The organism is Zooshikella ganghwensis (assembly GCF_018263875.1).
Lineage (GTDB): Bacteria > Pseudomonadota > Gammaproteobacteria > Pseudomonadales > Zooshikellaceae > Zooshikella > Zooshikella ganghwensis.
The window spans coordinates 1-115,343 of sequence record NZ_JAEVHG010000003.1 but is presented as its reverse complement, the minus strand read 5'-3'; the positions used below and the strand labels follow the sequence as shown (position 1 = coordinate 115,343).

Here is a 115,343-nt window from a genome sequence, read left to right as displayed (position 1 = left end):
CGATTGAGCCTGTAAACGTCACTGCACCAATAAATACCCCAAGGAAAATTTCACTTAAGTGAATGGTTAACATGGCACCTTCCATAGGAGGGTGATCCAAGTAACTGTTGTAACCAACCAATACCGCAGCCAAGCCAACAAAACTATGTAGCATGGCTACCAGCTCAGGCATTTCAGTCATTTGCACCTTTTTGGCCAGATGCAAACCAATGGCAGCACCAATCACCATTGTCACGATAATGGTGCCCATGCCTGACACTTCAGGGTTGCCAATGGTAGCCAGTAAGGCAATGGCCATACCGACCATACCATAGATATTCCCCTGCTTAGCTGTTTCCTGCTTACTCAGGCCCGCTAAGCTGAAGATAAATAAAATGGCAGCAACAATATATGCTGCACTGATAAAACCTTGTGACATTATTGGGCCCCTTACTTACGAAACATTTTAAGCATGCGCTGTGTGACAAAAAATCCACCGAATATATTAATGGTGGCTATGAGGACAGCAATGGCCGAGAAAAACCAAACCAGTCCGTTATCACTGGAGACTTGAAGTAAAGCCCCAACAATGATGATGCCACTAATGGCGTTGGTGACGCTCATAAGGGGAGTGTGTAATGCATGGGTAACATTCCAAATCACGTGATAGCCGACAATACAGGCCAGCACAAACACGGTGAAGTGGGATAAGAAGGCCGCAGGAGCTGCACTGGCAATCCAGCCAAATACTAAAGCTCCAACAGCCAACGCAATATGCTTACGTTTGGATGATTTTGGTTCTGGTGCTTTTTCAACAGGGGTAACGGCTTCTTGCGCTTTAGGTTGCGGTTGGGCACTGACTTTAACCGGTGGTGGTGGCCAAGAGATATTACCTTCTTTAACCACCGTGACAGAACGAATCACCTGATCATCAAAGTTTATGGAAATATTGCCATCTTGATGTGGACACAGCAGTTTAGTCAGATTCACCAGGTTGGTACTGTACAGCTGTGAAGACTGATTAGGTAAACGGCCTGGCAGGTCGGTATAACCGATAATACGTACATCATTATCCGTAGTGACCAGTTGATCTGCCTGGGTTAACTCACAGTTCCCACCTGTTGCAGCCGCTAAGTCAACCACCACACTGCCTGGCTTCATGAGCTTAACCATGTCTGCAGTAATAAGCTTAGGTGCTGGTTTACCAGGAATGAGTGCGGTAGTGATGATAATATCGACTTCTGCTGCCTGTTGGCTGAAAAGCTCCATTTCTGCCTTAATAAAGGCTTCACTCATTTCTTTGGCATAGCCATCTGTTGAAGAACCGTCTTCTTCAACATGCAGTTCAAGGAACTCGCCACCCATACTTTCAACTTGCTCTTTTACTTCAGGGCGAGTATCAAATGCGCGGACAATCGCTCCTAGACTGCTTGCGGTACCAACAGCAGCCAACCCCGCAACACCCGCACCAATCACCAGTACTTTAGCCGCGGGTACTTTACCTGCTGCAGTAATTTGTCCGGTAAAAAAGCGACCAAACTGGTGAGAAGCTTCGACAACGGCACGATAGCCCGCAATATTAGCCATTGAACTAAGGGCATCGAGGGCTTGCGCTCTAGAAATCCGAGGCACAGCATCCATCGCTAATACATTAATGCCTTTTGCCGCTAATTTTTCCAATAATGACTCATTTTGTGCAGGCCAGATAAAACTGACCAAGGTTTGTCCCGGTTTTAGATAACTGATTTCATCTTCGGGAGTTTCTTGTGGTGCATTAACTTTGAAAATAATTTCCGCTTGCCAGGCTTCTTTCTGACTGACAATACTGGCGCCTGCCTCTTTGTAAGCACTGTCTGTAAAGCTGGCTAATTTTCCTGCGCCTTCAGCCACACAGACTGTAAAGCCAAGTTTAATTAGCTGCTGAACGGTTTTGGGGGTAGCAGCTACCCGAGTTTCGTTGGCAAATATTTCTTTGGGAATTCCGATAAGCATGGTCTATTCAATTATCTCATTAACCGGTTAATTTACCTCTGTACGCCAACGCATTGCGATAGCGACACGCATTAGGTCAAAAAATCAACCACTATCAACGGCTGATGTGACTGTCGTTTGATACGTACGGCATGTTAGCCTATGGCATTATTTGTCTTAGATATATTCATACACTGCTTATTGTACCCGTATCGTTTTATGATATTGCTCAGTATTATAAATCCTGAGAAATGCGCTCTGCCCTTTTAAGGCATTGCTATTTGACGACACAGATTGTCAGTTTACAGCGTGGTAGACTTGAATAGTAAAATAACGGCTCATGTCGTTAGTATGACAATGATGCCAAAAAACCAAATTTAAGACTATTATAAACTGCCCGTTGGTTACACCTATTTACAAATTTAGCTGGCATGTCAGTGATATACCGTCTTAACAGAGCAGACTAGCCGCGCTAAAAACCTTCATGCTGGGTATAGTGTGTCAAATTACGCTGTTGTAACACAGTGTTTATGCTGACTCCTATTGATATAGCATGAATTACCCAGCAGATCTTGATGTAAGTCATTATTGATAACAATTAAAGACGGCTAGTGCAATATCTACTAAATAGTGTTGAATGATTTTGGTCATGGTTCTTGTAAGTCAGGTAATGCACGTTCGATGACCAAAGCGGCCTGATTTTCCTGGTAATTTCTTACATGGTTTATCTGTACTTAAGCCTGTTCTGTTATTCCTGAAACATCGCATACTAATTAGCTGAACAAGGAAGATTCTTCAGGATTAGAATTAATGATGCAATTAATCAAAAGACATATGCCTCGTAAGGGGTATTTCGCTAACTCCCTACTTTTAAGTGTGGTTTGTAGTTTACTGCTCTGTGCGACGGTGCCAAGCTGGGCTAAATCATGGCAATTAGTATCTGTTTACTTGGGTGATGCTCGTCATCACAACTTGCTCACTGAATTTGTTCATGGCATGGAGTCGCTGCCAAGCACGCGGATCAAGGTAAATCTTTTTGATAAATGCAGTTTGATTCCAGATAAAAATATATTAACCAGCGTTACAAAAAATGATATCCAACTGGCTGAAATATTAATGGCGGAGTTAGAACATGAAGATCCGCTGTTTGGCTTGGACAATATTCCTTTTTTAGCAACTGATTTATCAGAAGCACAACAGCTATGGGAAATTTCCAGAGAGCAAGTAGAGCAACGGCTTGCTAACTTAGGCCTTCACCTGTTATTAGTCGCGCCCTGGCCACCACAGGGTATTTTTACCGTTCAACCTATGGCCTCGCTAGTTGATCTACGAGGGGGAAAGCTGAGGACTTATTCGACCGAAACGGCTCTACTCGCTCGTTATCTTGGGGCTGAGTCTGTTCATGTGCCGCACGAACATCTACGTGAGTCCTGGTTAACAGGACAGTTGGATGCCATGATTACATCGCCAGTGACGGCTGTGACTCAGCAAGCTTGGGAGTATATAAAATATTATTATGATATTCAGGCATGGGTGCCGAAAAATATGCTGGTGATTAACCAAGCATCATGGCAGAGTTTGAATGACCAGGAGCGACAAACTTTAACCAAGCTGGCAAAGCGACTGGAAGTACGCGCTTGGCAAAGTATGCAACTACATATTCAGCAAGCAATAGTTGCTATGCAAAAAAATGGCATTCAAGTGGTATCGCCAAATCCAAAGCTGGTTGCTCAATTAAGGCATATAGGTCATTTAATGACAGCACGCTGGGCAAGAAATGCTGGACAGGTGGGGCGTGAAATACTGGGTACCTATCGAAAATACCATAAGCACGAGTAATGATTCGGTGGGTTAAGAATCATTTGGTGGTTTAAGCAACCCTATCGGTATTAGGCAGAGCTGGTAGTGCTTGGAAAATCGATCAGCACCTTTTTGCTACCTCGTTGCAGGGCATGCTGAAATGCGCGTTGAAATTGCTGGAAGGGGTAACGTGCCTCGATAAGCAGCTCAGTATCCAGACTATGTTGTTTCAGAAACGCAAGGGCCGCACTCATTTGTCCACAGCGAGAGCCAATCAGTTTAATTTCATTAACAACAAGTTGAGATAGGTTTACTTCCGTTAACTGGTTACTGGTTGTTTTTAGAACAATGGTGCCGCAAGGCGCGACGACAGCCAGGGCCATATCCAGCCCATTTGGACGGCCTGTGGCTTCAATGACAACAGAAAAATATTGTTGATATTGCTGGAGTAGCTGGTTGGTGTTTTTAAATTCCAGCAGCTCTGTTTTGATCCCATGACGCGCTGCAATAGCGAGTTTATTGGAATGTTTGCCGATCAGTACCAGATTTGGAAACTGCTCTTTTAAGGCTAAGCTAATGAGTAAACCAAGTTTACCATCGCCCATAACAGCAATCGGGCTACTCTCGGATATCTGTAACTGGGACTTGATGGCCAAAGCCGCAGCCAGTGGCTCTGTGAACACTGCAACATGATCTGGAATATTGTCTGGTACACAGTAAAGGTTGCTTAGTGGCACAGTAAATAGCTCGGCAAACACACCGTCCTTATGTTTAATACCGAGTACTTGGCGATGGTGGCAGTGATGGGGATCATTTTGTTGGCAACTGGGACAGTCACCACAGCCAATATTGATATCCACCACGACACGTTTACCTACCCAATCTGATTTTGCTGGGCAAGCCACAACTTCAGCTACACACTCATGTCCAGGAATACCTTGAAAGTGGTAGTACCCGTTAAAAAGCTCGATGTCAGTTTGACAAATACCTGCTACAAGGGGGCGTAATAAGGCTTCATTTGGAGATGGTTCTGGGTCGGGGGGAGAAACCAGCATAATTTGTTGATCATTAAATAAGACCGCCTTCATTCACGACACCCTCATGGTTGGCTACAGTAATTTACACTGAGCTGTTTGCCTCATAGCTTATCGATTATAGATGAAATTTTAGAAAGTAAATGGTTCCAAAAAATTGAAAAATGCAAGTTGGTCTGATGAATAACACCATCCGGGAAGGACTTATGAGTTTTTTAGTGTTAAGACTACTTAATACCATTTTATTAAACATCCGTGTTTGACTAGCAGACTGATGTTACAATAACTGTCATAAAATTGTCAGTTAATTATGCGGCAAGTTGAGTATATTTTGCTATCCGTTTATTTTCTATAAAATAATTAGTTCATGCTAAGTGCTAAAGGAGCATAACATTGACTGTACAGCTTAGTGCATTACAAGGTGACATTACCCAACTTGCGGTTGATGCAATTGTTAATGCGGCCAACAGCAGTTTATTAGGCGGAGGCGGAGTTGATGGCGCAATTCATCGCTCAGCAGGGCCAGAGCTGGTAGCCGCGTGCCGGTTGCTCAATGGATGTAAAACTGGACAGGCAAAAATTACCCCTGGCTTTCACCTACCTGCTCATTATGTTATTCATACCGTTGGTCCAGTATGGAATGGTGGGCAAGCAAATGAAGATGTATTACTTGCAAGTTGTTACCGAGAAAGTTTACAGCGAGCTTGTGAAAATAAACTTAAATCAGTTGCTTTTCCCGCAATAAGTACAGGGATTTATGGGTTCCCCAAACAGCCTGCGGCAACAATTGCTGTGCAAACAGTGCAGCAGTATTGTGCAGAAAAGCCTGGCTCATTAGAGAAAATAATATTTTGTTGCTTTAGTAAAGAGGATTTAGCAATCTACCAGGCGTTATTAATGTAGAATTTATTGTGGATTACAGGCGTCTTGCACTCAGTGAGTGTTGTCACCCACTGATTAAAACGACGCTGGTTGTGTTTTTGGGTTATCGACTATTTAAAGGTGCTTTTTCAGCCAAAGATGTTTTTTCAGTCAAAGGTAATTTTTCAGCAGAAACAGCGGCACCATTTTCGTCAGCATACACATAATTACCTGGTTGAATACTGGCTCCGGCTAAGTTTATGCTCAGTTGTTTTTGCCCTTCCCCACGTCGAATAGATTTTCGAGGATGTGCTGCTAATGCCATAATTCCGATAGGTAATGTTGATAAGATCGTAACATCCCGAACGCAGCCATAAATAATGATTCCAGCCCAGCGATTTTCTACAGCACATGTTGCAATTTGATCACCTAGCAAAGCGCAGCGCATTGAACCACCACCATCAACCACTAACACTTTGCCTGTACCTGGTTCTGCCAAGGTCGATTTGACAGTGCTATTGTCTTCGAAGCATTTTGCAGTAACAATTTCCCCGAAAAAAGCAGTTTGTCCACCAAAATGCTTTAAAGCTGGAGGTATCACTTGAAGTAATGTGTCGTATTGATCACATAGATCAGGTGTTGAAAAAAGCACGACTTTATCCTTTTATGGCACAAACTTTATTATTTTATAGTGCTCATTTCCTCTGCTTAAGCGTAAACAGAGGAAATGATATGAGCAAATTAATTAGGGCTTGTTAACACTATTTGAATCACCATTGCCGTAGACTATTTTTTGCGACTAGCAAGGCACAAGGAATGCCGGGTAGTCATTCTACATAAGTGACTTGTAACACCGCTAGGTGGAAAAATAATCACGGCCCGAAGGGTTATGACGGTAAAAGCACTACTCGTTGTTGCTCATTGTTTATTTAGAAGCACTAAACTTCACGCTTCGCGCCTAGATTAGCGCTTTTACCGCCATAACAGTGATATTCAAATTGTGTTAACAGGCCCTAGGCTGGGGTGGCTACTTTTTCGGCCAAATAAAACCAGGTGTTTAACACTGAATCAGGATTGAGTGAAATGGTTTCAATCTGTTGATCCATCAGCCACTTGGCTAAATCGGGATGATCTGAAGGACCTTGCCCACAGATACCAATATATTTATTTTGCCGGCGACATGCCTCAATAGCCAATTGCAGTAAATGCTTAACGGCAGGATTGCGTTCATCAAACAAATGGGCGATCAGGCCGGAGTCACGATCCAGTCCTAAGGTCAACTGGGTCATATCATTAGAGCCTATGGAAAAGCCATCAAAGTACTGTAAGAAGTCATCCGCTTGCAGTGCATTACTTGGTAATTCACACATCATAATGACTTTTAGTTGATGTTCTCCCCTGCGTAGTCCATTTGCCGCCAGTAGTTCTGTTACGCGGCGGGCTTCACCTACTGTTCTTACAAAGGGCACCATGACCGCCACATTGGTTAAACCTCGTTGCTCCCTTACCCGTTTTAAGGCAGCACACTCCATTTCAAAACAATCACGGAAACTGTCGGCAATGTAACGAGAAGCACCGCGAAAACCTAGCATGGGGTTTTCTTCTTTAGGCTCAAATAGCTCACCGCCAATCAGGTTTGCATACTCGTTGGATTTAAAATCAGATAAGCGCACAATGACCGGCTTTGGATAAAAAGCAGCTGCGATGGTGGCAATACCTTCAGTAAGTTTTTCAATATAAAAGCTCACAGGACTATCGTAGCCGGCGATACGCTCGTGAATTGCCTGGCGAATATCACCAGGTAAGTCTGGCATATTGAGCAGTGCTTTAGGGTGAATACCAATCATACGGTTAATAATAAATTCTAGGCGCGCAAGCCCAACTCCAGCATTGGGTATGGCCTGAAAATCAAACGCACGATCTGGATTACCGACGTTCATCATTAATTTAAAGGGCAGTGGTGGCATGGCATCAACAGTGCTTTGTTGTACTTCATAAGCCAGCTTGCCCTGATAAACAAAACCTGTATCCCCTTCTGCGCAAGAAACAGTCACAGCTTGTCCTGTTTTGAGTAGCTCGGTGGCATTTCCACAGCCAACTACTGCTGGAATACCCAGCTCTCGCGCAATAATCGCTGCGTGACACGTACGGCCACCCCGATCTGTGATAATTGCTGAAGCCCGTTTCATGATTGGCTCCCAATCGGGGTCTGTCATGTCTGCAACCAGTACATCACCTGGCTTAACTTCATGCATTTGGTCGAGACTTTTGATAACGCTGACAGGACCTGCACCAATACGCTGACCAATACTACGCCCTTCCATTAACACATGGCCTTGTTCTTTTAAAAGGTAGCGCTCAATAATGGCCGCTTCAGACTGGCTTTGAACGGTTTCAGGGCGGGCTTGGACAATAAAAAGCTCACCTGTTATGCCATCTTTTGCCCACTCAATATCCATGGGACAACCATAATGAGTTTCAATAATGAGGGCTTGCTGGGCGAGCTCCAGAACATCTTCATCAGTTATACAAAACTGTTGACGGCGCTGCTCATCAACGGGCTGAGTGCTGAGAGAATCATGAACAGTACCATTGTGGTTGTACACCATTTCAATCGCTTTTTGACCTAGGTTGCGACGTAATATTGCATGATGTCCAGTGCGCAGGGTGGGCTTGTGAATATAAAATTCATCAGGGTTAACAGCTCCCTGAACAACAGTTTCACCTAGCCCATAGCTGGCTGTCAGGAAAATTACATCGCGAAAGCCTGACTCCGTATCAAGGGTAAACATAACCCCTGAAGCACCTGTTTCGCTGTGCACCATTTGTTGTATACCAACAGATAGCGCAACGTGGCGGTGGTCAAACCCTTTGTGTACGCGATATGCAATAGCGCGGTCGTTGTACAACGAGGCAAATACCTCTTTTACCGCATGTAAGATATTGCTGGTGCCACGAATATTAAGAAAAGTCTCTTGCTGGCCAGCAAACGAGGCATCGGGCAAATCTTCTGCTGTTGCTGAAGAGCGCACGGCAACAGAGAGGTCGGTATGATGTTGTTGAAGTATGGCAATGGCTTCTTCTAAGGTCGCCTGAAACTCTGCAGGAAACGGTGTTTCTGTAATCCACTGTCTTATAGTTTGTCCTGCTTTAGCCAGTGCTTGAACATCATCAACATCAAGCTGATCAAGTAAAGCATTGATGCGCTGGTCAAGTCCTTGTTGGCTTAGAAAGTCACGATAAGCCTCAGCTGTCGTTGCAAATCCATCTGGAACTTTTACCCCAGCACTGCTTAAAGCGGAGATCATCTCACCAAGAGAGGCATTTTTGCCTCCCACCAGTGGTATATCATTGACACCCAGTTGGGTAAAGGGAATAACGTATTTATTCACTCAGTCAGTCTCCAGTGTCGATACCTTATGGTTTATTAGTAAAACGCTAGGGTTTTTATCGTACAGAAATGTATTATTTGTTTTTAGGTACACTTTAAAAACACGTATGGCTTAGCTTTCACATTAAAAAAACGTTTTTTAAACAGTATATCTATCTTTCAAACAATACATCTATAGGGCACATGGCTTTTTTAAATTATCTGTATGTTCTGCTTGCTGTGTATGAATTCGTCATATTATTGCCATAAAACTATATGGTTTGATGGCTTGATATATCGATTAAACCAGCAGTTCATAAACATTGGATAAACACTATCATGAAAGTTAACATTTTTAAAACAAAGAAAAGACGTAAAAATGTTAGTGAAAAATGTTTATTTTCGAATTGAGACGAATAACATAATCAGCACCAACCCTGCTGGAGTTAGTAAACGACGCTCAATAAGTATGTATTATTAAGCGTAAGAAATGCCATCACAGTGTTTGTTCTACAAAAAGAGTTGCTACAAAATAATAGTGAACATCTTTACTTAAGGGAACATCAATTAAAACTAAACCTGCAGCATAAAAATAATATACCGCATGGCTTGTCATGTTTTAGCTGCGTCACGTATACTCGATGCCACTGAGTATTCCCGCTGCCTAGCTTGTTTCATTCGTTCAAAAGTGTGGGATTTTGCTTTAAATCAAGCATAAATAACGTTGGGAGAACACCAACATGGTAAAGCGCTGTGTGTTTTTTATATCTGACGGTACTGGAATAACAGCAGAAACCTTGGGTCATAGTTTGTTGACACAATTTAATCGAGACCAGTTTAGCTATAAAACATTTCCGTATATCGATACCGTAGAGAAAGCCCAGCAGATCGTTAAGCAAATAAAACAATATGCTCATCAGGCAGAACAGCGACCCTTAATTTTCTCAACCATTGTCAATGAAGCTGTAATTCAAGTGTTAAGTGCGCTAGATGCTTTTATGATTGACTGTTTTTCTGCATTTTTAACCCCTCTTGAACAAGAGCTGCAACAGCCCTCTAATCATAGTATTGGACAAAATCGTGTGATTGATGCTGACCCCCGTTATCATCAGCGTATTACTGCAGTTCATTTTGCTTTAGATTTTGATGATGGTGCTAAAACCTATGCTTATGACCAAGCAGATGTCATTTTAATTGGTGTATCTCGCTGTGGGAAAACACCAACTTGCTTATATCTCGCCTTACAATATGGTATTAATGCAGCTAACTATCCGTTAACAGAAGAAGATTTGGATAATCAACGACTACCAGGGCTGTTGATGAGTCACAAAGATCGTCTTTTTGGATTGACGATTGACGCGGAGCGTTTAGCCGCCATTCGGCATGAACGCCGACCTGATAGCCGATATGCTTCCATTAAACAGTGCCGGCAGGAGGTCAATGAAGTCGAGGCATTAATGCAAGAAGCTCACGTGCCCTTTATTAATACAACACAGTTTTCGATCGAAGAAATTGCTACTCGAGTGCTATCTCTTACGGGTATTCAACGACAATTTTAAAAAAACTATTAAGTTGCTCGAAGGGTTGGTTATTATCCAGTTTATTATTGTCCATCGTTACTGAAAACAGCGTTATTTATTTCTCCCATGTCAGAAAGCCTTGCCCGGCTTCTGACATTATCGGGACTCTTGGCTCCTGATCTATAAATCACCCTACTCTAGACTCTAGCATGCGACCATTGTGTTAATTTCAATCTTAGTGGTTATGCATGAATTTACTTGTAGGAGTGCTTATATGTCTACGTTGAGAAGGTTAGCATAATGCCTGTACTGTTTTTCCGCTTATAAAGCGCTAGCAGTAGTTTTTTCAAACTAATCAGATCGGTTATTTCAGCACGCTTTGTAAACCAATTGACTCCCAAAGAGGTTCCAATATACCGGCCTTTTCCATATCTTCAAGCAGAGCATTGATCTCTTCGATTGAAGGTTTTATACCTTTGCGAATAATAATAGTATGATTATACTCTTGGTCGTAACGGTTGGATCGAATGAATTTACTTCTCATATGCTGATTGTTTTTTAAGTATTGATTAAAAAAAGACTCTGTGATGACAGCAATATCTCCTCTATCTTTAAGCAACATTGTAATAGTTGCCAAGTTATTGGTTGTCAGGCTCATATGAAATCTTTCTTTTAAGAATGATTGATCAGAATTAAAATCGGCAAATCCATAATGGTAGCCTAACATGCCAATCATTCTTTTTTGTTCAAACTCTTTAAAGTAGCTTTGAGTACGGTCAGGTTTTGCCAGTGCAACATAGATCTCTCCTCCTTTTAGATAGACCTTTGAAACATCCACAGGGAACCCTTCCCAGCCCCACTTATAGTTGTCAAACATGGACATTTCAAATAACCCATTTTTAAAAGCTTTATGCCTTCGTACAGAGGTCGTCATAATAAAAGTAAAGTGATAGGTATCTTGAAAATTATTCATTAACTCCATCATATCGATGGCAATGCCACTTGGTGGATCAGTGTCTAATACGAAGGGTTCAAAGGGGGACATAGAAATACGTACAGTAATTTCTGCAGACAATTTGAAGCTTATAAAAAACAGAATGAAAATAAAATGAGCTAACAGTAAATATCGCTTTAGACGAGTCATGCGTACTAGCGCTACCTTAAATGTGAGCTATTTATACCCTTCACGAATGATTTCTAGGTTTTGTTATCTTCACTCCTCACCCCAGTCACCTATTAATACAGGCTCATGGGTAATATAGGCTCATGGGGCTTCGTCACTCGATGGCTGCACCTAAAAACCATTCGTATTGGGTATAGAAGATAAAGTTTTATGTTATTTGTCTAGCACATGTCTGCGGCTATATCCAGTATGAGCATTTACTTCATTACTTATCTAATACGCAATATTTGATTAACCAGTAAAAGAGCGCGATAAATAATTATTAACTTTAATCTCTTCCTTTGTCAGGTTTTTTTGGTGTTTAGTGAGTCTTTAAAGTTTTCACTTAACTATTTGTTTAAATTATTTGCGTTTTTTGTCTGTTTATTTTTGCTGAAAACTCTTGTTTTACAATTATACAAACAATTAAAAAGCGAAGAGTATCTTAAAGCTGAGCGATAGTGCTTGTTTCTATAAAAAAATAACCATAACATTTGAGTGGTTTTGTTGTTTTTGCACAACAACTGAAGCATATAAGGATATTGATAGACGTCAATAGTTGCTACTGTACAAACTGAAAGGTGATCGATTAAAAAACAAGGTAAATTAATATGAAATGGAAAATAAAACATTTATGTGCTGTTTCAGTCATTTTGGGAGTAGTATTTGGTAGTGTAACTCAGCTTAGTTATGCGAATACATGTGCAGGAATAAAAGTAACAAATTCATTTTTAAATGTAAGGACTGGTCCTGGAACAAATTATGAAAAAATAGGAACAATGCACAGCGGTGAGCACTATGTAGCAACAGGAAAGGTATCTGGACCTTGGAAAGAAGTATGGTTTGATGGGGGAAAAGCACGTTGGGTTTATAGTCAATCATATACTACTGCAGCAACGGTTAACTGTGATGTAGTATCAACAGCTGCATTAAATGTACGTTCAGGTCCTGGTACAAACTATCGTTTAGTAGGAACTGCGCCAAGTGGTTCATATTGGACCATTATTGGAACTGATGGCGTGTGGAAAAAGATTTGGTATGCGAGTGAAGAGCGTTGGGTTCATGGTGGGTACTTGGGTGATTCAAACTCAAATACCGTTATTCAGGTGAAAAGCTTTAATATTAATAAGAATGCAGCTGATACTTCAAGTCGGTTTGTTTCAGTTTTCAGTACCTATTCAGGATCAACACCGACAATGTACCGTATCAGTGAGAAAAGTGATTTTTCTGGTGTAGTTTGGAAAGCATATGTAGACAAAATATCGTTTACATTATCTGCTGGTAGTGGAACTAAAACAGTCTATTTTCAAGTAAAAAATAAACAAGGCCGCTTATCCAATGTGATTTCAGACAGTATTAAGTATAAGGCTAGCACTTCTTCACAAGGCTTTAGTATTAAACGAAGTGATTTTTTTACTAAGTTTCGTGCAACGTTTGGTCGGTTGTCACAAAGTCAGGTTGACGGTATAAACTACCTTTTAGCCAATATGGAAAAAGATAAGCGCCCTGCAATCAAAGATAAAACTGTATGGATGCGTCAAATTGCTTATATGTTTGCAACGACAAAGCATGAAGTTGCCAATACCTACAAGCCTATTACAGAGTATGGTAATGTAAACTGTCGTAGATATGATGGTGGTTGTACCTATAAAGGTAGAGGGTATGTTCAGCTTACCCATAAGTATAATTATAAAAAAATGTCATCTGTTGTTGGAGTGGATTTAGTTGCAAACCCTACAAAAGCATTGCAACCTGATATTGCTTATACGGTGATGTCCTATGGAATGTTTTATGGGATCTTTACTGGGAAAAAGCTGGGCAGTTATATTAAGTCAGGTAAAACAGACTATGTTAATGCTCGTAGAGTCGTAAATGGTCTAGATAAAGCTAGTTTACTAGCAGGTTATGCGAAGAGTTTCCAAAAAATAATGGAAGCTTCGACAGTAGCACGTTAAAGATCAAATAGTTCCAGTATTTTAATAGGTATGCAGTTTAATAGGTAGTAATATCCCTATTATCAGGGTTTTATAAGTGCTAGCTGAGCAGTATCACTATACATTGGTATTGTCTCCGTTGGTTTAGGCTTAACAAGCCTTTCAGAAATACTGTATACCATCAGTGAAAAGTACATATTGCATGCAATACCCTTGTTATGCATTGGATAATATAAGGTGATTTTCAATGAAAAAAAACGCAATTTTCATTGGCGCGCTAGCTGGGGGAGCATTATTAGCTGGTGGTTACTTTTTTTTCTCATCATCCGTTTCGAAGGAAAATTATACTGAGCTATCAGTAAGTAACATGCCAGCTGAACAGATAAATCCCAAAAGTGTTTCGACGCAAGCTATAAAGGAAACACAATCTGGAAAGCATATTAGTAAGGAACGTTCAGTACAGCCTTCTACTGTTATGTCTGAGCAAGAGATATTAAATGAGGCACCTATTGAAACATCTCCTTATGACCGAGCTAACGCAACCGTTGATAATTTACGATTATTACTTGCTGAAGCAGAAAGCTCAGAAAAACAAGGTGAAATTCAGTCTATTTTACAGTCGCTGTTGGAAAATGCAGAACAAGATGCTTCCGCACTTTCCAGTATTATTGATAACTACCGGTTAGATCCAAACTCAGAAATGGGGACTCATTTACAATCTGTATTAGCTGAAATAAAAGACCCAGAAGTTGAAGCTGCCGCAATCGATTTGGTAAAAAGTGGAGGCCTTGAAAACCAGATAGCTGGACTTGATCTATTAGCTCAGCTAAATATTCCTAGTGAAAGTACATACAATCTTACCCGTGATATTCTTGCAGCGAATGATAACCCCGAAGTTTTGATGTCTGCATTAAATGCAATGCCAGTTATTCCTTTGCCCGCTCAGGATGCACAAGAGGCAATGCAACAATTATCGACCTTAGCCAGGTCAAGTGCAGATAGTGGTGTGAGGTCAGCAAGTATTTTTAAAATAGGCCAGTGGGCAAAAGATGAGCATGATTTAAGCCCAGTTGTTGGAATTTTGCAAAAATCGAATGATCCTGATGATCGTATAAGTGCAATTATGGCTATACAGGAAAGTAATGTTGTTTCTGATCAATTACGTTACACGTTAGCGCAACTTATGAGTAATAAAAAAGAGCTATGGGAAGTCAGGCGAATGGCTGCGGAGTCTTTAACACGATTTAAAATGTCATCTAAAGAATATGCAGCCTATCAGACGTTTCTTAAAGAGCAAGGCGATATTGCTGAAGGCAATTGAGCTGATAAAACGATTAATTTTTTGGTGATTATAGCCTCAGCGAAAGATATAACTGTTGCCAGAAGAACGTACCAGTAATGCTCTGTTAAAACTCGGTATTATTGAGAGAAAATGGCTTTTAACCTTTGCTTTAACTATCAAGGCTATCCGCACTGTCTTAGCCGTTGCTTTGATGGACAGGGTACTGTGCCGTAAGAGCAAAAAACACAACAGTCTCCTGGCTTGGGACGCATCATAAATTTGCAGGATTCACAGGGTAGAAACCACTGGCAGGCATTGGTGGGCATAAACCCGGCTTGTTTATAACCGCATTGGGGACAGGTGATAATGGATTCTCGAGTGACAGGTGGCTCAACCATCATGAGTAAACCTCTAACAACATAATTACTAAAATAGTACTGGAGGACGTTGGTCTTCCCTTTAGTTTAGTTAGTATTTATTGGCATGTTATTTTTTCTTGGCAGATTTTGTTTGCCAGCCTGTGTTTTTATCAGGCTGGCGTGTTATTTATGTTTACTTTTATCTAAATCATCAGTAAATCCATAAAGGTGTTAACGGGAGTACGCTCTAATTGCTGTTGGTCATTACATAAATCATAAATTTTCTTCACGCGCATTTTAGGGAAGCGAGTGGCTAAGTTTTCTCTGAACTTCTCTTCAAGTAATGGAATCCCCTCTTTTCGACGACGTTGATGGCCAATAGGATATTCAACCGTAATTTGTTCAGTTGCAGAACCATCCGTAAAAAATACCTGTACTGCATTGGCTATCGAACGTTTATCGGCTTCCAGATACTCTCGACTAAAACGCTGGTCTTCGATGATAGCCATTTTTTGGCGGAGTTTATCAATTTCAGGGTGTGCATTGTGGAAGCTATCCTCATAATGCTCAGCTTGTAAGCTGCCGGTTATTAACGGTACCGCTATCATATACTGGAGGCAGTGATCGCGGTCGGCTGGGTTATTTAAAGGCCCCATTTTACTAATAATACGAATTGCCGATTCGTGAGTGTGAATAACAATTTTCTCAATGTCATTAATGCGATGTTTAACGTGGGGATGAAGTTTCAGAGCAGCTTCGACAGCGGTTTGAGCATGAAATTCGGCAGGGAAGGATATTTTAAACAGCACATTTTCCATAACATAGCTATGAAGTGGTTGTGCCAGTTGCAGAGGTTCTCCCTTGAAAAGTACATCCTGGAAGCCCCACTTAGGTGCAGACAATACACTGGGGTAGCCCATCTCTCCTCTTAAGACAATATCTGCGAGACGTACAGCACGCGATGTGGCATCCCCAGCAGCCCAGGATTTTCGTGAACCTGCGTTGGGTGCATGACGGTAGGTGCGCAATGCCTGCCCATCAAGCCAAGCATGTGATAATGCATCAATAACCTGTTCCCGTGTACCACCCAGCATATGAGTTATGACTGCGGTTGATGCAACTTTGACTAAGAGTACATGATCTAGCCCAACCCGGTTAAAACTATGGTTTAGCGCAAGCACTCCCTGAATTTCGTGGGCCTTAATCATTGCTGTAAGTACATCATGCATGGTTAATGGTGCTTGACCCTGGCTAATACGTTGCTGGGAAATATAATCGGCGACAGCCAAGATACCACCTAAATTGTCCGAGGGGTGTCCCCACTCTGCTGCAAGCCAAGTATCATTAAAGTCCAGCCAGCGAATGATACAGCCAATATCCCAGGCTGCTTTCACGGGGTCTAATCTAAACGAGGTTCCAGGTACCCGAGCACCATGGGGGACAATAGTACCTTCCACTATAGGGCCAAGGAGTTTGCTGCACTCTGGAAAACGCAGTGCCAATAGCCCGCAGCCCAGAGTATCCATAAGACAATGACGCGCAGTAGTATAAGCCGTTGGAGAATTTATTTGTGTTTCACATACATAATCTGCAATTTCAACCAATAATGTGTCAGGTGCTGAGCGCTCATTAATATCAACATTAGAACTCATGGCAGTTATTAACTCTTAAGTTAGTTTTATAAATAGAATACCCATCACAAGAAGTATAAAAATTAGCGTTGTTCGATAGGTAACCAAGGACGATTTTCTGGACCGGTATAATCTGCTGAAGGTCGAATAATGCGGTTATTAGCCCGCTGCTCCATGACATGTGCTGCCCAGCCTGTCAGTCGAGAACAAACAAAAATAGGTGTAAATAAGGGGGTTGGAATGCCCATAAAGTGATAGGCTGATGCATGGAAAAAGTCAGCGTTACAAAATAAATGTTTTTCCCGCCACATAACTTCTTCACAACGAACAGAGACAGGGTATAGCACCCGATCATCGTGCTCTTCAGCAAGACGTTTTGACCAGGCTTTGACGATGGCATTACGTGGATCTGATTCACGATAGACTGCGTGTCCAAAGCCCATTATTTTTTCTTTTTTTGCCAGTTTTTCAAGAATACCTTTTTCGGCTTCTTCAGGGGTTCGCCATTGACTGATCATGGCCATTGCAGCTTCATTAGCACCACCATGTAAAGGTCCTTTCAGGGTTCCAATCGCAGTGGTAATACAGGCATAAATATCGGATAACGTGGAAGCACAAACCCGGGCAGCGAAAGTAGAGGCATTAAATTCATGTTCAGCATAAGCAATTAATGAGGCATTCATTGCATCGCCGTGCAAGGTTTTAGGTTCACGACCATGAAGCAAGTGCAAAAAATAACTGCCTGTTTCCTTGTCATCTAACTCAATATCAATTTTTACGCCCTCTTGATGAAAGCGATACCAGTAACAAATGATGGCGGGAAATAAGGCCAGCATACGATCAATATGGGTTTGCTGTTCAGCAAAATCATGTTCTGGGGTGATCGTACCCAACATTGAACAAGCCGTCCGCATAACATCCATTGGATGTGTAGTGGCAGGCATTAACTCTAACGTCTTACGTAAAGCTTCAGGCATTTTACGTAGCGTCATCAGCCGGGTAAGGTAGCTGTCTAACTGTTGTCGATTAGGCAGCTCTCCATGAAATAATAAATAGGCTACTTCTTCAAAGCGAGCGTGTTCAGCAAGATCAGCAATATCATAACCACAATAGGTTAAGCCAGCGCCACTTTTACCCACGGTACATAATGCAGTTTCACCGGCTGAGCGCCCACGCAGTCCGGCTGTATCTTTTTTATTATCAGTCATTATTATTCTCCTAATTGATGTGATTATCCTTACTCACATTGGCGAATGATTTATTCATTAGAAATTGGGATATACCCTTCGTTTTGGGTATATATATATCCATTCCTTGGTGTATTGCTAGCATCGCAAATTATTATTAAATTGTTTTGGTACTTGCTCTTGTTTATTTGACTCTAAAAGGCTTATTTTTGTTTATACATTTTTTAGGGCCTGTTAATACTATTCTCAGTCAGTGGTTGTTTCTTTTAAAAATAATCGATCTAACGTTTGTTCATAGTGATGATAATTAAGGGTTTGATAGAGTGCTTCACGAGTTTGCATATCAATGGTTAAGTCGCGCTGATGCCCTTTTTCTTTTAATTGCTGGTATACATTGAGTGCGGCTTTACTCATGGCTCGAAAAGCGCTTAATGGATATAGCACTAACTGAACACCTACAGAGGCTAACTCCTCACGGCTAAATAATGGGGTTTTACCAAACTCAGTTATATTAGCGAGCACTGGCACATTCACGGCTTGGGTAAAGCGTTGATAGTCATCAAGTGTTGCCATGGCCTCAGGAAAAATCATATCAGCTCCTGCCTCCACGCAAAGGCAGGCACGCTCAATCGCTGATTCCATGCCTTCTACCGCTAATGCATCCGTGCGAGCCATAATGACAAAGTCGTCATGGGTTCGAGCATCAACAGCAGCTTTTATACGGTCTACCATTTCTTCTGAAGTGACAATTGCTTTATTAGGGCGATGTCCACAGCGTTTTTGCTGAACTTGATCCTCAATATGAACAGCTGCTGCGCCTGCTTGCTCCATACTTTTTATTGTGCGTGCGATAGTTAACGCACCGCCAAAGCCCGTATCAATATCGACCAGTATAGGGAGCTGGCTGGCTGCAGTAATACGACGAACGTCTTCTAAAACGTCAGCAAGTGAAGTCATACCTAAATCAGGCAGTCCAAATGAGGCATTAGCGACGCCAGCACCGGATAAATAAATAGCCTGATGCCCTGCTTGTTCGGCCAGCATGGCACAGTAGGCATTAATGGTACCGACGATTTGTAACGGTGACTGAGCAGATACCCGCTGGCGAAAGCGGGTGCCAGGGGATTGTTGGGAAGTTATGTTCATCCTTTCTCTCCAAGTATTCTCTGTAACTTACGAAATTTTTATAATTATTTATTGGGCTTACACAAGCTGTATACCCTTTGCGAATCAATTTTAGGCTCCGTGGGCTTTATAGCCTCCCCTAAAAACCCTTCGTTTTGGGTATATTAATACTTAAGTGGTTAATATATATTTCAGGCGCTTTCGAGCGCGGGCAATATGTTTACGCATAAGCATCTCTGCCAACTCGCCATCCCCTTCCATGATGGCTTCTGCTATGTGTAAATGCTCTTTATACGCTAGCTCAGGCTGTTGGTAACCACTGTCTCGAAATTGTCTCCGATAAAGCTGTAACAAGGGATATAATTCGTCCCCTAATTGGCTGATTAATAGTGCGTTTTGGCTACTGCGAATCAGTAAGTAGTGAAAATCCAGATCCCCTGCTTGAGGGTAATATTTTTGCTGGCCATCTTCCTCTAAATAGCGTCGATGAGTGACAAGCAGTGTCTTAAGCTCATCTTTAGCTTGTTTTGTCATTAGCGTTGCTGCTAGTCGACAGGCTAACCCCTCTAAAACCTCTCGAACTTGATAGAGTTCAGTCAGTTGCTGATCAGAAAGGCTAATCACCCGAGCACCAACATGGGCTTCGCGTTGAATCAGGCGCAGTCCCTCCAAGCGTTGCAGTGCTTCCCTTAATGGTCCACGACTACAGCCATGTCGTGTAGCTAGTTCTGCTTCATTTATTTTGCGGCCTGGCAGCAGCTGGCCATTGAGAATGGCTTGTTGTAGTTCGCTAAAAATTCTTGCAGCAGCAGTTTGCTTGTTATTATCGTGCAATGGTTTTGCCTGTTTATGACTGAATAAAACAATGTGCTTACCACATTGTCAACAATCTTTACTATTTGTTCGAACTTAACCCGATAAATAGCGCTAGTCAAGCTAAGATTGTTAACAATTCTGGGTCTTGAGTGCATGGCTGGCTCTCGATAATACTGGCACGCACACGGGGTTTCTGGCATTATCGCTGACCTTTTCGCTAACTATTTTTGTGAGTCTGAATCACCATTCAGTATCTAGGTTAAGGTGGGATATATGTATTACTTGTCTGCGATTACCTTATTGTGGGCTTTTTCATTTAGTTTGATTGGGGTATATCTTGCTGGGCAAGTTGACGCTTATTTTTCTGTGCTACTAAGAATAGCACTTGCCTTTTTGTTATTTATTCCACTGTTACGCAGGCAGTGGTTACGGTTGGATTATATTCTGCCCTTGATGCTGATAGGTGCTATCCAGCTAGGCTTTATGTATATTTTTTACTACCAGTCTTTTTTATTACTGACTGTACCTGAAGTCTTATTATTTACCACTTTAACGCCCGTTTATGTTGCCTTACTGTATGACGTATGGACACTGACCTTTCGTGTACGTTATTTATTAGCAGCGCTATTAGCCGTTTTAGGTGCTGTGGTGATTCGTTACGATAACATTACCCAAGATTACATATCGGGCTTTCTACTGGTTCAAGGTGCGAATGTGTGTTTTGCGCTGGGCCAGGTCAGTTATAAAATTCTGATTCAGCGTCGGGGTGATCAATTACCACAACATGCTATCTTCGGCTTTTTTTATGCTGGTGCGTTGGTTGTTGCACTGGTTGCCTGGGGTATATGGGGTACTGACCGTTATCCGGCAACCTCGATGCAGTGGGGGGTATTATTATGGTTAGGATTAGGCGCTTCTGGTTTAGGCTTCTTTTGTTGGAATAAAGGCGCTACGCAAGTGGATGTGGGAACATTAGCCGTTATGAATAACGTCCTGATTCCAGCAGGCCTTGTAGTTAACCTGCTTATTTGGAATCGTGATGCTGATATGGTCCGTTTGCTGTTAGGCGGCAGTATTATTTTATTCTCATTATTGCTTAATTATTATTGGGAACGAAAAATACGTACATTGTCGTGTTCATTAAGTCATTAATGAGTTTTTTCAAGTTGTTAGGCTCAGAGGGTTATGAGACCTCTGTCTAACTTCTTGATAATAAGGGGGTAAGGGCCCGTTTCCCCCAGTAACGCAGTTTACCCCGCCAGGGAATGCGTCGGCTTAACCCTTCTTCAATTGTGTATCGGCAGGGATTACAGGTCCCACATGGCTGTTGGTTTGCTAAAGGTTCATGACAAAACCATGTCATTTCTAAAATATCAGAAAAGCCACTGTCCTGAGCCTGTTGAGCCATTTCCAACTTGGTGAGCTCGAATAAAGGAAAACGAAAATAATGAAACAGTTGATATTCAGGTGTACTTTTCAGTTCAGGATTAACGACCCAATAAGGACCATGTTCATCTGCTTGTTTAATGACGTAGGGAAGTAAAACGTCATGGGCTTTATCATCTTTGTGGATTGACAGTTCGAGGTCATGTAAATTGAGCTGATGGGCAAATTTAGCGAGCCATTCATACTGCGGCCCAATATATTGGCTTTGCAAAATAGTGTCATAACTCTCAATTAACTTGCCTACAGACTCTACATCATTTGCGGCACGAAACACGGTTGGTGATAGTCGTTGGGTTGCATCAGGCCACTGTTGTTGTATGGCGCGCTTTATTCGCGTCATGGTGGATAACTCAATACCGGTCGAAGTACGGTCAGTATTGAGAATGTAGTATGGCACGACAGGTGCTACTTTGTTGATGAGTAAATCCAACAGTCGAAAGGTGGAGTCCCAACCACCTGTCCAGAGCACATGGTAGATTGCCATAATGAATCATTCCTTTTTAGGTAAACACTGTTATTTTTATAAGACAGTGTAAATGACTCCTGAAATATACAGCAACATTTTTTATTAATTCTGTGTGGTAATAAAAAGACAGTTCTGATTATTTGACTTGTGTGCAAATGTACTGTGATATTTACACGTTTTTTGTAGCTATTTTAACGTCTTCTAGATATACCCATTCACTAATGATTTCTAGGTTTTGTTATCTTCACTCTTGATCCAAGGATGGTGGAAATGCAGTTTATGCAGGAGCATTTAACTGCCACCCCAATCACCGATTAATATAGGCTCATGGGGCTTCGTCACTCAATGGCCGACCTAAAAACCATTCTTATTGGGTAAAATGTCAAGGAAGCCATGCATTAAATCTTTCGCTATATGTTTCACAAACCCACTAAAATAGTGCCAACCTACTTTCTACCATCTTCTGATCTCGTTTAAAAAATAATGATATTTCGATCTGCTATGTAGGCTTTAGGAAACGGTTACCCCTCTTTTTGCCGCACATCAATCACATTTTTAATGCACATCTGTTGTACTTCGATGTATGGCAGTAACCACCTTTGTCTCATGAGTTTAATTATACAACACATTGGGCTTGATGCGGCTTGCGAAAACTTCGTGATCACTTTTGCGAATTTTCGTTTTTTGAAAGATGAGTTTTGTAACTGTGTTATGTGTCGCGTTTTAATTTATTTTATTTCGTTAACTTAAGTAAAAAATATCGGTAAATGAAGCGTTTATGTGAATTTATTTGATTGCTTTGATGCGTTTTATCACATCTATTAACAAAACAAATTAACGCATCGTTATACGACAATGCTTTAGCAAACTCATTGCTCTATTCATTTTTATAGAGAAATGTTTTTTTGCACAAATAACGGGTAAAGAAGGTTTACAATATGAAGTTAAAACACCAGGTCTTGGCTGGCCTGGCTGTGGCGTCAATCGCCTCCAGTCAGGCTATGGCTGCAACCACGCTGGACGTTTTGGTTGTGTATCCGAATGGTAATGTAGGCACTAAGGATATTAAAACACTTGCCACTACATTTGTTGAATACGCTAACCAAGCGTATATAAATAGTGGTGCTGATATAAAATTACGCTTGGTAGGCGTGAAACAGCTAGGCCGCAACTATGGTGTTGTTAGTGAATCAGCCCTTAACAATATCACACGAGATGATGAAGCGGCCCGGTTGCGTCAACAGTATGGTGCGGACTTTGTAAGTTATGTTGCCCCGCGGAATGGTGGACTGTGTGGTATTGCCTGGGTTCCTCAAGGTCGCGATGGTAAGTTTTATCGAGGCGCAGGTAACCAAGCCTATAGTGTCGTAGCATCAAACTGTGGTTTAAGTGTATTTGCCCATGAGCTTGGCCATAACATGAGCTTAGGTCATGGTGTAAAACAGCAAAGTAATGGTGGAATCTGGCGCTGGGCGCGTGGCTATGGGGTAAATGGCTCATTCACAACAGTGATGGCTTACCCTCATGTTTATAATGCCAGAGGCGTACAATATTTTTCGAATCCAAAAATTCGCAAGTGTAATAATCAGTCTTGTGGTATTGATAAAAACAGTTCAAATGGTGCAGATTCTGTTACGAACTTAAACGCAGTAGCAGCACAGATGGCTGCTTGGATGCCAACGAAAGTCAGTAATCCGAATCCAAACCCAAACCCAAACCCAAACCCAAACCCAAACCCAAATCCTAACCCTAACCCTAACCCTAACCCAAATCCGGATCCGGATCCAACAGATCCAACGGATCCAGGCTGGCCTGATCCCGATGGTCCTAAGCCCGATCCTGATGGTCCAGGCTGGCCTGACCCAGATCCAACTGATCCTACGGACCCAACCGATCCGACAGATCCTACGGATCCCACAGACCCAGATGGTCCTGGTTGGCCTGATCCTGACAAACCTGATAATCCAGACCAACCCAAACCTGGTACCTGTGATAAGCCTCAGCTTAAAAAGAGCTTAGTAAAATCACCTGATTTTAATAGCTTGGATGGCTGGAGTACCTTTAAAAATAACACCGTTAATTTGAAGCAAAAACAGGTTAAAGTTAACTGTGGTACGGATAACCTTTTACATGTCACAGGTCGATCCGCGTACTATGATGGTGCTATTCAGGATATTACGGAAAGCTTAAAGTCAGCGGGTAATATTGCAGCAACTGAGTTTGAGTTGAGTTTAAATATGCAGCTAGCTGCAAAATCTCAAACACGTGATAATGCGAGTGTTGTATTGCAAATTGAAAATGACCTGGGCATTCAGTATCAAACCCTTGCTCATAAATCCATTACTTCAAGTGAAGCTACCAAAATAACCGCTAAATTTAAGGTAGAGACATTTGGCAAAGTCAAAAAAGTCAAACTGTTGATTTTTGGACCTAAAGAAGGTGTGGATTTCTATGCGGATGAAGTTTTGTTGACTAAAGCTGGTGAGCAACCAGGCCAGGATGATGATCAAGTGATTAATCATAGTTTTGAAAATGATAATCAAGGCTGGAAACCTTACTTTGGCTTGAAACAAGCGAAACGGACAACCGTAACCGCTAATGCAGGTAATTACAGCCTATCACTCACTGGTCGTGAGAAGTGGTATGCCGGTATTTACTTGAATGCCAGAGGCTTACTGGAAAGTGGTAAAAACTACAAATACAGTTTTGATGCCCGCTTGGCTGACAGTGTTAAAGCAGAACAGTATGTTGATATGCAGCTGTTCTACGAGGATGACAGTGGTGCTCACTGGAAACGCGTTAAGTATGAAACGGTTCCTGCTAATAAACAGTGGATGACGATCAGTGGTGATTTCACCTTCCAGGCAAAAGGCAAAGTCAAACGCGCATTCTTGTTTGTCTTCGGACCTAAGTCAGGTAATGATTTCTTTGTCGATAATATTCAGTTTAAACGACAGTAATCGTATAAAATAGCAATATATCTAAATGACTAAGGTGGGAAATTTTTCCCACCTTTTTTTATGCATTATCGATTACCCAGTTACCCAAGTAATGCTGCCCCAATAGCACCTGCCCATTCACCATAAATGGGTGGACGTAAATCAGTGGTTGGTGGCTTAAGAGTATATTTAGACCAGTATTGAGGTACCGTTTGATAAAGTTCTTGTATGGTTGACATTCCACCACCCAGTACAATGCAGTTTGGATCAAAGGTTTGAATTATTGTTGCCAAGGCATGAGCAAGATACTGAATATAACGATTAAAGACATCACATGCGGTGTTTTCTTGGTTTCGATAGCGGGAGATAATTGTAGTGGCATCAAGTTTTACACCACTTTCTTGATAATATAACTGAGAAAAGCCAGTGCCTGATAAGTAAGAGTCAATGCAGCCTTGTTGACCACATTGACAGGTAATATGCTGACTTTTAGGAATGAGTGATAAATCTGGTAATGGGGTATGTCCCCACTCTCCTGCTAAATGATGAGCACCAGCCCATAGAGTACGATTAGGTAGCACCCAGGCTCCTCCTACCCCAGTGCCTAGTACAGCTACAAACATGACTTCATTTTCAGCTAATTGGTGACCATGGGCTTGGGCGAGAGCAAAGCAGTTGGCATCATTTTCGATAGAAAATGGTTGTGCTATGTGCTTTTTAAATAGTGTCCCAATAGGCTGTTGATTAATTGCACCCATATTACTTGCATAAAGTATACCTTGGTCATTTACAACACCAGGAATACCTACACCTATATGGGATAACGTACCTACTTCAGTTGTAGCGTGTTGAACAAGCTGCTGAATACATAACAGAAAATCGTTGAGTTGCTGTTTGGGAGTGGGCGTCGTGAATTGCCAGAGAATATCCTTTTCCGCTGAAATAACGGTGGCAGCTATTTTGGTGCCGCCAATGTCGAGACCTAGGCGCAAACATCGCCTCCTAATCATGTTGAGGAATTCGCGAAATTGCTGTGAGTACCAGCTTATGCGAAATCCTGTTCGGAATATGGGTGAAGGGCTAGCGAAGTCGATAGCCCTTTGACGGCCCTATTTTGAGATCAAAAATGCGGAGCTAGAAGTCTGCATTGCGGCGGGTTCTGGGAAATGGAATAACATCTCGAACATTAGCCACGCCTGTAATATAAGACACTAAGCGTTCTAAGCCGAGGCCAAATCCTGCATGGGGCACTGTGCCGTAGCGACGCAAATCGCGATACCAGCCGTAGTCTTCTTTATCCAGCTCCATTTCTGCTAACCGGTGGTCGAGCACATCCAAACGCTCTTCCCGCTGTGATCCTCCAATGATTTCACCTATCCCGGGTGCCAAAATATCCATAGCCGCTACAGTTTTTTGGTCATCATTCATTCGCATATAAAAAGCTTTGATATCTTTGGGGTAATTGACGACTGCAACAGGTCTACCAATATGCTCTTCGCTTAAGAAGCGTTCATGCTCTGTTTGTAAATCAATACCCCAGCTGACAGGATGCTCAAATTGCTTGCCTGACTTTTGTAAAATATCAATGGCATCAGTGTAGTCCAGCCGTGCAAAATCATGGTTGATAATGTGTTCAAGACGAGTAATGGCTGTCTTTTCAACACGCTGAGCAAAGAACGCCATATCATCTGCACACTCGGTTAAGACACAACGGAAAATGTACTTCAGTAGATCTTCTGCGAGATTAATAAGATCATCGATATCCGCAAAAGCAATTTCTGGCTCAATCATCCAGAATTCAGCAAGGTGACGACTGGTGTTTGAGTTTTCAGCGCGAAATGTGGGACCGAAAGTATACACTTTTGACATGGCAAGACAGTATGCTTCTAAGTTGAGCTGGCCTGATACGGTCAAAAAGCTTTCTTTGCCAAAGAAGTCTTGGGTGAAGTCAATGTCGCCTGATGCTGTGCGAGGTAGATTAGCTAAATCCAGGGAGCTAACCCGAAACATCTCCCCTGCCCCTTCACAGTCACTGGCAGTAATAATAGGGGTATGAATCCAGCAATAGCCATTTTCATTAAAGTAGCGATGAACTGCTTGTGACACACAGTTGCGAACACGGGTGACGGCCCCAATTAGGTTGGTTCGAGGACGCAGGTGTGCTACTTCGCGCAAAAACTCAACCGTGTGGCGCTTGGGTTGCATTGGATAGGTATCAGGATTATCCACCCAGCCGATCACTTCGATCTTAGTAACTTGAATCTCGTAGGTTTGGCCTTTTCCTTGGGAGGCAACAAGTGTTCCTGTGGCAGAAATCGAGCAGCCGCTGGTGATCTTAGTTACTTCTTGCTCAAAATTAGGCAGCTCCTGAGGTACAACCAGCTGAATAGGGTCGAAGCAGGAACCATCATGTAATGCAATAAAGGCAATACCTGCTTTTGACTCCCGTTTAGTTCTAACCCAACCTTGAACATTGACCTCACTGCCTTCAGGTGGCAGGCCTGCTAATAGTGATTTGACGGAACTGAATGTCATAAAAAAGCGGCTCCTTAGCGGTAAATTTTAACCTATGGGATGCTGACTAATGAATCAACTATCTTACCAGGCCATCTAGGCATAATGTGCTTTGTATAGGCCTTATAGAAAATGGCTATAAGTTTACTCTATATTGAGTAAAACGGGCATTTTAGCGAATAAGAATGAAATCGTCGCGACTTGTTTTAGCGAAGTAGCTGTCATTGGTCTTTAATTAGACAGTAACGTAATACCGGTTGCGGGGGTCATGCTGTGCGCATCAATATGCCTGTCACTGAAAAAGAGTTGAGCTATGACGAGAAGGCGAATCTGCTTTCTGTTACTGATCTGAATGGAGATATTACTTACGTAAATCAAGACTTCATAAAGGTAAGTGGCTTTAGTCAAGAAGAACTGATTGGTCAACATCACAATATCATTCGGCACCCTACAATGCCATCAGAAGCCTTTGGTGATATGTGGCGTCATCTCAAGTCCGGGAAGTCTTGGATGGGGATCGTCAAAAATCGTTGTAAAAATGGTGACCATTATTGGGTTGATGCTTTTGCATCCCCTATTAAAAAGAATGGGGAGACACAAGAGTATCAGTCTGTCCGAGTAAAAGCCCGTCCAGAATACATCAAACGTGCGGAGTCACTTTACAAAGCCTTAAAGGAGAAAAAAGCCGTTCGACTAACACCTTTTTTCTCACTACCCCAGAAAATACTGATTGGACTTCTTGTTGCGCCACTTTTACTTATTGCGGGCTTATGGTTGCAGGGGGCGGTTAATACGACATCGGTGTTCTTACTTGCAGCAATTGCCCTTTTAATGTGTGGCTATACCTGGTGGTTAATAAGTCCTCTGGTACACGCTGTAGAAGAAGCAAGGTCTCATTACTCTGATCCTTTGGCACGCTTTATTTATACTGGCCGGAAGGATGAAACTGGCGATATCTTACTGGCCTTTAAAGCCTATCGTAGTGAGCTAACCGCAACAATTGGTCGGATTAATGACAGTGCTCAAGGGATTGATACTGAGCTCGTTAGTCTTCGTAAACGGATTCAAAATAACCTACAGGAAACGGATACGTTATTTTCACAAATTGACCAAGTCGTTACCGCAGTTACACAAATGGCCTCCTCAATTCAAGAGGTGGCTGACAATGCACAAAGTTCTTCGGAGCGTGTGGAAACAGTCAACGATGAGGCACAGCTGAGTAAATCCACCATTAATAATGCTTGTGAGCAAATGCGTCGTTTGCAAATTGAAATTCAAGAAACCAATGACTTTATTGATCAGCTGCAGGCGAACAGTGAAAACATCAATGCCATTGTGGATGTCATTCGTAATGTAGCAGAGCAAACCAACTTACTGGCACTGAATGCAGCGATTGAAGCGGCGCGTGCGGGTGAGCAAGGCAGAGGATTTGCCGTGGTGGCGGATGAAGTTCGGACATTGGCTAATCGTACATATGAATCCACCGATGAGATTACAACGATTGTTAATCAGTTACGAGATATGTCATCTAAAGCGGCGGAACTGATGAAAAAATCCCAACAAAGTGTCAGTGATAGTGTGGGTGAAGTTGAGCAGGCAACGGAGTCAATGGATCGTATCGCACAGTCAATTGATGCGGTTAATGATATGAACCTACAAACAGCTACTGCAGTAGAAGAACAAAGTTCTGTATCAGAGTCGATCAGTGAAAATGTCACTGGGGTAAGAGACCTCACACAGCTCTTACAAGAAAGTGTTGAAGAAAATAATGCCAGCTGTACTTACCTTCAAGAGTTAAGCGTGAAGCTAAGCAGTATGGTTAATCAGTTTTGGTCACAGCGATCGGTCAGAAAACGAGTAAGTCGGTAATATGACAGTTGTACAGAAAATAGTAACAGGTTTTATTGCGGTACTTTTCTTACTGCTGGCCAGTGCGGGAATGAGCCTGCTGGAATTAATGGCGCTAAATAAACGGCTTGAGTTTAGTACACAACAAACCCTGCCTACTCTGGTCAATCATAGTGAGTTGACTAATTATTTGCTGCAAGCAAATAAGGCGCTAATGTTTTATACCAGTATGCAAGAAACAGCGCCACTTGCGACAATAAACCGCGACTTTAACGATGCCATGCAAAATTATGAGCATCATTATCAACAGTTAATTGCGCTTGTAGACGCTCACCCCTCTCTCAAATCAACATTGGCAAGCATTCATCAGAAGAATAAAGACCTCACCACATTAAGTGTTGAACAAATGCAGCGGCATCAGGGAATACTCAATCTCAAGAAAAGTTTAGAGCAAAAAAAACAGACGTTTACAGATGACCTGGGGTTTATGCTGGATGATCTGGTTTCAATTGAAGAGATGGCTGAGTCGAATGAGCTTAAATGGGCTGCTCAATTTATTGCACAACAATCAGCGGCTGCTTTAGCGAATATTGAGCAGTTGTTGTTAAAGGATAAGTCTGCGACGGTTTTGGAAATACGCAAAACGAATCAAAATGTTATTGAAAATATAAAGCAGCGTCTAAACGTTATTCAACAGCAGGACGAAGAAGCGTACAGCACAATTACTCCATACATTACTATTTTAGCGCAAGCAAATAACGCAGATACTGGGATAGTGAATAGTTGGCTTTCTTTATTAACCCAACAAGATGAGAGTTATCAGTCAGTTAATGCCATTACCCAACAACTAAACCAGCGTTTGGCTGATCTTAAACAGGTTACGGCACAGTTACAGCAGCAGGCAGCTGAGTCTGAACAGCAGGCTAAAGTCAATGCACAGCGAGCAATTTATACAATTGTAGGGATAGCCATTGCTTCAACGATAATTGCTTTGTTAGTAACACTCAGTGTTAGTCATAGTATCAAGCGGCCCCTAAAAGTCATGATGCAGTCGCTTGATACCATCGCACAAGGAGACTTAACCACAGAGATAACCATTAAGCGTCGTGATGAGTTTGGTCAGATTGCTTCATCAGTCAATCATCTTACTGGAAACTTACGACACTTGGTGAGCAATATTATGAATATGGCTACCCAAATTGGCCAGGAGTCAGATAAGGCCACGCAAACGTGTGACAATACCAAGCAGTGTATTGGGCAACAAAGTTTGCAGTCTTCTTCCGTCGCAACGGCAGTGGTTGAAATGGAATCTGCTGTATATGAAGTCGCCAAAAGCGCTGAAACAACATTAGCTGAAGTGATTGCGGCAGATCAGCTGGCGAAAGATTCTCGAGTGGCTATGGATGATAATATTCGTCACGTTGAGCAGCTTAACCAAGAAATAAATCGGGCGGCAGAGGTTATCAATGCATTGCGAACCGAAAGTGACAATATTGGTAAAATTTTGGATGTGATTCGTGATATTGCTGAGCAGACGAATTTATTAGCGCTTAATGCCGCTATTGAAGCAGCCCGTGCGGGTGAGCAAGGCCGAGGCTTTGCGGTTGTGGCTGATGAGGTCAGGCATTTAGCCATGCGCACACAAGAGGCAACCAACGAAATCCATAATATGATTTCGGTTTTACAGGAACAGGCTCACCAGGCTGTAACCATTATGAATAGCAGTCAGCAGCAGACTGTACAAAGTGCTGAGCAGGTGCGTGAATTTGCCGGTGTCATTAATAATATGCAAAAAACACTGGCTCAAATACATGAAATGTCGGCTCAAATAGCCGCTGCGGCAGAGCAGCAAAGTAATGTTGCGAAAGAAATCAGTGAAAATGTAGTTGAAATATCACAAATGGCTGATGTCGCAGTCGAAGATGCGAATAAGACTTCGGAAACCAGCAAAAATCTTGCGGCGTTAGCGCATCAGCAAGAATCTCTCGTGAGCCGGTTTAAAATTCAATAATAATATGAGTTGGAGAGGATAATGAACGCCCTAAAAGCAACCTGGATTAGTATACTTTTTTGCTCAACCAGTTTCGCCACTTCCTTCAAGCCTGCCGTAATATATGACACCGCAGGTAAGTTTGATAAGTCATTTAATGAGGCTGTCTATAAGGGGGGGGTTCAACCTCTGGTGGAAAAACATGGTGTTAAAGTAAGAGAAGTTGCACCAAAGTCTGAAACACAAATAGAAAGTGGTTTAACAAAATTGGCAAAACGAGGCTATCAACCTATAGTTGCTGTTGGTTTCTCGATGAGGCCTCATGTTGAAAAAGTGGCTAAGGCATTTCCAGATATTCAGTTTACGATTATCGATGCCAAGATTGATTTGCCAAATGTGCAGTCCATATTGTTTAAGGAGCATGAAGGTTCTTTTTTAGTGGGGGCGCTGGCAGCGTTATCTTCAAAGTCCAATAAGATTGGTTTTATTGGAGGAATGGACCTTCCCATGATTCACAAGTTTGCTTGTGGCTATCGTCAAGGTGCTATGCACATCAAACCTGATATTGCGTTATCACAAGCGATGACCGGTAATACGCCTATGGCCTTTAATGACCCTGCAAAGGGTGCCACGCTGGCTAAGGCACAGATTCAGGAAGGTGTAGATGTCATCTTTGCAGCTGCTGGGAGCACTGGTATTGGTGTTTATGCTGCAGCAAAGCAAGGTGGCATTTATGCTATTGGTGTCGACTCAAACCAGAACTTTATGCAACCTGGCACCATGCTCACATCAATGTTGAAGAAGGTAGGTGTTGCTACATTACAGACGTGGCTTGAAGCTCAGCAAGGCAAGTGGCAAGCAGGGGTTAAAGTGAAAGGCTTAAAAGAAGATGGTGTAGGTTGGGCGCTGGATGAGCATAATCGACCACTGGTCAGTGAAGCGATGGAAACCCAAATAAATGGCTTAAAAGACAAAATTATTAGCGGCGAAATTAAGGTTCATGACTATACTGAAAATAACGAGTGTCCTTAAGATGTCAGTATTCATTGAATACTGATTAATCTAACTTACTGCTTCATTGTCATTTCTCCAAGGAAAACTTACAGCCCGTTAGGGCTGTTTTTTTATATAGGCTATTCCCCTTTTGACGACCACTGGCCAATATCACTGGAATGTAGTCAAGATGTACTCGGGGCTGTTGTTTTTGAAGCTTTCACATATTGAATCAAGGCACTTTGCAACTGCTTTAGGGTAACAGGCTTACTAATAAAGCCACTCATACCAGCGGAAAAGCACTTATCCTGCTCTTCTTGAATGGTATTGGCTGTTAACGCCAGGATGGGGGTGTGGTGGTTAAGGTTAGCTGAATCCCCTCTTATTCTTGAGGTTGCGGTAAAACCATCCATAATGGGCATCTGGCAATCCATTAAAATTACATCAAATAAATCCACTTGGCTGTAAGCAAGGGCTACTTTGCCATGTTCTGCAATGGTGATATGACAGCCAAGCTTTTCGAGCATAGTACGCGCTACTTTCTGATTAACCAGGTTATCCTCAACGAGCAAAACATGCAGACCAAGTGATGGCATTTTCTTGGATGTATTCTGTGTAGTGCGCCGGCTGAGGGCATAACGGGTAATCAGCTCTTGTTGTGAGCTGGCCTGTAAGCACGCGAGTAGCATCTGTTTAAGCACTTTTTTACGGTAGGGTCGGACCAGATAGCCGGTAAAACCCGCCTCAAGGCATTTATTTTTATCTTCTGCCTGCGGTTCGGCAGTCGACATAATCAGTTTGCAGTGAGCAATATCCGCATTATTTTTGATCGCTTTTGCTAATGCAAAGCCATTTGTTTCAGGCATGACTTTATCAATAATGGCCAGGTTGATGGGCCTTTTTTCTTTACTGGCGGTAATTAGCGTCGCTAGGGCTATATCCGGATCTTCATGACTGATTACCTGTAAACCCCAACTACGAAGCTGATCAGCGGTAACTCTTAAGTTAAATGAGTGATCATCGACAACCAGTATTCTCTGGCTCGCCAGCTTTGTCTCTTCAGCAAGGGGCAAGATGGGCTGCTCCTCACTGACAGAGAGTTGCAAACTGAAATAAAAACGACTGCCTTTACCAACCTCACTTTCGACACAAAGCGTACCGCCCATAAGGCTGACCAATTGGCGGCTAATGGCTAACCCTAGTCCTGTTCCACCATAGAGTCGGGTGGTTGAACTATCAGCCTGCGTGAATTGTTCAAAAATTTTATCTTGGCGATCTTTGCTAATACCAATACCCGTATCCTCAACCGTAAAGCTTAACTCACACTGCTGTTGATTCGCGTGTAAACAACGAATATCAAGCCCAACATAGCCTTGGTGGGTAAATTTGAGTGCATTATTCATCAAATTAGTGAGCACTTGGCGAATACGTCCAGCATCCCCCAATAATGACGGAGGGATTTGATCATCAACATAACTGTAAAGAGCAATGGCCTTCTCTTGGGCTTTTATATTGAGCAGATCGGTTAAGTCTTCTACTAAGTCGAGTAAATTAAAATCAACCTCTTCTATATCAAGCTTGCCAGCCTCAATTTTCGAAAAGTCCAGGATATCATTAATAATGCTAAGCAAGGCATGAGAGGAAGTATAAATAATATTGGTATACTCAAGTTGTTCGTTATCCAGCTTGGTATTTTTCAATAATGATGACATACCGATAACCCCATTAAGTGGGGTTCTAATCTCATGGCTCATATTGGCAACAAATTCACTTTTTTTACGGTTAGCTTTTTCGGCTGCCAGTTTTGCTAATTGCATTTGCTTATAGGCGTGTTGAGTTTTTTGTTGCATATGGTTGTAACTGGTAATCACATAAGCAAGTTCATCTTGATAAAGTTTTTTTCGGTTAAGTTTAAGTGGTTTGAATTTTTTATGACTAAGGTCGCTGCTACGCATTGATTCAGCAAGTTCTCTTAAGTGACGGGTAATCAACCAATAAACAATAAAAAATATAAAGCTTGATACAATAAACGTTTTTACTGTTTGCGATGCGAGGACGATGAAGACTTTATCTCTCAGTCGTTGCAAGACTTGAGAAAGGCTGGCTACCAGTTCTAACTCCCCCAATTTAATGGGCTCACCATTGTATATTTGTTCAATGGGCCACTTTTGGGTGATGTTATAACCTGATGTAGGAACACCTTGGGATAGGGTTACCTCACCATTTCTTATAATGGCAATATACTCAATATCATCTAAAGCTTGTATTGCCGATAACTGAACTTCTAGTTGCTCTTCATCTTCAACCCATAAACTGGCAGTAATAATGGGTAAATAACTGGACTCAACCTGTTTTATACGATCGTCAATAGCAGATACATCGTTGTAATAGTCAATATATAGTTGTAGTACGGTGATACCCAAAGTAATAAATGAACTTGATAATAAGATCCAAAAAATTAAACGTTTGGCAATGCTATCTTTAAGGGGTTGTTTTGCCGGTACGTCCATGCATCGAAAACCATCATTGATTGAATCGTTAATTCAATAGTAGAAAACGAACATTACCTATACAAGAAGAACTCCATATTAGTATAAGGCGAGAATAGTCTGCTTATTTATTCAGTTTAGTTTGTCTATACGGTAAGAGATGTACTATACATAGGATTATAAAAAGTTTATGAAATCTTCCTGTTTTATTAGTTGTGGGTGATGACAGTTTAGGGAAAGAATTATTTCTCAACTTGGATGAAGCTATGTTTAGATTTATTTTGCTAATAAAGTGTTTTTTACGTGTTGGTGTTTTAGTTCTGTTAGCATTTAATGCACATGCTATGGATATTAATTATATCGTTATTGCTGACCAGGCTCGCCCTTTCCAAATAGAAAGTAACGGCAAGGGCCATAGTGGTATTGTGACAGAAATAGTACAGAGTATTTTTGCGGGGCAGGATTGGCACATTAAATATCATACATTGCCCTTTAAACGTATGGTAAGTATGTTGGAAAGTGGTCGTATAAAACATTGGATCACTTATGGTTCTCCAGAGTGGAAAAGTGTCCGCGTTCAGTCAGAACATCTGTCCAAGTACCCATTGGTAACGGTCAATCATAGTTTACTAAGCTATCAGCAACCAGGATTTAAACTTACCAAAATAGAGGACTTATACGGCAAAACATTGGTATTGATGTTAGGTTTTCTTTATCCGGGATTAGACCCTTATATAGAAAGTAAGAAAATAAATGTCATGTGGGTAAAAGGTTATGAGTCTGCATTTCGTGTACTTAAACGGCTTAAACATGATGCCTTCTTTGTGGAAATGTCTTTACGTTTGAAATACAACCTTAAAAAAAATAATGAACCACTTGATCAATACCAGTTTCATGACTTTGATTTAGTCGTACCTGATTATCAGCTTTACTTGGCATTTTCCTCAGACTTAGACCCCGCATCGGTTTCATTTATTAATCAACGCTTGAAGGCTATGCACGATACTAAGGCAATAGATGCTATTGTTGCTCATTATGAATAGCTGCTCATATGAATAAAAGGCGCTTCAAAAAATGTACTATTTTAGAGGTACCCTAAATACCCACGGCAATCGCCTCTCGTTTTCCTTTAAAGCACCTGAACCCAAAGTCTACATAATTCCCTTCGAGCCAAGCACGCGGTGAATCCTTGTTTTGATGGTTGGCAATGCTTGCTGATTTGTGACACAGGTGCTCTGAGCACCGTGAGCAGTAGAGACCTAGGTTGGTCTTCTACTGCAGGAAGAGCAACTTGATTCGCGCATTGCATTGGCACAATCGGTATTTTTTTGTCAGCCGTTAAATTGGGGCAATTACATCCAACATATGACCTAGTTTAGTGGCTTTGGCTGAGAGGTAGCGCTCGTTGAATATATTTTGACCTTCTTGAATGGGGACACGTTCGACGACATTAATACCCGCTTCTCTTAATGCTTTAACTTTTTTAGGGTTATTCGTCATCAGTTTGACTTTGCTTATATTTAGATAATGTAGAATACCACGACAAAAGTCGTACTGCCTAAGATCTGCGGCAAAGCCTAATGCCTCATTAGCTTCCACCGTATCTGCCCCTTGGTCCTGTAAATGGTAAGCACGAATTTTATTGAGTAACCCAATACCGCGCCCCTCTTGTCGTAAGTAGAGGATTGCACCAGTCCCTACTTGTGCGATATTTTGAAAAGCTCTACGCAGTTGTGACCCACAATCACAACGCCTGCTAAATAAAGCATCTCCAGTTAAACACTCAGAGTGAAGCCTTATTAAGACAGGTTCATCCTTTTTCCAGTTTCCAAATGTTAATGCGACATGCTCTATACCCGTATCCGGGTCTTCAAAGCCATGCATATTGAATATGCCCCAGTCTGTGGGTAAGTTTGCGCTTTCTATAAAGTGAATAAGGTTATACGGAGGGGTGATACTTAGCTCTTGGCGTAAGTTCATTAATAATTGCCCCAGACGATTCTTACCGTGACCATCACCACCATCTCCCCAGTAATCGTCTTTAAAAGCGTGCTCTACTAATGGATGAGGTCGTGTAGCGACCAGCCAGTGTCCTAAAGCATGATTTTGTGTAAACTTCATTTGTAGTGCATCGCGCATTACGGTTTCTTTTCGCTGATGCCAATCAACTCTAACCTGTTCATTGTATTGTTTACCTAAGGCATAAGCATCTGCGGGGGTACGTGCATGGTGAATTTGAGCCACAATATTGGGGTTATTAAATTTTTGTGCCTGATAAAAGTGCTCTACCGTTTTCCAGGTAACCGCTCCGTCGTTAATAGGAAAAGGTGCAAAGTTTGATAAAAATCCATAAGGGGCTTCTGGTTCGTAAAATAATATTGGATTTTCCATAAATCGATTCCATGGCCGTTAACTGGTTTTTGGTGATGAGGATATTGGCACTGCTGACTGCTTATACATTATTTATTTCGCATCCTGGCTAGGTTTAAACCACTGATCATCCATGAAACCCTGACAGCATATTAAAGTTATAAACTATGAGATAAATTATTAATGAAGTGTAAGGTGTGCATAAACACAATTATATTAAAATACTGTCTTATTGATATATTTTTTCGGGTTATACATGGTGTTTATATGTCTATATTTTATGAGGTTTAATAGTCATAACGCAGAGTTAATTCCTGATGAATTTTTTATGCAAACACTATAATTTTTATATATACCCTTCGCGAATCAATTTTATGTGCGCTATCCATAGCGCTCACCCTAACGGGCCAGCGAAGCTGTTCTAATGTGTTCCCGACACATTAGTAGGGTTTGTTATCATCGCTCTTGACCACCAAGGATGGTGGGAATGCAGTTTATGCATAATGACATGGATGTCATATAGTAGAGCAATGCAGGAGCTATTGCCGAGGAGCATTTAACTGCCACCCCAGTCACTTATTAATATAAGCTCAAGGGGCTTGTAATAGTTATGGCTATTTTAATGGTCCAACATAGCAATGACCAGAGTACTCCATGAATATTGAAGCTAAACCATCCAGAATGGGTTGAATCTCATTTAGTATTACTGATGGAATATTGATAAAAAGTAAGCCACACCCTACTAACCGGTCATTTATTAAAGGCTTGCGGATAACTAAATCCATTTGCCAACATGGAGCAGCTATCAGCTGTTGTACTGCATTAAAAAGTCTAAAACTCAGATCTTCTTTGTAATGGGGATACCACAAAATAAGGCTTCCTTCAGGCCACTGGCGAGAAATGGCATTAAGGGTTAAAGCCACTTCTTCATAGTCTGTTGTCTGTTCATAGGGAGGGTCCATTAATAATAAGCCAGGTTTTCCCCGCCATTGTTGAGCAATTTGGGGTAACCATGTATGACAGTCACCTTGGTAGTAATGAATAGTGGGTGCAGAGTGAGGTGTAAAAAAACTTTTTTCCAACTCATTTAAACAATGTTTCAAATTATTTAATTCAGCATTTTGTAACTCACCCAAATAGAGTTGATCCTGGGCACGTAACAATAAAAAGGCTATTGCTGGAGAACCTGGGTAACAACGAAGTGGTGTGTGATGTTGATTACATCGCAGGACAGTATTTTTCCAAGGTGCTAATAAAGGCTGCTCACAAAAAGCGGATGACCATAATTTACCTATTCCAGACCGCCAGTCTGGGGCTGCAGTAATGGAGTAAATACCTGATGCCGCATGACTGTCAATAAACAAAAGTTGCTGATGTTGAGTCTTAAATCGTGAAATTAAGTGAGCTAGAACGGTATGCTTGAGTGCATCTCCATGATCACCTACATGTTGTATATGCCTGTAACGTTCAGTCATTACGATTTATTTTCCTTTAAACAGTTGCTGCTTTTTGCTTATAAAAGTTTGGCTCTATCCTTAATGAACTGGATATTCCGATAAAGGTGCGTTTGCAACCGTTGATAAAAATAATAATGCTATTGTCGTCAACAGGGTTAACCGTCAAGTTAAGCCTAGTATTGGTTGAGTGAATGATCCAATACCTGCGCCTTAATTAGTAGTGGCGAATACACCAGCAACAAGTGATGTCCACAGTGAAGGGTATATATTGCTTCTGCCTATAAAAGAATTTTGGATATAAACAATAGTACTTGGAAAACTGTGAGCTTTATCACTAATATTGTTTTGCTTTATCTGTCACTGAAAGGAAACCAGTGGATGTATCAGAGGGGGATTGAAAATGGAAGCAGTACAGCCGATGAAAATTGTTACGTTTATTGTATCTATGGTATTGCTTTGGGGGTTGCTTAATTTAGCTCAGGCTAATTGCGACTTAGCCAATGATATATGTACATTGCCCTGGCCTTAACCAGCGAGCATACACGTAACGGTAATCAAACAAGTCAGGTAACCAGAACCTATACAAGCGGTGTGCTGGATGTGGGGTGTTGTGCTGTACGCTTGCTTAGCACTAAGGTTAGCCTATAACGATTACTGCCCAGTGATGTTTCTTATAGAGGAGAGCTAATAACTAATCCTTTCCTGATGATATTTCGCTTATCTACTTTGTGATGGGATGCATTTGCTTGATCAAGACGTTAGAATGCGCCCGTGTTAAGCGGTAGTAAGCGTCATGAACGAGCCAACACTTACAGTTATTCCTATCCCCTACCAACCTTCTTGGACCTACTTTTCTCGATTACGAGTCTGGTCTTATGCTGCATGGCTTGATAGCTCGACAAAGCCAGCAAGTTACACTGATAGTCTGGTTGATATTTTAACTGCTGAGCCTGAGGTTGTGCTTGAACGGCGTGGTGGGCAAATCTATAAAGATGGTCAGCTTTATTCACTTGCTGAGAATACTGAAAAAACAGCTTCTTTGAGGCAATCTTCTTCCCCTTTTCCCTTAATGCGTGAAATTGCAGCTAATTATGCTGTTGCTGCTGATGAAATACCTGAGGGTATTCCATTTGTGGGAGGATGGCTTGGCTGGTGGGGGTATGACTTAAAATCCGCCACAGAACCTAAGCGTTTTTCAAGTGAACCGACACAAACAGATATGGTTGTTGGTTTATACCTATGGGCGATTGTGCTTGACCATCGGCAACAGCAAGGATATGTGGTTGTGCATAAAGACTGTCGTCTTGGTCAGGCAGAAATATTGGCTCGTGTATTTAGTCAAGTTGGTCGTCCTCATGATACGTTTCAATTACACGGCCCGTTTAACTCTGCTACGTCCTATACCCAGTATCATCAGCAGTTCAACGCCATTCAACACTATATCCGGCAAGGTGACTGTTACCAGGTCAACCTGACGCAACGCTTTTCGGCAACCTATGGGGGCGATTTTGCTGATGCGTATCTTGCGTTACGAGGGGTAAGCCCTGCACCGTTTTCTGCTTGGTTAGACTTTCCTGATATAGCGGTTATGTCTATTTCGCCTGAACGCTTTATTCAGGTTAAGGCTGGTAAGGTGGAGACCAAGCCAATCAAGGGAACCAGGCCCAGACATGCTGATCCTGAGCGTGATCAGCAGCTGGCTGATGAGTTAAGGCATAGCGGAAAGGATCAGGCAGAAAATGTCATGATAGTGGATTTACTGCGAAATGATTTAAGTAAGCACTGCCTAAAGGTTCGAGTACCTCAGCTTTTTGCCCTTGAACGATTTTCGAATGTACATCATTTGGTGTCTACGGTAACAGCAACATTAAAAGATGATGCCGACTGCTATCATATATTAGAAGATAGTTTTCCTGGCGGTTCGATTACAGGTGCACCTAAAGTCCGGGCAATGGAAATTATTGATGCGTTAGAGCCTGTCTCACGACAGGCTTATTGTGGCTGTATCGGCTATATCAGTCTGGATGGCTCGATGGATACCAATATCGCCATTCGCACGCTGGTTGCAGAGCAGGGTCAGCTCCATTGCTGGGGTGGTGGTGGTATCGTGGCTGACTCTGAAGCCGATGCTGAGTATCAGGAATCTATTACAAAAGTTCGAAATCTATTGTCTTGCTTGGAAGCTTTTCAGTATCAACAGGCCATCGAAGAATAAGGGTGTACAATAAGACCTATCATATATAGCAGCTACTTATAATGTTAGTGGATGTTTTTATTTTAATGGTGCTCAGGCTTTTTGTTATAGTTGACATAATATTTATAACTATTTGTAAGAGTATTAACTCCCAAAGCCAAGAATGTTTGGTGCTGGGTATAGATGCTCATATCAGCCTGTGTGAGGAGTTTCCTTGTGTCATTAAATATTGCCCAGCTTAACTTGGAGTATAGCAACCAAGACCCAGTAAAAATTATGGAGTTGGCGGTAGCGCACTTTCCCGAGCTGGCGATTTCATTCAGTGGTGCTGAAGATGTGGTGCTTATTGATCTCGCATCCCGTGTGAGTAATACCGTAAGGGTGTTTTCACTGGATACAGGAAGGTTGCACCCTGAAACCTACCAGTTTATTGAAGCGGTAAGAGATCACTATGGCATTGCCATTGAGCTTCTTTCTCCTGAGACCCAAGCGGTTGAAGCACTGGTGAAAGAAAAAGGGTTATTTAGTTTTTATAAAGAGGGACATCAGGAGTGTTGTGGTGTACGAAAAATTGCACCACTGCGTCGTAAACTGAGTACTTTATCGGCATGGGTGACAGGACAACGTAAAGACCAGAGTCCTAGCACTCGCGCACATATTCCAGTGATTGAGCAAGATCATACGTTTGGCAGTGAGCAGCAACCATTAGTTAAATTTAACCCACTCGCAAACTGGAGCTCCGAACAGGTATGGAATTATATCCGGATGTTTGAACTTCCCTATAACGCTCTTCATGAGCGTGGTTTTGTGAGCATTGGCTGTGAGCCATGTACCCGTCCTGTGTTGCCAAACCAGCATGAGCGTGAAGGCCGTTGGTGGTGGGAAGCATCAACCCAAAAAGAGTGTGGGCTGCATGCGGGAAATATTCCACAAGCAGATTAGTTTGGTTTTTGGTAGTAAAGCTCAATAGGTTTTGTGATGAAAGGATCAGGCACTCCACATATTACAATGGTAAAAAAAATTCTGGCGGACGGTTCTGCCTGCCGGAAGTGCAATGATGTGCAGCAGCGCTTAGAAGCATCCGGGTTTATTGATTTGATTGATGAAGTGATTGAGGCCCATGAAGTGGACCCTTTTTCTCCGGGTATGATCAAAGCGGCTGAGCTTGGTGTTACTCAAGCACCTTTTTTTATTGTTGAAGATCCTAGTTACGGAACCCGAATTTACACTGTTTACTTTAAGTTGGTGCAGGAAGTGCTAAAACCTCATCGCCAACAGCTTGAAGAGGATCCACGTCGCCATATCCCTAAGCTTTAAGGCATTTGTAAACGGCCCTTTATCTTTAAAACATATAGCAAAACACTGAGCCTCACTTGAGTGATGGAGGGTGGTGTGAGACTCAGTTCTAGGTGAAATGAATGTACTGTATGAAATCGGCTGCTTAATAATTCGGCAAGCTGATATCTTTGAAGAAGTCCTCTAACTCTGCTTTATTATGGTGGTGGTAAGCTTCCTCAACGATTTCTCTGGTTAAGTGAGGCGCAAACTGCTCTATAAAATCATACATAAAACGACGTAGGAACGTGCCCTTTCTAAAACCTATTTTGGTGATGCTGGGTTCAAAAAGGTGGCTCGCATCAAGGGCAACCAGGTCGCTGTCTTGCTCGGCATCATAGGCCATTTTAGCCACTATCCCAATACCCAACCCAAGTCGTACATAGGTCTTAATAACATCTGAATCAGTGGCCGTGAAAATCACTTTAGCAGTAAGCCCACGATTAAAAAACGCTTCATCAAGCTTGGAGCGACCCGTAAAGCCAAATACGTAAGTCACAATAGGGTGTTTAGCCACCTCTTCCAGGGTCAATTGGCTAACTTGAGTCAGAGGGTGTCCTTGGGGGACCAGGATACAACGATTCCAGCAGTAGCAAGGCATCATAATCAAGTCACTAAAATGCTCCAGTGCTTCAGTGGCTATAGCAAAATCAACAGTCCCATCATTAGCAAGTTCAGCAATCTGCATCGGGGTGCCCTGATGCATATGCAGTGAGACATCGGGATATTGCTTAATAAACTTTTTGATGACCTGAGGAAGTGCGTAACGCGCCTGGGTATGGGTAGTCGCAATGGATAATGAGCCTTTTTGTTCATTACTAAACTCTTGCGCAACCTGCTTGATACTTTCTACTTTTCGAAGTATTTCACCTGCCTTTTTGATAATGGCTTCGCCTGCAGGTGTAATTCGGGTTAAATGTTTTCCACTTCGAGCAAAAACCTCAACCCCTAGTTCATCCTCTAATAACCGGATTTGCTTACTAATCCCTGGTTGGGAAGTATAGAGGCTTTGCGCGGTCGCGGAGACGTTTAGATCATGATGCGCCACTTCCCATATATAGCGCAGCTGTTGCAACTTCATTATACCCTCCATTATGCATTATACGTATAGAGTATAAAAATATAAGTAAATATTCTTTTTAAGAATAGATCTAAACCGCTACATTTACCAGAGCAAACAGGGCATATGTTGCTAATGTTTACTTCCCGCTCACTATTTATAACCTTAGACCATATTTGATGGAAATTTTGCTTTATATCCTTACAGGTGCATTTGTTGGTTTGGCGGTAGGTTTGACGGGAGTTGGTGGTGGTTCTTTGATGACCCCTCTTCTTCTTTTGTTTGGTTATCCTCCCCACATCGCCATAGGTACTGACTTATTATATGCATCGCTAACTAAAGCCAGTGGCGTTTATATTCACCACCGACAGCGGACCATAAATTGGCGCGTAGTAGCGATATTGGGGGCTGGTAGCTTACCTGCAGCTGGCTTAACGATTCTTGTACTTCATTACTTTTTTACTGACAGCCAGGCGTACAGTCATTTGTTGACCTCTAGCTTAGGCGCCATGCTGATGTTAACAGCATTGGTATTGCTCGCTAAGAAGTGGTTAGTTCCCGCAAGGTCTCAGGCAGGGGGTGATCAGCTGTCTTTTTATCAGCGACATACACCATTGTTGACATGGCTGATGGGCATTTTGCTTGGTACTTTTGTAACCCTGTCGTCAGTGGGGGCTGGTGCTATTGGCACCGCTATATTATTAGTGCTTTATCCGAGCTTAATGTCGAGCCGAATTGTTGGAACTGATCTAGCACATGCTGTTCCTCTTACACTAGTGGCGGGTCTCGGCCATGTGTTTTTAGGCAATGTGGATTTTCACTTGCTCTTCAGTCTATTAATAGGCTCATTACCTGCGATTTATGTAGGTACCCGTTTAGGCAGTCGACTACCTGATCGAGTCATGCATCCTGTGCTGGCAAGTACCCTTTTGGCTCTGGGCGTCAAGTATGCATTTTTCTAATGGTTTTGCTGTTGGTCTTCCTCCGTGGGAGGCTCATTAGCAATACCATGGGGAACATGGCCCGTCGTCACATGTTCTCTTGCGGATTCACAATGAACTGTTTGATCATCAAAAAACACATCTGCATGGAATGCTTTTAAAAAGGCTGCCTTAGTCAGTCCTCCTAAAAATAAAGACTCATCAAGCCGAATACCCCACTCTCGTAGTGTTTTAATCACGCGCTCATGAGCAGGTGCAGAACGAGCGGTGACTAATGCGGTGCGAATTGGACATTCATTAACAGGAAACTGCTGTTGTAAATTATGCAGTGCCGATAAAAATGCTTTAAAGGGACCACCAGACAATGGTTCATTGGCAGCCGCTTTAGCTTTCTCGCTGGCGCTGAATGCTGCCAAGCCTGATGATTTATAAATACGCTCTGCCTCATCAGAAAAGATGACTGCATCCCCATCAAAAGCAAAGCAAAGCTCTCCTTCATCAGCCTGAGGTGTCTTGCGTGCGGTGGGTAGAATGGTAGCAGCCGCATACCCTGCTTGCAGAGCACTACTGACATCTTCTGCATGGGTAGACAAAAAAAGATGGCAACCAAAAGCAGATACATAACGATAGGGACTGCGCCCGCCACAAAATGCAGCGCGCTCAATAGGTAGCTGATAGTGGCTAATTGAGTTAAATACACGTAGCCCAGTGTCAGCAGAATTACGGGACAATAAAATCACTTCAACCTTGGGATCTCCAGGTAGTTGTTGATTAATTGATAGTAATTTTTTGACTAATGGAAAGGCCTGACCAGGCGTCAATATTTCATTCTCATGGGTAATTTGGTATTCGGAATAGGCATCTAATCCTTGATTTAGGAAAATTTGGTGGCCTTCATCCAGATCAAATAAGGCACGAGATGAGACAGCGATAACTAGTTTTTCGTGTGGTGTCGTCATATGGATGAGCCTGGGTATAAGTAGTTAAATTACTTTAAATACTCTATATAACTTATTGATATTTAATGTTTTAAGGTGAATTTTTCTGATCTAAAAACGCAAGCTGTTGGGCAATGACTCGGGTTTTAGCCATATCAAAGCCTCGTTCAGCAGCGGTTCGAATAGGTTCCCAATAAATGCTTTCCAGCTCCAGTGGTCGCTTATTTTGATAGTCTAATAGCATGCTGGGCTGGTAATCAGCCATTTTGTCAGTGGCATGTAGTAGTACCTGAGCATAGCTGGGCTGGATCGTAAATCCACAGTGATTAGCTGCTGCAATCACTTCTTCCATTAACTCTACTAAAAGATCACGGCAATGACGGTCAGTGAGTAAGCCTTGAGTTGATTGCTGCAAAACAACAGATAATCCATTGAAGGGAATGTTCCAGACCAGTTTTTCCCAGCGGGCCTGTAATAGGTTGGGGGTGAAATGAATGGATATGCCGGTGTTGGCAAACAGCTCTGCAATATCCCGCATTTTAGGGGTAATACCTGCTTCTTGCTGCGGGTTGTATTCACCTAAGCGAATGGCTCCCTGATCAAGGTGAAGAATATGCCCTGGACCAATTTTGCTACAGCAAATAAAACAAAGGCCACTGAGTAAACTGTTATTGGGATAGTGTTGTGCCAGGAACTCCTCTGCACCAAGCCCATTTTGTAATAGTAACAGTGTGGTTTCAGGTTTAAGTAATACATCAAGTATTGGTGCTAACTGCATGTTTGCTGTCGTTTTTAATGCAACAATCACTACATCACACTGCGGCATATCGGTAGCCGATTGGTAGGCATTGACCTGAGGCAGTTGGAAATCTCCAAGCACAGAATCAATTCTGAGTCCATTACGCTGCACATGATCAAAATCACTGTGTAATAAAAAGTGTACATCATGACCCACGTTGGCCAGTAAGCCTCCATAGATACCACCAATTGCACCAACGCCAACCACAGCAATTTTCATAAGCATCCTTTAGTATGTTTATCGTTCAGTTACTTGGTAATTTAGTTCTTCTCGTTATAATGCGCTTGTATTATGTGTTTCGTAAAGGTCAAAAGGAAGCGTTAAGCATTGAGTAAAGCGTTGTTTGATTTAACAGCACTTCGTCCTGCACTGACGGAGCAACATACGATTATCACGCCAAACCGTCGTATGGCTGCAAAAATTCATGCAGCTTATGCTCAAGAAAAGGTTGCAATGGGATTTCATGCTTGGCCAACTCCCAGAGTAATGGCACTTGAAGCCTGGCTGCAAAGTCAGTGGGCGCGGTTGGCTGATTTAGGTTATCGACCTGCATTGACCCGAACACTACTCACTGAATTTCAAAGCCAGTTGATGTGGGAGCAAATTTTACGCCAGGATGACGACGCAAGTGCACTATTGCGCGTTACCTCAACTGCACATACGGCACATAATGCCTTTAAACAGCTGGTTTTATGGCAAGTTGCACTCGATGATAATGAGTTAGCGACTACCTCAGAGGGTGTCATGCTCCAACGATGGAGTGTCAAATTTTTAGCGCAGTGCCAGCAGCAACACTTGCTACCTATCGTTCAGCTTGCAGAAGTACTTACAAAAGCCTGGCAGCAGCAATGGTTAACTAAATTAAGTGATATTTGGCTAGTGGGCTTTGACTCTTTGGCACCTTTGTATCAAGCCCTTTTTCAGGTGGCAGCAGATGCTGTCCACGATATTCGTCCTACCTGTGAGCCAGAAACTAAAGCGTTAGCCTGTTTACCCCGTTTTCATGATGAGTTACGGGTAGCGGCTCAGTGGGCGAAGTCAGTGTTAGCTGAAAACCAAGAGGCCATGATTGGTATTATTGTGCCGACCTTAAGTCAGTGCCGAGACCAGGTTGAGCGGATCTTTCAGCAGGTATTTGAGCCTCACTACATGCTGGCCGATACAGCCCGTTATACCCTGCCCTTTAACTTTTCCGCGGGCACGCCACTCAGCCAGCAACCCATTGTGGTTGCCGCACTCATGATGTTACAGCTCAACCGGCCCCAATTATCCACCAGTGTTTGGCAAGCACTATTTAATACACCCTTTTGGCGTGTGTCTTTATATGAAGAGGGCTTCCTTGCGTATTTTTTGAGAGAGCTGGCAGACTTGCAGCAAGAACAGCTTTCTACTTCGCTGGTGCGATACCGAAGTCAAGCCAGTTACTCCCGCTGGCATCAGCTGCAACAATTGAATCCACAAGGCGACTTGCTTGCCGAGCCTACCTGCTACTTAACCCAGCAGTTGCAGCGCTTTGAACAGCTGAAAGTTGAGCATCAAGGTGGTTTTCAGGGGCACAAACAATGGCCAAGCCACTGGGCAAAACTATTTGCTAAGCAGCTTGCACTGCTTGGCTGGCCTGGGGAGCAGCGGTTAGATAGTGTTGAGTACCAGCAGGTTACTCGTTTTTATGAAGCCCTTAAAAGTTTTGCTGGGCTTGATGGCTTTACTGAAACACTGTCATTGCCTGAGGCACTGGTACTACTGCAGCGCCAGTTGCTGCAAAATACCTTTCAAGCCCAAACCAAGGATTCTCCCATTCAAATATTAGGCGCGCTCGAAGGTGCGGGTTTACGCTTTAGTCATTGCTGGTTAGTTGGCTTTGATGATAGCCATTGGCCTCCCGCCCCAGCGCCTAACCCACTGATTCCGATTGCATTGCAAGTTAGATTGCACATGCCTCATGCTTCTGCTGAGCGAGAGTTGATGTTTACCCAGTCTCTGATTTCAGGTTATCAGCACAATGCTCAGCACGTTGTTTTCTCATATGCAAAACATGAGGGGGAAAGAGAACAAGCGCCCTGCCCGTTACTTAACGACTTGCCTACTTTGGATATTAACCGTTGGCTGAAACCTGTTAATGACTATACCAAGACACTCCTTGCTCAGCATCACTTAGAGCGCTGGCGGGTGGATCATAGTGCGGGAGTGGCACAGCCAGCCCAAGTAAGGGGGGGAAGTCGGATCTTACAAAATCAAGCACTATGCCCATTCAAAGCCTTTGCTGAGCACCGGCTGCGCGTAAATCCATGGCCTCAGGTAGTGTTTGGTATTACTCCTCAGGATCGAGGCCAGTATCTGCACCAGGCACTGGCCTTTTGCTGGCAACAGCTAGGTAAACGTCAGGAGTTGATTGCATTGACTGAAGCACAAGAGGCTCAGCTCATTGATGCGGCTATTGCAGAAGCGTTAGAGCAATTCCGTAAGCGCCAACCCCAGCTGTTGACTCCTCGCCTTTATAAAATGGAGCAGCAGCGGCTCAAGGAAACATTATTCCAGTGGCTTGCTTTAGAAAAAGCTCGGCCTGATTTTGAGGTAGTGGTTATTGAGAGGCGCCGTCGTTGCGAGTTTGCAGGTTTGCCTCTGCAGCTTCAGGTTGATCGCATTGATCGCTTGGCTGATGGTACTTTACTGTTAATTGACTACAAAAGTAGTGCCAGCCAACTGCAAAGCTGGCTAGGTGAGCGACCTGATAACCCCCAGCTGCCCTTGTATGTTTTGCAAGCTAAGCAGCCAATCACCGCACTAGCCTTTGCCGAAGTGCGGCGAGGATTGTGTCAGTGGCAAGGGCTTGCAGCAGCGGAGGTTGGTATAGAGGGCATAGATCCTTTAACCGCTAAAAAACGCCGGATCGCCCTACCCGCTCAGTGGGATGAGCTTATTAAACAGTGGCAAACCAACCTTACGGATTTAGTAAAAGGCTTTTTGCAAGGTGATACTCGTGTTGAACCCAAGCGCCCTCAAGTTTGCCAACAGTGTCAGCGGCAGTCTCTGTGTCGAGTGCAGGAGCTGTCATTATGAGTCAGCCAGCTGATATTAAAGCTCGGTTAGCCGCACTTGATCCTGCCCAGTCGTTTGCAGTGACTGCACCCGCAGGCTCTGGAAAAACCGGTTTATTGACGCAGCGGGTATTAACATTACTGGGTGTTGTGGAAAAACCAGAAGAAATTCTATGCATTACTTTTACCCGTAAGGCGGCAGCAGAAATGCGTGTTCGTATTCTCAACGCCTTACGTGAGGCTGCTACCACCTCTTGCCCTAAAGATCCCTACTTAGCCCAAACCTATCAGCTTGCTCGTCAGGCCTTACAGAAAAATGCCACTATGGGCTGGCAGTTACTGGAAAATGGCAATCGTCTGCGTATTCAAACTATTGATGGGTTTTGTGCCCAACTCGCTCGGCAGTTGCCTATGCTGTCAGGTTTTGGAGGTATGCCAGATATTGTTGATAGTGCCCAAGTCCTCTATGAAGACGCTGTTAAACGTTTGCTGGCGGAACTAAATAGCCAGGATGTGATTGGTGACGATATCGCTTTATTGTTGGACCACTTAGATAACCGGATGGATCGACTGCAGCGACTATTGGTGAGTTTGCTGGAGCGCCGAGATCAGTGGTTACAGTTTATGGTAGCGTGTCATCAGGATGAGCAGTTCCAGGCCAAGTTGGAACAGGCTATTTATCAGGTTAATTGTCAGCTGTTATTGGAGGTAAGAGAAAAACTTACACCCTATGACAGTGACCTGGTGATGTTAGCTGATCAAGCAGCACAGCAGCTGGTGAGTGAAGAACCTGATCATACCCAGGTTGCATGCCTGGGCATGGTAGAGCTCCCCAAAGCCGAACCAAGCCACCTTGCTCAATGGCTTGGGCTGGCTGATATGTTATTAACCCAAAAAGGCCAGTGGCGGAAGTCGGTTACGAAAAAGCAAGGCTTTCCAACGGGAAAGACGAAAGCAGAAAAAGCACAGTTTGAACCACTGAAACAGGCAGTCAATGCGTTATTAGCGACCCTTTCTGAACAGCCTGGTTTAGCTGATGCTTTGCAGCAAGTGAGGAGTTTGCCACCGGTTAGCTATGCACCTCATCAATGGCAGGTGATAAAGGCCTTAAGTCATGTTTTGCCCCGTTTAGCCGGGCACTTACTATTGGTTTTCCGTGATCAAGGGACGGTGGATCATAGCCAGATCACTGAAGCTGCATTAGTAGCTTTGGGCCAGGATTTAACACCCTCTGACTTAGCATTGCGCTTGGATTATCAGATAAAGCATATCCTAGTGGACGAGTTTCAAGATACTTCATCGCCGCAGTTTGCGCTACTAGAGCGACTGGTGCAAGGCTGGACAGCTGATGATAGTCGCTCGTTGTTTATTGTGGGCGATGGAATGCAGTCCTGTTATGGCTTTCGCGATGCTAATGTAGGACTGTTTTTGCGCGCCCGAAGATATGGTGTGGGTGACGTGTCATTAACCCCTTTGCAGCTCACTACAAACTTTCGCTCTCAAGCAGGTATTATTCACTGGGTCAATCAGGTTTTTAAACAAGCCTTCCCTGCCCAAGAAAATATTCCCTTAGGTGCCGTTCAGTACAGTGCCTCCACACCATTTTGCCCGGCATTAGATGACAGACCAGTTCTGTGTATGGGGTGTGAAGATAGTTCTCGGCAGCTAGAAGCTCAACAAGTCACTCAGCTGGTGCAAAAGCATTTAGATGAAAGGCCACGGGAGACGATTGCTATATTGGTGCGCAACCGAAGTCACCTTAGAACGATTATTCCCTCTCTCCAGCAAGCAGGTATTCGCTGGCAGGCTACAGATATTGACCCTTTAGCCAGTCGCCCTCTGATTCTTGACCTGTTAAGTTTGACGCGGGCACTGACGAATGCTGCTGACAAGCTTGCGTGGTTAGCTGTGTTAAGAGCACCATGGTGTGGTTTAAACCAACAAGACTTGGAAACCATTGCTCAAGTAGCAAGTAAAACGGTTATTCAAAGCATTGAAAGCCCAGACATCATGCAGCGTCTAAGCCGTGATGGTGTATTGCGCTTGCAACGAGTTGCACCCGTATTGGCTAAAGCTTATTTACAACGTCAACGCAAGCACTTAGTCACGTTGGTGCATGGTTGCTGGTTAGCACTGGGCGGGCCAGCTGCTACGCTAGATTTGGTGACATTAAATGATTTAGATGCTTTCTGGCTGGTATTAGATGCTATGCCTTCATCGGCAATTAAGCCATTTAATCATATGGAGCTTGAAGAAAAGGTTGTGAAGCTTTACGCACAAGCAGATCCTGAAGGTGATCCTCGAGTGCAAATTATGACCATTCATAAAGCTAAAGGCTTGGAGTTCGATACCGTCATTTTGCCGGGGCTGGAGAAAAGAGGTCAGGCTGACAGCTCATCTTTATTGTTGTGGCAACAGCGTTTAAGTGAAGATCAGCAAGCAGCTTCCTCACTCTTAATGTCCCCTTTGCATCGTTATGAAGATGAACAAGGTGACAAGCTTTATGAATTCATCCGTCAACAGGAGCAGCAAAAGCAACGGCTTGAGTCGATTCGAGTGCTTTATGTCGCCTGTACTCGTGCTAAAAAACAACTTTATTTACTATTTTCTGGTGAGCAGAATAAAGAGCCAAGTAAAGACGCTTTGCTTGCTTGTATCTGGCCAGCTATTCGGCACCAGATTCAGTGGCAAGCTTTGCCCGCTTCCGATACAGCCCTCGCATCTAAGCCGATAGAGAGCGGGCAGTTTTTGCATCGACTGCCTGCTGATTGGACTTGCCCTAGTTTACCGAGGGGGCAGTTGTTAAAGGCCTACCGTGGTGAAGAGTACGACGATGAAGAGAATCTACCTGAGTTAAATTGGGATGATGTGCCACGCCATGTGGGTACGGTTGTGCACCGGGCGCTTTACCACATTACGATTACAGGAATAGAAAAAATTAAGTCCCACGCTAAAGCTTACTGTGATCAGCGGCAAGCGGTATGGCTTCAGCATTTGCGTCAACTGGGTGTTGGACGAGAGGACTATGATCGGGCGCTGCAATCTGTTAGGGCTGCGGTCACTAAAACGTTGCAAGACCCTCAAGCATTGTGGCTGCTGGATCATTCTCTGGAAGACAGTCAATGTGAATACCCGATTACTATGCAAGTTCGAGGGAAAATGCTGCACTATGTTGTTGATAGAACATTTATTGATGCTGCGGGTACACGCTGGATTGTCGATTATAAAACAGTTGAGTTTGATGCACGAACTGGCTCGCTTGATAATTTAATTCAGCAGGAAATTGCAGAATATAAGTCTCAATTACAAAATTATGTACAAACGTTTCAATTAATGGAGTCGCGACCAACGCAATCAGCGCTTTATTTCACCAATATTTCTCGTCTAATTAAGGTCTCTCTATAGCTTTTCATCGTTTAATAAAGTTTTTTTAGAAAAAATGTCATCATAGACTCTTTTTATTGCACATGTTTTATTACAATGAATTCACTTGGTGCTGATGAGCCAAGAAAAACAAGATAGGGTGTAATAAACAAATAGGAATCATGATGTCTAAGTTACCCATTGACGACTTAAATGTTGTCGCACAGGACTTATTGATAACACCAGCCCAGTTGAAGCGTGATATACCGTTATCTGATAAAGCTTATGAGGTTGTAGATCAAGGTCGCCAGACTATTCGAAATATTTTGGATCATACGGACCACCGGTTAATGGTTGTGATTGGTCCCTGTTCGATTCACGATACTGAAGCTGCGGTTGATTATGCTCATCGTTTGAAGAAGCTGGCCGATGCTGTGTCAGATACACTCTATCTTGTTATGCGTGTCTATTTTGAGAAGCCTAGAACCACGGTAGGTTGGAAGGGCCTCATTAATGATCCTTATCTAAATGATTCCTTTAAAATAGAAGATGGACTACACATCGGTCGTAAACTCCTGCTAGATGTAGCTGAAATTGGCCTGCCAACAGCCACAGAAGCCCTTGACCCAATTTCTCCACAATACTTGCAGGACTTAATCAGCTGGTCTGCTGTAGGAGCAAGAACAACTGAGTCCCAGACTCACCGAGAAATGGCAAGTGGTTTGTCCTCTGCGGTAGGCTTTAAAAATGGCACAGATGGTAGTCTTACTGTGGCAATCAATGCTTTGCAGTCTGTCTCAAGTCCTCACCGATTTTTAGGTATTAATCGAGATGGTCAGGTAGCGATTATTCATACCCGTGGGAATCCATATGGGCATGTGGTGCTGCGTGGTGGTAATGGTAAGCCTAATTATGACTCAGTAAATGTCGCGCTGTGTGAGCAAGCATTAAACAAGCATGGTATCTCCCCTAATCTGATGATTGACTGTAGCCATGCCAATTCAAATAAAGACCCAAGCTTACAGCCATTAGTAATGGAAAATGTGACGAATCAAATCATTGATGGTAATGAGTCTATTATTGGTTTGATGGTAGAAAGCCATATTGGCTGGGGTAGTCAATCCATCCCTGATAGCTTGGAAGATTTGCAGTATGGTGTATCTATCACAGATGCCTGTATTGACTGGGAGACTACAGAGAACAGCTTGATTGAAATGCGCAACAAGCTGAAAGACATTTTGCCAAAGCGTAATGCGAAGCAGGAGTAACATGACGATGGGCTTGTCTATCAAGCCCTGAACGCAAGCCTTTTCTAAGCTAAATTATTGAAGCAGTGAAAGTTGTTGAGGGGAAATCTCGGTGGAGAGTTCCTCTTGCTGCTCTTTTAATGCCTTAGCTTTTTTGACGGCATGAGGCATGTTTTCAATTCGACGTAATAATATTGCCTTACAGATAAGGCACACCTCAGACATGCGTTGGTTAGTAAGCACGTCAGCAAAGGTAGCATGTTGAATTACTTCTGTACAAAGCGTGCGATTTCGTTGCCCTTCTTCAATGTCATAGTTTGATTCCACAAGGTGGTGCTCATGACTTTCGGGGTCAATAATCACAAAGTAATCAGAAAGTATACTCTGCTTGTAGCGTTTCACCGTATCGTCTGTCATTCCTGGCAAAAGGCGGCTAAGATACACGATTTATTGTCTTTTGAATAGACTACAGTTAATCCAACCTGGCACGTTGGTTATTACTAAAATGTTTCATCAATCTTTTCAATTATGAGCAAATCTAATTTTTCTCGTCCGCCCTATATTACACCTGAAGGTGCAAAAGCACTTCAAGAAGAGCTTGACTACTTGTGGCGTACTAAGCGTCCTGAGGTCACTCAGGCTGTTGCAGATGCTGCTGCACTGGGTGATCGTTCTGAGAATGCTGAGTATATTTATGGAAAGAAACAGCTGCGTGAAATTGATCGTCGAGTGAGGTATTTAAGAAAACGGTTGGAACATATCAAAGTTGTTGATAGTCTGCCGGAGCAGCAGGACAAAGTATACTTTGGTGCTTGGGTTACTGTGGAGGATGAAGATGGCGTTCAATCTCGCTATCGGCTGGTAGGCACAGATGAATCTGATGCAAGCCGTGGCTTGATCAGTATTGATGCGCCTGTTGCGCGTGCGATGATCGGTAAAACATTGTTTGATGAGGTTGATTTGGTCCTGCCGGCTGGCCATAAGACAATTACGATTGTTGCAATTGACTATATTCCTCCAACATAAATAGTGGCTGGCTGGGGAATTAAAAATTGACTGTATAGCAACAGATGATCTATCACTACCGGTAACAAAATGAGTGCTTGCCAGTTTGAGTTGAAACAGTATTCGAATAGTGATGTGTGATTATAGAAAAGATGGGCGAATTGATTAGTTAAATTTTAATAATTTTATACGATAGTTTTAGTTTTGTTTGAAAAAGGCGATGTTTACACGTCTTTAATTTGGTTTAGTGGTTTCGTTACATAATTTTATCCACTTGTTGATAAAAATGTATGTTGGCAAGTGATGCACGTATTAGAGAAATTATGCAGTAGTCGACATAACAACGAGAATTGTTTAACAAAATGCTTGACTAATTCACGCTAAATATAATCAAATAACCAATGTCTTATTCACTTAGGCATTTATAAGCTTAGCCTAAAATGTAAGACACTTTTTTTACGAATAAAAAGTGTGAATAAATAATTAAAAATATAAAAAATGATCTTCTTCTAAGGGAGGTGTTTGCTTAGATAAACTTCTGAGCTGTGTGAATAATAATAACAATTAAGGAAAATATAATAACAACAAAGGATCAATTTATGAAAATGTCAATTAAGCTAAGTGCGTGGTTATTTGGCGCTACTTTAGTTGTTTCATCGGTTTCTAGTTTTGCTACAGAAAAACACAATGCTACACACTATACAAAAACACGATATCCTATTGTTTTGGTTCATGGGATGTTTGGTTTTGACTCTGCTCTGGGTGTAGATTATTGGTACGGCATCATATCTGACTTACGTCGAAGTGGTGCTGAGGTTTATGTAGCTCAAGTGACAGCGTTGGAAGACAGTGTTCGTCGTGGTGAAGAACTATTGCATTATCTTGAAGAGCTTAAAGCGATAACAGGGCATTCAGCATTTAACCTGATTGGCCACTCTCAAGGTGGTCCCACCAGTCGTTATGTTGCTGCCGTGCGCCCAGACCTGGTTAAGTCTGTATCATCGGTGGGTTCTCCCCATAAAGGCAGTAAAGTGGCTGACCTGCTCATGTCTAAACCTGCGGGTAATTTAGGCGATAAACTGGTGGAAAAGATAGCCAATGGTTTAGCAAAGCTTATTGGTATTGCATCTGGCTCTCCTCAAGACAAGCAAGATTTTCAGCGAAGTCTCTCCTCTTTAAGTACTTATGAATCAGCATTGTTTAATGCCCAGTTTCCTGCGGGTATTCCATCATCTTTTTGCGGTGAGGGTGAATCGTTGGTTAATGGAGTGCGTTATTACTCTTGGGCAGGCAGTTCAAAGCTGACGAATGTTCTTGACGCCAGTGATTATGCGTTGTCTGCAACAGGGCTGGCTTTTTCAGAAGAAAATGATGGAATGGTTGCCCGTTGTAGTAGCCACTTGGGACGTGTTATTCGGGATAATTTTAAGATGAACCATTTAGATCAAATAAATCACTTTTTTGGTATCCACCACTTATTTGAGACAGATCCGGTGACAGTTTATCGTCAGCACGCTAACCGGCTTCAGCTTGCAGGATTGTAATATTTTGTATCGAGGTCGTTAGTTTTGTGACATTACTAAGTGTTTAGTTGTCATTTCAGTTCAGTTTCATTACGATACGTAAAAAGTGATCACTATGGTAAGGCAGTCCATGACATCACCAACTTGTACAACTGTAAACCCTGATCATATGAGAGAAAATGCACGTACCGCTGTAAATTTTCTCAAGGCAATAAGTAACGAAAATCGACTTATGATTTTATGCTACTTGGGGGAAAGGGAGTTTTCTGTTTCGCAGTTGAATGACTGTCTCGATTTGAGTCAGTCAGCCCTCTCACAGCATTTAGCTGTACTGCGCAAGGATGGTCTGGTGACTACGCGCAAAGAAGCGCAAACAGTTTACTACTCTTTAGCCAGTGAGGAAGCCAAAGAACTCATTAGCTTACTGCACAAACTATTTTGTCCAGCCCCTGTTTCAGCCGTTACTTCAGAACTTCCATCCACTTCTCCAGCATCGGTAAAAAGTTATGAAGTAGTTTAATAAGTTAGTTTTGGCGTTCTTATTGATCAGGACTAACGCATAATAAAAACGTTCACATACTTGCACTTCATGTTATTTCACCCAGTGAATCAATGCTGGGTGAAATAACGTAAAAAAATTTAGATTTTTGAGTAGATCTTATATTTATCGTAGGTCATGTGTCTTGTAATAGTAATTTAAATTCAAATAGAAGCTTGTATTAAATTGCTTTTTTAAGGCCCCTACGTTATTAGTCAAAATTTCAAATGGTTTATTGGCTAATTTCATTTCTTACTGAAAAAAAACAAATTGAACCAAAGTGTATTTTGGCTGAAAACGGGATGTATTTATAAACTATTGCTACTCCTGTTTTAGTAGTAGGCTTGTGTTGTATCAGAGTGATCAGTGACATCTCTTACCCCTTTAAGCTCGGGTATACGTTCTAAGAGGGTTTTTTCTATACCTTCTTTTAGGGTTAAATCAACCATGCCACACCCCTGACAACCCCCTCCAAACTGTAAAACAGCAATATCCTCGACAATTTCGACAAGCTCAACCCGTCCACCATGTGCAGCAAGTCCAGGGTTAATCTCAGTGATGAGAATGTAATTTATACGTTCATTCAAAGGGCTGTCTTCGCTGATACGAGGCACTTTAGCATTAGGTGCTTTGATGGTGAGCTGGCCACCAAAGCGGTCTGTAGCATAATCAACTTCTGCTTCCTCAAGGTACGGCTCACTGTCACCTTCAATCCAGGCACTGAAGCCGTTTAACGGCATTTCAATATCGCCAGCCTGTTGTTCATCGGGCTTGCAGTAAGCGATGCAGGTCTCAGCGTAAGGCGTTCCGGGTTGTGTGATAAAAATGCGGATACCAATCCCTTCCACTTCCTGCTTTGCCAGTAGTTCTGCCAAGTATTCTTGGGCTGACTCAGTAATTGTGATATTCATTGATAGCTCTCAGTAACACACTTCAGACTAGTTCACGTTCTAGTTAGACAGTGTATAGCAAGTTCAATTCCGAGTAAATTGATCGGGTATTAATAGGCGACAGTTTACTACTAAAACATCGCCTTATTATTGGGGATTTTGTTAGAATGCCTAGCTTTGCTTGTGTATCGCAAGTGAGTTACCGGCTGTGAAGTGTTAGCAGATCTTTCCAAGGCTATGCCGATTGTTAACCCGTCTTCAGGAATAGGATAATGACAGTAATAAACCAACGCACCACATCGTTAATGGACCAGTTACAGCAACGGATTTTGATTCTGGATGGTGCAATGGGAACCATGATTCAGACTTACCGTCTTGAAGAATCTGATTATCGTGGTGCACGGTTTGCTGATATTGATCGAGAACTGAAAGGCAATAATGACCTATTGTCATTAACCCAGCCAGATATCATTTTTGCTATCCATAAAGCATATCTTGAGGCGGGAGCCGATATTGTTGAAACCAACACATTTAATTCAACGCAGGTTTCCCAAGCTGATTATGGTCTTGAGTCACTAGTCACTGAACTCAACTACGAATCTGCTCGATTAGCCCGTCGTGCGGCAGATGAAATGACAGCGCTCACGCCAGATCAGCCCCGCTTTGTGGCAGGTGTGTTAGGCCCCACAAGCCGGACAGCAACTATTTCTCCAGATGTTAATAATCCTGGTTTTCGAAATATCACCTTTGATCTGCTAGTAGCAGATTACACCGAAGCCACAAAAGCACTGATTGCGGGTGGTGTCGATATTATTCTGATTGAAACCGTCTTCGATACCCTTAACTGTAAAGCGGCGATTTATGCAGTGCAAACCCTGTTTGATCAAACAGGGGTGAATTTACCCATCATGATTTCAGGGACAATAACCGATGCGTCTGGTAGAACGCTTTCTGGACAAACCACGGAAGCATTTTGGAACTCTGTTGCTCATGCTAAACCACTAAGTATCGGCTTAAACTGTGCGCTTGGGGCTAAGGAGTTACGCCCCTACCTTGAAGAACTGGCGCTAAAAGCCGATACCCTGGTGAGTGCACACCCTAACGCGGGGTTACCCAATGAGTTTGGTGAGTATGATGAGTCTCCAGAGAGCATGGCTGAGGTTATCGAGGAGTTTGCGCAAAGTGGCTTTGTAAATATCATTGGTGGTTGCTGTGGTACTACACCAGCGCATATCCGTGCGATTGCCGATACAGTGGCTAAATACCCTCCTCGTCAACGGCCAACACTTTCTGTAGCGTGTCGCCTTAGTGGCTTGGAACCCTTCAATATCGAAGCTGATAGCCTGTTTGTGAATGTCGGTGAACGGACCAATATTACGGGGTCAGCTCGTTTTGCACGACTTATCCGTGAAAACGATTATGAGACTGCGTTAGAAGTCGCCCGAGACCAAGTGGAAAATGGTGCGCAGATAATTGATATCAACATGGATGAAGGCATGCTTGACTCCAAGCAAGCCATGATTACGTTCCTGAACTTAATTGCTGCTGAACCGGATATTGCTCGGGTACCGTTGATGATTGACTCCTCCAAGTGGGATGTCATTGAGGCCGGACTGAAATGTGTACAAGGCAAGTGCATTGTAAATTCTATTAGTTTGAAAGAAGGTGAAGCCGATTTTATCGATAAGGCTCGACGTTGTATGCGCTATGGAGCCGCAGTTGTGGTCATGGCGTTTGATGAACAAGGCCAGGCAGATACAGCAGCACGTAAAATAGAAATTTGCCAGCGATCCTATGATGTTTTGGTAAATAAAGTTGGCTTTTTGCCTCAGGATATTATTTTTGATCCCAATATTTTTGCGGTAGCAACAGGGATTGAAGAGCACAATGATTATGCCCAAGCTTTTTACGCGGCATGTCGCTATATAAAACAGCATTTACCTCATGCCCTGATTTCAGGTGGAGTGAGTAATGTTTCTTTTTCATTCCGTGGAAACAATCCTGTCCGTGAAGCCATTCATGCTGTTTTCCTCTACCACGGTATTCAAGCTGGTTTAGACATGGGCATTGTCAATGCGGGGCAGCTGGCCATCTATGAAGAAATCCCCCAAAAGCTCCGCAATTGTGTGGAAGATGTGGTATTAAACCGCAATGAAAATGCTACTGAAGCATTACTGGAAGTAGCTGATGAGTTTCGTGGTGATGGGACAGCTACATCAAAATCTGTTGAGGACTTAAGCTGGCGGAGTTTACCTGTTGAAAAACGGTTGGAGCATGCGTTGGTTAAAGGTATTTCTCAGTATATTGTTGAGGATACAGAAGCAGCACGATTAGCAGCAGATCAACCCGTTGAGGTGATAGAAGGTCCTCTGATGTCAGGTATGAATGTGGTCGGTGACTTGTTTGGTGCTGGGAAAATGTTTTTGCCGCAGGTGGTGAAAAGTGCACGCGTGATGAAGCAAGCTGTCGCTCATTTAGTGCCTTTTATTGAAGCAGAAAAAAGTGAAGGCGCAAAAGCCAAAGGCAAGATCCTAATGGCGACAGTAAAAGGTGATGTGCATGATATAGGTAAAAACATTGTTGGGGTCGTTTTGCAATGTAATAACTATGAAGTGATTGACCTGGGGGTGATGGTGCCTTGTGAGAAAATTCTGCAAACTGCCCGTGAACATAATGTTGATATTATTGGTTTAAGTGGTTTGATTACGCCATCACTTGATGAAATGGTGCATGTGGCTAAGGAGATGCAACGCCAGTCATTTAATATACCCCTGTTAATTGGTGGCGCCACAACCTCAAAAGCACACACTGCAGTCAAAATTGCGCCTCAGTATGAAGGGGCAACGGTTTATGTGCCTGATGCATCGCGAAGTGTGGGTGTTGCTACTCAGCTGCTAAGTGCACAACCTGAACAGTTTGTGGCGTCAATTAAAGAAGAGTATGACACTGTGCGTGCCCGCAACATGGGACGCAAGCCAAAAGCTGGCCCTGTCGCTTATTCGAATTTGGCGGCGCATAAACAGGTGATTGATTGGGCTGCTTATACACCACCCAAGCCTGCTTTTACTGGGGTGAAAGTGTTTAAAGATTATGATTTAAAGGCATTAATTCCCTATATTGACTGGACACCTTTCTTTATTAGCTGGGACTTAGCGGGTAAATACCCAGCTATTCTTCAGGATGAGGTGGTGGGCGCTGCAGCCACTCAGTTATTCAATGATGCACAACAGATGTTAAAAAAACTCATTGATGAGCAACTGATTAAAGCAGAAGCGGTAATAGGTATTTGGCCTGCTGCTCAGCAAAATCATGATGATATTGTGGTGTATGAAGATGAGCAGCGTGCTTCCGTTAAGGCACGTTTGCATCATTTACGCCAGCAAATTGAAAAACCTCAAGGCAAACCACAACATTGTTTAGCTGATTATATTGCGCCAGAAAACAGTGGTGTTGACGACTATGTCGGTGGGTTTATTGTGACAGCAGGCATTGGCGCGGAAGAACTTGCCCGCCAGTATGAAGCTGACCATGATGATTACAACAGCATTATGGTTAAAGCCCTTGCCGACCGGTTAGCAGAAGCATTTGCTGAGCATATGCATGAGCGTATTCGCAAAGAGTTTTGGGGGTATGCTGCAGACGAGTCTCTGGATAATGAGGGGCTGATTAAAGAGCGTTATCAAGGTATTCGCCCTGCTCCAGGTTATCCTGCTTGCCCTGATCATACTGAAAAAACAACTCTCTTTGCGTTACTAGAGGCTCAACAAAACTCAAGTGTGTCATTGACTGAGCACTTTGCAATGTTGCCTGCGGCATCGGTCAGTGGCTGGTATTTTTCTGCTCCAGACGCTCGATACTTTTCTGTTGGAAAAATAGCACGAGATCAAGTTGAGTCTTATGCTAAGCGCAAAGGTATGACGATTGAAGAGGTTGAACGTTGGCTGGCACCTAACTTAGGTTATGAGCCTTAATCACACATGAGCTACTCCTCCATTTGTGACAGCCTCATTTTGGGGGAGTAAAAAATGTTTCCTTATCGTATTAACTTACCTTAAATAGTATCTTTTCGGTTTCGACTAGTACCTTATTATCTGCCTGGTTTAAAAAGTAGCTTGAAGTACTGTCCTATAAGGCAAGATAACGCACTAAGGGTTAGTCGAGCGCTCATCGCAAGTATTGGGGGTACGGTTGCAACGTCAACGCATTCAAACCATTTTATGGCTCGGTTTACCTATCATTGGTGGCATGTTGTCACAAAGCTTGTTAAACCTTGTCGATGCTGCAATGGTTGGGAGCTTAGGTGAAATTTCACTGGCGGGTGTAGGGATTGCAAGTTACGCAAATTTTATGTGCGTGTCATTGGTGACTGGTCTTTCATCAGGGGTTCAAGCACTTGTCGCTCGGCGTAGTGGACAGCAGCGTACAGCCGAGTGTGCTCAGCCACTTCATGTTGGTTTACTAGTCGGGGTTGCCGTTGCATTACCTGTCAGCATTGTTATTTACATGTTTGCACCCTGGTATCTGAAGCTGTTGAATTCTGACCCGGGTGTGCTTGCAGAAGGCATTCCCTATTTCGAGTGGCGGGTTTTGAGTGTGGCTGCGGTGGCCTTTAATTTTTCGTTTCGAGGGTTTTGGAATGGCATCAATCATTCCATGATATATCTTCGAGCACTCCTGTTTATGCATATTATTAATGTTATTCTGTCGTATAGTCTTATTTTCGGCTGTTTTGGTTTACCGGAAATGGGTTCAGCTGGTGCAGGGTTAGGTACAACACTAGCGATGTATCTTGGCAGTGCTATTTATGCCTGGATGACATGGCAAATGGGGCGTCGTCACGGGTTTTTGCAGTGTTGGCCTGATCAGCGAACCTGGGCTGGAGTACTTAAACTGACGATACCTACCTCATTACAACAAACTCTGTTTGCGGCAGGGATAACCGCAATGTTTTGGATCATAGGACAAGTGGGGAGTCATGCCTTGGCAGTTGGGCATGTACTGGTCAATCTTGCATTATTCCTTATTCTTCCTGGTGTTGGTTTGGGTATGGCAGCCACCACGCTGGTGAGTCACTCCCTGGGTGAAAATAAGCCAGATCATGCCTACCAGTGGGGATGGGATACTGTCAAAATAGCGGGTGGAGTTCTCATTGTATTAGGTATCCCCTTTTGGCTTTTTCCTGACTTGATTTTGAGCTGCTTCATTTATGATGAGCAGATACGAGCCATGGGCATACTACCTTTGCAGCTTACTGGGCTAACGATGGTGTTGGATGCCACCTCATTGGTGTTGACTCAGGCGCTACTCGGGGCTGGAGCAAACAGGACAGTACTTAAAATTGCTGTGTCTATGCAATGGCTATTTTTCTTGCCGTTGGCCTGGGTATTTGGTCCTTATCTGGGGTATGGCTTAATAGCAATTTGGCTCTTACAAATTATACAACGTACGTTAACTTCAGTGATTTATGGCATTATTTGGTCGCGTCGCCATTGGGCGAGTATCCGTTTATAACGTCGCTATTTTATTCATATTTTCAGTCTTGCTAACGGGCTGTGAGACAATTCATTATTATAAACAAGCTGCTTTTGGTCAGTTAGAGGTAATTCAACGCCGTAAACCTGTCGTAGAAGTTATTAATGCGACAGATAATGTACGTCTTCAACAACAGTTAGCATTGAGCCAGCAGTTGTTGCATTTTGCTGACCAGCAGTTGCACTTACCTGTAGAAAATAGCTACCAGCACTATGCTGACCTTGAACGCCCTTATGTTGTTTGGAATGTTTTTGCGGCTCCAGCCTTATCGCTTGAGCAGAAAACCTGGTGTTATCCCCTGGTCGGTTGCCTGGCCTATCGTGGTTACTATCTTGAAGCAGATGCTATGCAGTCTGCTGCTCAGCTGCAGGTCCAAGGGTTTGATACCTATGTGACAGGTATTAAGGCGTATTCTACACTAGGCTGGTTTAATGATCCGCTACTCAATACGTTTATAAACTTTCCTGAAGCTTATCTTGCTGAATTACTTTTTCATGAAATTGCCCATCAATGGCTGTATGTTCCTGGTGATACAGATTTTAACGAGAGCTTGGCAACCGTTGTTGCGCTTGAAGGGGTTAAGCGTTGGTTTCAGCAAGCTCATGCTGGTGATGCGCCATTAAAGCCTTTACAAGGTCGGCTGCAATTTGAGGATGAATTTACCCGTTGGTTATTAGGTTATCGTCAGCAATTAGGCGCCTTGTATCGAAGTCATTTACCGGATGAGCAAAAGTTACAGCAAAAAAAGCGGGTTATCGCTGCGATACAGCATGACTATCATCAGCTACGTCAAGGCCCCTGGAAGCAGTGGTCTGCCTACGATCAATGGATCACATCAGGGCTGAATAATGCGAAGCTGTCCTCTATAGCCAGCTATTATCGGTGGGTGCCAGCACTACAAGTTCTATTAGCACAACAGCAAACGCTCTCTTCGTTTTATAAAGCCTGTGAGGCACTAGCAGAATTAGATCAAGCTGACCGAGAGGCAAAACTCATGAAGCTTGCTCCAAACGAGTAATGCACTCCCCTATTTTTAATCCGTTGAGTCATCTTGTTGATGGCGGCGCAAAAGTTTGAGTTCAGCCTCAATATGCCGCAGCTCTCGAAGCTGGTGCTCAAGCTGATCATGACGCTCTTGAATAACAGAGAATTGACCTTTGAGTTGACCCAGCTGAACGTGCATTTCTTGGCGGCGTTCTTTTTCTTGCTGTAAGGTTTGAAGGGTTTGTTGATGCTGTTCGGTCAGTGAGTCGAGGGACTTTTCTTTTTCCTGCAGTCGTTCCTGAACAATAGCTAAGTCTGCTTGGGTTCGAACCAGCTGGCTGTTCAGTTCATTTTTTTGTTTGCTCAGATCAGATACTTCTTGTCTCAGTTTATCGTTTTCCTGTCCACTGCGTTTTTCCTGCTCTCGTTGTGCACGACGTGACTCATCCAGTTGTTGATAAAGCTTGTTTTCATTCGCTTCATAAAGGTCACTGATTCGCTTCATTTCATCATGAAGTCGTTTATTGGCGCTATGTCGTTCATCTTCAACTTTGCGTTGGAGCTGCTCAATAGAGTTTTTTAATAGTTGATTTGTTTGTAGCTCAGCTTCATAGCGCTGCTTAAACTCTAAACGTTCTGTTTTTAGCTGACTGAGCTCTGTGCGTTTACGGTCAATATGACGTTCTCGCTCAGATACCGTATCTCTTAGCTCCGCCAATTTAGCATGCATATTAGCCAGCTCATCACGCTGTTTGTCCTTATCCTGCTGGAATTGAGCTTGTTTTTCTTTTTCTTTCGTGAGTTCTGCGTGTAAGTCTTCATTTTGTTTCGCAGCTTCTGACTGAAACTTTTCTTTGAGCTGAAGACACCACTCGTTTAACCCTGCTAGGAGTTCATGGTCTAGGTACTCAAGACCATTGAGCCGGGCATTAAGTACCTTCCATTCTTGTATCCATGGCCCAAGTTTGGTGAATGATCCCCCCGTAATAGCTTGTACATCAGCTTGTTTTACATGGCCTGTTTCTTCAAACAACTTCTTACAGGCAGTAAAGACTGCCTCACGTGTAACTGAGCTTGCCATAGCGCTTCGTGTTCTCAATAAGTGTTTGTTTTAGTTAAGTATAGTCTTGTTTGGTTGATTATTAATCAGCTTTGGTTGTAAATAATTATATTACTATTTTTAGTAAATAGTAATACGTAATATCAAATCAGGTATTATATTATCTTATAAGCAAAAAAATAGCCGATAACAGAAGTTATCGGCTATTTTTTTATTTGGTTTAGTATTAATCGCGTATCAGCACGTATTTAAAAGAGCTAGAGGCTTTGTAATAAAGATGGCAGAAAGGGGTATATGTATTAGTAAAACTTAATTTTTGAATAAGTGAAGCGTTGAGCTACTGAGCTTGAATATTTTGGTGAAGGGCAGTTAAGAAATGGCTAACCTGAATGCTTCAGCATATTGATCTAAAATACCATTATCTTCACCACAAAAGTTAGGTAGTTTTATTAAGCGATTATTCTCAGTGATCGTTTTTTCAAAACTGCCTGAAATGACTTGGTCTAAATCGCCACACCCTTTGGGGTATCGGCCAACCTCTTTATACCATCCTTCAGTAAAAAAAGGTTGTTGATGCAGGAGTGGGTAACGTGGTCGAGCTACATGGCAGCCAAGTTGCTGTAGTGTTTGAAGGAAGTTGTCAGGCTCTGTGTCTCCGTACCTAATAATAAACTCAAAATAGACTCGTTGAATATTACTTGATGGGATGAAGCAGTCAAAACCCAACGCTTGTAGTTTATGAGAAAGGTACTGATGGTTTGTATTGCGTAGTTGGTTATTCTTCTTAAGTTTTTTAAGCTGACTAACACCAAGTGCTGCAGCGAGTGAAGATATTCGGGTTTTAACTCCAAACCCTGTAGCGGCAAATCGACGTTGAGGAGTTGTTAATTCATTAATACGTGAAATGTCCCCAAGACAAGTAGCTCTTTCATAGTATTCATAATCGTCAGTAATGAATATACCACCTTCGCCTGCTGGCGCTAACTTATCCCCTTGTAGGCTAAATACGGAAACATCACCAAAAGCTCCACAGAGTTTGCCGTTGTATTCAGCGCCATGCGCATGTGATGCATCTTCAATGATCTTAAGGTTATGTTTTCTAGCGATGTAGCTAATTTCTTCAACCTTACAAGGAAGTCCCCAGAGGTGTACGATAACAACAGCTTTGGTCTTTGGCGTTATTTTTTTTATCATATCCTCTGGGTCAATCCCTAGTGTTTCAGGCTCACTTTCACAAAAAACAGGTACCAGACCTAGCCATATAAGTGGCAGTACTGATGCCCAAAAAGTTGCTGTAGGTACCAGAACTTCGTCGCCAGGAGATAAACCAAGACTAAAGAAAGCTGCCAATAAACCTGATGTTCCATTATTATGAGCTAAAGCATATTTACGTCCGGTAAAAGTTTTGTACTCATTTTCAAGAACTTGAATGATGCTGCCTTTAGAGATCGTGCCACTTCTTAACACATCAATGACAGCTGACTCATCGCTTCTATCTAAAATTGGCCAGCGGGTAATTTCTGAATGACTTTTCGTAACAACTTTTTTCATTATGGAAAGCCTTGTCGTCGTTTATTCGATTCAATGGCATAAACGTACATTGAACGCACTTATGCATTATAGTGTCCACTGCTGTTAAGGAAAAAGAGAATACTATGGGAATAGAGTAATTATGAATCTGCTATTTGTCGTTATTCAATCTTACTAGAATAAAAAATTATGATTGTTTGGAGACAAAAAAGCCTGGTTAACGTTTGCTGAACTGGTCGCCGTAAGGATACGGCAACCAAGCCTTCAGAGACGTATAGTTTTGTTGAAGTGACTAACGGCCAAGCTAATTTTTGTTGAAATAAATAGGCCCTGCAATTTTGTTAAGGTTATTATCGAGCAAATAAGCTTTAAAACGGCCTGTTTCTGCGATGGTCAGGTTTAACTCTCCACGATGGTTTGGAGTATATCCCCAAATATAAGCAGTATCTTGATCTGGGGTTTCATTTTCACGATAGACGCCTACCCATGTATATGCCCCTCCTCCACTATAACTGAAGGTATAGCTATATTCATCGAGAGATTTGATTTCGAGATAGTCAGGATGATTACTATTTGCTAAAAACTCAAAGTGGCCATGCTTAGCAAAATGGTCAGATAAATACTGGCTTAACAGGTATCCACCCTTACCATTATTATCATTCGTTTGTGGACTCATAAAGGGTATGACTTTCGTGTAGCTGGATACTGGCTGTTTATGCTCTGTGGAATAAAGAACATAATCAAGGGTACCAGTGCCACCTTCAGCATCACTGTTTCTTGTTTCATCATGGCTGTTGATGAGTACAGCATCTGTTGGGTAGGATGGGTTAGCGGCATTGAGTGAGTCTAACATTTGGGTATAGATCAACTTATGCTGAAACACATTCATATCTCCAGCGATGATGACTGCTTCATTCGCAGGAATTTTCTGTTTAGCAATAAAATTACCAAGCTCCGTAACTTGTGCCATTGTTTTAATATCTGCTGTTTGCGCTTTATCCCAAAGCAGATGGGTGCCAAAAACATGATAAGGTGTGCCGTGCTTTAATATTTTGACATACCAGGCACCTTTGTATTCTTGATTAAATCCACATGGACACTGTGTATAAGTGATTGAGTCTTTTATTTCTTGATCATGGCTATCAGTTGCAATAGGCCATTGACTTAAAATCACAACGCCACCGTCATCCTGAAATGTTTGGTCTTTAGGTAAATTCAAAGGACCAGTCCAAAAAGGATGTGTTTTTTGCAAAGCTTCACGCATGTCATTACGGTATTCGTCATTGAAGGCTTCTTCTAATACCACGATATCGAAGGGAGCTAAATGAAATGGAATTTCATTTTTTCGATAGCTGGCTTTATTGGCCACACCTCTTGGCATCCACGTATTGTAGTTGATGACATCAATAACATTTTCTTTGGTTGCATCTTCAGCAACAGTATAATTGCTGGGGTGATCCTGATTGAGTATTAAATAAATCTGATCATCGCCTGTGCCCGAATTATATTGCCGATACTGTGCTTGAATTGTTTGTCCATTATCTAGCGTAAATGTAAACGTCTTTGGAGTATAATCATCTGTGAATTTATGAGGTTTATTTTGGCCAGGACTTTGTATGTTGGTTTTTATTGTACTGCCTTGACCAGTGCATATTCCTAGAAACTCATTGCAAGGCGAACTGGTAACTTGTGTAGTGAACGTTACTTTTTGCGACATTATGGTTAGGGTTGAGACAAACTCAAATAGATTACTATACCCAAGCCCTTCATTACGGTTAAATTTTGCAATAGGGTTTTGCTCTATCTTTTTATCATCGCCATTTCTTGCAGGTATTTCACCGGGATTATTGGTCCAATAATCAGAGCTGAGATTACCTACAGTGTTTTCAGTATTTACATGAACACTGTAATCAGTGTTATTAGCAAAGTATACCCATGTTTCTGCATAGCTTAAGCTGGCTATACAAAAACTTGAAATGCCGAGAATTATTTTTTTTATTTTTGTTGGGGCGGTGTATGGATAACTCATATAGAGCCTATCAGGAGTTTGAATGGAAAATTATGATCAAAAAAGATTAAGAGTATTTTTTGAGAGCATCAACGCAGGAATACATACTGGGTTAATTTATTACATTTACGATATTGATTGCTGAGTTTTATATATTTGTTATTGTTTTGTTAAGAATTTATTGCGAAGAAAGTATGACTTTTGTTTTGAGTAAGATGGTACGCTAGTTGGCTTATATTTCGATGGTTGTTACATAAAGGTCGTACAAAAGTGCCATTAAAAAGTGCTTAAAAAATAATTGTAAAAGGAAATCTATAGATTGATTGCTTTGAAGGTGGGACTGCTCGGGATAGTTTGGGTTGTATAAAATATATCCACAGCGAAGGATTTTTAGGGGCGGCCGTCAAGCGATGAAGCCCCCGGAGCTTATATTAATAAGTGACTGGGGTGAAGAGCGAAGGCAACAAACCCTAAAATTGATTCGCGAAGGGTATATAATCGTCTGGCCTTGTAAGCCTGTTTTCTAAAGATAGCGCTAGGGTAAAGGTATGCTTACGACAGGTTAAGTATGTATACCTTGTCACAAAAATCTAAACTTAATTGAACTTTAAAGAGACCAACCTGATATTATTGATTCGCGATTAAATAATGTGTTATCGACTTTCTTGCATGATTTATTTTGCGCACAAGGTACTTTAATCGCACATATACCCTGAGAGAAAACACTAAACCTTTGCATTAGGTATACCCCTAACACGTCACTTAGTGTCTAAAAATATTTACCCTTTAACAGCATAGCAGTAACAATTGAACAATCGTTTTATTTTTTATACTACATATGCTGTATATAACCCTACGACATTGTATAAAGGAAAAGGTAACCAGACTATGGCTAAAAAAATATTGCCAATTACTTTGGTATTTGGTTTAAGTCAAGTCGCTACAGCTGTTTGGGCTGCAAATCAAGCCCCTACTACCCTAGGCCACAGTGAAACGATCACTAAATCAGGCAGCCATAACAGTTGGGTTTGGGCTCAAGATCAGGATAGAGATGCTTTAACCTATGCAGTTGCTGTGCAGCCTAAATTTGGTCAGATTAAAATGGATCAAAAAACAGGCAAATTTGTATACACACCTACTTCAAGCGTTGATTATGATGAGTTTTACTATCACGTCACTGATGGAAAAACATATTCAAATAAGTCAGTTGTGCAATTAAACTTTGATTTGGATGAGCAGACAACGGCGACAAATGGCTCTAACTCACCAACAAGTGCAGATAAAAAATGTCAGGTTGCTGGCTCTGTCATGGGTATTGACACGGATGTAGCCGTAAAAGTAACGCTATCTTCTGAGTCAGAGCTTCAAACTCGGTCAATACAAGGAAATGGCCGATTTTGTTTTGAGCACTATTCAGGTAATGCAACCATTGAAGCTTATGCGTCAGGGTATGTGTTGCAAAACCATCAACAAAAAGTGGCATCAGATGAAGTCACGTTTAACTTTGAAAAAGCGACAAAAGATCAATACTCGTACCATTTCCAGTGGGAAGACACTGAAGAGTATGATAAGTCAGAATATCAAACACATATTAATAAAAAACGTACGATTAAGTTTTTAAATCAAACAATAGATGTTGTTGATAACTCAGCTTCTGATGCCCTATTGCATGATTACAATATCGTGTTGGTTGATAATAAGGATAAACTATGGTCATTAGCACATGCTAACCGCCTGCTAAGTACCATGAGAATGATTCCCCAACAGAAAAGAAATTCTTATGGTGAGCAAAACTTAAGTCAATCTGTTTGGGAAATAACAGCGGACGAGCTTGAGAATGACATTGAAATTACCACTCAAGGAAATGCTCGTAAAGTACGCATCAATGAGAATGCATTTACTAATGCAGCACCACGATTGGGGGAAATTGATGGTGTTAAAGGGCGATTTTTTTCCAAGCGTTTACATCATGCCCTGGTCAACTTTGTAACAGACTATGGAAATGATAGTGACCGGATAGAAAAAATAGCGAATGAGCGTTACGGCGTGAGCTTTAAAGCAGATATTAGCCGGTTAACTGCGGGTACGACCAATGAATCGGATAATTATTTTCAGGCATTTTTACCTCAAGAAAAAGTTAAATTAATTAATATCTTTGAAGATATGCCCACGGGTATGCATAAAATAGAAGGTTTAAATTATTTAGTAAGACGCAAGAATGGCTTGGAGCATCCGCTCTATCCCACAGCTCCAGCAGTAGCATGGCGAACCAGTAAAGATGCCGGCAAAAATGGTTACATTGAGTTTATGGAAAGTGCTTTTCGACAACAATCTGATGATTATATTCATCGTTTAATCGTTCATGAAAAAGCACATTTTATTTATGGTAAAGTACTCAATGAACAGACCCGTGATGACTGGGCTGAGGTGGGTGGTTGGTATTTAAACCCTAATGACAGTGATGGCTGGAGTACCTCAAAACAAACGGAATTTGTTTCGGCTTATGCTCATGCAAAAAATCCTAACGAAGATATGGCGGAGTCTATAGCATACTACATTATTAACCCAGATAAGTTACGTTCTCGTGCCCCCGGTAAATTCGATTTTATACAAAAGCGAATTATGAAAGGCAGTCAGTACGTATCGATTATTGATCAAGATAAAACATTTGAAGTACTGAATCTGTATCCTGACTATATCTATCCAGGTAAGATCAAGCAGGTTGAAATAGGTGTTATCACTGAGAATAGTGGCGATAAAAAAGTGAATGTCACTATCAAATTGCATGCAAAAGATAGCCAATTAGAAGGCGCTACACGTACATCCGTTCGTGTATTTAGTCCAATCGGCACTTATAAAGACTTCTGGCTGAATCCTGTTGACCCGTCAGGTGCGAGTGTTAATGTCGGCACGACTTTAACCGGTAGCTTTACCATTGATAAGAATGCCCCTGGTGGTTATTGGCGTCCTGATCAAATTGCATTAAATGATGTCAATGGCAATGAACGGTTTAGTGGTATTGATGACTTTGGCTGGAAACTGTATATCGGTAATGATAACGCTGATACAACACCTCCTGCCTATGTACCTAATACCCTGAAACTCAATGTCACTCAAGATACTCACTCATATGCCGAACCTGTCAATAAAGTAGTTGCTGAGTGGCAAGTGATTGAAAAAGTAGGTATGGCAGACAGCTATCCTTGTTATGGTTCGATGGTGCATGATTCTGCAACACTCTACTCTATTTACAAGTATGGTGATTTTGATATTAATACCCGTACCTGTAAACTGGTTTATTTAATGCCGAACTATATGGCTTCAGGCTCGTATCGTATTCATCAAATCAGAATGAAAGATAAAGCCCTTAATGAAGGTAAGTTTGACTTTTTTGCACAGGAACAATCGCCAACGGTTACCCTGAACTCATCTAACCCAGATACTCAAGCGCCAGTACTCGATTTAAATCAAATCAGTGTGAGTGCTGAACCTGTTACGCCAAGCAACCCTAACGGTGAGACGATCGTAACGATTCGTTATCAGGTAAGGGATAATATCTCTGGCTTTAAACACGCTAGAATTAAACTACGTGATCCGCAAGGAGTTATGCACCACTTTATTCATCAGCCTAATAATGATGGTCGATTATTCTTTAAAGGTAACCCCAGCCAGCAAAAAGTGTATACAAAGAAAATCCATTTACCTGCAGGTTCAGTACCTGGTATTTGGGGTGTGGCTGAAATGAGTGTTTACGATATGGCAAGCAATTACCAAAATCATAACTTCACTGAAGTGGTTTTATTTGAACCGACATTTAATGTAATTAATAACTAAGCGACACCCTATTACTTTACATAAAAAAACACCCACAAAAAAAGCACCATACGGTGCTTTTTTTATGTAAATATTTGCTAGAGAAAGCAGCAGAATTTTTAGGTTATAGTGCTAGGTTTTAGTACATTGTGCAAGAGTATGCACTTGCAATGGTGTTGGTACACCGCGGACATTGAAACTGCCTAAAAACTGAGTGGGCTGAGTAATATACTGTGCGAATTCTTCAGTTAATAATAAGTCCACACTAAGCTTTTTCGTTAGATCTTCAAGTCGTGCTGTACGATTAACAGCCGGTCCCATTACTGTAAAATCCAACCGTGATAGTGAGCCTACGTTACCATAGATCACCTTCCCTTCATTCAGGCCAATACCAAATGACAGTTGCGGCATACCTTTGGCCTCAAGTTCTTTATTGAGGGTTTGCAATTGAGTATTCGCATCAATAGCGGCTTGCAGTGCAGCTTGGCATGCTTGTTTTATAGAGCCTAGTTCATCCGCAGTAAAAACGATGAGCATTGCATCCCCAATAAAGCGTAAAACTTCACCTCCCCGCTCTGTCACAGCATTAGTCACAACTTCAAAATAAGCATTCAACAGCTGCAACATGGTCTCAGTTGAAAGGGATTCCGTTAACACGGTAAAGTTACGCAAGTCGCTATACCACAGCGCACATTCAATTAACTCCGCATCACCTCGCTTTACAATACCTTTGAGAATTTTTTGTCCAGTACTGGGGCCAACATAAGTATTCAATAAAGACTGAATGGTTTTTCGCGCAGAAAACACTTCTAAGACCGGTAATAAGTATAAAAGGAGTGCTTTCCATTTATTTAAATCACTATTGGAAAAGCCTTTTGGGTCATCACTTGCCACAATAAACGTACTGATGCTCTTATCTGTAAACTGAATAGGAAACACCGCATAATCAGTCATTCCCTCGTTTTTTAGTTCCTGTAAAATGATATGGGCATTTGTGGGTAGATTATCTATTAAACGGTGGCGTACTATACGACAGGAGTTGCGCGCTTCTTCTATTGGGCTTCCCTGGTAAGATGTTGTGCTCTCGATACCATGAGATGGTGTAAATACGTCAATCTCTTCCCGGCCACGCCACCATGTATATACACTTGCCCTAATTTCAGGGTCAATCGTATTAAGTGTAATTCGAATTCGCGCAATATTAGCATCATCTTTCATAAGCTTGAGCGCAAGTTCCTTCAAAAAAACAGCTGGATCAGTGAGCGTTCTTCCTGTTGTCAATAGCCAGTTGATAGTATTGGTTATACTCCAGCCTGTGTGCCCTCCCCATAGTATGTCTTGCCAATGCTTATTTGATGCCATGAGTAAATTCGCTTGCTGTAGTCTGATGATAGTTATTTTATCAGAAATGCGCCTATCTGTTATGGGGATGATCTCCGTATATCACTTTTTTATTGAATAATGAGTTTGTTGTGAGTATAAATTAATCTCAAACAGAAAACATACCTTGATCAGTTTTACGATAAACTCTTTTGTATCTATTTTGACTAAAAATGATACAAACTGGTTTGTTTGCAAATGTTGCCTGGTGTTAACAGGTCCTAAGTGACTTGCATCAACATCCTGACAAGCAGAGGCTATATAATTCATTTTAATGGCGATTTTCAAAATAATAAAAGAAGTTATAATTATGAAGTTACTATATGCTAGGCCCCCCTAATACGTTGCACTTTTATTCTTATTTAAAAAATAAGCTTACGTTATGTTTTTTGTACTAAGGTTCTTTTACGTGTTGGTTTGCCTTTAACAGAGGTTCATACTGCTTTCAAAGCGCCTTTGTTATAGCTATATAATGACGATTGAGATGGCATATATACCCAAAACGAAGAATAAAAAGACTATAAGCTGTGGATTTTTACTTAAATAATTACAATAAAAATATTTTATATAAAAAATTATTTCTATTTTAAGATAAAGACAGTGATAGCAGTTTAAGAGGAGATTAACTATGCTGAGTCTTAAAAAAAAGGCACTCACATTATTTATTGCTGGTGTTACTTCCAGTATGGTATGGGGTAATACTGGTGAAGCGCCTGGTGCACCTGGTGTTGATCACCAGTGGACTTCGGCCAGTAAGACTGGTATTGGCACCGCCAATAATAAAACATCAAAGGTATGGTTTAGTCTGGTGGATGGCATTGTATCTGAGGTCTATTGGCCACAAATAGATATGGCGCAAATTACTGACTTGCAGTTTATGGTGAGTGATGGCAAACGTTTTTTTGATGAAGAAAAAAAACATACGGATCATGAAATACGCACTTTAGATAAGAAATCACTGGCGTTCGAACAAGTAAATACTGATAAAGAAAAAAAGTACGAGATTCGTAAAACAATCATTACTGATCCTCAAACCAATGCCCTTCTGTTAAAGGTTACTTTTACTGCTCATGAAGATAATTTAGGTTTGTACCTTTTACTCAACCCCGCAGTGAGTAATACGGGCTTATATGACTATGGAGAAGCCACGACAGATACATTATATGCTTGGGATGAGCGTGCTAAGTATGATAATGGCACTAATCAGGTTGCTCAATACCAGGCATTAACGGCCAGTATTCCTTTTAAACAAACCTCTGCTGGCTTTGTTGGTCGGAGTGATGGTTGGCAGGATTTAAATGACAATTTTAAGATGGACTGGGCCTATCAATACGCTAAGAATGGCAATGTGGCATTGACAGGGCAACTGGACTTACCAGCCAAAGCCGGAGAGTACTCTTTCACTGTGGCTATTGGATTTGCTGAAGGTAAAAGTAAAGCACAACAGATTGCGGCAAGCAGTGTAAAGAAATCCTTTAATAACGTGCTATCACGTTATAATCAGCAGTGGAACAATTACTGTAATGGCCTGGAAGACTTAAGTCAGGAGTCGTTTGATAACGGTGCCCTTTATTATGCCTCCGCTATGGTCCTTAAAGCCCATGAAGATAAAGAAAATAAAGGTGCAATGATTGCCTCATTAAGTGTGCCTTGGGGAGAAAGTCAGTTTGATAAAGACAGTGATGATGAACGAGGTATTTTGCAAGGATCAAGTCCAGATGGCTACAAAGATGGTCCTATTGGTTACCATGTCGTTTGGCCAAGGGATTTATATCAGGTTGCTACCGCTTTTCTTGCTGCGGGAGACCAAAATACGGCACAAGCTGCCTTAAGTTACTTAAAAGAAGTTCAACTCACTGCGGATGATGGTAATTGGCAGCTGTGTGGTAACACCGTCAGTAAGGCTGGGTCATTCCCGCAGAATTTCTGGCTATCAGGGCAAACTCACTGGCCGGGAATGCAGCTGGATGAGACAGCAATGCCTATTGTATTAGCGTGGCGCTTATGGAAAGCGGGTAATATCAAACCAGCAGATTACTATACGTCATTTGTAAAACCTGCGGCTGATTTTGTTGCAAAAGTAGGTCCCTGGACTCATCAGGAACGTTGGGAAGAAAACAGTGGTATTTCACCTTCAACACTTTCTGCAGCTATTGCCAGTTTAATTACCGCGGCTGATTTTGCGGATAATCAGGGGGATAAAGCAGCAGCACGTTATTACCGGTTAAAAGCAGACCTGTGGGCAGATGGTGTTGCAGACTGGACCTTTACCCATCAAGGTGCACTAGGTGAAGGACGCTATTATCAGCGTACTGAAGGCGCTAGTTACTGTCATACAGATTATGATCCAGAAGATGATAGTATTCTGTATATTGGCAATGGTGGTGGACAACACTTAGAGCGTAATATCATGGATGGTGGCTTTTTAGAACTTGTGCGTTTTGGCATCAAGAGTCCCACCGACGCTTCTATCACTCATACAGTAAAAAGCTATGAGCAATCCTTAAAAGTTGAAACACCCAATGGACCTGGCTTTTATCGCTATAATCATGACCGTTATGGTGAGAAATATGATGGCAGTGATTTTATCGCGGATGCCGGTGATGGTATTGGTCGTTTATGGCCATTCTTAACGGGTGAAAGAGCGCATCTGGATATTGCCCAACAAAAAAATGTTGATCATTACATTAAAGCAATGGAAAAGTTTGCTAATGAAGGCAATATGCTGCCTGAGCAAGTATGGGATAAAGCGGAAGGACCTTATCAGTTTGGTGAAGGCACTGGTGGAGCAACACCCCTAGCCTGGTCTCATGCCGAATATATAAAACTGTTAAAGTCTAAAAAAGAACAGCGTATTGTCGATACCCCCGATGTTGTGGCTAATCGTTATCAAGGTTGTATAACGACAGTAAACGTGCATTATGATGCGGGCTGGGGGAACAGTGTGTCAATTCGCGGCGACGCAGAGTTACTCAGCTGGACTGAAGGTGCTCCTGCTCGTTGGGCAAAAGGCAATGTATGGCGTCTCACCCTGCCGCAACAAACGTCTACCTTTAATATGAAAGTACTGATTAATGACCAAACATGGCAAAACCAGGAAAATTTCTCGGTTAAGCCTTGTGAAGAGAATCATTACTGGCCAACATTTTAACCGGTAATAGGTTATAAATAGGTATATATAGCTCCAGCTTTTTTGTTGGGGCTATACCCTTCACGAATGATTTCTAGGTTTTGTTATCTTCACTCCTCACTCCTCACCTCAATCCCCTATTAATATAGGCTCATGGGGCCTCGTCACTCGATGGCTGCACCTAAAAACCATTCGTATTGGGAATATATACGCTTCTTAACAATATTAATCTCTCTATACCTTCATATTTAATAATGATATAAAAGTTTCGCTGTGTTGTTATATTAAATTGTTTAATCAAGGATCGATTGAAAAATGAGCAACGCAATTGTAAAAAAATGGAGCGACCAAACATATCCTGGGTTCGAGGAGCTAAAAAACTATATTGAATCCTGTGGTATCATCTCATACAAAAATAATGAAGTGCATCGAAGTGACAATGATGGTTGTATATGGTTTAGAGACTCCAGTAGTGGTAGATCACAATCAGACATGGAATATGTACTTAACACACCTAAATTTCGACACTTTCATAATTTAATGCCAGCAGGAACCAATCCAGTTGTTGCTTTTTGTCAATTGATGGTGCTTCAATATCGTTCACAACTAAATCTTGACAATGAGTCAGGTACATATTTAGTTAATTTTCATCTATGGAAAGATGTATATACGAGTAAAAATGAAGCTCAACTTTCTCAGCAGGTAAATTTTAGCTACTCAGCTGCTAATAAAGATAACTTTAGAGCAATTATTTGCCTTTAGCATGACATTAACCCCACCCTTCGAGGGGGGGGTAATTCGCAAATCAATAAAACTAGTTATTCAACGATAGCTGATAGCTTGACTGTGTTTTTTGCTATTTACGCCTACAACTTGTGCTGCAGTAAATGGCTGAACCAAAGATAAAAAAAGAGTGTTAATAAATAGTAGTGGGATATGTTCTTGCAAGAAATATCAACGTTCGCGGAAAAACCTTGAACTTCAAAAAAATGAATGCACAAGGCATTCTTACAGCAATTTTCCGGTAACAATTACCGAGTGACAAGAGATTTTTTTGGTGCTTTCTCATGGGCTACAGGTTTGACACTGAGTGTTTCAAGCATTACGTGTTCATCTTTACTTAGCCCAGTGCAGCATGCTGTTAAATACTCTATTTCACCTGTGTATTCGATGTCTACTATGTTGGAAAGCATTATAGATTTTGAAGACGATGGTTGGGCTTCTTCAACAATAGCCCCAAACTCACCTGTAATATCTTTGTAAACAAGTAGAAAGGTAATTGTTTGCTTGGGCGGTGTGACGAAGTTGAGCCAGACTACTGCATTTAAGCTCAAAATGTGCTTGTCTTTATTAGGCGCAGGCACCGACTTTTGTGGTTTTGTGCCCCGTAATAATTTAAAGAAAAAATTCCGATGTTCGGCATTTTGTAAGTCACTAGGCTGAGTTTGCATGTCCATATAGACTGAGCGTGGCACTTCACCCAGGATATGCAAGTTCAGGCAGTTTGTCGGTACCTTTTGAAACATATTCCAGTCCCTTATATTACTAATACATGAATACTCCATTGATGACGCATATTAGCTTTCTTTGAGCTTATTCCGAATTATTACTAACATAAATAAAAAATTCATGTTTGGAATAACTAAAACAGCGACGCTTTCAGGTAAGTATAATCATGGTATCTGTAGTTCAACCAATAAAAGTTAATTGTTGATTTTGTGTTAGTTAAATCGGAATCGAATAAGCGTATATTCTTTTAACTACGAAGTATTTTAAAGTCCAAGAAATGCGTGGAACAGGAGATACAAGGGTCATAATTGCGGATCACTTTTTCGCAAAAAAACTTTAATGTTTGGTCTGAGTGGTTAAGGCCAAACTTTTTTACAGAGTATTTAAGATCCTGTTCAATGCGTGCCTGATTTTGGCTGGTGGGTGGAATAATGGTGCAACGAATAACACGGCCTTCCTCGTCCAGTTGATAGCGATGATAAATCATGCCCCTTGGCGCTTCGGTACAGAAACAGCTGGTGCCAGCTTTAGGTGTCACAGGTACATAAGGTGCTTCCATTGGACAGCCCTTGTCCAGAATTTTCCTGGCTTCATAAAGTGAAAAGTATATTTCAATGGCACGGGCTTGAATGCTGGTAAACATATTTTGGTTTGGAAACCTGATACCTAGTGACTCAACATACTTTTTGATTGCGCTGGGTAAAATACGGTAATTATTATTGAGCCTGGCGAGTGGTCCCACTAAATAATCTTGCCCATTAAGCAATGAATAAAAAGCCGTAGAATGGGGTACTTGGTGTTCATGAAAGTGTTTGTCATAGCTATTATACGTCAGGTTTAGACCATTGCTGGCTGCAATTTTACCGCCATTGATCGGGTATTGTTTTGAGTGTTTTAAACTTACCCAAATAAATTTATGACTATAATCTGGCAACTCCAGCGTGGTGGTCCAGGCAATCAGGGACTTGGCGTCAGGTAAGGCATTATCAACTAGGGTGCGTACTGTATCCCAGCGCTTCCTTTCCGGTAACCGCCCAAACCCTCCGACTTGCAGGCCGACGGGGTGCACGGATCGTCCACCCAGTAATGCCATCAATGCATTGCCCGTTTCTTGTAGGCGCATTCCCCGCTGTAAAATCTCAGGGTGCTGTTTAGCCATATGAATGGCGCTGTCAAAACCTAAAAAGTCCGGTGCTGCCAGAAAGTGAATATGTAATGCATGACTTTGAATCCACTCACCTAAATTCATCAAGCGACGGAGTTGAACCAATTGTTTTGGCAGTTTAATACCAAATAATCGTTCTATGGCTTGAATTGATGTCAACTGGTACGCCATGGGACAAATACCACAGATGCGAGCATTTAAGTCTGGTACATCTTTATAGGACTTTCCTTCTAAAAATTTTTCAAACAAGCGAGGTGGCTCAAAAATTTTCAGATGCAGTTTTTCAATAGTGTCACCTTGGGCGGATAGCTCCAAAGCGCCCTCACCTTCCAGACGTGTGATAAAGGGGACGTTAAGTTTAATTGTGCGCTTATTATTCATTCCACTTCCCTGACATGGATAGTTTGCCAGCGCTGGTATTGGTCTTTAAAGGGGGGGCTATGGCTGTGGATAGCGGCAAAGCGCTGCGCTATTTCTATAGGCATCAACCCTAGTCCCGCGAAACGGTTTGCTAAGCTGTCACAGTTAGGTTGTTCTGATGGACCAAAGCAGCCATAACAGGCGCGGCCAAACGTTGGACAAAGTGCACCACAACCGGTTCGTACCACAGGGCCTAAACAAGGCGCTTGTTGGGTCACCAGCACACAGACCTGTTGCTGGCGTTTACAGTCCATGCATAGTTTTTCGCCAGAGGGTTTAGGTTTGCTGCCGAGTAACAGTTGCTGAATAAAGTGATTCAATTGTGAGACGGTAATTGGACAACCCCACAGCTCAAAGTCCACCTTAATATGTTCTGCGATGCCTGTAGAGTGTTGTAATGAAGACACAAACTCTGGTTTGGCGTAAACGGCCTGTAACCAGTTTTCATCCGACAGATTGCGTAGAGCCTGAATACCACCACTGGTAGCGCAGGCGCCAATACTGACCACGAGTTTACTGCGTTGACGAATGTGTTGGACGCGCTCAAGGTCTTCTGAGGTAGAGACACTCCCTTCCACAAAGGCAATATCCACTTCAGCCGTAAAGTGATTAATGCCCCCTTCAATAAAATGTTTAATCTCAACCTGCTCTAGCAAATCCAAAAGCCTTATTCCTTGGTTAAGCAATGCAAGTTGGCAGCCTGAGCAGGAGGTAAGTTTATGAATTGCAATGGCCAGTTTGCTAGGAGGCATAAGAGGTTCTCACTCAATGGCTGCTCATCAAATACCAGAAAGCCCAAACCAGGGTTTTACGGTGGGGTAATGAAATACCGGGCCATCTTTACAGACAAAGAATGGTCCTAACTGGCAATGGCCACAGGAGGCCTGACCACACTGAAAGTTACGCTCCAGGCTTAAATAAACGGCATCATCGGTTACCTGATGTTTGGCCAGCTGTTTAAGTGCTGCTAGCATCATAATTTCAGGTCCACACATCAGGACTGCACAGTGCTTAGCCTCAAATTCAGCAAAGTCCAGAAGCTCTGTGACCATACCCAACCGCCACTGATAGCGATGTTTATATTCTTCACTGGCAGCCAGTAATACTTGGCAATTACCGGTGTTTTGCCAGTGGTCATACTGTGTTTGCCAAAGTAAATCATTGTGGTGCTTGACTCCCTGCAATATCACTATACGTCCATAGTGTTGTCTGTTTTCAACGGTATGGTTTATTGCGGCTACAACAGGTGCACAGCCCAACCCTGCAGTAATAAATACAATATCTTTGCCTTTAATGTGCTCCAGTGGCCAACCACAACCGAAGGGACCACGAAGTCCAAGCTGATCACCAGGTTTGAGTTTGACCAGTGGTTGAGTAACACGCCCTACGGCACGTATCGTATGTAGTAGTAAATTGTTTTGCCAACCCATAATTGAGATAGCGACTTCCCCTACTCCAAATAAATAAAGCATATTGAATTGGCCAAACGAAAAATTAAAGGGTGTTGATGTATTAAGCGCCAGGTGTAGTGTAAATATGCCGGGTGATTCCTGATGCTTGTCCATCAGGGTCGCTGTTAATGGTACAAAGCTAGCGACGGGCTGATTCATGGGGTGAGCCTTCTAGCAGCGTTTGAGCTTCGGCCACTAAGTCGATACCCACTGGACACCAGCTGATACAGCGCCCACAACCAACACATCCGCTTCGGCCATACTGCTGTTGCCAGTTCGCCAGCTTATGTAAGAGCCATTGACGATAGCGGTGGCGAATTTCAGGCCGAAATAACTTACCTGCAATATAGCCATGTTGTTCGCTAAAGCAGGAGTCCCATAAGCGAACCTGTTGAGCCTGTTGTAACTTGATGTCACTGCTTGACGTTTGTTTTGAACAAAAACAGGTAGGACACACCAGTGTACAGTTACCACAGGCTAAGCAACGGTCAGCCACATCTTGCCATTGGGGGTGTTCCAGGTTTTCTGTCAGCTTTAACAGTGAGTGCTCATCTGGCATGTGTCGTTGCTGTTGACTGGCATCGGCTAACTGTTGTTGGGCTATATCTAGTTGATCAATTGTGGCTTGTTGGCCTAGAGTCAGTTGCTGAAAAACTGCCTGCCCTTGTTCACTGCCAAACCCAATTAAGTAGCCATCCTCCAGCTCGTCTAACAGCAAATCAAAGCTGTGGGTTGCTGCTGGACCATCACCTGTTGAGACACAAAAACAGGTTTCAGCACTTTGGGCGCAATTGACGGCAATAATGAAAAGCTGCTCTCGCTGGGCTTGGTAATATGGATCAGGGTACGGACCATGGATGAAATGCTGATCTTGCAGCTTTAAGGCCGCCAGGTCACATCCCCTTAAACCCACCACTGCGATGGGGGTGACCTTTGCGGGGGCTTGGCGGAAGCATAGCCCTTGCTCGGTTTGCTCTGCCTGCCAAAGGGGCTGTTCTGGCTTGAATAACCAGGGTTTTAAAGCCTGAGGCCCAGTATTCCAGGCAAAGCAGAGATTTTTGCGGCTAGGTGTCAGCTGGTAATGACCTGGTTTTGCCACTTCTTGCCAGCCCCACGGTAACTGCTCTTCCCTGGCTAGCTCAGTAAACACAATAGCACCGTCTTTCACGGTAGGCCCAACAACTTGGTATCCCGAATCCATTAAGACGTTGAACAGTTGGTTTAGGTGCTGACGCGCAAAAAAATGTTTAGTCATAAGTCAGTGTGGTAGACGTTTTTCTACTGTCTATATATCCAGTGCTGTATTTATTTTCAGTGCTTGTTGCAGTGAACAGCCAATTTCGCCATTGATCGAAGCCAAGCAGGGTTTTGGTTGAGAGTAATAAAACCTCAGCGTGAGGATTTAACTGAGCTATAGCTTGTTGAACGGTACTTAGGTCAAAATCAACATACTCCACTAAGTCAGCCTTATTGATAATGACCAATTCACAGCGACTGAATAAGTGGGGATACTTTTCTGGCTTGTCGTTACCGTCAGTGACGGCCATCATAGCAATACGGTGAGACTCGCCCAGGTCAAATAATGCAGGGCAGACAAGATTACCGACATTTTCAATAAAAATAAGTGAGCCTGATTTTGGTGCTAATTTTTCGAGTCCGGTTTTGACTAAATCGGCATCTAAGTGACACCCTGTCCCAGTGTTGATTTGAACCACCTGACCCCCCGCCTTTTGTACTCGCTTGGCATCATTGAGTGTTTGCTGATCCCCCTCTAGCACTGCAATAGAGGGTAAATCATTGTGAAATGCACTCAGTGTTGCCTCTAATAAGGCCGTTTTCCCTGCACCCGGTGTACCCATTAGATTGATACAAGTAATACCCTGTGTTTGAAAGCCCGTGCGATTCTGGTTTGCAATATCATCATTTTCGGCGAGTAGTGCTTGCTGTAAGTGCAGTGTTTTAGGCTCAGCCTGGAGATGATGATGACGGTGGTGATCTGACTCAAACTCAGTCAGTATGGCTTTATCTGAAGAACATCCGCAATGAGTACACATTAGGCAAACTCGATTTCAGTAAGCGTTAGTTGCTGTCCTGATAGTAAATTATAGTCATAGCTACCACAGGGACAGGGCTGACCCAGTTGGATGAGTGTAAAAACCTGCTGACACTGCTGACAGGACGCTTTAGCTGGATGATGGTCGATAATGAGTTGCGTATCGTTTAAGCCTGCCGTGGCTTTTACCCAGTCAAAACACCCGATCAGTCGTTCAGGATCAATACAACTCATACTGCCTACTTCAATTTTAATACATTTTATCTTTCGGTTTAAATACGGCTGTACATGCTTTAATAAGGCATTAACAATGGAGAGTTCATGCACATTATGATCCTTTCTTTAATAGTCCTTATTGGTCATTAACTGCCTTTCTTTAAGTTGATTGTTATTCTTATGTTGAGTGTGATCTAACAGTCTTAAAAGCTTTTTGGTTGAAACATTTATGCAATATATTTAATTTGCCACAAAGTCTGATTAATACCTGTCGAACACGCTGTGAATCCCTCCTTGGAAGCTCGGCTGCCGCTTCCTTGCGGCAAACGGTTCACAGGTATTATCCAGACTTTGTCTAACCCCTGCATACTTGGAAGATACTACAAAAATGCGATGAATTAAGTGTGGTGTTGTTGTACTAATCAGCAAAGACTAGGATAGCTAAGTTTTTATGTTGTGTGATTCATAGGAATCAAAATCACTGATAATGAAGGATTTTAGTAAAGTTGGTCAGACTTATTAAAAACAGCGATTGCAATAATCATCGTTTTTAAAATTCTTATTAAATCATCGTTTTTTTTAGCAGGGCTAAAGTCTTTCTTTACCGTATTTATAGGTATTGCTTTGCACATATTTATTAAAGATAAAAATTGAGTCAAGTGAGTGTTTAATTCTAAGATAGTATGAAAATTGGTTATAAATTATATTTTAGCTTGGTTATTAATTTAAACTTGTTGACAATAGTGGTGAGTATCAATAGAAGTAGTTGTTTGCTTTATTTATGATTAAAAATTAATTTTAGATATTTATTGTTAGCTAGTTAGTTTTTATATAGGTAAAGCTCCTTGATGATCTAAACACATAAGGAATAAAATTGATGAAAAAAATAGTTACCTGCTGTTTAGCTTTATTGTGTTCTATATCTCTAGCATATGCAGAGTCAGACTGCCTTTCAGGGCTAAATGCATGGAGAACGAAAAATGTTTATAAAAATGCATTTAGACGAGGTACAGAAATGATTCAGGAAAAGTGGAAAGGTGCTTATGGGCAAGACTGTACTAGAATTTATGATCTTGAAGAAGAGATGGCATTTATTTTTGGTAATGTACCGCAAGATAACATCGTCGCTAAATGTAATCAAGAAGGATATCATGATGCTGCAAACGCAAAGCTCGATGCAATAAACAGGTATTGTGATACGATGGGAAGTGACGATGGATTCTCTTTAGGATATCGTGAGGGAGGTCAGTATTGTAGAGAAGACCCAATATTAGGACAAGATTACGTAAAAGAATTTAGGAATGGGTGTACAAAAGGGTTTAGGCAAGCAGTTACTGAACAGTGTAAAGAAAAATTAAATCGTGGAGTTATGAAAAGTTACATGCTTCTTGTGTGCAAATAAGCTGGTAAATTATCCACCTTTGTAGGAGGTGGTTTTGCTTCGTTTTCAATTTTTCTACTTTCATTATGTATGAACTAATTGTTTCTTCCAGATTTAAACATCGTAGAGTAAACATTTGCTATACACCAATTACTCTATAAATATTTTTGATGTCTCAGTGTATGTTACGGAAGAGACAAAGGCTGGGTAATGCTCGTCGAACTGTTTGCCGCAAGGATGCGGCAACCAAACCTCCAGGGAGGGATTCACGGTGTGTTCGACGAGCATTATCCAGTTTTTGGCCAAAAGGTGATTTAAAAACACCACAAATAGCTTTAAGGCCATGAAACGTAAAAAACATAGCAGTATTATGCCGTTACTCTAGAATATTAAGGGTATTTTTTAGCAAATTCTTGGTAATTGAAGCCCGTAAGGTACGTTAACTATTCTTCTGGCGCCATACCGGGTTTTTAAATGTAAGTGGTTAATTGAAAACGCTGTAACTTCACCAACGATTTGTGCATGTTGGCCTAAGGGATGTTGCTGCATTAACTGTAAAACAGTTTCAGCGTGTTGATGGTCTACAACAAATACTGCAAGTCCTTCATTGGCTAAAAACAAAGGATCAAGGCCAAGTAGCTCACAAATTCCTCGGGTTTGAGACCGGACAGGTAAGGCAACTTCGTCTAACTCAATAGTGATATTTGAAGCTTGAGCAATCTCAGAGAGCACACCTCCGATCCCTCCTCTCGTAACATCGCGAATACAGCGAATATTATGAGTATGTTGCAATAATAACTGATTAATCAGAGGGTATAAGGCAGCACAATCACTTTGTAAGTCTGAATGTAAGCCCAGGTTATCTCGTGCCAGCATAACAGTAGCACCATGATCACCAATAAAACCACTCACTAAGATTTTATCTCCTGGCCGAGCATTTGCGGCGCTTAATTGAATGGACTGAGGTATAACGCCAACACCTGTAGTATTAATGAATAATTTATCAGCCATCCCTCGTTCAACGACTTTAGTATCACCGGTAATAATGGAGACACCCTGCCCTTTAGCTGTTTTTGCCATTGAATATACAGTTTTTTCAAGTAAAGTTAGTGATAACCCTTCTTCAATAATAAAGCCTGCACTTAAATAGAGGGGTTGAGCACCACCAACAGCTAAGTCATTTAGTGTGCCACATACTGCTAGTTTGCCAATATCTCCTCCAGGAAAAAACAAGGGAGAAACGACATAGCTATCAGTGGTGAATGCCAAACGATCACCTTTAGCATGCAGTTCGGCAAGAGGTATTCGCGCTTGGTCTTCTTTTTGCCTTAATGGTTTATCGTTAAATGCTTTAAGAAAAAGTTTATCGATAAGTTGCTGCATGGCCTCGCCACCAGCACCATGAGCAAGGGTAATGATTTGATCATTGCTCATGACACTATCCCTGCTTTTGCCTTTGTAGATGAGGAATAATAAGCAGCACAAGCACCTTCCGAAGATACCATAAGACCACTCTGGGGATGGTGGGGAGTACATTTATTACCAAACCAAGGACAGTGCTGGGGTTTGAGTGATCCTGTTAAGACTTTTTTACAGTAGGTTGGACCTGACTCTTGCTTTGTGCAATATTTTTTTTCTAAAAGCAAAGAGGCATCAAGTGACCGGTATGGCGGGCGAATGCTAAGCCCTGATTTTGGTACTAAGCCTAAACCTCGCCATTCTGCGTCTACTTCAGAAATAAAAACTTCATTGATAACGTGCTGAGCAGATTGATTGCCGGTTGCGGATACAACATGAGAATAAGCATTTTGGACAGCATATTTCTGCGTTGAAAATTGTTGAACTAATTTGTACAGAGCATGCAGTATATCTACTGGTTCAAAGCCAGCTATAACCAGTGGTTTATGGTATTTTTGGACAATGGGTTTATAGGCTTGTACGCCAATCACCATACTGACATGCCCTGGTCCTAGAAAACCATCCAGCTGGATTTCCTGTTGCTTAAGTAGTGTCATCAGCACAGGTATAAGACAAATGTGGTGACATAATACTCGAAAATTGCTGATACCCTGTTGCAAAGCCATTTGGAGAGTACAAGCTGTACTGGGAATTGTGGTATCAAAGCCAATAGCAAAGAAGACAATTGTTTTATTTGGATAACTTTTAGCAAGTTTAAGCGCATCTAAAGGTGAATATATGGTGTTAATTTGAGCTCCTTTTGCTTTGGCATCGAGTAAGCTGTGCTGACTTCCAGGTACCCGCAATGGGTCTCCAAAGCTAACCAGAATATGATTGCTATATTCCGCTAACGCCACCGCTTGATCAATGGCATGTGTGGGTAACACGCATACTGGGCATCCTGGCCCGTGAATCAGCTCGATAGACGACGGGAGTAGTTGATTAAGCCCGGTATTCACAATGGCATGAGTATGTCCACCACATACTTCCATGATCTGTAAAGGGCGCCCTAAACGTTCTGCTACAGGAGCTGCTTTTGCTTGGATACATTTAATGAGCCGATTAACACGGTGAGGGTCACGAAAGTTCATTACCTGTTTCATAACAACTCCCCTTAATCGTTATTTGCATCAATACCATCAAGGGACGCTAAAAGTGCTAGGGTATCCAGTGCTTCTTGTTGGTCAATAATTGCCATTGCAAATCCAACATGAAGAAGCACCCATTCTCCTATTAAATCATTAATAGATTTGCCTTGTAATGACAATAATGAAACACAGGCTTCTCTGCGGACACCACCAGTTTCCACTAGAGCTGTGCCATTCTCTTTATCAATAATGGAAATAATTTTGGCAGGAATACCTAAGCACATAAGCATCCATTTGGTTTTACTCTATGTCTTTTACTTTTATGTCTATTAGCAGCATGATGCTCAAAATACACTACACTAGCGTTGTAGCTTAAGACAATGACATAACAATTAAATTGGTTACATTGGAGGGAGCATAATGAATCACAATGAAAAAGGATCAGACAATCTCTCGATTGATTTTAGTGCTCGTGATGTTGTACCCGGTGTGAATCGGTTATTCATTGAGCGGTGGTCCCCTCGCGCGTTTAAACAGAAAGAAATTGATCAGGCAACATTAATCCGACTATTTGATGCAGCACGTTGGTCTCCTTCCTGTTTTAATGAGCAGCCTTGGTGTTTTTATACCTCAACGCAACAAACATTCAGTGATTTTTTAGGACTATTACAGGAAGGCAATCAAGTGTGGGCCAAAAATGCCAGTGTGATTGGCTTTCTAGTAGGAAATACTCAGTTTACTCGAAACAGTAAACTAAACTCTTCTTACCAACTGGATTGTGGCGCAGCGTGGATGGCAATGACACTTCAGGCACGAATGGAAGGACTTTACACGCATGGTATGGCTGGTATTCATTACGAAGCAGTAGCTGAGTATTTACAGCTAAGCGATGACCAACAGGTGTTAATGGGATTTGTTATTGGTTATTTAGGTGAAAAAGAGATACTAAATGATACGCTGCAAGTAAAAGAAAAACCTTCTGCTCGCAAAGCATTATCAGAAATTTGGCGGTCGAAATGATATAAGACTTAGAGTGTATTTTTTCGGGTAGGCTTTTCATAAGTAACAAGGCTCACTTATTATTCTTTTGTTGTTTCACGAATAAGCCAATCATAGAAACATTGCATGGCCGGTGTTGTAGGTCTTGATTTAAGTGACGTGACCCAATAGCCTCCAACATTGATATGGTGATTAAAGGGACGCACAAGTAACCCATAGGATAATTCACGAGAAAACATATAATCAGGTGCTAATGCAACCCCCTCACCCAGTATCGCCGCCTCAACCATTAAACGTGATGAGTCAAACATTGGACCATTCATAACCCAAGGTTCAAGTCCTGCAGTGGTAAGCCAATTACTCCATTCTTCAGTACGGTATGACCGCAATAATGTTTCTTTTTGAAGGTCTTGAGGGTGGTTTAGTCTTTGAGCAATCTTGGGGGAGCACAATACGGTAAGTGGTGCCTCAAACAATAATACATTATGTGTGGTTGGCCAACTGCCATCACCAAAGCGAATAGCGAAATCCAATCCTTCTGCTGCATGATTAACCAGGTTATTGTTGGTCAGTAGTCTTAATTCAATAAAGGGATGGTTTTCACGGAATACCTTAAGTCGAGGCATCAACCAGCTGATTGCAAAGGTACCTACTGCGCCAATGGACAGTACTTCATGGCTATGATTATTATACTCGAGCTGTTTTAGGACCGTCTCAATTTGAGTAAAAGCATTGGTTAACACTGGAAGTAATAAACGTCCTTCGTCAGTCATTTCTAACCCACGTGGTAAGCGTTTAAAAAGAACGGTTCTTAGCCGTTCTTCCAACATTCTGACTTGTTGACTGACAGCTGCTTGAGTGACATGCATCTCTTGGGCTGCTTGGGTAAAACTGAGATATCGAGCGGATGACTCAAAGGCTCTCAATGCGTTAAGAGGAAGATAAGGTCGCATATTAAAACCGATACATAAGATTTTCTTTATCCTGTATAAAATTATTCTCGCTTGTCAATATATCGTTAAGGTTGGATAGTTAAGGCTGAAAATTGACTGCGAGCATTTTGCTCTGACTCCATCTCTACAGTAAAAGTTCTATATACCAATAAAACACTATTCCAAACTAATACGTTGGTTGCTGTGGAGATTATTATTGACTGTTAATGGCGGTGAATTAAACCATGTATGGAAAATTGATGAAAATTAAAATGGTAAAACTAGGTTGTATTTTAATGTCTAGTGTAGCCTGTTTGAGTTATGCTGGCAATGGATTGGAACCAGTTAATTTAAAAGGTTCGGTAGATAGTGTGGTCCTTCCTGTGCTTAAACAATATGCTATTCCAGGCATGGCCATTGCCGTTACCTATAATGGCAATCATTATTTTTATAATTATGGTGTGGCGTCGAAAAAGACTCTGCAGCCGATAACCCAACATACCCTTTTTGAAATTGGTTCTTTAAGTAAAACATTTACTGCAACACTTGCTTCTTATGCTCAGGTTATGTCAAGGCTATCGTTCACTGACAGTGTGAGCAAATATTTACCTGCTTTACATGGCAGCACATTTGATGCAATCAATTTATTGAGTTTGGGTAACCACACTTCAGGACTGCCATTGTTTGTTCCTGAAAGTATCCATAATAAAAGTCAATTAATGAGTTACTATAAAAATTGGAAACCGACGTATCCTCCAGGTACTCGCCGAATCTATTCTAATCTGGGTATTGGCTTACTAGGTAAAGTCACAGCTGAAGCTCTGAACCAGCCATTTGAATTAGCGTTAGAAAAGCGTTTATTTCCAGCGCTAGGCATGAAACATAGTTATATTAATATTCCAGCAGATCAGAAGAAGTCTTACGCACAAGGATACACTAAAAAGGATAAGCCTATTAGACTAAACAGTGGTGTGCTTGCCTCTGAAGCCTATGGTATAAAATCATGTACAGATGATTTAATTCAGTTTATTGATGCCAATATGCAACAACTTAAACTGGATAAAACGTGGCAACAGGCTATCGATAATACGCATATTGGTTATTTTAAGTCTGGAAACATGATGCAGGGTTTAATGTGGGAACATTATGATTATCCAATCAGCTTAAAACAGCTATTGGAGGGTAATTCCCCTGCAATGATTTTAGAACCGTCTTCGGTGAAAAAAATTAATCCTCCAAAACAACTGCAAACGAATGTGCTGATTAATAAGACGGGCTCAACCAATGGGTTCTCTGCATACGCAGCATTTATTCCATCAAAAAAAGTGGGTGTCGTGGTTTTAGCTAATAAATCCTACCCCATCGATCAAAGAGTCACCTTAGGTTATCAAATTTTAACTAAAGTAAGTCACTAACTAAGCAGGTGTTATTGCTTTTTTTTGGCTATCATGTCCCTTAACTTTCCAGGGAAGGATTCATGGCATGACGATTGAAGTAATTCAATAGTCTGTTTATAAGGGAGGCGAAGTGCAGTCATTGCTTCTTCTTTGGATTTGATATTGGTATAACCAATGACCAGTCCGTACCTTCTATCCCTCTTTTGTGCATACCACATTGAAAGCGGAATTACTTGTAAACCATGTGACTGCCATATATTGCAAAGCGCTACGTCTTTGATGTCTAGCTTTAGGAAAGCAACAATATGCATCCCACCGTTTTGAAGCGGTGTATTGAAATAATCTCCATAAATTTCTGTAAATGCGTTATATACCATCATTCTTCTGGATTCATACAGAGAGCGCATACGCTTAAGATGTTTGTAAAAAGCGCCTGACGATATAAATGATTCCAGTATTTTCTGCGGAAGCAGAGAAAGCCCAGTCTCCATTATTTCAGCCGTTTCGTGAAATTGTGGGGCCAATACCTTTGGTATAACCACATACGCTGTATGCAGTGATGGCATGATGGTCTTGCTAAACGTCCCGACGTAGATGACTCGGTCAAATACATCCAGGCTTTTTAAAGATGGTATGTTCTTTCTGGAAAAATGGAACTCTCCATCGTAGTCATCTTCAATTATCCAGGCCTGATTTTCTTGTGCCCAATTCAGCAATTGATGTCTTCTGGGTAAAGTGAGACTGACAGTAAGAGGGCTATGATGCGAGGGAGTGGTTATTACAAATTTTGTATCATTATGGTGAGATATCAGAAAGTCTACATTGATACCTTCCGAATCAACGGGAACATAGCAGAGATTTTGAATCAGTCTTTCTAGTAGCTTTTGGCCAGAGAAATATCCTGGTTCTTCAAATACTACTTTATCGTTGCTCGAAGCTATAGTTTGAAATATGAGTCTAAGACTAGAATTATAACCACTTGTTATGAAGACTTGGTCTGCTGAACAGTTTATACCTCGTGAAATGTTGAGATAGTTGGCTATTGCATGCCGAAGGGGAAGATAGCCTATCACAGGAGGATGACCCAAGTCTTCATATGTTAAGGAACGTGCAGCCTTTCCAGAAAGAAGTAGCCACTTTTTGTACGGAAATTCATCGAGAGAAGGGATGCCAGGCTGAAAGAGCCCGCGAGTATCTCGGAGATCGATGATTTTCCTTAAATTACAGTTCTCAAACTTACTTGGTAAATTATCCCGATATGCATTACCGATGACCAGGTCCGGATTAACTATGGTTCCCTTAGGTCCGCAACTTACAAGGTAGCCCTCGCCAATCAAAATATCATAAGCTGACTCTGCAGTCTTTTTTGCGACCCCGAGCTCTTGCGCCAGATTGCGTATGGATGGCACTCGCTCACCAGGCTTAAGATCCCCACTGTGTATGGAATTAATAACGCGATCATAAATATCTTTGTAGCCCACTCTATGTCCTACCTAAAATTACAACTTTTGTACCCTTAAAATATGTCGTTTTTCATCATAATTCATCACTAGCTTACCAGATAGTTTTGCGACTCGGGTGAACCACCTTAGGTCAATCACCTATAAGAGACGCTGTATGGGTAGTTAGCCTCTAGCCGAATAATGCTCGGATCTCAAAGGAGAGTAGTATGAATCTCTTGCACATCAAAGTGAGTCCAAACTTCAATGGTTCAGTGTCGAGGGAGGTTTCAGGCTATCTCGTCAACCGACTAAAAACCAAATACCCGGATTTAAATGAGATAGTTCTGGACCTTTCAAAAGAACCATTGCCACACCTGGATGGATTTACAATCGAGGCGTTCTTTACGAAGCCTGAAGAACGGACCGAGCTGCAAAAAAATGCCGTTAAGCTCTCAGATAGAATGGTTGATATGTTGCTTGACAGTGATTTGTTAGTCATATCGTCACCGATGTGGAATCTTGGACTGCCATCTGTATTAAAGGCTTGGTTTGATCATATCACTAGAGCTGGGCGGACCTTCATGTTTACAGAGACCGGTAGCAAGATTGGTCTGGTTCCAGATAGAAAGGTATATATCGTTGTGGCAAGCGGAAGTATCTTTTCAAATGGACCATTTGTCAGTCATGACCAATTTACACCCTATGTAAACGTAGCGTTTCAATACATCGGAATTACCGATTTAAATTTCGTCCGGGTAGATGGAACGCACGATCCACTTACCCGCGAATTCGCACTCCCAAAAGCGATTTCGCGCGTTCAAGAAATGCATATTTAAAAAAAATCTGAGTGAGCACTAGGGTAACTGTTCCTGACTTCTTAGTACCTGAGAAGCGGCTTTGAATTTTCTCAATAAAAGGATGCTTAATTTGCACAAAGCGGAGTTTTTTTAGGGTGCCTACAGATCCTTACTTAATTATTCACACTCACTATATATGAGAGATTCTAAAGATTTCAGCTTATGTACAATAGGAAAATTACTATGGCAATACAATTTAAGTGGTTAATTAAAATACCATTTATGGTGTATTTATGTTTATTTTCATTTGCGCAAGTTGCTTATGCAGAAGGTGATGATTATTCATCTGAGGGTGAACGAAGGGCTAAGATTGCAGGGGAATCTTTGATTGGTACTCCAGCACCCAAAATAAAAATTAGGAGTATTGAAGGTAAGACTATCGATCTTGCCCAAGTCTATGGTGAAAAGCCAGTTTATATTAAGTTCTGGGCAACCTGGTGTGTACCGTGCCGTGAACAAATGCCGGGGTTTGAAGATATTTATAAAAAGTATGGTGATGAAGTTCAGGTGATCGCTGTAAACACAGGGATCAGTGATAATCTAGAATCTGTTATTACATTTCGTGAAAAAATGGGATTGACAATGCCAATTACCATTGATGATGGGGAATTGGCTCGTGTCTTTCAATTACGTGTTACTCCTCAACATTTATTAATTGATAAAAATGGCAAGTTTGCCTATTTCGGTCATAAGGATGATCAAGGATTCCACCAGGTATTGGACAGCGTTGTAACAGAAAAATCCACTGGCAAACCCTTAAATAATCCTACCTTTGTGGCTAAAGAAACGGGTTATAAGGTTGGAGACCTAGTACCAGATATTTCGCTATCAACCATCGACGAGCAGTCTCTTAGTTTTAAGTTTAACACACTAAAAAGTAAGAAAGTTGCTGTAGTGTTCTTTGGTCCTTGGTGTGAATGGTATTTAGAGAAAACTAAACCCAAGACATCTAAAGCCTGTACTCAAGTGCGTGAACTTCTAGAGAGCAAACCAAGTATATCTAATATTCGATGGGTGACAGTTTCAACCAACTTATGGTCCTCCGTTACTGACCTTAAAGAGTATCGCAAGCGCTACAGAACCACCATGCCAATTGTATTTGATAAAGATGGAGCGCTATTTAAGCAGTTTGGTGTTAGTCAAATACCTACGATAGCGATCATTGATCCCGATGGTAAAATTAGTCTGAAATCTTCGATACAAAATGGTGATTTCTATTCTGTTTTACAAACAATTTCTAATGTTAAATAATTTTAGTTAATTAGAAGGAAATAGGCGCTGTATGAGCCTCTTGACGCAATTTATTATGTGGTTTTTTGTCTTGTTATTTTCATCACAAGTCACAGCAAATGAACACATAGAAAATCAACGCCTAATTTCTATATCTATCCTGACCGAGTCTGTCCCCCTTGCTGCTGATAGCACGCAAAAGCTAGCAATTGTCATGACACCTAAAAAAGGGTGGCATGGATATTGGCGTAACCCCGGTGATGCAGGTTTTCCAACCAGATTTAGTTGGAAGCTTCCCAAGGGGGTTTCAATAGGAGAAATACAATACCCTACTCCGAGTCAGCTCGTGACCAGAGATATCATGAATTACATTTATCACGGTGAATATACGCTACTAACTCGTATAACGGTTGATAAAAGTGTCACTGTCGGGAGTTTATTACCAATTAAACTTGATGTGAGTTATTTAGTTTGCAATCCCACAGCTTGTTTACCTGAACAGCAAACAGTTGATGCCATGTTTGTTGTAGGTGATGGCAGGATCTCTAAAAACAACCTAGATAAATTTAATAAATGGGACCAAAAGTTAGCCAAACCTTTAGATGCAAATGGACAGTTTTCGGTTGAAGATGATGAATTTGTTCTTGCCTTGCCGATACCAAGTTCAATCAATATAGATAACGCCCATATCTACCCTGTCATGAATAATACAATTGTCAATAGTGCAAAACAATCACTGGAGCATGACGGTGACTTTCTTAAAATGCAAACTAAAGCAGGTCATAAATTAGGTGATCTGTTTCAAGGTGTCTTAGTGTTAAATAATGGCGTTGCACTGAGCTTTGAAGCTAATAAAGCTGGCCATGCCTTATTTAAATCTAAAGCGGAAAATAACAATTACTCTATTAATGAAAATGCATGGCTGACTGGAACTACAGCTTTTTTTAGCGCAATTCTCGGTGGCCTATTACTTAATATTATGCCATGTGTGTTTCCTATCTTAAGCTTAAAGGTACTAAGTATTTCACATAAAGGTTCAGAAAGAGACACTAAAATAGGCTCTGTTGCCTATAGTATTGGTGCAGTATTGGTATGTGTATTATTGGGTGGTGCAATCTTAGGCCTGAGAGTGTTGGGGTACCAGATCGGCTGGGCTTTCCAGCTCCAGAGTCCTACGGTGATCGCAATTTTGATCGTATTAATGAGTGCGATTGGGTTCAATTTAGCAGGACTATTTGAACTTGGCACATTGACTTCTGGCTCTCAATGGCAAGATAAAAAAGGTCCGATAGGTGACTTTTGGACAGGGGTTTTAGCTGCATTTGTTGCCACACCTTGCACAGGTCCTTTTATGGCGACCGCCTTGGGTGCAGCCCTAATATTGCCAACTGGCATAGCATTTGTGATTTTTGCTGGCTTAGGGTTTGGTATGGCGTTACCGTTCTTGCTAGTGGGTTTTATCCCTGGGTTACGCAATCACTTACCTAAACCTGGTGCGTGGATGTCTGTTGTGAGGCGTGTTCTTTCTCTGCCAGTGTTTATTACAGTAATTGGCTTAATTTGGATTTTGATGCGTCAATCGAATAACAATTATGTCTTAACCGTACTTGCTGCCACGATGCTATCGACTTTTGGTTTATGGCTTACCGGGTTATGGCAACGATCGCAACATAAAGGTGAATGGTGGCCTGCAGTCTCATTAACACTATTGCCATTGTTGGCGGTGGTTAGCTGGATACCACATACACATGCATCTTTACAGTTTGAGCAACAAGAGGATTCCAAATCTATTGTGTTTAATCAGGATAAATTAAATACTTTGATAAAGAAACAAGATGTATTTTTGTATTTCACTGCCGATTGGTGTTTAACCTGCAAAATTAATGAAAGAATTTCTATTGACCAAAAAGAAGTAAAGCAAGCATTTAAACAAAATAATGTAGCAATGATGGTAGGTGATTGGACGAATGGAAATAGCAAGATTACTGAGTTTTTGTCAAAACATGGTCGATCAGGTGTACCTTTGTATTTATGGTATAAAATGGGTATGGATTCACCTGTTCTTCTACCTCAAATTTTGACACCTTCAATATTAATTAACCAAACTATTGACTAATCCTAATTTTACCTGAAGTAGTCAATATCTAATTTGATGAGGAGCTTAAAAGGACGAACAGTAATAAGAGTTTTAAGTAATTTCCTTATTTGAAATAAAGACCCTACTAGGGACATTAATATTCGTTGAAAGGGTGTTGTGTAGATACAGTTGGTTTGAACGCTGAAATTATAAAAAACCACCTTCTAATAAGGTGGATTATTTACTTAGTTATTTAGTTTTATGTCCTGTACTTAGATCTAACATGCTACAAATCTACCCTTAACACATAACATCAAATAATATGGCCACAATATAAGAGCAAAGCGACGCAATAGGGGGCAACTGAGCATATTTTTATACGATATAATTTTCTTGTGAGACATTTTTTCAAAACTCAATTGATAAGTGATGAGAGTTTATATTTAGGCCCTTTTTCAAATAAAGCTTATGAGCTGAATGTCTTTGATGGCCTGTATCTAAATGCAATCCATCACATTTTTGGGATTGTGCATACTCAATTAACCAATCCATTAGAATCGCGGCATATCCGCGCTTTCTGTACTCTGGTAATGTCGTTAAATCATCGATGTAGAGAACTTTTCCCCAAGCTAAAAACTCTGCAAAACGAAAGCCAGCAGCACATGGTACTTTATCACCTATTTTTATCGCTACTATTTGATAAGACTGCTTTCTTTGACGAAGTACTTGCTCAACAAACTGTTTTTTTTCTATTTGGGGCCTTAATTCTTTAAAAGCATCGAAGCAAAGCTCAATTTGATCTTTCCCCTCAACAATAATTAATTCGTATTCCTTCATTGCTTGATATACCCTCATATTGCCTAACACCGCGTTAAGGGCAGTGCACTAGTTCCTGTATTGGATCTTAAACATAAACCTTAACGCAATCCAAAAATGCCAAACCCTTATTAAACACGCTTTGTTATGTGTATAATTCAAGTTCAATTATTACCTTAGCATATCTTTGTTCTCGATACGAGGGCCAGCTACGATTGAAGAGGATGTTCTTCATTGTAAAAAATGGAAATACTTTTTCAGATTTTTACGCAGCGGTCAACTGACTCATATTCTTTTAAATAAATCCCTTCATATTTTACTGATCACTATAGACATTCGATAAAAATATTATTTATCGCTCGCTCTTTACTATCCATGCTAATTTGTATCTACTGCGTGGTTATGGTGGTCAGTCTCAATCATGGGATTTTTTTATTGTAATGTTACTCGAGATGCCCCATCTATTTTTAAACCAGTCCACTTCTACTTGGAGTTTAGCTATCTGCTGGTAAAGCCGGCCTTTCTCAGACTCGTGATCCTCTTCTTGTTCTATATATGTGTTTTAACCCATATTGTTATTGATGAAACTATAATCTTGTATTGATATTAATGATCTTGATTTATGGATATTATTTCCATTAACTTTGATTACTTTACATCCTGCGTTATAAGCGCTTTCAATACCTGCGTCAGAATCTTCAAAAACGAGACAGTTACTAGGGTGGATATTAAGAATTTTTAATGCGTTAAGATAAGGTTCAGGATGTGGCTTCCCTCGTTTACAATCTTCTGATGATATTAATAATCTTGGGATAGGTAAATTACAAGCCTTTAATTTTGAGATGGCGACCTTATTTGTTGAGGATGTTACAATACCCCAATTCATTGGGGGTAATGACAGTAAGAAATGTTTTGCCCCAAATATTTCGTTAGCAAGGGGTGATAACTCTATTTCTTTATCCTCTAGCCATTTAAGCTCTTTGTAAACATCAGCTTCAGGAAAAAACTGTCTTATTATATCTTTGCCTCTAACACCATGACAGCACTCTTTAATATGATGGTAGTTAATATCAACATTTTGGCACCACTTCTCCCATACTTTTTCTACAATTCTAGTTGTATCAATCAATGTCCCATCTAGGTCAAAGAGAAAGTACTCGTATTTTAACTGCATTTTAACCTCTTAATAATTTTTGACATTTTAATACATCGACTAGTGCATTGTATCAAAGGGTCTGATAACGTATAATGAAAAAAATTAATAGCGATAACTTAAAGTTATGAGAATAAATATCAAACACTTACTTGCTGTAGAAGAGCTTGCGAATGTAGGTGACTTTAGGTTAGCATCCCAGAAACTATGTATTTCACAGCCAGCGCTTTCTAAACAAATAAAATATTTTGAAGAGCTTTACAGTATCTAAATATTCATTAGAGGGTCTAAGGGTGTAGAGTTGTCTGATGTCAGAAAGGCTATTATTCAAGAAATAATAAGTTTGAATAGACATGCTAAGAAACTTGAAAAATATATTATAAATTCAGCCAAAAATATAAGTAATTTACAAATAGGGTTTGGTAAATCAAGCACTGACTTTCTTCCTGGCCTGATACGAGATTTCAAAGAAAGGAACACCTCTACATGTACTTCATTAATTGACCTTCCATCTTATGAACAGGAAGAGCAATTACTTACTGGGGTAATAGATGTTGGTTTTATGAGAGAGTGTGCTGGTCTAATGCCATCGGACACTTAATTTTGAGACAATACTGTCAATGAGTTAAGAGGTCTATATGAGCCTGATAAAAACACATAAGAGCTAAAATTCATTTCTTTTTGATCTGATGCCATCCATGCCCTGATTATGTAGATGTGAACGATGACGATTGTAATATTTGCAAATATTATTGTTCACTGCATGTTTAGCTTCACGTGGTGTTGACCAACCATTTTTAGGTATCCACTCTGTTTTAAGACTTCTAAAGAAGCGTTCCGTAGGCACATTGTTCCAACTTTAATCGTTTCTGGTAATTTTTCCTGGAGCAGTAGTTCTCGAGCCAGCAGATAAGTTCGCAGTTCAACAATTAATTTTTCAGGGCGAAAGCTAGCGTTTAAAAGTTCATAAGCATGTAACCGCTGGATCTACTGAGTGCCATTCACTGGATATCATTGGTAAATGCTTTAAAAGTACGCACAGTCTCACTGCTTCTGCCAGGAGGAAGTGCAACAACATGAAAACTGGCACCAATATCAATCCCCGCTGCATTTTATCACCTCTAATTAGGTGGCCAGAATTAGTGTGCCATTACACTTTAGTGATTCTGAACTTCATATCGGCTAGCTTGTGGCGGTGTAACAGGATAATAAAGGGCTGTAGAGTAATCATGATAATTCATAGTGGAGAAAAATCATTTACATAATCATTAGCCATATAGGTACGAGGTGAGCAACCGACCATATTGCTAAAAAATGTGGAAAAAGAGCTATCACTGGAAAACTCAAGTCTGTTTGCTACATCAGAAAGAAGATTTCCTTCTGCAAGTAATTCTAAAGCACGAATTAGACGCCACTGCTGTCGCCATTGTTGATAGCTTAAACCAGTCTCTCTGCGAAAAATTCGGCTGATAGTTTTTTCTGATGCACCAATTTTTGGTGCCAGTTCTTTCAATTGTGGAATCCAGCTTAGTCCAGCCAAGTGTTGCAATCGACGATCATTAGGTAGTGGTAGCAAAGTATGCTCACTACGTGCAGCGAGAATTTCATCTAAGAAAACTGCCAGAATATTTGCATAGGGTCCACTTTCCCAATTAGTAGAAAAGTCTGCTACAGCAATGCGTTCCATTGCAGCCCTTAGTAGTGGCGTTGCTCCTATTATCTTTGCGCCACGTGGTAAATTAGGATAACTATTGGTATCTAAATACACTGAACGGTAGCCTACTACACTGATTATTTTGGCTCGATGCATACAAAGTGGTGGTATCCAAGCAGCTCTACCAGGAGGCAAAATACACAAGCTTTGATTCATGATTATCCGAATAACTCCACCCTGTGTTAACAACAGCTGCCCCATATCATGGCAGTGTTTCCCTGAGTCATGTTGAGCTAATTCAGATGCAATTCCCAAAACCTTGCTGTTAAATTCATCAGGATTGAAATAGTCTTGCGCTGTCAACCATGCCATTATTTGCGTGTCCGATATTGTAAATATTTTGTCTTTTTTATTGTAAAGAGAACAATTTAAAAATGCTAATGTATCGATGGTAAATTTATTCACGCGATAGGATAGACTTTCTATGCAGAGAAAACTTACTCTTACTTTGTCCATTTCGTTGTTAATGTTCCCGCAAGTAGTTGAAACTATTTACAGTCCAGCTCTAACTCATATTGCTTCTGGGTTTAATATAACTGCTCAGAGTGCAGCTCAAACATTATCATTTTATTTTATTGCATTTGCTTTTGGGGTCGTTGTTTGGGGCAGGTTATGTGACGTTATAGGAAGACGTCCTACGATATTAGCTGGATTAATTTTATATACGTTGGCATCGGTGATTGCGCTTTATAGTACTAGCTTCATTATATTAATGATTGCACGTATTTTGGCCGCTTTCGGGGCTGCAGTTGGCTCAGTCGGAATACAGACTGCTATGCGTGATCATTTTGATGGTAGTGAACTTGCCAGAGTGTTTTCCATTGTCGGGGTTGCTATAGCCATCAGCCCTGCTATCGGTGTATTGAGTGGCACACTATTGGCTCATTGGTGGGGGTATCAAGGTGTATTTTTCGGGCTTGCGCTATTAGCTGCAACGCTACTTGGTTATGTTTACTGTCAGCTACCAGAAACAATGCCTAAACAGGTTAAAGGTGTTCCTTTTTTTTCCACATTACATAGCCTCGTTAGAGATGCAGATATATGGCGAAGTGCTTTCTTGATTGCTTTGTACAACATATGTGTCTTCGGCTATTACCAACTGGCCCCCTTTCGTTTTGAAGCTCTGGGTATACCAAAATGGTTCGGCTACACAGGGCTAGTACTCGCTGCTGGTATTGGTGTTGGAGCAGTAACGAATAAACATCTTATTGCTCGAGAGTGGCAGTTTAAATCACTCTTAACACTAGCTTCACTTCTGTCAATGACTGGTAGCATCTTAGTTTATATGTTTGAACAAAGCTTTTGGTTTGTGTTACCAATGTTGCTTGTAGTCATGGCCTATGGCATTGCAATTCCAAATGTTCTTGCTAGAGCATTACAGAGTTACAAGAATTGTATTGGCACGGCAGGAGCTATACTAGGCCTGATGTATTACCTGATATTAGGAGGTGGTCTAGTAATAGCTGGTATGGTGCACAACCTTGGATTGGTTCTTTTGGTGGTCAGCTTACTTATAATTATAATAAGTGGATCAGTCAACTGGCTGCGTGTTTTCTCATTGTTTAAGAGATCTGTGTCCCCTTTGTAACCTTGGGTTACATAGTGTTAGGGGGACAGTAGTAGTTGCATCTTCTGACATGAGTATCCTCAACAAAGGTGATAACTGTTGAGGTTAGGTTACTAAGAATTTAAAAAGCTTACACGCACGCTTGCGCAGAGGGCACACTTTAGATAGTGTGCGCTGAAATAAACCAAGTTAGGATTATACTAGGGGTTGAGCTAGTGCCACAGCAATTTGCCCTAGCGCTATACCACTATCATTACAGGGTATTTGTTGTGGGGTATAAACAGTGAACCCCTCAGATTCAAGCTTGTGCTGTAGTGTCGAGAGTAAAAAAGCATTTTGAAAGACGCCACCACTTAGTGCAATACTATGAAATTGTTTTCCCTGCTGCTGAAGTGAGATTATTGTTTGAAAAACACCCTCTACAAGGCTGTTGAGGAATATAAATGCTAACTTAGCTTTCTTTTCTTTATTATTTAACTGCTCTATTAAGAAATACCAAAGTGGAGAGGAATCTAATAATAAGCGTTTGTGCTGTGGGATAATTTTAAAAAGCTCAGTAGGTGTCGCCTGACCTTTATAGTCCGAAGCAAGCGCTTCCAGCTGCATAGCTGCTTCACCTTCAAAGGTCTGTTCATAGGGCGCAATATTTAATAATGCCGCAACAGCATCAAATAGCCGCCCTACTGAGCTGGATAAAGGGAGTCGATGTGAGAATTTTAATAGTGTATTTATTTCTTCCTGGGCTATGTTTTGAGTAGTTAAAATGTTTTTAGCTTGCTGTAAACAGTCACTTTGAGCTAATAACGCAATTAAGTTGCGCCATGGTTGTTTGTTGGCTTTATCGCCGCCTAACAGTGGAAAAGGCTTTAGGTTGGCGACACGCTGAACGGAAGCGTAATCCCCCAGTAAAAATTCACCACCCCAAAATGTGCCATCATCACCAAAGCCTAGTCCATCAAAAATAATGCCTAACACAGGTTGATCGGGTAAAACCTGATTTTCAAAGAGACAGGAGGCAAAGTGAGCATGGTGGTGTTGAACCTGGATAATAGGCGTTTGATATTTTTCTGCGATTTTTCTTCCGAAATGACTGGAATAATAGTCGGGATGAGAGTCAACAACGACAGCTTGAAGGCTGTTTTCTGGTAATTTTAATAAAGTTTGCATCTCTTTAAGGTTTTGTTGCATGGCCTGTAAACAGGCTGAGTTTGCAAGGTCACCTTGATATGATGACAGCAAAGCGTTGGCTCCTATCGTTATACCAAAGCAGTTTTTTAAGTCTGCGCCTAGGGCTAGTAAGTATTTTTCTTTTAATAAACCATGTTCAAGCTGATCAGTTATTGGTAGCGAATCAGGCACAAAGCCTCGTGCACGACGTATCAGCTTAGGTTTATTATTGATAATGTTGATCACTGAGTCGTCACATCGATGGTTAATGTTTCGATCGTGGAGTAGCCATCCATCCGCAAAAGGTTTTAACTGTTGTAATGCGAGATTATTGGATATACATATAGGTTCCCCTGGAGGATTGGCTGATGTCATGACTAATGGTTTTTGAATCAAATCAAGCAACAGCCAGTGTAAGGGAGAATAGGCAAGCATGACACCAAGAAGATGTTGTCCTGGGGCAATCTCAGCAGGTAATGCTTGAGTTAAGTATGTTTTTGAGAGAAGTACTATCGGAGCCGGTTTACTTTCGAGCAACTTCAGACATTGCTGCATAACATTTGATGTGCAGGAAAAGTAAGAATGTATGTGTTGTCTATCTTTAAACATAATTGCGAGTGGCTTGCTGGGGCGTTGTTTGCGTGTGCGCAACAGTCTTATCGTTGACTCATTAGTTGCGTCGCACACTAAATGAAAGCCGCCAATACCTTTTATAGCAATAATTTTTCCTTGGATTAATTGCTCAACACATATTTTCAATGAATCCAATATTGTACGATGGGTCTTACTTTCTTCTCTTTGCTTGATGTTTTGTTGAAACCAAATAGCTGGTCCACACGTTGAACAGCAAATTGGTTCCGCATGAAATCGTCGACTTAATGGGTTGTTATACTCAGTCTGGCAGTCAACACACATGGGAAACGCTGCCATAGAGGTATGTGTTCGGTCATAGGGTATATCATGAATTATGGTATAGCGTGGACCACACTGAGTGCAATTAATCAGCGGGTACTGGTATCGACGATCAGTTGGATTTATTAACTCTTGAATGCAGGCTGGGCAAATAGCTAAATCTGGCGGAAAAGAGAGCGTACATTCTTCCCCCTCAGACAAGCTGGGTAATATCGAAAAGCCATTAGGCTGTACTAAAAATTGATAGGGCTCTCGCGTTATACTTTCAATAAAGCCTGGACGAGGACACTGCTGAATAAGCAGCTGAGAAAAATGTTCAACCAGTGAAAGGTCAGCATTAAGTTTTATTTCTACACTGACAGCGGTATTTTGGACGCTCCCCCATAACCCAAGTGATGTCGCTAAACGAAAAACAAAGGGACGAAAGCCAATACCTTGTACTCTGCCTTTAACATCCAGTTGAAAACCATTAAGTTTTGATGTCACAACGTATGTGATTTACCTTTCACTGTGGGTGGACAGTAGGTTTGTTATTTTCTTATGGTATTAGTGCTGTTTACGCCATTGCCAAACCATGAGTGTGATTAACCCAAATAATAAAATAAAGATTAAACCATGCTCTGGCTCCACTAAGTAATGTAACCATGCATTTAAATCAAAAAGACCATGATTGGGGTGACCAAGGGCAGGAAACGATAAAATACATAATACACTTAAAATAATTACTTTAATATTCACAGTAGCAATCCTTGCATATTTTTTCATGAGTATGTTGACAACTTTCCTAATGGATATCTCTAATAGGTTTATCATACGATACATGTAGCTTATTAGTATTATATTTATTGTTAATTTTCCCAAAGGCTGCATAACGCTCGCCATAAACGCCGTGAATCCTTCCCTGGAGGCTTGATTGCCTCGTCCTCAGTTCAGCGAGCATTATCCAGCCTTTGTCTTGTTAGATTGTACATCGAAGTATCGTTATTATTTACTTACATATCATTTTATACAATTTCGTGCAAATGGTGGGTAGTCTATGGGAGACCGCTTCACTGAGCTGGTGGTTATATGCATTAAAATTACAACCTGCAATCGTCACTATATCAATACAAGGTGTTGGTGTGCCCGATAGGGTCAACAGCTCAAGCAATGAGGTGACATTACCACCATGTTCAAATGCTCGATTATTTACTAGGGTTTCTGAAAACAGGCGGGGATCAGTGTTAAGATAACACGTTAATTGCCCTGCTTGAGACGGGTTATTCACTGCATCGATCATAATGACTTTATGGCAGTGAAAAAAATAAGGAATTAGCGTTATTCCTCCTGTTCCACCATCGATTAACTCAATATGAGGTGGCCATGTATACTGTTGTTGCAACCGGTTAAAAATATGAAAGCCAATACCGTCATCGCCATGAAGAGGATTCCCCAAACAAATAATCCGAACTATCTTTTCTTTAGTCAGCACTTGATGTTGTGTCTAAAAAAGTCTTTGTTTAAATCCAACTTTGCCCAAGGCCTGTATAACTCTCATCCTTTATCTTATACCCTTCACGAATGATTTCTAGGTTTTGTTATCTTCACTCCTCACTCCAATCACCTATTAATATGGGCTCATGGGGCTTTGTCACTCGATGGCCGCACCTAAAAACCATTCGTATTGGGTATATGTCCTACAATATTATAAATCTTAGTGTCTATTTAACCGTGATTGGATGATTGCAGAAAGTGAGTTTGCAGCGTTTGAATTGGTTTATGAAGCAGGCGCAGGGAGCGCCGCTAGCAGTAAAGACCAGGGATGGTCTTCTGCTGTGAGAAGAACACATTAATTCATATGCTGCATTAATACAGTGGTACATGTTGTATCCACTATGAACTATAAACTGGATTGTCGTTCACTGAGATAACTTACCATGGTATTTAATGTGGTGATTTTATTGTAATCCATTTCAGGAATATTGATATTCAATTGCTTAGCAATAGACTCCAAGAGTCGTAAGAAATCCATAGAGTCTAAATCAAGCTCATCGCGCATATCTTCATCTGGGTCTAAATCATCAGTATCACTATCGGGTGCAATGGCTTTAATTCGTTCCAAAAGAAAATGTGTTAATGCTGCTTTATCTTTCATACTAGCTGCTCCGGCTTTTGCAATAGTTTATTAATTTTATTTAATAAGCGTGCGCCATCATGCCCATCAGTAACTCGATGATCAGCAGCAAGGCTGATACTGACAATAGTCACCGGTTTAATATGCTGGCCTTCGACCCAGGCGACTTCACGGACGCGGCCAATGCCAAGCAACGCCACCTGGGGTGGAAAAATTACGCCTAAAATAGAATCACTTCCCCGATCACCTAGGTTAGAAATTGTGATGGTGGCATCTTGCATTTCAGACATTTTTAAGTGCCCTTCTCTGGCCCGAATAACCTGGTCCTTTAATTTATCCATCATAGACACAGGTGACAGTGTCTCTGCATTATGAATAGCCGCTACCATCAATCCACCTTGACGCAGGTTAATTGCATTACCCAAATGCACCTGTTCAGCAGGCTGAAACTGGTTATTTTGATAAAAGCCATTAAAAGCAGGAAACTTCTGTAGTGCTTTTGCAATGGCACAATATATTAATGCATTAATAAGTAAGCGGCTTTCAGGTGGCCGGTCTTCATTGTACTTTTTTAACCACTGTAAGGCATGGGTTAAAGAAATATCATGGCTTAAATAATAATGAGGAATTTCACGCTTGGATTGGCTAACCACTGCAGCAATTGCTTGACGCATTTTTAGTGCGTTAATGTCTTGCTCGATGCTGTGAGGTGCTGTTGTGGGTGAAGTGACGTTTGATTGCTGTTGATCATCTTGAACGTAACGCTCAAGATCTGCCAATACAATTGCACCATTGGGTCCTGAACCTGCTGGTAATGCACGCCAGTTAATACTCTGCTGCTCAGCTTGATGACGTGCAGCTGGAGAGATTAAGGGGGAAGTCTGATGTCCCTGCTTTGCAGATAAAGCAAGGTCTGGCTGACTCGCAATGGTTGCTGTTGTCTCTGGTGGTGGTGAACTGATATGAGCCGCTTGATCAGTTTGTAATGGGGTGGCTGACTTCTCGACAAGTGGTGCCTTTACTGGTGGCGTTTCTACTGTAACATCACCTAGTCGCCTTAGTGTTGCAATAGGTTCACCAACAGGCACTTCACTACCAGGCTTAATAAGTAGCTGCTCAATAACACCATCATCAAAAACTTCCATATCGATTAAGCCCTTCATGGTCTCAATCGTGGCAATGATGTCGCCTTTATGCACGGTATCACCAGGTTTTATATTCCACTCTGTCAGTTTGCCCTGCTCCATATCTGCACCGAAGGAAGGCATAGTGATGGTTTTCATCGATACATGATCTGCTTTGCTGTTGTCACAATGTGTTCAACCTGTGGGGTGGCGGCTTCTTCTAGGTGCTTTGGATAAGGTATAGGTACTTCCTGACTACAAACACGTTGCGGAGGAGCATCTAGCGTCCAAAAACAGTGTTCTGCTACCAGGGCACATATTTCTCCGGCAAGGCTACCCGTTCGCCATCCCTCATCAACCACGAGCAACCTATGGGTTTTGTTAACTGACGCAAATATTGTTTCAGTATCAAGTGGCCGTAAACAGCGCAGATCGATGACTTCGGCATTTATTTGTTGTTCAACCAGAACGTGAGCAGCCTCTAGTGCTTTAAACAAAGAACCGCCATAACTGACCAGGGTGATATCTGAACCTTGTTTGCGCACCACAGCTTGTGCCATTGCCGGGCAGTCAGTGGGGTTGGGCACAGGTGCTTTGTGGTTATACAGCATGACATGTTCAAACAGCATGACGGGATCAGGGTCGGCTAAAGCCATCGCCAGCATATAACGAGCATCTGCTACGGTGGCTGGTGCGATCACTTTGATGCCTGGCACATGGGCATACCAGTTTTCCAAACTATGGGAATGCTGTGCCGCCAGCTGCTTGCCAGCCCCTGTAGCCATCCGAATGACTAGTGGTACACTAATTTGTCCTCCTGACATATGCCGAAGAGTGGCGGCATTATTGACAATTTGATCGAGTGCCAACAGGCTAAAATTAACCGTCATCACTTCCACAATTGGCCGCATACCGCCCATGGCTGCTCCAATACCGGCCCCAACAAATCCTGACTCAGATAATGGTGTATCAATGATTCGTGACTCACCAAACTCCTGCAATAGCCCTTTGGACACCGCATAACAGCCCCCATAGTGACCGACATCCTCCCCCATCAGGAACACGTTTGCGTCATGTAGCATTGCTTCACGAATCGCTTCCCGCATGGCTTCCCGATAAGTTAACTGTTCTTGCACCGTATTATGCATCAGGCTGACTCCTGATAGACATCACGACATAGTGCACTGGCTGGCTCAAGCTCAGATTGCTCTGCAAATGTGACTGCATCTTCGATTTCTTGCTGAACCTCTTTTTCAATCTGCTGCCACTCGGTTTGCTCTAACTTGCCATTTTGCTCCAGCCACTGTTTCAGTTGGACAATAGGTCCTTTTTGTTGCCAGCTTGAAACTTCATCAGGCGAACGATAGAGCTGAGTATCGAACATCGAGTGACCACGAAAACGATAGGTATGACACTCAATTAAATGGGGACCTTCTCCCTGGCGGATGGCGGAACAGCATTTTTGTGCTGCGGCTTCAACATCAACTACATTCATACCATCCACCTCAACGGCGGCTAAACCATAGCCTTGGGCTTTTTTAAAAATATGTTGCTCTGATTCTGAGATGGAAAGCGCTGTTCCCATGGCATACATGTTATTTTCACAGACAAATAACACTGGCAATGACCATAGCTTGGCAAGGTTCAGGCTTTCGTGAAATTCACCTTCAGCAGCAGCGCCTTCACCAAAAAAACATACTGTCACCCGGTTACGATCTTGCATTTTATCTGCCAGAGCCAATCCCACTGCCATTGGTAATGCGCCTGCAACAATGGCATTCCCTCCATAGAAACGTTTGCTGGCATCAAAAATATGCATTGAGCCACCTCGGCCTCGGCTACTTCCCGTCATTTTGCCAAACATTTCTGCCATGACAGCATTCATACTCAGCCCTTTAGCCAGTGCATGTCCATGCTCTCGGTAAGTGGCAACCACTGCGTCCTCATCTTGCAGTACTTTCATCACCCCAACAGCGACAGCTTCTTCGCCAATATAAAGGTGCAAAAAACCACGTATTTTCTCCTGCATATACAATTCAGCACACTTTTCTTCAAAGCGGCGAATACGCACCATTTGCTTTAATAAAAAGTGCAGATGTGTTTTATTGATGTGGGGCTTAGTGTTAGCCGTGGTCATGCTTTATCCCCTGAATTTTGCATGTTTTGCTGAGGATGCTCATCACTTTCCAGGGTCGAAATATCACCTTCAGGTAAGCCGAGTTCACGGGCTTTAAGTAGCCGTCGCATGATTTTGCCACTACGGGTTTTAGGTAGATTGTCTTTGATATGGATTGCTCGGGGGGCCACTGCAGAGCCTAGTTTTTTTCGGGCATGGGCCATCAATGCTGTAGTCAACTCGTCATTTGCATTGAAGCCGGGTTTTAGTGCGACAAAGGCAACCACTACCTCCCCCGCTACCTCGTCAGGAATGCCAATAACGCCGGCTTCGGCGACAGCTGGGTGTTCCACCAAAACGCTTTCCACTTCAAAGGGGCCAATTAAGTGGCCAGCGGATTTAATCAGGTCTTTACTGCGGCCCACAAACCAGAAGTAGCCATCATGATCTTCGTAGGCTAAGTCACCGCTCAGATACCAGTCAGCGTTAAAGCATTTTTGGTAACGCTCTGCTTCATGTAAATAATTACGAAACATCGAAGGCCAGCCAGGTTTAAGGGCCAGCTCGCCAATTTCACCATGCTGTTTCACTTCAGTGAGCTGTCCTTGTTCATCTATGCTGACAATGGCTGCATGAATACCTGGTAATGGGCGGCCCATTGAGCCTGGCTTCACAGGTTCAGCAGCAAAATTAGCTAGCATGATGCCGCCGGTTTCTGTTTGCCACCAGTTGTCGTGAAAGGGTTTACCAAAAACCCGTTGGCTCCAGGTCACCGCTTCAGGATTGAGTGGCTCACCCACGCTGGCTAGAAATCGCAATGCCCTGAGGTTGTACTGTTGAATCATTGCTTCGCCTACTTTCATCAACATTCTTATTGCTGTAGGCGCGGTATACCAGACATTGACTTTTTCCTGCTCCAGAATTTGATACCAGCGCTCAGGGTCAAACTCTGCTTCATCGACAATTAATGTCACCCGGTTACACAGTGGTGCAATAATGCCGTAGCTGGTACCGGTAACCCAACCGGGGTCAGCGGTACACCAATAGCGATCCCCTGGATGTAAGTCCAGGGCATAAAATCCTGAATGCTTATGATGCACAACGGCGTTATGGACATGAACAGCACCTTTGGGCTTACCTGTTGTACCACTGGTGAAGTGTAATAATGCAGGTGTTTCCTCAGACGTTTCGCAGACTGTAAACTGATCATCCGCCTGGGGGAGTTGGCTATCAAGATCGATACAACCTTCAGGGCATTGCCCCTCACAGTCATAAAGCAGTACATGTTTTAAGGTGCTCAGTTGTTTTTGCCAAGCAGCGACTTTCTTTTTATAAAGCTTCAGGCTACTGACCAGGATACTGGCATCACCAATGGTCATTCGAGACTGAATGGGTTCAGGACCAAAAGCAGAAAAAAGCGGACAAAAAACACCACCCATTTTTAGCGTGCCTAAAATAGCAGCATAAAGTTGTGGCGTTCGCCCAGCTAAACTAAAAATACGATCACCTTGTTTAACCCCTAACTTTACCAGCAAGTTAGCAAAGCGATTACTCACAGCTTTTAAGTCAGTGTAAGTATACGTTTGACGATCACCTTTTTTGCCAAGCCAAATGAGAGCATGCTGTTCACCGTGGCCTTCTTCAACATGTCGGTCAACCGCCTCAAAGGCAATATTAATGCCTTTGCCATACCCTTTGATATTGGCTCGTGCCTGAGTCCAGCTAAATGACTGATAGCAGCGATGGTAGTCAGTTAGATTGGGTGTAAGACTGAACTTTTTCAGGTCCTTGTAAATAATTGGAACGTCCATAGATACCCTTTATTTCTGGCCCATCCTTAATACCGTATTGCAGAGCCATTTATAGACTTATCTTGATTCATTATCCTAAATCTGACACTTTACAAGACGTTTACCGTCTTATTTTTTTAAGGCTCAATAAGGATATGAAACATCACATCGTTACCCTAGGCTTAGCGCCGTTTTTGGTTGCTCAAGGCTTATATGTAAGGCAAAAAACACCTCGCTTACCTGAACCGGCAGGTCCACGGCAAGGTAAACAGGGAACAGGGCCTGCATTAAAATTGCTCATACTCGGTGATTCTTCTGCTGCGGGGGTGGGTGCACCTTCTCAACAACTTGCGCTATCAGGACAACTCGTTGAAATACTCAGTGCGTCGTATAATGTTTCATGGATGCTTGTGGCTAAAACAGGCTATACAGCAAAAGATTTGATTGACCTATTATACGGTATGCCACAGAGTCCGTTTGATATTGTAATCGTTGTGGTGGGCGTTAATGATGTGATTAAAGGTACCAGCCAAACACAATGGCAGAAGCAATTGGACCAGCTTATTCAACTATCAATAGAAAAGTTTGGTTCACCTAGACTATTTTTTTCTGGTTTACCGCCTATGCATTTATTTTCAGCACTACCCTTCCCATTAAAGTGGTATTTGGGAAAACGTGCACGTTACTTAGACGATATATTATCTAAGCATCTTTATCGTTATACGAATTGCCAGTTTTTGCCTATGAATATGCCCTTTGAGCCAGCTTATCTCGCTACAGATGGTTTTCACCCGAGTCCTAATGCATATAAAGTTTGGGCTGAGGCTCTTGCTATAGAAATTGTAAAAGAAGCCCTTTGAACATAGTTTCATACAGTGCTCCAGGCACATGTTTCACAAATTAATACAGGCATGGCAACCCACTTTTTACTACAGCTACACCTCAATTATTTTTGAGGTATACACTCGTTGTACCTTGATTTAGGCAAATATACCCTTCACGAATGATTTCTAGGTTTTGTTATCTTCACTCCTCACTCCAATCACCTATTAATATAGGCTCATGGGGCTTCGTCACTCGATGGCCGCACCTAAAAACCATTCGTATTGGGTATAAATACCTTGTTTTGGTATATTAGCTGAAACTACATGGCTTACATTTGTTCAACGAAAGTACTAAAATATTTCTTTTGAATTATAAGCTGTGGGAGGTTTTTTATATAGGGAAAGTTAGCCGAATTATTCAGCACAAAATTGTATCCTTTATGGTGTTAAACACTAAATTTGATTGATGATTGCATAGATTATACTGATAAGGGTATGCGCCTAATACGCAACAAAATTAACTAGTATAAAAATTAATCAATAAATTTATGCGTCACGTCTTTTATAAAAACGGATTTTCGTTAAGACTAAAGGGTGACCGCAATGAAAAAAGTATCAATTCTTTCCTCAATTTTATTGTCAGCTATAGTGAGCCTACCAGTATCGGCAGAGTGTACTCGGGATGCATGGAAAATGGGCTGGACTGGCGCCAAGGTGACATGTGGTGAACTTGTTAATGGTTGGGTGGGAGCGCGAGCTATGCGCCCACGTTCCTGCTCATTTCAGGATGTTGTTGACTGTAAACGAGCAATGGCAAGCTATCTTGATGAAACGCATGAAGGCTACGTTTGTAAAGGGTTAATTGATCAAAAAGCACCAATCTATGATGATAATGGAGACTATATTGGTACTGCTGATCGACTATGGATTCAAACCCAAAAACATATTTGTAATATGTAAGCTTTTCTTTTAATTGTTGATAGAGCCTCACATTGGTGGGGCTTTGTGTTTCTATAAAGCTTATTTTTTGCTTGTTTTGTATATAGTGGACTGGTTTCGTCCATTCTGTTTGGACTGATAAAGTGCTTGGTCTGCTCTCTCTAACCAGTCTTTATAATCCTTAATTTCAGGCTCTATTTGAGAAATACCTAGGCTGATAGTGACACTTATGTCTCGTCCTTCATGGGTTACTATAGTCTTTTCAATAGACCGTCTGAGACGCTCAGTAAAGTAGAGGGCACTCGGAGAGTCAGTATTGACTAAAATAACAGAAAATTCTTCACCGCCATAACGACCGGCAACATCTGAAGTACGTAAATTCTCTGTCAGCTTTGTCGCAACAGTACTTATTACAGCATCTCCAGCGGGATGGCCGTAAGTATCATTAACTTTTTTAAAATGATCAATATCAAACATAACGAGACAGCTGGCCTGATGGGTACGTACAAATCGAAAAAACTCTCGCTGCAGGCAATCTTCCCAATAGCCACGGTTAAACAGCTTGGTTAGGCGATCAGTACGGCTTAATTCTTCAAGCTGGTGATTTGCCTTTTCCAACCCGCTTTTATTAATAGCGATATCTGTAACATCGTAAATGATAAGGCATATGTGGTTTACTTCACCATTGGCAGATACCAGAGGACTCACTGTAATATTTTGATACATAAAGGGTTCAGTACCCGTTATGGGTCGGTAGTTACGAAAGCGAAACAGGTAAGGACGCTGTTCCCAGGTCGTAAAGGTTTTATTTTTTAACAGAAATACCGGTTCCGTTTTATTTCTGAACCACTTTTCTTGGATTTCTTCAAAAAGCGAAAAGAGAACTTGGCCTTTTACTTTAAGAGGACCCATTCCACTGTGGTTTTCCATAAAGCTATTCCATACTTGGATTCGATATTCATGGTCCAGTACGACGAGTCCCACTTCAATATCTTGAAGCATCCCCATCATCCAATGGAGTTCTTTGAATCCTAATAAGCTGTGGTCAACCATGTAGCCCCTTACTCCAATAAATAAGCGATTTTTTGTCTAAGTGATGTAAGCGAGTCTTCAGTAAATAAAAGCAATAGGTCACAATTAATATTGTAGTTTTCGATTGAGTAGCAGATTTCAATGGTTAAGGTTTGTTTCCAATAACATTCTCCTTGCTTTATTAACTCTCCTTCTTTGACATGTTGTCCTAGCACAATGGGGTGCCCTTGACTAAAATTGACATCCAGTTGTTCACTAAATCCTTTTACACATGCGCCAATCAGAATACTGGCCACATCCATAATTAACTCTAACTCCATTTTTTCATCTCGTTCGCCCTGATATTTTGTCAGCTTGGCCATATCTTCAAAGCTGGAGTCGTAAAATAACAGTAACGCTTCACCCGCGATTCCTGAACCAATAAAACCCTGGCACACCGCAGAAAAAGTATCGGTATCCGCTGAAGATTGCAGTGCCATCGTAAGTTCAGAAACTTCCAGCGTGTTGACTTTAGGGATAGGCATAACCACAAAAACATGTAGTAGTCGAGCAAGTAAATCAGCCGCGCGTCCCATTGCAACATTGGCAATTTCTCGATAACAATCCATTTCATTTATCTGGCCTGGTTGCGTTGAAGCCGCTTCTGTTACTTTGGATTCCTGATTCTCAGCGAGCAATCCATACTGCGTTAATAAGTGCTCAATATCTTCAGCAGAAACGGGCTTTTTAATAAATTCTAGTGCTCCAAGATCCATGACCCGCTTTCTCGCATCAGGTTGAATATCACCTGAAACGACGATTGTGATAACAGTAATCTTCTGCTCTTGAATTTGCTGTAACACACCATAACCATCAAGTTCAGGCATATTTAAATCAAGAAAAAGGATATTGATGGAGCCTTCCTGTAAAATGGTCATGGCTTCTTTGCCATGTTTGGCAAACTGAATATCAGCATCCCATTTTCCTGGTAGGGCACGGGCCATTTGTTTTCTTGCAACACTGGAATCATCACAAATTAATACTTGATGAGTCATTGGTTAACCATTACAACTGATGTTTTTGTTACAGTATAGCTGCAAGCATTTAAGTAAGCCGGACAAATTATATTATTTGGAGAGGAAATTGAGTCGAAGTAAAGGATAAGTATTCGTATTCTTATTGAAGTAAGCCCCATTAGGGCCTGTTAACACTAATTAACTTGTCTACGATAAGCGCAAAGTGAATAAAAAAACGAAAAACAGCGTCTAGTTTTTCAAATCGTGAAAATATACGTCTAAAGCCTTTTAGCCTACGAAATAAGCGTTCAACTTCATTCCGTTTTTTGTACATTTCACGATCATATGCCCAGGGTGATATCCGATTCATTCTTGGTGGAACTACGGGCTCCATATTCAAATCAATGACTAACTGCCTGGTTTCGTCTCCCTCATAGGCTTTATCCATTATGACCTGTGCACCTTCCCACCCACAGTTTTCAAGCTTTTTTAGTAGCTTTCTTCCTTCCGGTGCATCACCCGCCTGACCCGGCGATAAGGAAAAAGTGACGGCGG

The 115,343-nt window shown here is 41.8% G+C and carries 92 protein-coding genes and 1 pseudogene (1 of these 93 running past the window's edge); 38 read left to right on the top strand and 55 right to left on the bottom strand.

The window, feature by feature from the left end; all coding sequences use genetic code 11:
- Positions 1 to 418, bottom strand: the start of a protein-coding gene (gene pntB, locus KHS79_RS06535) for a Re/Si-specific NAD(P)(+) transhydrogenase subunit beta (protein ID WP_212717723.1). The gene continues 962 nt to the left of window position 1, outside the view; only the first 418 of its 1,380 coding nucleotides appear in the window; its start codon is at positions 416 to 418; its stop codon lies beyond the left edge, outside the window.
- An 11-nt stretch (positions 419 to 429) separates the two neighbouring features.
- Positions 430 to 1,971, bottom strand: a complete 1,542-nt coding sequence (locus KHS79_RS06530) for a Re/Si-specific NAD(P)(+) transhydrogenase subunit alpha (protein WP_212717721.1) — start codon at positions 1,969 to 1,971, stop codon at positions 430 to 432.
- 789 nt (positions 1,972 to 2,760) lie between these two features.
- On the opposite strand from KHS79_RS06530, the gene dctP reads away from it, so the two are divergent.
- The gene (gene dctP, locus KHS79_RS06525) at positions 2,761 to 3,789 is read left to right on the top strand and encodes a TRAP transporter substrate-binding protein DctP (protein ID WP_212717719.1); all 1,029 of its coding nucleotides are present in this window, start codon (positions 2,761 to 2,763) and stop codon (positions 3,787 to 3,789) included.
- A 50-nt stretch (positions 3,790 to 3,839) separates the two neighbouring features.
- Here dctP and KHS79_RS06520 read toward each other — a convergent pair whose 3' ends face one another.
- Positions 3,840 to 4,838 carry an MDR/zinc-dependent alcohol dehydrogenase-like family protein gene (locus tag KHS79_RS06520; RefSeq protein WP_212717718.1) on the bottom strand — a complete coding sequence of 333 codons (999 nt, stop codon included), beginning with the start codon at positions 4,836 to 4,838 and terminating at the stop codon, positions 3,840 to 3,842.
- Positions 4,839 to 5,177: 339 nt separating this feature from the next.
- Between KHS79_RS06520 and KHS79_RS06515 the strand changes: the two genes are divergently transcribed.
- On the top strand, positions 5,178 to 5,687 hold the full coding sequence (locus KHS79_RS06515; protein WP_212717717.1) for an O-acetyl-ADP-ribose deacetylase: 510 nt from the start codon (positions 5,178 to 5,180) through the stop codon (positions 5,685 to 5,687).
- A gap of 82 nt (positions 5,688 to 5,769) precedes the next feature.
- On the opposite strand, the gene rraA is transcribed toward KHS79_RS06515, so the two are convergent.
- Together rraA and ppsA are read right to left on the bottom strand one after the other, a co-directional pair.
- The gene (gene rraA / locus KHS79_RS06510) at positions 5,770 to 6,297 is read right to left on the bottom strand and encodes a ribonuclease E activity regulator RraA (RefSeq protein ID WP_212717716.1); all 528 of its coding nucleotides are present in this window, start codon (positions 6,295 to 6,297) and stop codon (positions 5,770 to 5,772) included.
- 361 nt (positions 6,298 to 6,658) lie between these two features.
- The gene (gene ppsA / locus KHS79_RS06505; RefSeq protein ID WP_212717715.1) at positions 6,659 to 9,037 is read right to left on the bottom strand and encodes a phosphoenolpyruvate synthase; all 2,379 of its coding nucleotides are present in this window, start codon (positions 9,035 to 9,037) and stop codon (positions 6,659 to 6,661) included.
- A gap of 718 nt (positions 9,038 to 9,755) precedes the next feature.
- On the opposite strand from ppsA, the gene ppsR reads away from it, so the two are divergent.
- A complete protein-coding gene (gene ppsR / locus KHS79_RS06500) occupies positions 9,756 to 10,574 on the top strand; it encodes a posphoenolpyruvate synthetase regulatory kinase/phosphorylase PpsR (RefSeq protein WP_212717714.1) in 819 nt (272 codons plus the stop codon).
- 325 nt (positions 10,575 to 10,899) lie between these two features.
- On the opposite strand, the gene KHS79_RS06495 is transcribed toward ppsR, so the two are convergent.
- Positions 10,900 to 11,679, bottom strand: coding sequence for a transporter substrate-binding domain-containing protein (locus KHS79_RS06495; protein ID WP_212717713.1), 780 nt, complete (start codon positions 11,677 to 11,679; stop codon positions 10,900 to 10,902).
- Positions 11,680 to 12,308: 629 nt separating this feature from the next.
- On the opposite strand from KHS79_RS06495, the gene KHS79_RS06490 reads away from it, so the two are divergent.
- The gene (locus tag KHS79_RS06490; protein WP_212717712.1) at positions 12,309 to 13,652 is read left to right on the top strand and encodes an SH3 domain-containing protein; all 1,344 of its coding nucleotides are present in this window, start codon (positions 12,309 to 12,311) and stop codon (positions 13,650 to 13,652) included.
- A 226-nt stretch (positions 13,653 to 13,878) separates the two neighbouring features.
- A complete protein-coding gene (locus KHS79_RS06485; RefSeq protein ID WP_212717711.1) occupies positions 13,879 to 14,952 on the top strand; it encodes a HEAT repeat domain-containing protein in 1,074 nt (357 codons plus the stop codon).
- Positions 14,953 to 15,095: 143 nt separating this feature from the next.
- Here the strand turns inward: KHS79_RS06485 and KHS79_RS26245 are convergent, their stop codons facing one another.
- The 5 genes from KHS79_RS26245 to KHS79_RS06465 all read right to left on the bottom strand — a co-directional run bounded on the left by KHS79_RS26245 (position 15,096) and on the right by KHS79_RS06465 (position 20,049).
- Positions 15,096 to 15,311, bottom strand: a complete 216-nt coding sequence (locus KHS79_RS26245) for a GDCCVxC domain-containing (seleno)protein (protein ID WP_215817498.1) — start codon at positions 15,309 to 15,311, stop codon at positions 15,096 to 15,098.
- 164 nt (positions 15,312 to 15,475) lie between these two features.
- Positions 15,476 to 16,924: a bifunctional 2-methylcitrate dehydratase/aconitate hydratase gene (locus tag KHS79_RS06480; RefSeq protein ID WP_212717709.1), complete on the bottom strand. Its 1,449-nt coding sequence runs from the start codon at positions 16,922 to 16,924 to the stop codon at positions 15,476 to 15,478.
- A 62-nt stretch (positions 16,925 to 16,986) separates the two neighbouring features.
- On the bottom strand, positions 16,987 to 18,111 hold the full coding sequence (gene prpC, locus KHS79_RS06475; protein ID WP_212717707.1) for a bifunctional 2-methylcitrate synthase/citrate synthase: 1,125 nt from the start codon (positions 18,109 to 18,111) through the stop codon (positions 16,987 to 16,989).
- A gap of 225 nt (positions 18,112 to 18,336) precedes the next feature.
- Positions 18,337 to 19,236, bottom strand: a complete 900-nt coding sequence (prpB, locus tag KHS79_RS06470; protein ID WP_212717705.1) for a methylisocitrate lyase — start codon at positions 19,234 to 19,236, stop codon at positions 18,337 to 18,339.
- Between the two features lie 150 nt (positions 19,237 to 19,386).
- Complete coding sequence (locus KHS79_RS06465; RefSeq protein WP_212717703.1) at positions 19,387 to 20,049, bottom strand: GntR family transcriptional regulator; 663 nt, start codon at positions 20,047 to 20,049, stop codon at positions 19,387 to 19,389.
- Positions 20,050 to 20,304: 255 nt separating this feature from the next.
- Here KHS79_RS06465 and KHS79_RS06460 point away from each other — a divergent pair, with 255 nt between their 5' ends.
- Positions 20,305 to 21,183 (top strand): EamA/DMT transporter family protein, encoded by an 879-nt coding sequence (locus KHS79_RS06460; RefSeq protein ID WP_212717701.1) that lies wholly within the window; start codon positions 20,305 to 20,307, stop codon positions 21,181 to 21,183.
- A gap of 46 nt (positions 21,184 to 21,229) precedes the next feature.
- Here the strand turns inward: KHS79_RS06460 and KHS79_RS06455 are convergent, their stop codons facing one another.
- Positions 21,230 to 21,961, bottom strand: a complete 732-nt coding sequence (locus tag KHS79_RS06455) for a 7-cyano-7-deazaguanine synthase (protein WP_212717699.1) — start codon at positions 21,959 to 21,961, stop codon at positions 21,230 to 21,232.
- Positions 21,962 to 22,881: 920 nt separating this feature from the next.
- On the opposite strand from KHS79_RS06455, the gene KHS79_RS06450 reads away from it, so the two are divergent.
- Positions 22,882 to 24,903: a carbohydrate binding domain-containing protein gene (locus tag KHS79_RS06450; RefSeq protein WP_212717697.1), complete on the top strand. Its 2,022-nt coding sequence runs from the start codon at positions 22,882 to 22,884 to the stop codon at positions 24,901 to 24,903.
- An 80-nt stretch (positions 24,904 to 24,983) separates the two neighbouring features.
- Here KHS79_RS06450 and KHS79_RS06445 read toward each other — a convergent pair whose 3' ends face one another.
- Positions 24,984 to 25,874 carry an ROK family protein gene (locus KHS79_RS06445; protein ID WP_212717695.1) on the bottom strand — a complete coding sequence of 297 codons (891 nt, stop codon included), beginning with the start codon at positions 25,872 to 25,874 and terminating at the stop codon, positions 24,984 to 24,986.
- A gap of 142 nt (positions 25,875 to 26,016) precedes the next feature.
- Complete coding sequence (gene asnS / locus KHS79_RS06440; RefSeq protein ID WP_212717693.1) at positions 26,017 to 27,417, bottom strand: asparagine--tRNA ligase; 1,401 nt, start codon at positions 27,415 to 27,417, stop codon at positions 26,017 to 26,019.
- Positions 27,418 to 27,669: 252 nt separating this feature from the next.
- Here asnS and KHS79_RS06435 point away from each other — a divergent pair, with 252 nt between their 5' ends.
- Genes KHS79_RS06435 through KHS79_RS06425 form a run of 3 tightly spaced genes read left to right on the top strand, consistent with a single transcriptional unit; the run spans position 27,670 to position 32,266 of the window.
- The gene (locus tag KHS79_RS06435) at positions 27,670 to 29,265 is read left to right on the top strand and encodes a methyl-accepting chemotaxis protein (protein ID WP_212717692.1); all 1,596 of its coding nucleotides are present in this window, start codon (positions 27,670 to 27,672) and stop codon (positions 29,263 to 29,265) included.
- 1 nt (position 29,266) lies between these two features.
- Positions 29,267 to 31,255: a methyl-accepting chemotaxis protein gene (locus KHS79_RS06430; RefSeq protein ID WP_212717690.1), complete on the top strand. Its 1,989-nt coding sequence runs from the start codon at positions 29,267 to 29,269 to the stop codon at positions 31,253 to 31,255.
- Between the two features lie 21 nt (positions 31,256 to 31,276).
- On the top strand, positions 31,277 to 32,266 hold the full coding sequence (locus tag KHS79_RS06425; protein WP_212717688.1) for a BMP family lipoprotein: 990 nt from the start codon (positions 31,277 to 31,279) through the stop codon (positions 32,264 to 32,266).
- Between the two features lie 146 nt (positions 32,267 to 32,412).
- On the opposite strand, the gene KHS79_RS06420 is transcribed toward KHS79_RS06425, so the two are convergent.
- The gene (locus KHS79_RS06420) at positions 32,413 to 34,737 is read right to left on the bottom strand and encodes a response regulator (RefSeq protein WP_212717686.1); all 2,325 of its coding nucleotides are present in this window, start codon (positions 34,735 to 34,737) and stop codon (positions 32,413 to 32,415) included.
- Between the two features lie 245 nt (positions 34,738 to 34,982).
- On the opposite strand from KHS79_RS06420, the gene KHS79_RS06415 reads away from it, so the two are divergent.
- Positions 34,983 to 35,759: a substrate-binding periplasmic protein gene (locus KHS79_RS06415; protein WP_212717684.1), complete on the top strand. Its 777-nt coding sequence runs from the start codon at positions 34,983 to 34,985 to the stop codon at positions 35,757 to 35,759.
- Positions 35,760 to 36,054: 295 nt separating this feature from the next.
- On the opposite strand, the gene ribA is transcribed toward KHS79_RS06415, so the two are convergent.
- From ribA to rlmJ, 3 genes and pseudogenes are all read right to left on the bottom strand, one after another.
- Positions 36,055 to 36,696 carry a GTP cyclohydrolase II gene (gene ribA, locus KHS79_RS25815; RefSeq protein ID WP_230413470.1) on the bottom strand — a complete coding sequence of 214 codons (642 nt, stop codon included), beginning with the start codon at positions 36,694 to 36,696 and terminating at the stop codon, positions 36,055 to 36,057.
- Positions 36,688 to 37,107: pseudogene (locus tag KHS79_RS25810) on the bottom strand (NADAR family protein); the annotation flags it as partial. The pseudogene KHS79_RS25810 and the gene ribA, both read right to left, overlap by 9 nt.
- 593 nt (positions 37,108 to 37,700) lie before the next feature.
- Positions 37,701 to 38,561, bottom strand: coding sequence for a 23S rRNA (adenine(2030)-N(6))-methyltransferase RlmJ (gene rlmJ, locus KHS79_RS06405; RefSeq protein ID WP_027708238.1), 861 nt, complete (start codon positions 38,559 to 38,561; stop codon positions 37,701 to 37,703).
- 775 nt (positions 38,562 to 39,336) lie between these two features.
- On the opposite strand from rlmJ, the gene pabB reads away from it, so the two are divergent.
- The 3 genes from pabB to KHS79_RS06390 all read left to right on the top strand — a co-directional run bounded on the left by pabB (position 39,337) and on the right by KHS79_RS06390 (position 42,054).
- On the top strand, positions 39,337 to 40,758 hold the full coding sequence (gene pabB / locus KHS79_RS06400) for an aminodeoxychorismate synthase component I (protein ID WP_212717682.1): 1,422 nt from the start codon (positions 39,337 to 39,339) through the stop codon (positions 40,756 to 40,758).
- A 195-nt stretch (positions 40,759 to 40,953) separates the two neighbouring features.
- Positions 40,954 to 41,679, top strand: coding sequence for a phosphoadenylyl-sulfate reductase (locus tag KHS79_RS06395; RefSeq protein WP_325167565.1), 726 nt, complete (start codon positions 40,954 to 40,956; stop codon positions 41,677 to 41,679).
- 36 nt (positions 41,680 to 41,715) lie between these two features.
- Complete coding sequence (locus KHS79_RS06390) at positions 41,716 to 42,054, top strand: hypothetical protein (protein ID WP_212717676.1); 339 nt, start codon at positions 41,716 to 41,718, stop codon at positions 42,052 to 42,054.
- Positions 42,055 to 42,178: 124 nt separating this feature from the next.
- On the opposite strand, the gene cysB is transcribed toward KHS79_RS06390, so the two are convergent.
- Positions 42,179 to 43,153: an HTH-type transcriptional regulator CysB gene (gene cysB, locus KHS79_RS06385; RefSeq protein ID WP_027708234.1), complete on the bottom strand. Its 975-nt coding sequence runs from the start codon at positions 43,151 to 43,153 to the stop codon at positions 42,179 to 42,181.
- A gap of 158 nt (positions 43,154 to 43,311) precedes the next feature.
- Between cysB and KHS79_RS06380 the strand changes: the two genes are divergently transcribed.
- Entirely contained in the window at positions 43,312 to 44,094 is a 783-nt protein-coding gene (locus tag KHS79_RS06380; protein ID WP_212717674.1) for a sulfite exporter TauE/SafE family protein, read from the top strand.
- On the opposite strand, the gene KHS79_RS06375 is transcribed toward KHS79_RS06380, so the two are convergent.
- Both KHS79_RS06375 and KHS79_RS06370 read right to left on the bottom strand, forming a co-directional pair.
- Positions 44,091 to 45,032: a 5'-nucleotidase gene (locus tag KHS79_RS06375; protein ID WP_027708232.1), complete on the bottom strand. Its 942-nt coding sequence runs from the start codon at positions 45,030 to 45,032 to the stop codon at positions 44,091 to 44,093. The genes KHS79_RS06380 and KHS79_RS06375 overlap by 4 nt on opposite strands.
- 70 nt (positions 45,033 to 45,102) lie before the next feature.
- Complete coding sequence (locus KHS79_RS06370) at positions 45,103 to 46,029, bottom strand: putative 2-dehydropantoate 2-reductase (RefSeq protein ID WP_212717672.1); 927 nt, start codon at positions 46,027 to 46,029, stop codon at positions 45,103 to 45,105.
- Between the two features lie 108 nt (positions 46,030 to 46,137).
- Here KHS79_RS06370 and KHS79_RS06365 point away from each other — a divergent pair, with 108 nt between their 5' ends.
- The 3 genes from KHS79_RS06365 to KHS79_RS06355 all read left to right on the top strand — a co-directional run bounded on the left by KHS79_RS06365 (position 46,138) and on the right by KHS79_RS06355 (position 53,479).
- On the top strand, positions 46,138 to 48,870 hold the full coding sequence (locus KHS79_RS06365; protein WP_212717670.1) for a PD-(D/E)XK nuclease family protein: 2,733 nt from the start codon (positions 46,138 to 46,140) through the stop codon (positions 48,868 to 48,870).
- Positions 48,867 to 52,253 carry a UvrD-helicase domain-containing protein gene (locus KHS79_RS06360; RefSeq protein WP_212717669.1) on the top strand — a complete coding sequence of 1,129 codons (3,387 nt, stop codon included), beginning with the start codon at positions 48,867 to 48,869 and terminating at the stop codon, positions 52,251 to 52,253. Before KHS79_RS06365 ends, KHS79_RS06360 begins: the two co-directional genes overlap by 4 nt.
- Before the next feature lie 143 nt (positions 52,254 to 52,396).
- Entirely contained in the window at positions 52,397 to 53,479 is a 1,083-nt protein-coding gene (locus KHS79_RS06355) for a 3-deoxy-7-phosphoheptulonate synthase (RefSeq protein WP_212718116.1), read from the top strand.
- A 54-nt stretch (positions 53,480 to 53,533) separates the two neighbouring features.
- Here the strand turns inward: KHS79_RS06355 and KHS79_RS06350 are convergent, their stop codons facing one another.
- Positions 53,534 to 53,902, bottom strand: a complete 369-nt coding sequence (locus KHS79_RS06350; protein ID WP_157365442.1) for a hypothetical protein — start codon at positions 53,900 to 53,902, stop codon at positions 53,534 to 53,536.
- A gap of 84 nt (positions 53,903 to 53,986) precedes the next feature.
- Here KHS79_RS06350 and greB point away from each other — a divergent pair, with 84 nt between their 5' ends.
- The 3 genes from greB to KHS79_RS06335 all read left to right on the top strand — a co-directional run bounded on the left by greB (position 53,987) and on the right by KHS79_RS06335 (position 56,506).
- A complete protein-coding gene (gene greB, locus KHS79_RS06345) occupies positions 53,987 to 54,484 on the top strand; it encodes a transcription elongation factor GreB (protein ID WP_212717661.1) in 498 nt (165 codons plus the stop codon).
- Positions 54,485 to 55,062: 578 nt separating this feature from the next.
- Positions 55,063 to 56,007 (top strand): lipase family alpha/beta hydrolase, encoded by a 945-nt coding sequence (locus KHS79_RS06340; protein ID WP_094787339.1) that lies wholly within the window; start codon positions 55,063 to 55,065, stop codon positions 56,005 to 56,007.
- 109 nt (positions 56,008 to 56,116) lie between these two features.
- The gene (locus KHS79_RS06335; RefSeq protein ID WP_084611214.1) at positions 56,117 to 56,506 is read left to right on the top strand and encodes an ArsR/SmtB family transcription factor; all 390 of its coding nucleotides are present in this window, start codon (positions 56,117 to 56,119) and stop codon (positions 56,504 to 56,506) included.
- A gap of 350 nt (positions 56,507 to 56,856) precedes the next feature.
- On the opposite strand, the gene nfuA is transcribed toward KHS79_RS06335, so the two are convergent.
- Positions 56,857 to 57,435: a Fe-S biogenesis protein NfuA gene (gene nfuA / locus KHS79_RS06330; RefSeq protein WP_094787338.1), complete on the bottom strand. Its 579-nt coding sequence runs from the start codon at positions 57,433 to 57,435 to the stop codon at positions 56,857 to 56,859.
- Between the two features lie 251 nt (positions 57,436 to 57,686).
- On the opposite strand from nfuA, the gene metH reads away from it, so the two are divergent.
- The 3 genes from metH to KHS79_RS06315 all read left to right on the top strand — a co-directional run bounded on the left by metH (position 57,687) and on the right by KHS79_RS06315 (position 63,964).
- Positions 57,687 to 61,385 carry a methionine synthase gene (gene metH / locus KHS79_RS06325; RefSeq protein ID WP_212717659.1) on the top strand — a complete coding sequence of 1,233 codons (3,699 nt, stop codon included), beginning with the start codon at positions 57,687 to 57,689 and terminating at the stop codon, positions 61,383 to 61,385.
- 217 nt (positions 61,386 to 61,602) lie between these two features.
- The gene (locus tag KHS79_RS06320) at positions 61,603 to 62,925 is read left to right on the top strand and encodes an MATE family efflux transporter (protein ID WP_233468287.1); all 1,323 of its coding nucleotides are present in this window, start codon (positions 61,603 to 61,605) and stop codon (positions 62,923 to 62,925) included.
- Positions 62,879 to 63,964 carry an aminopeptidase gene (locus KHS79_RS06315; protein WP_212717657.1) on the top strand — a complete coding sequence of 362 codons (1,086 nt, stop codon included), beginning with the start codon at positions 62,879 to 62,881 and terminating at the stop codon, positions 63,962 to 63,964. Before KHS79_RS06320 ends, KHS79_RS06315 begins: the two co-directional genes overlap by 47 nt.
- A 15-nt stretch (positions 63,965 to 63,979) precedes the next feature.
- Here the strand turns inward: KHS79_RS06315 and KHS79_RS06310 are convergent, their stop codons facing one another.
- The 3 genes from KHS79_RS06310 to KHS79_RS06300 form a co-directional block, all read right to left on the bottom strand.
- Positions 63,980 to 65,011, bottom strand: coding sequence for a coiled-coil domain-containing protein (locus tag KHS79_RS06310; RefSeq protein WP_094787335.1), 1,032 nt, complete (start codon positions 65,009 to 65,011; stop codon positions 63,980 to 63,982).
- 348 nt (positions 65,012 to 65,359) lie between these two features.
- A complete protein-coding gene (locus KHS79_RS06305; protein WP_212717655.1) occupies positions 65,360 to 66,541 on the bottom strand; it encodes a DegT/DnrJ/EryC1/StrS family aminotransferase in 1,182 nt (393 codons plus the stop codon).
- 283 nt (positions 66,542 to 66,824) lie between these two features.
- Complete coding sequence (locus tag KHS79_RS06300) at positions 66,825 to 68,549, bottom strand: sphingomyelin phosphodiesterase (RefSeq protein ID WP_212717653.1); 1,725 nt, start codon at positions 68,547 to 68,549, stop codon at positions 66,825 to 66,827.
- Between the two features lie 867 nt (positions 68,550 to 69,416).
- On the opposite strand from KHS79_RS06300, the gene KHS79_RS06295 reads away from it, so the two are divergent.
- Complete coding sequence (locus KHS79_RS06295; protein ID WP_212717651.1) at positions 69,417 to 72,362, top strand: Ig-like domain-containing protein; 2,946 nt, start codon at positions 69,417 to 69,419, stop codon at positions 72,360 to 72,362.
- A 111-nt stretch (positions 72,363 to 72,473) separates the two neighbouring features.
- Here KHS79_RS06295 and KHS79_RS06290 read toward each other — a convergent pair whose 3' ends face one another.
- Positions 72,474 to 73,703 carry an adenylate/guanylate cyclase domain-containing protein gene (locus tag KHS79_RS06290; RefSeq protein WP_212717650.1) on the bottom strand — a complete coding sequence of 410 codons (1,230 nt, stop codon included), beginning with the start codon at positions 73,701 to 73,703 and terminating at the stop codon, positions 72,474 to 72,476.
- A 646-nt stretch (positions 73,704 to 74,349) separates the two neighbouring features.
- Between KHS79_RS06290 and KHS79_RS06285 the strand changes: the two genes are divergently transcribed.
- Positions 74,350 to 76,872, top strand: a complete 2,523-nt coding sequence (locus KHS79_RS06285) for a glycoside hydrolase family 15 protein (protein WP_212717648.1) — start codon at positions 74,350 to 74,352, stop codon at positions 76,870 to 76,872.
- A 294-nt stretch (positions 76,873 to 77,166) separates the two neighbouring features.
- Complete coding sequence (locus KHS79_RS06280) at positions 77,167 to 77,613, top strand: hypothetical protein (protein ID WP_212717647.1); 447 nt, start codon at positions 77,167 to 77,169, stop codon at positions 77,611 to 77,613.
- Positions 77,614 to 77,882: 269 nt separating this feature from the next.
- Here the strand turns inward: KHS79_RS06280 and KHS79_RS06275 are convergent, their stop codons facing one another.
- The 7 genes from KHS79_RS06275 to KHS79_RS06245 form a co-directional block, all read right to left on the bottom strand.
- Entirely contained in the window at positions 77,883 to 78,377 is a 495-nt protein-coding gene (locus KHS79_RS06275; RefSeq protein ID WP_212717646.1) for a hypothetical protein, read from the bottom strand.
- Positions 78,378 to 78,607: 230 nt separating this feature from the next.
- Positions 78,608 to 79,906: a Ni/Fe hydrogenase subunit alpha gene (locus tag KHS79_RS06270; RefSeq protein ID WP_212717645.1), complete on the bottom strand. Its 1,299-nt coding sequence runs from the start codon at positions 79,904 to 79,906 to the stop codon at positions 78,608 to 78,610.
- Positions 79,903 to 80,697, bottom strand: coding sequence for an NADH-quinone oxidoreductase subunit B family protein (locus KHS79_RS06265; RefSeq protein ID WP_212717644.1), 795 nt, complete (start codon positions 80,695 to 80,697; stop codon positions 79,903 to 79,905). Before KHS79_RS06265 ends, KHS79_RS06270 begins: the two co-directional genes overlap by 4 nt.
- A 27-nt stretch (positions 80,698 to 80,724) precedes the next feature.
- Entirely contained in the window at positions 80,725 to 81,555 is an 831-nt protein-coding gene (locus KHS79_RS06260) for an FAD/NAD(P)-binding protein (protein WP_212717643.1), read from the bottom strand.
- Positions 81,536 to 82,651 carry a 4Fe-4S dicluster domain-containing protein gene (locus tag KHS79_RS06255; protein WP_212717642.1) on the bottom strand — a complete coding sequence of 372 codons (1,116 nt, stop codon included), beginning with the start codon at positions 82,649 to 82,651 and terminating at the stop codon, positions 81,536 to 81,538. Before KHS79_RS06255 ends, KHS79_RS06260 begins: the two co-directional genes overlap by 20 nt.
- Complete coding sequence (gene hypB / locus KHS79_RS06250; protein ID WP_212717641.1) at positions 82,644 to 83,450, bottom strand: hydrogenase nickel incorporation protein HypB; 807 nt, start codon at positions 83,448 to 83,450, stop codon at positions 82,644 to 82,646. The genes KHS79_RS06255 and hypB overlap by 8 nt, the downstream gene beginning before the upstream one ends.
- Entirely contained in the window at positions 83,450 to 83,776 is a 327-nt protein-coding gene (locus KHS79_RS06245) for a hydrogenase maturation nickel metallochaperone HypA (RefSeq protein WP_212717640.1), read from the bottom strand. The genes hypB and KHS79_RS06245 overlap by 1 nt, the downstream gene beginning before the upstream one ends.
- A gap of 766 nt (positions 83,777 to 84,542) precedes the next feature.
- On the opposite strand from KHS79_RS06245, the gene KHS79_RS06240 reads away from it, so the two are divergent.
- Positions 84,543 to 85,067, top strand: a complete 525-nt coding sequence (locus KHS79_RS06240) for a hypothetical protein (protein ID WP_212717639.1) — start codon at positions 84,543 to 84,545, stop codon at positions 85,065 to 85,067.
- Between the two features lie 154 nt (positions 85,068 to 85,221).
- Here KHS79_RS06240 and KHS79_RS06235 read toward each other — a convergent pair whose 3' ends face one another.
- The 4 genes from KHS79_RS06235 to KHS79_RS06220 are packed head-to-tail and all read right to left on the bottom strand — an operon-like array spanning position 85,222 to position 87,882.
- Complete coding sequence (locus tag KHS79_RS06235; RefSeq protein WP_212717637.1) at positions 85,222 to 85,407, bottom strand: hypothetical protein; 186 nt, start codon at positions 85,405 to 85,407, stop codon at positions 85,222 to 85,224.
- A gap of 41 nt (positions 85,408 to 85,448) precedes the next feature.
- On the bottom strand, positions 85,449 to 86,480 hold the full coding sequence (gene hypE / locus KHS79_RS06230; protein WP_212717635.1) for a hydrogenase expression/formation protein HypE: 1,032 nt from the start codon (positions 86,478 to 86,480) through the stop codon (positions 85,449 to 85,451).
- Positions 86,477 to 87,607: a hydrogenase formation protein HypD gene (hypD, locus tag KHS79_RS06225; RefSeq protein ID WP_212717633.1), complete on the bottom strand. Its 1,131-nt coding sequence runs from the start codon at positions 87,605 to 87,607 to the stop codon at positions 86,477 to 86,479. Before hypD ends, hypE begins: the two co-directional genes overlap by 4 nt.
- An 11-nt stretch (positions 87,608 to 87,618) precedes the next feature.
- Complete coding sequence (locus tag KHS79_RS06220; RefSeq protein ID WP_233468286.1) at positions 87,619 to 87,882, bottom strand: HypC/HybG/HupF family hydrogenase formation chaperone; 264 nt, start codon at positions 87,880 to 87,882, stop codon at positions 87,619 to 87,621.
- Positions 87,883 to 88,012: 130 nt separating this feature from the next.
- Between KHS79_RS06220 and KHS79_RS06215 the strand changes: the two genes are divergently transcribed.
- Positions 88,013 to 88,612, top strand: coding sequence for a nitroreductase family protein (locus KHS79_RS06215; protein ID WP_212717631.1), 600 nt, complete (start codon positions 88,013 to 88,015; stop codon positions 88,610 to 88,612).
- A 59-nt stretch (positions 88,613 to 88,671) separates the two neighbouring features.
- Here KHS79_RS06215 and KHS79_RS06210 read toward each other — a convergent pair whose 3' ends face one another.
- Positions 88,672 to 89,544 (bottom strand): LysR family transcriptional regulator, encoded by an 873-nt coding sequence (locus KHS79_RS06210; protein WP_212717629.1) that lies wholly within the window; start codon positions 89,542 to 89,544, stop codon positions 88,672 to 88,674.
- Positions 89,545 to 89,795: 251 nt separating this feature from the next.
- Here KHS79_RS06210 and ampC point away from each other — a divergent pair, with 251 nt between their 5' ends.
- Complete coding sequence (gene ampC, locus KHS79_RS06205; protein ID WP_407704222.1) at positions 89,796 to 90,938, top strand: class C beta-lactamase; 1,143 nt, start codon at positions 89,796 to 89,798, stop codon at positions 90,936 to 90,938.
- 11 nt (positions 90,939 to 90,949) lie between these two features.
- Here the strand turns inward: ampC and pdxR are convergent, their stop codons facing one another.
- Positions 90,950 to 92,401 carry a MocR-like pyridoxine biosynthesis transcription factor PdxR gene (gene pdxR, locus KHS79_RS06200; protein ID WP_212717625.1) on the bottom strand — a complete coding sequence of 484 codons (1,452 nt, stop codon included), beginning with the start codon at positions 92,399 to 92,401 and terminating at the stop codon, positions 90,950 to 90,952.
- A 188-nt stretch (positions 92,402 to 92,589) separates the two neighbouring features.
- Here pdxR and KHS79_RS06195 point away from each other — a divergent pair, with 188 nt between their 5' ends.
- The 3 genes from KHS79_RS06195 (at position 92,590) to KHS79_RS06185 (ending at position 96,565) form a co-directional block, all read left to right on the top strand.
- Entirely contained in the window at positions 92,590 to 93,198 is a 609-nt protein-coding gene (locus KHS79_RS06195) for an FMN-dependent NADH-azoreductase (RefSeq protein WP_212717624.1), read from the top strand.
- A 204-nt stretch (positions 93,199 to 93,402) separates the two neighbouring features.
- On the top strand, positions 93,403 to 94,470 hold the full coding sequence (locus KHS79_RS06190) for a TlpA disulfide reductase family protein (protein WP_212717623.1): 1,068 nt from the start codon (positions 93,403 to 93,405) through the stop codon (positions 94,468 to 94,470).
- Positions 94,471 to 94,501: 31 nt separating this feature from the next.
- Positions 94,502 to 96,565, top strand: coding sequence for a protein-disulfide reductase DsbD family protein (locus tag KHS79_RS06185; RefSeq protein WP_212717622.1), 2,064 nt, complete (start codon positions 94,502 to 94,504; stop codon positions 96,563 to 96,565).
- 369 nt (positions 96,566 to 96,934) lie between these two features.
- Here the strand turns inward: KHS79_RS06185 and KHS79_RS06180 are convergent, their stop codons facing one another.
- Positions 96,935 to 97,363, bottom strand: a complete 429-nt coding sequence (locus tag KHS79_RS06180) for a GNAT family N-acetyltransferase (RefSeq protein ID WP_212717621.1) — start codon at positions 97,361 to 97,363, stop codon at positions 96,935 to 96,937.
- Positions 97,364 to 97,904: 541 nt separating this feature from the next.
- A complete protein-coding gene (locus tag KHS79_RS06175; protein WP_212717620.1) occupies positions 97,905 to 98,516 on the bottom strand; it encodes an HAD-IA family hydrolase in 612 nt (203 codons plus the stop codon).
- 106 nt (positions 98,517 to 98,622) lie between these two features.
- Here KHS79_RS06175 and KHS79_RS26335 point away from each other — a divergent pair, with 106 nt between their 5' ends.
- Positions 98,623 to 98,766: a helix-turn-helix domain-containing protein gene (locus tag KHS79_RS26335; RefSeq protein ID WP_212717619.1), complete on the top strand. Its 144-nt coding sequence runs from the start codon at positions 98,623 to 98,625 to the stop codon at positions 98,764 to 98,766.
- Positions 98,767 to 98,796: 30 nt separating this feature from the next.
- Entirely contained in the window at positions 98,797 to 99,096 is a 300-nt protein-coding gene (locus KHS79_RS06165) for a type 2 periplasmic-binding domain-containing protein (protein WP_212717618.1), read from the top strand.
- A gap of 63 nt (positions 99,097 to 99,159) precedes the next feature.
- Here the strand turns inward: KHS79_RS06165 and KHS79_RS26330 are convergent, their stop codons facing one another.
- The gene (locus tag KHS79_RS26330; RefSeq protein ID WP_212717616.1) at positions 99,160 to 99,342 is read right to left on the bottom strand and encodes an IS3 family transposase; all 183 of its coding nucleotides are present in this window, start codon (positions 99,340 to 99,342) and stop codon (positions 99,160 to 99,162) included.
- A 390-nt stretch (positions 99,343 to 99,732) separates the two neighbouring features.
- Positions 99,733 to 100,521, bottom strand: a complete 789-nt coding sequence (locus KHS79_RS06155; protein ID WP_212717614.1) for an AraC family transcriptional regulator — start codon at positions 100,519 to 100,521, stop codon at positions 99,733 to 99,735.
- A gap of 112 nt (positions 100,522 to 100,633) precedes the next feature.
- Between KHS79_RS06155 and KHS79_RS06150 the strand changes: the two genes are divergently transcribed.
- The gene (locus KHS79_RS06150; protein ID WP_212717612.1) at positions 100,634 to 101,797 is read left to right on the top strand and encodes an MFS transporter; all 1,164 of its coding nucleotides are present in this window, start codon (positions 100,634 to 100,636) and stop codon (positions 101,795 to 101,797) included.
- Positions 101,798 to 101,971: 174 nt separating this feature from the next.
- On the opposite strand, the gene hypF is transcribed toward KHS79_RS06150, so the two are convergent.
- The 8 genes from hypF to acsA form a co-directional block, all read right to left on the bottom strand.
- A complete protein-coding gene (gene hypF, locus KHS79_RS06145; RefSeq protein WP_212717610.1) occupies positions 101,972 to 104,341 on the bottom strand; it encodes a carbamoyltransferase HypF in 2,370 nt (789 codons plus the stop codon).
- Positions 104,342 to 104,401: 60 nt separating this feature from the next.
- Positions 104,402 to 104,593 (bottom strand): hypothetical protein, encoded by a 192-nt coding sequence (locus KHS79_RS06140; protein ID WP_133296078.1) that lies wholly within the window; start codon positions 104,591 to 104,593, stop codon positions 104,402 to 104,404.
- A gap of 250 nt (positions 104,594 to 104,843) precedes the next feature.
- Entirely contained in the window at positions 104,844 to 105,326 is a 483-nt protein-coding gene (locus tag KHS79_RS06135) for a hydrogenase maturation protease (RefSeq protein ID WP_212717608.1), read from the bottom strand.
- Positions 105,327 to 105,734: 408 nt separating this feature from the next.
- The gene (locus KHS79_RS06130; RefSeq protein ID WP_027707770.1) at positions 105,735 to 105,989 is read right to left on the bottom strand and encodes an acyl carrier protein; all 255 of its coding nucleotides are present in this window, start codon (positions 105,987 to 105,989) and stop codon (positions 105,735 to 105,737) included.
- The gene (locus tag KHS79_RS06125; protein WP_212717606.1) at positions 105,986 to 107,251 is read right to left on the bottom strand and encodes a dihydrolipoamide acetyltransferase family protein; all 1,266 of its coding nucleotides are present in this window, start codon (positions 107,249 to 107,251) and stop codon (positions 105,986 to 105,988) included. Before KHS79_RS06125 ends, KHS79_RS06130 begins: the two co-directional genes overlap by 4 nt.
- Complete coding sequence (locus tag KHS79_RS06120; protein ID WP_212717596.1) at positions 107,248 to 108,240, bottom strand: alpha-ketoacid dehydrogenase subunit beta; 993 nt, start codon at positions 108,238 to 108,240, stop codon at positions 107,248 to 107,250. The genes KHS79_RS06125 and KHS79_RS06120 overlap by 4 nt, the downstream gene beginning before the upstream one ends.
- On the bottom strand, positions 108,240 to 109,229 hold the full coding sequence (gene pdhA / locus KHS79_RS06115) for a pyruvate dehydrogenase (acetyl-transferring) E1 component subunit alpha (protein ID WP_212717594.1): 990 nt from the start codon (positions 109,227 to 109,229) through the stop codon (positions 108,240 to 108,242). Before pdhA ends, KHS79_RS06120 begins: the two co-directional genes overlap by 1 nt.
- Entirely contained in the window at positions 109,226 to 111,019 is a 1,794-nt protein-coding gene (acsA, locus tag KHS79_RS06110) for an acetate--CoA ligase (RefSeq protein ID WP_212717592.1), read from the bottom strand. The genes pdhA and acsA overlap by 4 nt, the downstream gene beginning before the upstream one ends.
- Positions 111,020 to 111,153: 134 nt before the next feature.
- Here acsA and KHS79_RS06105 point away from each other — a divergent pair, with 134 nt between their 5' ends.
- Positions 111,154 to 111,858 (top strand): SGNH/GDSL hydrolase family protein, encoded by a 705-nt coding sequence (locus KHS79_RS06105; protein WP_212717590.1) that lies wholly within the window; start codon positions 111,154 to 111,156, stop codon positions 111,856 to 111,858.
- 567 nt (positions 111,859 to 112,425) lie between these two features.
- Positions 112,426 to 112,782, top strand: a complete 357-nt coding sequence (locus KHS79_RS06100) for a hypothetical protein (RefSeq protein ID WP_212717588.1) — start codon at positions 112,426 to 112,428, stop codon at positions 112,780 to 112,782.
- A gap of 60 nt (positions 112,783 to 112,842) precedes the next feature.
- Here the strand turns inward: KHS79_RS06100 and KHS79_RS06095 are convergent, their stop codons facing one another.
- The 3 genes from KHS79_RS06095 to KHS79_RS06085 form a co-directional block, all read right to left on the bottom strand.
- Positions 112,843 to 113,814 carry a sensor domain-containing diguanylate cyclase gene (locus KHS79_RS06095; protein ID WP_233468284.1) on the bottom strand — a complete coding sequence of 324 codons (972 nt, stop codon included), beginning with the start codon at positions 113,812 to 113,814 and terminating at the stop codon, positions 112,843 to 112,845.
- 8 nt (positions 113,815 to 113,822) lie between these two features.
- A complete protein-coding gene (locus KHS79_RS06090; protein ID WP_212717586.1) occupies positions 113,823 to 114,827 on the bottom strand; it encodes a response regulator in 1,005 nt (334 codons plus the stop codon).
- A 139-nt stretch (positions 114,828 to 114,966) separates the two neighbouring features.
- Positions 114,967 to 115,343: transposase (locus KHS79_RS06085; RefSeq protein WP_212717584.1), on the bottom strand; the 377-nt coding region annotated here is incomplete at its 5' end.

Excerpts from the sequence above, each read along its gene's own strand:
- KHS79_RS06530 (WP_212717721.1), bottom strand. The coding sequence starts at position 1,971 with ATGCTTATCGGAATTCCCAAAGAAATATTTGCCAACGAAACTCGGGTA.
- dctP (WP_212717719.1), top strand. The coding sequence starts at position 2,761 with ATGATGCAATTAATCAAAAGACATATGCCTCGTAAGGGGTATTTCGCT.
- KHS79_RS06520 (WP_212717718.1), bottom strand. The coding sequence starts at position 4,838 with ATGAAGGCGGTCTTATTTAATGATCAACAAATTATGCTGGTTTCTCCC.
- ppsR (WP_212717714.1), top strand. The coding sequence starts at position 9,756 with ATGGTAAAGCGCTGTGTGTTTTTTATATCTGACGGTACTGGAATAACA.
- KHS79_RS06495 (WP_212717713.1), bottom strand. The coding sequence starts at position 11,679 with ATGACTCGTCTAAAGCGATATTTACTGTTAGCTCATTTTATTTTCATT.
- KHS79_RS06490 (WP_212717712.1), top strand. The coding sequence starts at position 12,309 with ATGAAATGGAAAATAAAACATTTATGTGCTGTTTCAGTCATTTTGGGA.
- KHS79_RS06485 (WP_212717711.1), top strand. The coding sequence starts at position 13,879 with ATGAAAAAAAACGCAATTTTCATTGGCGCGCTAGCTGGGGGAGCATTA.
- KHS79_RS26245 (WP_215817498.1), bottom strand. The coding sequence starts at position 15,311 with ATGGTTGAGCCACCTGTCACTCGAGAATCCATTATCACCTGTCCCCAA.
- KHS79_RS06480 (WP_212717709.1), bottom strand. The coding sequence starts at position 16,924 with ATGAGTTCTAATGTTGATATTAATGAGCGCTCAGCACCTGACACATTA.
- prpC (WP_212717707.1), bottom strand. The coding sequence starts at position 18,111 with ATGACTGATAATAAAAAAGATACAGCCGGACTGCGTGGGCGCTCAGCC.
- prpB (WP_212717705.1), bottom strand. The coding sequence starts at position 19,236 with ATGAACATAACTTCCCAACAATCCCCTGGCACCCGCTTTCGCCAGCGG.
- KHS79_RS06460 (WP_212717701.1), top strand. The coding sequence starts at position 20,305 with ATGTATTACTTGTCTGCGATTACCTTATTGTGGGCTTTTTCATTTAGT.
- KHS79_RS06455 (WP_212717699.1), bottom strand. The coding sequence starts at position 21,961 with ATGGCAATCTACCATGTGCTCTGGACAGGTGGTTGGGACTCCACCTTT.
- KHS79_RS06450 (WP_212717697.1), top strand. The coding sequence starts at position 22,882 with ATGAAGTTAAAACACCAGGTCTTGGCTGGCCTGGCTGTGGCGTCAATC.
- asnS (WP_212717693.1), bottom strand. The coding sequence starts at position 27,417 with ATGACATTCAGTTCCGTCAAATCACTATTAGCAGGCCTGCCACCTGAA.
- KHS79_RS06430 (WP_212717690.1), top strand. The coding sequence starts at position 29,267 with ATGACAGTTGTACAGAAAATAGTAACAGGTTTTATTGCGGTACTTTTC.
- KHS79_RS06425 (WP_212717688.1), top strand. The coding sequence starts at position 31,277 with ATGAACGCCCTAAAAGCAACCTGGATTAGTATACTTTTTTGCTCAACC.
- KHS79_RS06420 (WP_212717686.1), bottom strand. The coding sequence starts at position 34,737 with ATGGACGTACCGGCAAAACAACCCCTTAAAGATAGCATTGCCAAACGT.
- KHS79_RS06415 (WP_212717684.1), top strand. The coding sequence starts at position 34,983 with ATGTTTAGATTTATTTTGCTAATAAAGTGTTTTTTACGTGTTGGTGTT.
- ribA (WP_230413470.1), bottom strand. The coding sequence starts at position 36,696 with ATGAACTTACGCCAAGAGCTAAGTATCACCCCTCCGTATAACCTTATT.
- rlmJ (WP_027708238.1), bottom strand. The coding sequence starts at position 38,561 with ATGACTGAACGTTACAGGCATATACAACATGTAGGTGATCATGGAGAT.
- pabB (WP_212717682.1), top strand. The coding sequence starts at position 39,337 with ATGAACGAGCCAACACTTACAGTTATTCCTATCCCCTACCAACCTTCT.
- KHS79_RS06390 (WP_212717676.1), top strand. The coding sequence starts at position 41,716 with ATGAAAGGATCAGGCACTCCACATATTACAATGGTAAAAAAAATTCTG.
- cysB (WP_027708234.1), bottom strand. The coding sequence starts at position 43,153 with ATGAAGTTGCAACAGCTGCGCTATATATGGGAAGTGGCGCATCATGAT.
- KHS79_RS06380 (WP_212717674.1), top strand. The coding sequence starts at position 43,312 with ATGGAAATTTTGCTTTATATCCTTACAGGTGCATTTGTTGGTTTGGCG.
- KHS79_RS06375 (WP_027708232.1), bottom strand. The coding sequence starts at position 45,032 with ATGACGACACCACACGAAAAACTAGTTATCGCTGTCTCATCTCGTGCC.
- KHS79_RS06370 (WP_212717672.1), bottom strand. The coding sequence starts at position 46,029 with ATGAAAATTGCTGTGGTTGGCGTTGGTGCAATTGGTGGTATCTATGGA.
- KHS79_RS06360 (WP_212717669.1), top strand. The coding sequence starts at position 48,867 with ATGAGTCAGCCAGCTGATATTAAAGCTCGGTTAGCCGCACTTGATCCT.
- KHS79_RS06355 (WP_212718116.1), top strand. The coding sequence starts at position 52,397 with ATGTCTAAGTTACCCATTGACGACTTAAATGTTGTCGCACAGGACTTA.
- greB (WP_212717661.1), top strand. The coding sequence starts at position 53,987 with ATGAGCAAATCTAATTTTTCTCGTCCGCCCTATATTACACCTGAAGGT.
- KHS79_RS06340 (WP_094787339.1), top strand. The coding sequence starts at position 55,063 with ATGAAAATGTCAATTAAGCTAAGTGCGTGGTTATTTGGCGCTACTTTA.
- KHS79_RS06335 (WP_084611214.1), top strand. The coding sequence starts at position 56,117 with ATGACATCACCAACTTGTACAACTGTAAACCCTGATCATATGAGAGAA.
- nfuA (WP_094787338.1), bottom strand. The coding sequence starts at position 57,435 with ATGAATATCACAATTACTGAGTCAGCCCAAGAATACTTGGCAGAACTA.
- metH (WP_212717659.1), top strand. The coding sequence starts at position 57,687 with ATGACAGTAATAAACCAACGCACCACATCGTTAATGGACCAGTTACAG.
- KHS79_RS06315 (WP_212717657.1), top strand. The coding sequence starts at position 62,879 with ATGGCATTATTTGGTCGCGTCGCCATTGGGCGAGTATCCGTTTATAAC.
- KHS79_RS06310 (WP_094787335.1), bottom strand. The coding sequence starts at position 65,011 with ATGGCAAGCTCAGTTACACGTGAGGCAGTCTTTACTGCCTGTAAGAAG.
- KHS79_RS06305 (WP_212717655.1), bottom strand. The coding sequence starts at position 66,541 with ATGAAAAAAGTTGTTACGAAAAGTCATTCAGAAATTACCCGCTGGCCA.
- KHS79_RS06300 (WP_212717653.1), bottom strand. The coding sequence starts at position 68,549 with ATGAGTTATCCATACACCGCCCCAACAAAAATAAAAAAAATAATTCTC.
- KHS79_RS06295 (WP_212717651.1), top strand. The coding sequence starts at position 69,417 with ATGGCTAAAAAAATATTGCCAATTACTTTGGTATTTGGTTTAAGTCAA.
- KHS79_RS06290 (WP_212717650.1), bottom strand. The coding sequence starts at position 73,703 with ATGGCATCAAATAAGCATTGGCAAGACATACTATGGGGAGGGCACACA.
- KHS79_RS06285 (WP_212717648.1), top strand. The coding sequence starts at position 74,350 with ATGCTGAGTCTTAAAAAAAAGGCACTCACATTATTTATTGCTGGTGTT.
- KHS79_RS06280 (WP_212717647.1), top strand. The coding sequence starts at position 77,167 with ATGAGCAACGCAATTGTAAAAAAATGGAGCGACCAAACATATCCTGGG.
- KHS79_RS06275 (WP_212717646.1), bottom strand. The coding sequence starts at position 78,377 with ATGTTTCAAAAGGTACCGACAAACTGCCTGAACTTGCATATCCTGGGT.
- KHS79_RS06270 (WP_212717645.1), bottom strand. The coding sequence starts at position 79,906 with ATGAATAATAAGCGCACAATTAAACTTAACGTCCCCTTTATCACACGT.
- KHS79_RS06265 (WP_212717644.1), bottom strand. The coding sequence starts at position 80,697 with ATGCCTCCTAGCAAACTGGCCATTGCAATTCATAAACTTACCTCCTGC.
- KHS79_RS06260 (WP_212717643.1), bottom strand. The coding sequence starts at position 81,555 with ATGAATCAGCCCGTCGCTAGCTTTGTACCATTAACAGCGACCCTGATG.
- KHS79_RS06255 (WP_212717642.1), bottom strand. The coding sequence starts at position 82,651 with ATGACTAAACATTTTTTTGCGCGTCAGCACCTAAACCAACTGTTCAAC.
- hypB (WP_212717641.1), bottom strand. The coding sequence starts at position 83,450 with ATGTGTACTCATTGCGGATGTTCTTCAGATAAAGCCATACTGACTGAG.
- KHS79_RS06240 (WP_212717639.1), top strand. The coding sequence starts at position 84,543 with ATGAAAAAAATAGTTACCTGCTGTTTAGCTTTATTGTGTTCTATATCT.
- KHS79_RS06235 (WP_212717637.1), bottom strand. The coding sequence starts at position 85,407 with ATGTTTTTTACGTTTCATGGCCTTAAAGCTATTTGTGGTGTTTTTAAA.
- hypE (WP_212717635.1), bottom strand. The coding sequence starts at position 86,480 with ATGAGCAATGATCAAATCATTACCCTTGCTCATGGTGCTGGTGGCGAG.
- hypD (WP_212717633.1), bottom strand. The coding sequence starts at position 87,607 with ATGAAACAGGTAATGAACTTTCGTGACCCTCACCGTGTTAATCGGCTC.
- KHS79_RS06220 (WP_233468286.1), bottom strand. The coding sequence starts at position 87,882 with ATGCTTATGTGCTTAGGTATTCCTGCCAAAATTATTTCCATTATTGAT.
- KHS79_RS06215 (WP_212717631.1), top strand. The coding sequence starts at position 88,013 with ATGAATCACAATGAAAAAGGATCAGACAATCTCTCGATTGATTTTAGT.
- KHS79_RS06210 (WP_212717629.1), bottom strand. The coding sequence starts at position 89,544 with ATGCGACCTTATCTTCCTCTTAACGCATTGAGAGCCTTTGAGTCATCC.
- ampC (WP_407704222.1), top strand. The coding sequence starts at position 89,796 with ATGGTAAAACTAGGTTGTATTTTAATGTCTAGTGTAGCCTGTTTGAGT.
- KHS79_RS06195 (WP_212717624.1), top strand. The coding sequence starts at position 92,590 with ATGAATCTCTTGCACATCAAAGTGAGTCCAAACTTCAATGGTTCAGTG.
- KHS79_RS06190 (WP_212717623.1), top strand. The coding sequence starts at position 93,403 with ATGGCAATACAATTTAAGTGGTTAATTAAAATACCATTTATGGTGTAT.
- KHS79_RS06185 (WP_212717622.1), top strand. The coding sequence starts at position 94,502 with ATGAGCCTCTTGACGCAATTTATTATGTGGTTTTTTGTCTTGTTATTT.
- KHS79_RS06180 (WP_212717621.1), bottom strand. The coding sequence starts at position 97,363 with ATGAAGGAATACGAATTAATTATTGTTGAGGGGAAAGATCAAATTGAG.
- KHS79_RS06175 (WP_212717620.1), bottom strand. The coding sequence starts at position 98,516 with ATGCAGTTAAAATACGAGTACTTTCTCTTTGACCTAGATGGGACATTG.
- KHS79_RS26335 (WP_212717619.1), top strand. The coding sequence starts at position 98,623 with ATGAGAATAAATATCAAACACTTACTTGCTGTAGAAGAGCTTGCGAAT.
- KHS79_RS06155 (WP_212717614.1), bottom strand. The coding sequence starts at position 100,521 with ATGGCATGGTTGACAGCGCAAGACTATTTCAATCCTGATGAATTTAAC.
- KHS79_RS06150 (WP_212717612.1), top strand. The coding sequence starts at position 100,634 with ATGCAGAGAAAACTTACTCTTACTTTGTCCATTTCGTTGTTAATGTTC.
- KHS79_RS06130 (WP_027707770.1), bottom strand. The coding sequence starts at position 105,989 with ATGAAAGATAAAGCAGCATTAACACATTTTCTTTTGGAACGAATTAAA.
- KHS79_RS06125 (WP_212717606.1), bottom strand. The coding sequence starts at position 107,251 with ATGAAAACCATCACTATGCCTTCCTTCGGTGCAGATATGGAGCAGGGC.
- KHS79_RS06120 (WP_212717596.1), bottom strand. The coding sequence starts at position 108,240 with ATGCATAATACGGTGCAAGAACAGTTAACTTATCGGGAAGCCATGCGG.
- pdhA (WP_212717594.1), bottom strand. The coding sequence starts at position 109,229 with ATGACCACGGCTAACACTAAGCCCCACATCAATAAAACACATCTGCAC.
- acsA (WP_212717592.1), bottom strand. The coding sequence starts at position 111,019 with ATGGACGTTCCAATTATTTACAAGGACCTGAAAAAGTTCAGTCTTACA.
- KHS79_RS06105 (WP_212717590.1), top strand. The coding sequence starts at position 111,154 with ATGAAACATCACATCGTTACCCTAGGCTTAGCGCCGTTTTTGGTTGCT.
- KHS79_RS06100 (WP_212717588.1), top strand. The coding sequence starts at position 112,426 with ATGAAAAAAGTATCAATTCTTTCCTCAATTTTATTGTCAGCTATAGTG.
- KHS79_RS06095 (WP_233468284.1), bottom strand. The coding sequence starts at position 113,814 with ATGGTTGACCACAGCTTATTAGGATTCAAAGAACTCCATTGGATGATG.
- KHS79_RS06090 (WP_212717586.1), bottom strand. The coding sequence starts at position 114,827 with ATGACTCATCAAGTATTAATTTGTGATGATTCCAGTGTTGCAAGAAAA.